This window comes from Halomonas litopenaei (genome assembly GCF_017303055.1).
Taxonomy (GTDB): Bacteria; Pseudomonadota; Gammaproteobacteria; order Pseudomonadales; family Halomonadaceae; genus Halomonas; species Halomonas litopenaei_A.
The window spans coordinates 1-115,343 of record NZ_JAEKJT010000007.1; the positions used below are offsets into that span (position 1 = coordinate 1).

Genomic DNA, 115,343 nt, shown 5'->3' on the forward strand with positions numbered 1-115,343 from the left:
CGGTGAGATCGTATTGGCGGGCCACCTCAGCTGCTGTGGTCTTGCCCTTGAAGATGTCCATGACCACGGAGGCCTTGCGCTTCGCGGTCCATCGCTTGATGGGGTTGTCGTCAGTCATTCTGTCCTCCTGATGGCTGCACTATAGCCTGTGCAGCTCGGGAGGGGGTCACTTCACCCGAGCGGTAATCAGCCGCTGGATCCGTTACTACAACGAAGAGCGGCCACATCAGTCTCTAGGCTATGTGGCACCCCGAGCACACCCGGCATTAGCGGCGTAGGGTGTGCAGAAACCAGGGGGTCATTACACATCGGGCGAGCCGTTTCGACGTATTTCTGGACTCATCGCCAACGGAGTGCACAGGAGAACAGCCGCCATCTTCCAGCTGCTTAAGCATTGTTCGACGCGCGGTCTTCCATAAAAAGTTCGGAGTAGGCCATAAATACAACACCTTACCGATTAGGGCAGGTGTTTCACTCAGAATTTGCGGCTAAGGGGTCATTTCACAAATGTATAGTGAAAATTCCACGCGTTGCGAACCACTCTTAAAAAGATTATTAGCCGTTGTCATATGGGAACACTATATTTTCTGCATCACTCGATAATGGTTTTGAAAAAAGAAAGTCCACATGGGGAATTTCAACCTCCTTCTTACCCATGCAGCATACTTCAAAACTTTTATCACTTTTGCAAGGGCATTTATCTTTCTTAGAAACTTTGCTAAATCTTGCAATAGGGAATTTCATTTTTGTCCACCGTACATCCCAATCTTCAAATGCATTATCTAAGCAACTAGATAAACGTTCCAAAAGCATGAAGTCTAAGCTTGAGTCATCGTGCATAACTGAAGATTTTTGAACAGGCTTTGTTACGATCGAAACTTCAAGTACCTCCATATCGTGTGCTTCATGTACACACAACTGCCCACTATATACCTTGCCTTTCTTATGTTCACACCGAGATCTAGGCCTTACTTTATGACCACAGATACTGCAAGAATAATAGCCAACTTTAAACCCTGGACTAAAAAATAAACAATATGGATAGAGAGATTGCCATTTAGACACCTTGCTCTTAATAAAATCCAACCTTGAAGCGACGATATGATCTTTGTATGAATTTTCTCGAATATAGCTCTCTTTTATTTCACACTGCTCTAGCTCATACCACGCTTGCCTATAGTTTTTAAGCTTTATGTTATTGAACGCTCTAATAAATAGTATATTCAGATCCAGAGATTCTAGGTGTAGCCAACAGTTATTAGCCTTATCTTCATCACCGTTAGCAATAGCAGATTTTTTCTCCGCCTCAAGATACTCTATAACTTTTTTTAATTCTCTATTTTCAGTGTCGCCTATGGTTATTAGTTCAATCTTCATCACTCAAACTCTTCACTGCATCTATAGCTTTCTTTAAATTTTCTACCTTACCATTAAACTCTATAGCGGTGGTTTTTCCTTCTTTGTTTTCTACAAGAAATTTTAATGCAATTTTGTCATCATCTTTAGCTTTTAATTTTTCGTGGATATATGAAGAAATCACACCGCAAAATACTGGAACTACAATACTTTGGATTATGAATGTACCAAGCCAAAAATCTGCCCCGTGTAATCCTAGTTCTCTATATTCTTCATCAGAAGCATATACATCTGTGTTGATTCCATTTTCATTTAAGAAGTCCAATGTATCTAATGTGCCCGCGTAAAACACATCATCATGACCATGTGAAGGGAGAATTACAACACTTTTCTCCTTCAAGCCATAGGATATCTCAGGAGCTGCTTCCTTAACTAATTGATCAAATGTCAAACTAGATTCTTCTACACGAAATATCTCTTTTTTATCCAATGTACTCATATAAACCTCCTTTTTACTATGCTCAATCATCCGTAGACGGCTAACGCGCGCGCCGACTTGGAGCCGCGAAGCGGCGGAAAATCGGTCGCAGTGGAGCCGACTGTCAGCGTTAAAAACGGTCAAGCGAAAGCTCTGCACTGTCAAGAGCCGAAAGAGTTTTTCCAAAAGAGGGATTATATTTTCGAGCGCACTCCAGAGAAACCATCGGAACTTTGAACTTCTTTGTGTGCGTTTTTCCAAAGGTATCTGAGAGCTTTACCTTAACCATGACTTGCCCATTCTTCGCTTTAGGAAAGCACCCGCCCCAACTATCAGGCTGTTCAAAATAAATCACCCCATTTGTCGATTGCCCTATATCAAGATACGTTTCCGTTTTATTTAGACCCAATCCTGGACATTGAAATAGAAACGGATATATCTTTATGGAATCGCCAATTTTTGATTGAAAATTTTCCAAAGCTACAGCCTGGCCATTTAACCAAAACCATCCTACAGAATTCTTTAACCATAGCAGACTGAGCGGCTTAATATTCCAATGATAGCCGACTGACACGGACTCAATACTAGATGGAGAGGAGCCCACATTTGATACACTGAGATAAAGAGCTATACAGGTACGGTGGATCTCAAATTGCCCTTTCGACCTACCTGTTAGAAATGTGCATGCACAGGTCGGCCCGTCGATAACCCTTACGCTGAACTTTGGTTTTCGCCTCAGCGCTGTAAATATTCCGCTAACCCAACCCAAAAAGATAGTAGCTAAGAATATAGTTAGCGTCAGCACACCCTGATTGTTGTTCAGCCAGCCCGCAAAATCTGAATATGTGATCATAAGAATCTAACGCCTCAAACAGCGGCGCCCGTTTTATCGGCGTCCGCCTGCTTTGATTTGTTAGGGCGGGATTTAGCAATGTATTTCTTATACTTGAATGCATAGCTTGTACCACAGCCATAGAGGAATGCCCCGAACCCGAAAACAGCAGAAAGCCCAAGCCAAAACTCAGGAGCAGGATTATCTTTGGTAGGATTTAGATTGGAATAAAGCGCTACCGCTAAAATAGAACCAGTTACACTGCTGCCAAAAAAGTATATTGTTCTTGAAATTGAGGCCAAAATATCATCCGATAGTTCTTCGAGCCAACGTGACGTGGGTGAAACTTTAACAATCATTAAAACTATGCCAAATGTGATGATTGTGGCAAGAATTACATGCCCGACCTCAGAAAGAGAATTGTCGTGAATTTTTGAATCCAAAAATCTTACAAGCTTCTCTTCATTTGTGAGCGACCCAGAAACTAAAAAAGCTACCCAAAAGAAGACCATGATTTGCGACAAGTAAACTAAAGCTTCACTTAAGACAAACTGGATAGTTGTCTTTTTTTGTAGAAATACAACATCATCTACTTCTGTATCAATATGTATCTTCATTTTTTCCTAATGATCTTATTTTGCTAAGAAAGTAATCATAACATTTTTAATCGTATGCGTGCTGAAATTGTCGCTGCGCGAACCGGCCCACACACCTCATATCTTCTTCATATTTTTAAAAGTTCCACTCTATTCCCTTGCGTGCCAGTACGGGCATGCTCGAATTCCTGAGAAGGTATGCACGACATTCCATTCCGTTGATCTCATAAATTCTGGATCAACCGTATTTTTTGTTGACTCTGTGCAGACAAGTCTTGCCTTCTTCTGTTGCTTTCCAGGCACGGTGGCTGGACGCTTCTCAATATACTGTACGAATGAATAGTTATCGTATTCGGGAGGTTGCACATGAGCAAGAGCCCATTTCTGGAGGCAATCCGCCGAGATCTACGCTTGCGTGGCTACAGTATTCGAACAGAGAAAACCTATCTGCACTGGATCAAGCGGTTCATCCTGTATCACCAGCGTCGACACCCTACTGAGATGGGTGCAGCCGAGGTGCGCGCCTTCCTGACATCGCTCGCCAATAATCATGGTGTCTCGGTCAACACGCAGAAGATTGCGTTGAATGCTCTCGCATTTTTGTACCACAAGTTTCTTGGTGTCGAGCTGGGCCCCCTCGATTTTAAGCATGCTCGCCAACATCGCAGGCTTTCCACGGTACTGACGCGTGCCGAGGTCGCGGCGATCCTGTCATGTTTGTCGGGACGAAACTGGCTGGTCTTCTCTTTCCTTTATGGCAGTGGGCTACATATCGCGGAATGTCTACGGCTTCGTGTCAAGGACATCGATTTCGATACAAAAGCCTTGACCGTCGTCAGCGGCAAGGATCGCAGGACCTTGCTGAGCACGTCCCTGACGTCTGCACTGACCCAGCAGATGCAGATGGCCTTGTCCCTGCAACGCGAGGATGTCGCAAGGGCGTAGGCCCATCGCTCAGCCCATTGGGTCTGCTATAGCGTCGAAACGGGCCCTGAGTGGATATGCTGGTTGCCGATTACCCTTCAGCCAGGCTACCGCAGGAGAATGTCATACAGACACGCCCCTCCTGGCGACGGACGTCACCTTCTTTCTCGACATCAACATGACGTCGACTCGCGTGAACGAGGTGTCCTGAATGCCCTGCCTTTCCGGCTAAGTTTAGTTGTTGCTTTTCAGCTTATACCGACGGGATCGCGGATTCGAGCCCTGTCTTCACCTCTGTCGGCAGCGGTTGCCCTTTTCAAGCTAGGGGCACAAGGCGCCATTGCACCGAAATACGTCATCTTCACAAACGACGACACCCCGGCGGGCGTTGCCCGTCGGGGTGTCGTGGTGTTGGCGTTGTGCCTGGTAGCGTGTTACGCCACCAGCCTGCCCTGGCGGTCTATCGGTAGGATCTTTCCTATCGTATTGCCTTGGCTTTCATCTGCGGGTTGTCGCTTCACGCCGCGTAGCGAGACACGGCCAGCCCGTTGGGGTCGATGGCGGGTGCACGACCGTCGATCAGGTCAGACAACAGCTGAGCGCTGCCGCAACTCATGGTCCAGCCCAGGGTGCCGTGGCCGGTATTGAGCCACAGGTTGTCGTACTTGGTGGCACCGATGATCGGTGTGGAGTCCGGGGTCATGGGACGCAGTCCCGTCCAGAATTCGGCCTTGGCCAGATCACCACCTTCCGGGAACACGTCGCGCACCACCATGGAGATCGTCGCACGACGCTTTTCCGCCAGGCTGAGGTCGTAGGAGGCAAGCTCCGCGGTACCGCCAACGCGAATACGGTTGTCGAAGCGCGAAATGGCTACCTTGAAGGTCTCATCCATCACCGTGGACTGGGGCGCACCCCCATCATCGACCACTGGCAAGGTCAGGCTGTAGCCCTTGACCGGATAGATGGGCAGGCGGATGTCCAGGTCCCGCGCCAGGAACGGCGAGTAGCTACCCAACGCCATGACGTAGGCATCTGCGGTCAACTCTCCGGCACTGGTGTGCACTGCCTCGACCTTGCCAGACACGCGAGTCAGCCGCTCAATGGTGGTGTTGAACAGGAACTCGACGCCGAGCTTCTCCCGGCAGTAGTCCGCCAGACGATTGGTGAACAGGTGACAATCACCGGTCTGGTCATCGGGCAGGTGAAGACCACCCACGAACTTGCCGGGCACCCGCGCCAGCGCCGGCTCGACGTCAGCGATGCGACTGGCATCCAGCAACTCATGACGCACACCGCACTGCTCGAGTACCTTCATGTCCTTGCCGACGGCCTCGACCTGCTTTTCACTGCGGAACAGCTGCAACAGCCCCTTCTGGCGGTCTTCATAACGAAGGCCAGTCTCATCACGCAGGGCATTGATGCAGGCACGGCTGTGTTCGGCGACGCGTACCATGCGTTCCTTGTTGATGGCGTAGCGCTCGGGGTTGCAGTTGCTGAGCATCTGCATCATGAAGCGACCCATGGTCGGGTCCATCTTGGGCTGGATCTTGAGCGGAGCGTGCTCCTGAAACATCCACTTCACGGCCTTCTGTGGAATGCCCGGCGCTGCCCAGGGAGAAGAGAAGCCGAAGGACACCTGGCCCGCATTGCCATAGCTGGTCTCCATGGCAACGGAAGGCTGGCGGTCCACGACCCGGACCTCATGACCCTGACGTGCCAGATAGTAGGCCGTTGTTACACCCACCACACCTGCGCCCAGAACCAATACCTTCATGTCGCCGCTCCTCTATTCTCATTGTTGGTGCCACGCCCGTCAGGGGCGCTGTCATGCCAGCCGTTGATGCAATGAGCCGCAGCTACGGGCTGCGGCTCGACATGACGCGAGTATAGAGGGGCAAAACCAGTGTTTTATTCTTTTTTCACCCTAATGTGCGAGACAGTAAAACGTTTTTTACCTAGCTAGCAGGAGCATCAATCGATTAACGACATAAAAAAAGCAATATCCACTACCCCTTCAAACAGCAGTGCCGCAGCGCTTGGGTCGCGACAGGGTGCGGCGCAACAGCAGGTAAGCGGCAAGGCCCGCCAGCAAGTTACCCAGCGCGGCTCCCATGCCGAGACCGCTGACCCCGCCTATCAGGGTCACCCCGAGCCACAGACAGGGTAGATAACACACAAACAGCCTGGCCGCGGACAGCAGCATCGCCCGCATCGGCCAGCCAAGCGCATTACCGGCGGACACTACCAGCATGCAGACTCCCAAGGCGGCGTAGCTGGGTGGCATGAAATGCATCAAGGTCGCCAGTGATTGGCTGACATCCTCCGTCCCGGCCAGCATGCCGGCCAACCATGGCGCGGCCAACGCCAGGACGATACCAAGGGCCAGTTGCCACCCCACGACTACCTTCAATGCCAGCCGCATCAGGCGGTGAACTTGAGACCAGTCCCCCGCCCCATAGCAGCGTCCGAGCCAAGGTGGCAGCGACATGGTCAGCGCCAGCACCACCATCAACGACACGGTTTCCAGGCGGCTGGCCAGGCCCCAGGCCGCCACTGCCGCATCACCCAGCCCCGACACGGTCGAGATGGCGAGCATGGCCGCAAGCGGCGGCATAAGCTGGCTGATCATGGCGGGACAGGCAACACTGGCAAAGGCCTTGCCAGAGCTTCGCCACTCCTCGCCGAGGCCTTTTAACGCGAGCCACTCGCGCCCCTTCAGCTGCCAGGCCAAGACGCCAAGACCGCTGCCGAAGGCCAGTACCGTTGCCCAGGCAGCGCCGGGCAGCCCCAGCCCCTGCCAGTCACCGATACCAAAGATCAGCACCGGGTCGAGGGCGAGGTTCACCAGGCTGGTCAGAACCATCATGCTGCCAGGCAGGCTGGTATTGCCGTGGGCACGAAACAGGCTATAGCCAAAGTACACCAAGGCGCCTAGCCAGGCCGCGATCAGCTGTGGCGCCCAGTAGGCACGAATCAGCGCTCGCGCATCGCTGTCAGCCCCCAGGGCACTGAAGATCGGGGTCTGCAGGACCCACAGCAGCAGCGCCAACGCCCCGATGGCGAGCGTACCCATCATCAGCGACAGGCTTCCCAGGCGCTGTGCTCTCACCGCCTCGCCCGCCCCCAGCGCGCGCGATATCAGGGCGGCAATGGCGATCCCCATGCCAACCTGGACACCAATCACCAGAAACGACAGGGGAAAGGTATAGGACTGCGCCGCCAGGGGAGCTGTCCCCAGGCGCGCCACAAATGCAGAGTCGACGAGTTGAAAGCCGAGCAGCGATAGCACCCCGATCGCCATCGGCCAGGTCTTGCGCCACAGGGTTGGCCCTAAGGCGCTGGAGTCGGAACTTAGGTGCACGGTATCTCCGATTGGTAGGTCTGGCCGCGTATGGTATAGCAACGCCGCAGCGCGCTCACCCTATCCCGCAACCACAGACCCCGGGCCTTGGCCCGGGGTCGTCGTACAGCCTGCGTGACGCCGCGTGTTACTGGCGAATGCCTTCGAACGTCACGTAAAGCTCAAGGCTGCGCATCGCTTCGGGGAACTTGCTCATGTCGATGTCGTAGTCGCCCAGCGCGAGCTCGGTCGAGCCCTCGAAACCTGCGCGGTAGCCACCCCAGGGATCTTCACCCTCGCCCAGCAAGGTCACCGGCATTTCGATGGTATTGGTCACGCCATGCAGGGTCAGGTCGCCGGTCAACACGCCTTCTCCCTCGCCGGTGGACTCAAACCCGGTTGAGGTGAAAGTAGCCGTCGGATACTCGTCGGCGTTAAGGAAGTCGCCGCTCAGGATATGCTTGTCACGTTCAGCGTGATTGGTCGTCAGGCTGGTCACGTCGACCTCGAGCTGCGCCGAGGCGCTGGCAGTGTCTTCACTATCGTAGCTGAAGGTGCCGTCAAACGACTCGAAGCTGCCGAGAATGTAGGAGTAGCCGAGGTGGCTGATCTTGAACTGGATAAAGGCGTGCTGCCCCTCCGAATCAATGGCGTAATCAGCGGCCTGAGCTTGCGCCAGGGGCAATAGAGAGCCAGCGGCCAGTGCGGCAATAGCGGTCTTCTTGAGCATGTCTTTCTCCTTGTGATGACGTCAGTCGTGCTTGAGTGACGTAACGCGTTCAACGACCTTTCGATTCGGCCGCATGTCGTCCTTGCTGAGACAGCCGAGGATCGAGCATACGCCGCAATGTGTCCTGACGGTCGACATAGTGGTGCTTGAAGGCCGCCAGTGCATGGCCCGCCGACAGAATGATCAGCACCACAGCGCTGTACCAGTGCACCACCCCAGCCCGTGACGCCTGCTCAGGCAAGTCACTGATCACCGCGGGAAGCGTGAACATGCCGAGCACCTCGATGCCCTTGCCATCCGCGGTAGAGATCAAGTACCCGCTGATCAGCACCGCCAACATCAGTACATAAAGCGCCAGATGCCCCCAGGAGGCCGCCCGACGTTCCAGCCGCGACCCGTGGGCGGCAGGCGTCGGCTGTGCCAGGCGCCAGGCTATCCTGCCCAGAATCACCAGCATGACCAGAACGCCGATGCCGCGGTGCCACCAAGGTGCTAGGTGATACCACTCACTGTAGTAGTCGAGTCCCGTCATCCACCAGCCCAGGGCGAACAGCCCGAAGATGGCTACCGCACTGCTCCAGTGCAACACAATGGCGAGAAGCCCCCAGCCCCTTGGTGAATTGCGCCACATGACGGCGTCCTCTGATTCATCGATGAAATCGAGCTTAACTCATGTTGAGGCGCCAATCCGTGGAAAAATTCCGAATGATTGGTTCAATAAAACTGAGTCTGTCGTGGGGCTGAGCCCTCACGCTGCGTCGGCGTTATCGCTTGCGCAAAGATCGGACAGCTACACAGAAACGCTGCGAGCACCATCGGCTCTCCCCATGGCTGTCAGACCAGGCCCCAGCTCCGACGTTGGAGCCAGAGATGGTAAGGACGGAGTGCCAGTAGGCGCGATGGGGTTCGTCTGGATAGAACGACGCTAGATAGAGTACGGCTGAACAAGGACGGCTGAACAAGGACGGCAGAGCCGTGAACACCGCTCAACGAATAGCATTGGAAAACACGGACGGTGACGCAGACAGGAAGGAAGCATCAGCGGTCCACGAGACGGAAGTGGATCTGCTCTTACGGGGGCCAGGCGACCCCCGCAAGAGCGAAAACGATCAGCGCAGCGCGTCCAGGCCGCGAGCCAGATCAGCCTTGATATCGTCAAGATGTTCGAGCCCGACCGCAATGCGAATCAGATTCTCGGAAATCCCGGCGATGGCTTTCTGCTCATCGGACAGCCGCCCATGCGTGGTGGTGGCCGGGTGAGTGATGGTGGTCTTGGCATCGCCAAGGTTGCCGGTGATCGATAGCATGCGGGTCGCATCGATCACTGACCAAGCCTGCTCGCGGCCCCCTTTCACCTCGACCCCAAGCACCGCGCCAAAGCCCTGCTGCTGCTCACGCGCGACCTCATGCTGGGGATGGCTTTCCAATCCACTGTAGTGCACGCGCTCCACTGCAGGGTGGGCTTCGAGCCACTGTGCCAGTGCCAGAGCAGAAGCTGCGTGGGCCTGCATGCGAAGACTCAAGGTCTCAAGGCCCTTGGTAAAGATCCAGGCGTTGAAGGGGCTAAGGCAAGGCCCACAGGTCCTGACCACGCCAAAGACTTCCTCGAGCTCCTTGTCACGGCCCACCACAGCCCCACCAATCGCTCGCCCCTGACCGTCCAGATACTTGGTGGCAGAATGCACCACCAAGTCCGCACCTAGTGCGAGTGGACGCTGCAGCGCAGGGGTCAGGAAGCAGTTATCGATGGCCAGCAATGCATCGTGACGATGGGCCAGGTCTGCCAGTGCACGAATGTCCGCCACCTCGGAGAGAGGGTTTGACGGAGTCTCGGCAAACAGCAGGCGAGTCGCCGGCGTAATGGCCGCTTCCCAGGCAGACAGATCCGACAGCTCGACGTAGCGGGTCTTGATGCCGAACTTGCCCAGATACTTGTCGAACAGGCTGACCGTCGACCCGAACAAGGAGCGTGAGGCCACGATCTCATCGCCTGAGGACAGCAATGCCAGCGCCGTGGAAAGAATGGCTGCCATGCCAGAACTGGTCGCGACACAGCGCTCGCCGCCTTCCATCGCGGCCAGGCGGCGCTCGAAGGTGCGCACCGTAGGGTTGGTGAAGCGCGAGTAGATATTCCCCGGCTCCTCACCACCAAACTTGCGCGCCGCTTCGGCTGCACTGCCGTAGACAAAGCTCGAGGTGGTGAAAATCGGCTCACCATGCTCCTGCTCGTGGGTGCGATCGTGCCCTGAGCGAATCGCCAGGGTGTCGATGTTCCACGTATCCTGCGTCGAATCCTGCATCTTGCTCTCCCTGACTGACGGCCGACGACCCCGACACCGGGCCTGGTCAGGAATCGACCCGGCCCGCTGCGCTGGCTATCAGTCTATATCGTCCTGATTGTGCATGCCGACCAGTGCGTGATCTCCGGCACTTTGTTCCTGCTTGGCACCGTCATTACGCGACGCTTCCAACTCGGCCAGGTACGCCTCGTCGATGTCTCCGGTAATGTACTTGCCATCAAACACCGAGCAGTCGAACTCGTCCAGAGCAGGATTGACTTCACGGCAGGCTGCCTTGAGGTCCTCGAGATCCTGGTAGACGATGCGATCGGCACCGATCAGCTCGCCCACTTCGGCCTCGCTGCGCCCGTGGGCAATCAGCTCGTTGGCCGCCGGCATATCGATGCCGTACACGTTGGGATAACGCACGGGCGGTGCGGCAGAGGCAAAGTAGACCTTGTTGGCCCCGGCGTCGCGGGCCATCTGAATGATCTGCTTGCAGGTGGTCCCGCGGACGATGGAGTCATCGACCAGCAGTACGTTCTTGCCCTTGAACTCGACATCGATGGCATTGAGCTTCTGGCGCACGGACTTCTTGCGCTGGGTCTGCCCCGGCATGATGAAGGTACGACCGATATAGCGGTTCTTCATGAACCCTTCCCGGTACGTCACGCCCAGGTGCTGTGCCATCTCCAGCGCCGAGGTGCGGGAGGTGTCGGGAATCGGAATGACCACGTCGATATCGTGCTCTGGCCATTCGCTCTTGATGCGATCGGCCAGCTTACGGCCCATCTGCAGACGCGTGCCATAGACGTAGGCACCGTCCAGCAGAGAGTCGGGGCGAGCCAGATACACATGCTCGAAGATACAAGGCGCCAGCACCGGACGGTCCGCACACAGCTGGGTGTGATAGTTGCCGTCCATGTCCACGAAGATGGCCTCGCCCGGCGCCAGGTCACGCTCAAGCTCAAAGCCACCCACGTCCAACGCAACCGACTCGGACGCAATCATGACTTCCTGGCCGTCACCCTGGTCACGGGTACCAAACACCACGGGACGAATACCCTGAGGATCACGGAACGCCACCAGGCCAACGCCGTTGATGACCGCCACCGCGGCATAACCACCGCGGCAACGCCGATGCACGCGACGCACCGCGTCAAAGATATCGCCAGGCTCCAGGTGCGGCCCCTGCTTGCCCAGCTCATGGGCGAACACGTTGAGCAGAACCTCGGAATCGGAGCTGGTGTTGATATGGCGCAGGTCCGACGAGAACAGCTCTTTCTTGAGCTGCTCGGAGTTGGTCAGATTACCGTTGTGAGCCAGCGCCAGACCGTAAGGAGAGTTGACGTAGAACGGCTGGGACTCGGCCTCGCTGGAAGAACCAGCGGTGGGGTAACGGACATGGCCAATACCCAGATTGCCCTTGAGCCGCGCCATGTGGCGAGTGTGAAACACATCACGAACCAGACCATTGCTCTTGCGCAGCAGGAAACGGCCTTCGTTCCAGGTCATCATGCCCGCCGCGTCCTGACCGCGATGCTGTAGCACCGTCAGAGCGTCGTAGATTGCCTGGTTAACCGCCTGCTTGGCCATCAGGCCGACGATACCGCACATTCAACTTACCTCATTTGCCGTGAAACGCCGGCCGCAAGGCCAGCGCAAGAGTCGTCTGTCACTGCCGAAGTCAGAGCGCCGTAGCGTTTGCTCTGCTCGCATCGTCGATGGCAGGTCCTTCTGCCTCACCGCCCGAAGACGGCGAAGATGGTACCGGGGATTGTCCTTGAGAGTGCCCTTGAGACGGCGTCTGCATGTCTGGCTGCGGAAGCTCGCGCAGAGACTCGGGGAAGTCCGGCAAGCGCCCGTCAAAGTCACTCAGCTGCCCCAGCCCCCAGTCACGCAATTGCTCGAAATGGGGGCGCACGCTGGCGTCTTGCCAGGCCTTCAATTGATCCAGCGGAGTAAATCCGATCAGCAGCGTCACCAGGGTCAGCACGGCTGTCGCCTTCACCCCGCCAAACACTGCGCCGGTGAGTCGGTTAAGAAACCCCGCCCCGACCCACTCCACCGCTGCCTGCACCATGCGGATCAGAATACCCCCGACCAGGATGGTAACGATGATGATCAACACGAAGGCGACGATCAGGCGGCCGTCCGGGCTCTCTATCCAATTGCCCAAGAGATCGGCAACGGGCTCGGAAAACATCCGCGCCGCCAACAGGGCCACGATCCAGCTCGCCAGGCCAAGCGCTTCCCTGACCAAGCCACGCACGAAGCCCGCGCCCACTGCCAAGGCCAGTGCCGCCACAAATACCCAGTCCACCCAGGTCGCAAGCATCAGCTATCCACCTTGACCAGCAAGCCCTGAAGGTTCTCACGAGACTTGAGCTCGCCCATGACCCCCTCGGCATCTTCCGAGGCCGCAAAAGGCCCCACGTAGACGGTTGTCAGCGAGTTGCTGCGGGCACGCGAGTAGGCAGGATAACCTTGATCGCGCAGCTTGTTCATCAGTCGATCAGCATTGGCGGACTCACCGAAACTGCCCACCTGAACGGCCCATTCACCGCCCTGCACCGCGGACGTGGCGGCGCGCCCCTCTCGCTGATCCGCCTGGCGCGCCAAGGCAGCGATGGGATCTTCGGCAGGTTCCTGACGCGGCGAGTCGGTAGAGGAAGACGAGGTGGAATCAGAGGACGAAGCGCCCTGGCCTGCCCCATTCTGGCGACCGGCGTCGGCGTTGGTGCCGGCAGTCACCTGCTCTGCGGGCCCCGCGTCAACCTGTGACTGGTTGGACGCATTGCCGCTGTTCTGCTGCTCACCCGATGAGGCCGACTCGTTGGCCCCCAGCGTGCTGGGCGGCGTGGGGTCCGCCACGTCACGGCGCTCTACGTCCACTGGAGGGTCAATGGTCAGCACCGGCTCGGGCCGCTGCTGCTCTGACTCTGGCTCATCGAACAACAGGGGAATAAAGATGACACCCAAGGCCACCACGATGATGATTCCGCTAACGCGCTCGCGCATTCCGTATTTCATGTCGCTCCCTCGCAGGCATTGCCGGTTCCGGTCTGTCGGTCGCTCTGACGCTCCCCCTGACATTCCCTCTGACGCTCCCACCTCGCCAGTATGGCAGCAACGGTGAAGAAGGAACCGGTGACCAGAACGTCATCCGCTTCGCCGAAGCGCGATTCAAGCCAGTCCGCCCCTGCGTCAGGAGTGTCAGCCTGGTGCATCACGACGCCCCCCAGCTGTTCAATGCGCGCGGCCAGGTCCTGGCTGGGGCGACCTCGCGCCCCCTCGAGAGTCACCGGGACCCAACCATCGACCACCGGCGCCAGCTCAGCCAGGACGCCATCGGCGTCCTTGTCCTCCAGCATACCGATCAGGCACCACAGGCGCCCGCTTGGCTCGTCACCCTCTAAGGCGTGTCGACGGCTGTGGAGACGAGTGGCCAGGTAGGCGGCGGCATGAGGGTTGTGGCCGACATCCAGACACCAGCGACCCTGCCACTGCATGCGCCCCGGTAGCGATACCTGGGCAAACGCGGTGCGGCAGGCCGATGCCTCCAGACTGCCCCGTGCCAGCCACAGCGCCTGGAGCGCACTAGCGGCATTATCCCGCGGCAAGCCCGGGTCGGGCAGACCTCCCACGCGAACCGTCGCGCCGTCCAACGCAGTGCCCTGCCAGGACCAGCTGGCATCGCTGTCCTGCTGGGTGACTGAACCAGAGGGCGACTGGGGAGCCGACAGATACGAGGCGTGCTGGAACGCCTGGCCAAGGGCGAAGACTGTCGCACCAATGCGGGCAGCATGCCCCGCCACGCTGTCGGGTAGAGCGGTACTACCGAGCACAGCGGGCTTGCCGGAACGCATGATCCCAGCCTTCTCGCGGCCAATCACGGTGATATCGTTGCCGAGAAACGCGGCATGGTCCTGGGCCACGGTGGTGACCACGGCCACATCCGGGTCAACCACATTGACGGCATCCAGCCGCCCTCCCAGACCCACCTCAAGAACGGCCAGCTGAGGCTTGGCTTGGGCGATGGTCCACAGCGCCGCCAGGGTTCCCACTTCAAAATAGGTGAGGCTGACCGGCGTTGGCGACAGCCGGGCCTGCTCGACCCGAGCAAACCCCTCCATCAACACCGCATCGCTGGCCTCACGCCCGTCGAGGCGCAGGCGCTCGTTGTACCGCACCAGATGCGGCGAGGTGTACGCCGCCGTCGTCATCCCGTGGGCCCGCCCCAAGGCTTCCAGCATGGCCACAGTGGACCCCTTGCCGTTGGTGCCGGCCACGGTGATCACCGCCTCGGCGATGGGCTCCGCGGTCAGCCCAAGCCTGCCGGCGACCGCGGCAACACGCTCGAGACCGAGGTCGATGCCCACAGGATGGGCAGCTTCCAGCCGAGCCAGCCAAGCGTCCAGAGTGGTGGGAAGGGCGTGCTCGTCCATGAATCAGCGCGGAGCGTCCTGGGGACGGTCAGCGTGGCTGTCCTCCGACGCAGACCCGACATCCTCATCGTCCACTGCACGCAGGGCCTCTGACTGTGGCGCGTCGGCCATGGCCAGGTTGCGCTCGGCTGCCTCGGCGGCATCCACCAGGTCGGGCGCATCCTCGTCCGGCAAGCCTGCCGCCGGTTGATGGGTCAGCTTGCGCAGTACTCCACCAATACGGGCCCGCATGTCATGGCGATGGATAATCATGTCGACGGTGCCGTGCTCGAGCAGAAACTCGCTGCGCTGGAAGCCTTCAGGCAGCTTTTCGCGCACGGTCTGTTCGATAACGCGGGGCCCGGCAAAGCCGATCAGCGCGTTAGGCTCGGCCACGTTCAGGTCGCCCAGCATGGCCAGGGAGGCAGACACGCCACCGAAGACCGGATCGGTCAGCACCGAAATGTAAGGCACACCCGCCTGCTTCAGGCGCTCCAGAGCGGCAGAGGTCTTGGCCATCTGCATCAACGAGAACAGCGCTTCCTGCATGCGCGCACCGCCGGAGGCAGAAAAACATACCAGCGGCTGGCCCTGTTCCAGGGCAATGGTCGCGGCACGCACGAACTTTTCACCCACCACGGCGCCCATGGACCCGCCCATGAAGGTGAACTCGAAGGCCACCGCCACCACCGGGATGCCATCCAACGAACCGCGCATGGCGATCAGGGCGTCATTTTCGCCGGTATCCTTCTGGGCCGCCGCCAGGCGGTCCTTGTACTTCTTGGAGTCACGAAACTTGAGACGATCTACCGGCTCCAGGTCAGCGGCAATCTCTTCGCGACCTTCCTTGTCGAGGAACCAGTCCAGGCGCTTGCGTGCCGTCAGGCGCAGATGATGGTCACACTTCGGGCACACATTGTGATGCTTTTCGAGTTCGGGCAAGTACAGTACCGACTCGCACTTGGGGCACTTGCGCCACAAGCCATCCGGCACGCTCGCCCGACGATCCTTGCGCTGAATGCGGCCCACCGAGGGCACAATCTTGTCTAGCCAGCTCATGTCAGAAGTCTTCCGTTGCAACGGCCGCCGGCCATGGCCGACGACAGGGTCGAATCTCTACCCTGGATGCCTGTCAGGCGTCCAGGGCATGGCGTATCTCTGTCATCACCGCCTTAATCTCGGCGATGGCGTCATGAGGAGCGTCACAGTGTTCAGCAATGCGCGATACCAGGGCGCTGCCGACGATCACACCATCGGCGACCTTGGCCACCTCTGCTGCAGAGGCCCCATCCCGAATGCCGAAGCCGACGCACAGCGGCAGATCGGTCAGCTGCCGCAGGGGCGCCAGATGCGCTGCTACGTCGTCAGCATTGAGTCGCGCCGAACCAGTCACTCCCTTGAGCGACACATAGTAGAGATACCCATGCGCGTGGGCGCATATTGTAGCGGCACGCTCAGGTGAAGTGGTAGGGGCGACGAGAAAGATTGGCGACAAATCCTCAGCTTCCAGCAGCGGGCCAAGCTCGTCTGCCTCTTCCGGAGGCATGTCGACCACCAACACGCCATCGACACCGGCGGCACGTGCCTCCCGTGCGAAGCGCTCGATCCCGAGGCGCTCGATAGGATTGAGATACCCCATCAATACCACCGGCGTCTCCTGGTCACGCTGGCGGAAGGTAGCGACCATCTCCAGCAGGTCCACCAGGCGGGTACCATGCTTCAACGCCCGCTCACAGGCCTTCTGAATCACCGGACCATCGGCCATGGGGTCGCTGAATGGGACGCCGAGCTCAATGACATCGGCACCCGACTCCACCAGTGCGTGCATATAGTCCACGGTCACGCCAGGCACCGGGTCGCCCCCGGTAATATAGGGCACCAGCGCCTTGCGGCCCTGCTCGGCGAGAGAACGAAACCGCTGTTCGATTCGAGACATGGGATCCCCTTGTGCTTCCTTAAAGGTCGATACCGTCGATCTTGGCGACAGTGAGGATATCCTTGTCACCGCGTCCGGACAGGTTGACCACAATATTCTGGTCGGGTGACATGGTCGGCGCCAACACCTTGGCATGGGCCAGGGCGTGGGCCGACTCAAGCGCTGGCATGATGCCTTCCACATGGGTCAGTTCACGAAAGGCCTCGAGCACCGCGTCGTCATTGGCGGCTACATAGTTGACCCTGCCCACGTCCTTCCACAGTGCGTGCTCGGGACCGACACCGGGGTAATCCAGCCCTGCCGAAATCGAATGCGTGTCGCTGACCTGGCCTCCTTCATCGGACATCAGGTAGGTACGATTACCGTGGAGTACGCCGCGAGGTGCGCCGGATGCCAGGGGCGCCGCATGACGGCCGCTGTCCAGGCCATCGCCACCCGCCTCGACGCCGTACATCTGCACGCCATCATCCTCGACGAAGGGATAAAACAGGCCCATCGCATTGGAGCCACCGCCTACACAGGCCACCAGGGCGTCGGGCAGACGGCCAAATTCGTCCAGCGACTGCTGCCTGGCTTCCCGTCCGACCACGGCGTTGAAGTCGCGCACCAGCTGCGGATAAGGGTGAGGGCCTGCCACGGTGCCGATGATGTAGAAGGTATCGTCGACGTTGGTGACCCAGTCTCTCAACGCTTCGTTCATGGCGTCCTTGAGCGTGCGCGTGCCCGACGTCACCGGGATCACGTTGGCCCCCAGCAGACGCATGCGATAGACGTTGAGCTTTTGCCGCTCCGTATCAGCCTCGCCCATATAGACATCACAGCGCAGCCCAAGCCGCGCCGCCACGGTAGCGGTCGCCACGCCATGCTGGCCTGCCCCGGTCTCCGCAATCACCCTTGGCTTGCCGCTTTTCTTGGCCAGCAGCGCCTGGCCGATGGTGTTATTCACCTTATGGGCGCCGGTATGGTTCAAGTCTTCGCGCTTCAACCAGATCTGTGCGCCACCCAGTTGCTGCGACCAGCGACGGGCGTGATACAGCGGCGACGGCCGCCCCACGTAATGGGCGAGGTCATGATCGAACTCAGCCTGAAAATCAGGGTCGTTCTTGAGGCTCTGATAGGTGCGGTCCAGCTCATCCAGGGCGAAGCTCAAGGTCTCGGATACGAAACGCCCGCCGTAGGCCCCGTAATGGCCCCTGGCATCTGGCCAGCGGGACAGCTCACTGAACTTGCTCATGTCGGACTCCTTCAGAGTTGTCTATTGGGCTCTGCGTCTTTGGCATGTAGCAACGCCCCCGCCCCTTCGGCGACGACTGTTGCCCCCAAGCAAGCGCCCGTCTTGAGCGCCCTTCCTAGACGCTTGTCTGGTTCGCGACCCTGTCGCCCAATGCCACCGCATTGACGAAGGCACGCATCCGCCCAGCATCCTTGATCGCGGCAGCACTTTCGATGCCCCCCGACACATCCACCGCATGGGGCCTCACCTGGCGGATCGCCTGGCTGACGTTGTCGTCGGACAAACCGCCCGCGAGGATAACAGCTTTACCCAGCCCTGGTGGAATTCGGCTCCAGTCGAAAGTATCACCGGTACCACCCGGCACACCTGGGCGGTAAGCATCGAGCAGCAGCCCCCGGGCGCTGTCGTAGCAGCGTGCGGCGGCGTGAACATCCAGCCCGTCACGCATTCTCAGGGCCTTGATATAGGCACGATCATAGCGCTCGCACTCGGCGGCGGACTCATCACCGTGAAATTGCAGCAGGTCCAGCCATGGCAGGGCCCGACTCACCTCTTCCGGGGCGGCATCGACAAACAGCCCCACCCGCGCAATGAACGCCGGCACCCGAGCCGCCAAGCGCGCCAGCTGATCCACGTCGACGGCCCGCTTGCTGCCCGCCCACAGTACGAAACCGATGGCATCAGCACCCAACGCCACGGCGGCGTCGACGTCCTGTTCCCGGGTGAGGCCGCAGAACTTGACCCGAGTACGCTGCATTGGTGCTGTCATGACCTTTCCTCAGACGTCTTGGACGGTGCTCCATCCAGCTCCTCGGCGCGAACGGCTCGGCGTGTCTCGGCAATCGGGCGGCCACGTCGGAACTCGACCATCGGACAGTCCGGCAAGGGACGCTCACCGGTCCACTCGCCCAGAAAGGCCAGTAGGTTGGGCCCCAGAGGCTCCGCCGGTAACTGCCACTGCTCATCATACAGGGTGTCGACAAAGTGCAAGCCGCAGCCGGGGGCGGTGACGTCACTCTTCTGGCGGTCGCGCAACGCCAACAGCCGCTGAATATAGTCGGTGCCCTGCTCGCCACGTCCAACGGTGACCAACGCGCCAACGATGTTACGGACCATGTGATGCAGGAACGCATTGGCCTGCAGGTCGACCACCACCAGCGGGCCATGCCGATGGACTTCTATGAAGTGCAAGTGCCGCCAGGGCGTCTTGGATTGGCAGCCTGCCGCGCGAAAGCTTGAGAAGTCATGCTCGCCCACCAGAGCCTGGGCAGCCACGTGCATGGCGTCCGCATTCAGAGGGTCACGGCACCAGGTGGCATTGGCACGCTCCAGCACCGGCCGACTGGGCTGATTCAAGATCACGTAACGGTAGCGACGGGCCAGGGCCTTGAACCGGGAGTGAAACTCATCCGGCACCTGACGAATCCAGCGGATGGCGATATCGCGAGGAAGGTTGGCGTTACCGCCAAACACCCAGGCCTTTTCCGAACGCTGCACAGGCGGATCAAAGTGGGCGATCTGCCGCGTGGCATGCACGCCAGAATCAGTGCGGCCGCTGCAGTGCAAGGTGATCGGTGCGCCCGCCACCTTGGCCAGCGCCGCCTCTACTGCGCCCTGAACAGAGGGCGCGTGCTTGAGCCGCTGCCAGCCACAGTAATGGGTTCCATCGTACTCAACGCTGAGCGCGAGCCGACCCTCCATGGGAGTACGTTCGTCAAGGTGATGAAAGAAGGACATACGACCTGCAAGCCGAAGAAAGCGGTGGCCACGCAGGAATCTGCGCGAATGAGAGGTGCATTATCCCTTAACCGCTCGGTGACGACCAGCCTTGCCACAGGCAGGCGCTGCGACCAGCGCATCTTGCTCGAGGAGCGTCCGTCTGGTCGACCAACCAGGGCACTCCAGACCGTGACGATGCAGCCGAGAAACGACATCGGGGCACCCTGAGGTGCCCCGATACGTTTCGCTACCTTTATCCACTGCCTTGACGCCAGTCTTAGCGTTCGCGCAGCACCTTGAGCATCCGCTTGAGCGGCTCGGCGGCCCCCCACAGCAGCTGGTCCCCTACGCTGAAGGCGCTGAGATACTCGCCGCCCATATTCAGCTTGCGCAGACGTCCCACCGGGATGTTCAACGTGCCGGTTGCCGCGGTCGGCGTCAGCCCGTCGATGGTGGCGTCCTTGTCATTGGGAATGACGCTGACCCACTCGTTGTGGGCAGCAATGCGCTCTTCGATCTCATCCAGCGGCACATCCTGGCGCAGCTTGATGGTGAACGCCTGGCTGTGGGAGCGCATGGCACCGATACGGACGCACAGACCATCGATCGGAACCGGCGTGTCCTGGCGACCGAGAATCTTGTTGGTCTCGACGAAGCCCTTCCACTCCTCGCGGCTCTGACCGTTGTCGAGCTTGGAGTCGATCCACGGCAACAGGCTACCGGCCAGCGGTGCACCAAAGTTGTCCGTCGGAATCTCGCCGTAGCGCATGGCCGCAGTGACCTTGCGATCGATATCCAGAATCGCGCTGGCGGGATCGGCCAGCTCGCTGGCCACGCTGTCACGCAATCCGCCCATCTGGTTGAGCAGTTCGCGCATGTGCTTGGCACCGGAGCCTGACGCCGCCTGATAGGTCATGGACGTCATCCATTCGATCATATCGGCTTCGAACAGACCGCCAAGGCCCATCAGCATCAAGCTGACGGTGCAGTTACCGCCGACAAAGGTCTTCGCGCCAGCATCAAGCTGAGCGTCAATCACCTTGCGGTTGACCGGATCAAGCACGATGGTGGCATCATCGCTCATGCGCAGGGTGCTGGCAGCGTCAATCCAGTAGCCCTTCCAGCCACCGCCACGCAGGTCCTCATAGACCTTCTTGGTGTAGTCACCGCCCTGACAGGTGATGATCACGTCCAGCGCCTTCAACGCCTCGATATCGAAGGCGTCTTTCAGCGGAGGCACGTCCACACCTACGTCGGGGCCGGCCTGACCAACCTGGGAGGTGGTGAAGAACACCGGCTCGATGCCGTTGAAATCCCCATCTTCCACCATCCGCTGCATGAGCACGGAACCCACCATGCCACGCCAACCGACGAAACCGACTTTCAACATGTGAAGTCCTCTAGAAATCGAGTGAGACAATCATTATACAGAAAGCGGCAGCACCTTTCAGATGCTGCCGGTAGGCTTTCCGCTTCACCTTCGCGAGACGCCGATGGCCCCTCGCTCAGCGTTGTGTTCCGCTCTCGCTCAGTCCAGTGCGGCGAGCACCGCGTCACCCATCTCGGCGGTGCTGACCTGGCGGGTGCCCGGATAGGCGATATCCGCCGTGCGAAGCCCCTGATCCAGCACCTTGCCCACCGCCGCCTCGATGCGCTCAGCCATGGCTGGCTCATTAAGAGAGTAGCGCAACATCATCGCCACCGACAGAATCGTGGCCAGCGGGTTGGCGATGCCCTTGCCGGCGATATCCGGGGCACTACCGTGACAAGGCTCATACATGCCCTGACCGGATTCATTGAGAGACGCTGAAGGCAGCATGCCGATGGATCCCGTCAGCATGGCGGCGGCGTCCGACAGAATATCGCCGAACATGTTGCCGGTTACCACCACATCAAACTGCTTGGGCGCACGCACCAGCTGCATGGCCGCGTTGTCCACGTACATGTGGGACAGCTCGACATCGGGATACTCTGGTGCCAGACGCTCCATGACCTCACGCCACAGAATGGTGACTTCCAGCACGTTGGCCTTGTCCACGCTGCACAGTTTCTTGCCGCGCTTCTGAGCCATCTCGAACGCGACACGCCCGATGCGCTCGATCTCGCTTTCGCTGTACACATAGGTATTGAAACCAACCCGCTCACCGCCACGTTCTTCGACACCACGGGGCTGACCGAAGTAGATCCCGCCCGTCAGTTCACGCACGATCATGATGTCGAGCCCAGACACAACGTCAGGCTTGAGCGTTGAGGCTTCTGCCAGCTGCGGATACAGGATCGCGGGGCGCAGGTTGCCGAACAGGCCCAGCTCCTTGCGCAGGCCCAAGAGCCCCTTCTCCGGGCGCTTGCTGAGGTCCTCGATGGTATCCCACTGAGGGCCTCCCACCGCCCCCAGCAGAATGGCGTCGGCCTGTCGCGCCTTGGACAGCGTCTCGTCAGGCAGCGGCACCCCATGCACATCATAGGCACCACCACCCACCAGCCCCTGCTCGACCTCGACGTCCAGCCCTTTCGCCTTCAGGGCGTCCAGCACGCGAGTGGCCTGGGCGGTAATTTCCGGTCCGATGCCATCACCGGGAAGGACAAGAATCTTGCGGGTCATAACCATGTATTCCTGAGACAGTGCAAACAGTCACCCGGCCTGCTCCAGGCCGGGCGGTAAATCGCCTAGGCCTTGGCGGGCTCGCGGAACAGCCACGGACGAGCGGCCCGATGGCGAGACTCAAAGGCCGCGATGGCGTCTTCATCCTGGAGGGTGATGCCAATGTCATCCAGCCCTTCAAGCAGACAGTGCTTACGGAACGCATCTACCTCGAACTCGAGAATCTCGCCACTGGGTGTCGTCACCCGCTGGTGCTCAAGATCCACATCGAGGCAGTACCCCTCGTTGGCGTGCACTTCAGCAAACAGACGATCCACCTGATCTTCACCCAACGTGATCAACAGGATGCCGTTCTTGAAGGCATTGTTGTAGAAGATATCGGCAAAGCTCGGCGCGATGACAACGCGGAAGCCGAAGTCCTCCAGCGCCCAGGGCGCATGCTCGCGCGAACTCCCACAACCAAAGTTACGGCGCGCAAGCAACACCTTGGCCCCCTGGTAGCGCGGCTGATTGAGCACGAAGTCCGGATTCAAGGGACGCTGACTGACGTCCTGACCCGGCTGCCCTTCGTCCAGGTAGCGCAGTTCGTCAAACAGGTTGACGCCAAAGCCGGTGCGCTTGATCGACTTGAGAAACTGCTTGGGAATAATCAGGTCGGTGTCGACATTGGCGCGATCCATTGGCGCCACCAGACCTTCGAGGCGTTCGAACTTTTGCATGGCTCAGGCCTCCTGGCGAGCGGTAGTGGAATCAAAGCTGCGCACGTCGACAAAGTGTCCGGCGATCGCAGCGGCGGCGGCCATAGCCGGGCTCACCAGGTGGGTGCGACCGCCATACCCTTGGCGACCTTCGAAGTTACGGTTGGAGGTGGAGGCACAATGCTCTCCCGCACCCAGCTTGTCGGCATTCATCGCCAGGCACATGGAACAGCCGGGCTCGCGCCACTCAAAGCCCGCCTCGATAAATACCTTGTCGAGACCTTCCTGTTCGGCCTGACGCTTCACCAGACCGGAGCCGGGCACGACCATGGCCAGCTGAACGCTGTCCGCTACCTTGCGGCCACGGGCCACCTTGGCCGCTTCGCGCAAGTCCTCGATGCGCGAGTTGGTGCAGGAGCCGATGAACACCTTGTCGAGCCGGATATCGGTAATCTTCTGACGCGGCGCAAGGCCCATGTATTCCAGCGCACGGGTGATGCCGGTGCGTGCGGTGTCGTCTGCCGCCTGAGCAGGATCCGGCACCTCGCCACTGACTCCGGTCACCATTTCCGGGCTGGTACCCCAGCTGACCTGAGGCTCGATACTCTCGGCGGCGATGGTCACTACCTTGTCGAAGGCGGCATCGGCATCAGACACCAGCTGGCGCCAGTCAGCCACCGCTGCCTCCCACTGCTCGGCGGTAGGTGCGAAGGGACGTCCGGCGAGATAGTCGATGGTGGTATCGTCGACGGCAATCAGCCCAACCCGTGCTCCTGCCTCGATGGCCATGTTGCAGACTGTCATGCGCCCTTCCATGGTCAGGCTCTGGATCGCACTACCCGCAAACTCGATCGCATACCCGGTACCGCCAGCGGTGCCGATCTCGCCGATGATGGCAAGCACCACGTCCTTGGCGGTGACGCCCTGACCCAAGGTGCCCTCGACACGCACCTGCATGTTCTTCATCTTCTGCGCCAGCAGACACTGGGTCGCCAGCACGTGCTCGACCTCAGAGGTGCCGATCCCGTGGGCGAGCGCGGCGAAGGCGCCGTGGGTGGCCGTGTGAGAGTCACCACACACCACGGTCATGCCGGGCAGGGTTGCACCCTGCTCAGGGCCGACAACATGCACGATGCCTTGGCGCGGATCATTGATGCGGAATTCCTCGATGCCAAACGCATCGCAGTTGTCATCCAGCGTCTGGACCTGGATCAACGACACCGGATCCTTGATCCCGGTATTGCCCTCGGCCCGTTCTTTTACGGTCGTCGGCACGTTGTGATCGGGGGTTGCCAGGTTGGCATCCAGGCGCCAGGGCTGGCGACCGGCGATCCTGAGCCCTTCAAACGCCTGGGGCGAGGTCACCTCGTGGAGCAGCTGCCGATCAATGTAGATCAGCGCCGTGCCGTCGTCGCGCTCTTTCACCAAGTGCTGCTGCCACAACTTGTCGTAAAGCGTCTGGCCTGCCATGCGGAATCTCCTGCCTCAAGTCCTGCCTCGAGCGTTTGCGTCAAGGTCTGTCTAAGCGTTGCGGAGGCTTGCCACGGACCGCCATGTCGGCTGGCTCGGCATCCGTGTGTCATGCCTCTCTGCGTGCTGCCACGGTGTAAGGGTATCGCTGATCTTTTTAGTGCCACTGCCCAGTGGCTTGTGCTGTGACCGGGTCGGGTCATCGCCACCAGGTGCCCTGCCGGGTCATGCTGCCGGGTCATTCTACCGGGTCATTCTGCTGGGCTAGCCGGGCACGTCGCGCTGGCGATAGAACGAGTCTCGCGCCACTCGCCAATAAAATCAATTCATGTTATTTATTCAAACGATTCCTGTATGGAATACATCTTTTTCTGGAGCCCGTCATGGATACGCAAAGTCTGCAGGCGTTCCTGGCGGTGGCGGACAGCGGCAGCTTCTCTCGCGCCGCGGAACAGCTGCATCTGACGCAGCCGGCTGTCAGCAAGCGCATCGCCACCCTGGAAACCCTGACCCGTGCGCGTCTGTTCGACCGTATCGGCAGGCGCGTCAGCCTGACCGAAGCGGGACGCCTGCTATTGCCCAGGGCGCGCCAGATCCTGGTCATGGTCGATGACAGTCGCCGGGCGCTTGGCAATCTTACCGGCGATGTCTCGGGCGCCCTGATTCTAGCGACCAGCCATCACATTGGCCTTCATCGCTTGCCGCCTATTCTGGAGGACTACGTCAGGCGTTTTCCCAAGGTGCGGCTGGACCTGCGCTTTCTGGACTCGGAGCAGGCCTATCAGGGCGTGCTGGACGGCGACATCGAGGTCGCACTGGTCACGCTGTCTGCCGCGCCAGACAGCCAGCTGCATGCTCGCCAACTGTGGACGGACGAGCTGAGCTTTGTCGCGTCTCCTGAACATCCGCTGTCTCGAGAGCACCCGCTGGACCTGGCGTCCCTGGCACGCCACGACGCACTTCTGCCGGGCCCGCTGACCTTCACCCGACAGCTGATCCTCGAGCGGCTGGCCGCCCATGGCCTGGTGCCTACCGTAGGACAGTCGACCAACTATCTGGAAACGCTGAAAATGATGGCTACCGCTGGGCTAGGCTGGACCCTCTTGCCGGACTCCATGGTCAGGCGCGAGATTGTCGATGGACGGCTCGTTAGACTGATGCCAGACGCCCAGCCTATCCATCGTCCCCTCGGCTACCTGACCCACCGGGACCGGACGCTCTCCAATGCGGCCCGCTCATTGCTGGAGCTGTTCGACACGCATGCAGAAACGCCTGCTGCCGCTGCCGATTGACACCTGGTCGTCGTAAGGTGCCTCCCTTCATGACAGCGCACCTTGCCACCAGACCGAACTCGTCACTCGACCCAACAGGACTACCAACGCCAAAGGGACCCAGGCATGCACACCTCATCCGCCGCGAACACGCCTCCGCTGCCCCCCTTGCGCCATCGCCTGGCGGCGCTACTGCTGCTTACCGGCTTGGCCATGCAGGTTGCGAGCATGCTGGCACCATGGCTGCCGAGCGTGAGCGTCAGCCTCCCGTTCTGGCTCGCCAGCGCCCTGCTATGGCCGGATATCCCTCGGCGAAACCAGTGGCAGGCGGGTGTTCTGGCGCTACTCGGGGTCCTCTTTCTGGCCGTGGCAATGACGCTGTTCGATGCGCGCCCACCACTGATGACGTTGCTGGACGGTAATGCCTTCGTGGTGGCCATGTTGACCGGCGTCAGCTTCATCGCGCTGATCGGACGTCCGCCAACGCGTGAGCCCACTAGTCAGCCCGTCACGGGCCGCAGGGGGTTGATCGGGACCTGGCTAGGGGTCCATCTGCTCGGTGGCATCCTCAATCTGTCCACCGTGTTCATGGTCGGTGATCGCCTTGAGCGGCGCGGCCCTTTGTCGGAGCCTCAACTGCTTGGGCTCAACCGTGGATTGTCCAGCGCAGCGCTGTGGTCACCCTTCTTCGCCGCCATGGGTGTCGTGCTGTCCCTGGCGCCGTCACTCCAGTACACCACCCTGCTCAGCGTTGGCCTTCCGCTGGCCTTCGCTGGAGGGCTCTACAGCGTGATTGAACTGTCACGTCGCTTCGACGTGTCGACGGTGCCAGGCTTCTCACTATCACCTGCTAGCCTGTTGATGCCGGCCGTCATCGCCGCCCTGGTCATGTTGTTCCACTTCGTCGTGACACCGTCACTGACGATCGTCAGCATCATCACCTTTCTTATGCCTCTACTGGCTATTGTGACGAATCTTGCACGGGGTCTGAGCGCGGCCCGCGAACGCATGGTCCGGCACTTCCACTACCGACTGCCGGGCATGCGCGGGGAGATCACCTTGTTTCTCTGTGCCGGTCTGTTGACCAAGGGACTGTCGGTGCTGGTGGGTGCGGCAACGGCGGGCAACTGGACGCTCTTCCCGGAGTTTGGCGCGCTCGCCGCGGCCTCAAGCTACCTGGCCATCGTCATCAGCGCGATCGCTGGCCTGCACCCGATCATTGGCGTGTCGGTACTGGCCTCCATGCTGGAACTGGACGGCCCCCACCAGACCCTATTTGGCTTTGTCGCGCTTGCCTCCTGGGCCGTAGGCACCAGCGTCGGCCCACTGTCGGGCATCAACCTCTCGCTGCAGGGACGCTACGGGGTCAGCGGTTACCGCATGATGCGACACAACTTGCGTTACGCGCTGGTCATGTCACTGCTGGTGCTGGCCGCCATCGCCTGGCTCGGCCACGCCGTGGCGGCCTGAGCCCGGTCCAGGTCGCAAGGGCGCGCATTCACTCAGCGAAGGGGCCGACGCCCCTTCGCCCAAGCATCGTCACCCGACACCCGTACGCCTCAGGCAGCGCGCACGAAATAGCGATGCCCGCATTGGTGGCATGGTTCAATGCGCGTGACGCCGTGCAGCTCGACCGCCGCATCGCAGTGCACGCAGGACATCCGTCCCGGCGCGGCAAGTTCGCCCGCCGTATAGTCGGCACGGGACGCCTCCAGGTCGTCTTCAAGCCTCTCGCGCTCGATGACGCTGCGGTCGGCAATGGACAACAGCGAATCCACCACCTTTCTCGACAGAATGGTCAGGTCAATCCCCAACCAGCTGGCGACCCCCTCTCCCCCGGCGGCCAGGTAGCGGCGCATGTCTCTCAAGTCACGCTCGACCCAGGCTCGCAGCAGCGCCAGCTCATCCTTGGTGTATTCCTCAAGCTCTGCCTCGAACTCGACCGCGTCGTCCAGATCCTTCTGCAGGTTGTCCCAGGTCAGGTCCTCGGCGCCTTCCTTGAGGCGCGCAAGCATCCGCTCATAGCCGTCCCTCAGCCGATGCTCTCCTGGATTGGAATGCTGTTCACTCATGACCGTATCCTCCTTGAGATGAACGTTGCTGCCCGGGCTTACCAGGCGCAACACAAGCGGCCCACCATAGCCGGACCCCAGGCAGCTGGGGTATCCTTGCGTGCATCATTGCCGCGCCGGTGGTCGCCGCGCTAACTGTTGATTCTGCACAACCCTGCCACCGGACGATACCCACACCCTGCGCGCCGCCTTGGGCGCGCCTTGATTGCAAGGTACTCGAAGACCGCGATGGACGCCCAGTACAAGCCCCACGAAATCGAACGCGACGCTCAGACATTCTGGAACGACAATCAGTGCTTCAAGGCACTAGAGGACGCGAACCGGGAAAAGTTCTACTGCCTGTCGATGTTCCCCTACCCCAGCGGCAAGCTGCACATGGGGCATGTACGCAACTACACCATCGGCGACGTGGTAACACGCTTCCAGCGCATGCAAGGCAAGAATGTGATGCAGCCGATGGGCTGGGACGCCTTTGGCATGCCCGCCGAAAACGCCGCGATCAAGAACCAGGTCCCCCCCGCCAAGTGGACCTACGAGAACATCGACTATATGCGGGCACAGCTCAAGGCGCTGGGCTTCGCCTACGACTGGGACCGCGAGTTCGCCACCTGCGACAGCGACTACTATCGCTGGGAGCAGTGGTTCTTCACCAAGCTGGTCGAGAAGGGCCTGGTCTACAAGAAGATGTCCACCGTCAACTGGGATCCGGTCGATCAGACGGTCCTGGCCAACGAACAGGTCATCGATGGCTGCGGTTGGCGCTCCGGCGCGCCGGTCGAGCGCAAGGAAATCCCGCTGTGGTTCCTCAAGATCACCGACTACGCGGATGAACTGCTGGCAGACCTCGACAAGGTCGAGTGGCCTGAGCAGGTCAAGACCATGCAGCGCAACTGGATCGGCAAGTCCCGCGGCGTGGAGCTGGCCTTCGATGTGGCTGGCGACGACCCGCTGCGCGTCTACACCACCCGTCCTGACACGCTGATGGGGGTGACCTACGTGGCCGTGGCCGCCGGTCACCCGCTGGCCATCAAGGCAGCCAGCGACAAGCCCGAACTGGCCGCCTTTATCGAAGAGTGTGCCCAGGGGGGAACGTCCGAGGCCGAGCTTGCCACCATGGAAAAGCGTGGCATGGCCACAGGCTACGAGGCGATTCATCCGCTGACCGGCGATCGCGTGCCGGTATACGTGGCCAACTTTGTGCTGATGGAGTACGGCACCGGCGCCGTCATGGCCGTGCCTGGCCACGACCAGCGCGACTGGGAGTTCGCGACCAAGTACCAGCTGCCGATCCGCGCGGTGATTGCCGACGCTGACGGCAACGCCCCCGACCTGTCCGCAGGCGCCTGGGTCGAGCACGGCCCTCTGATCAACTCTGGTGAGTTCGATGGCCTCGACTTCCAGGCCGCCTTCGATGCCATCGCCGCTCGCCTCGAGCAGGAGGGTCGTGGCAACGTCAAGACCAACTACCGCCTGCGCGACTGGGGCGTCGCTCGTCAGCGCTACTGGGGCGCCCCGATTCCGGTCAAGTACGGCCCTGAAGGCCAGACCGTGCCGCTCACCGATGACGAACTGCCGGTCGCCCTGCCGCTGGAAGTCACCGTGGACGCGTCAGGCTCGCCGCTCAAGAAGATGCCCGCCTTCAGCGACCTGGGCGACGGCTGGACCCGGGAAACCGACACCTTCGACACCTTCATGGAGTCGTCCTGGTACTACGCCCGTTTCTGCTGTGCCGACAACACCGAGGCCATGCTGGATGAACGGGCCAATTACTGGCTGCCTGTCGATCTCTACATCGGCGGCATCGAACACGCCATCCTGCACCTGCTGTACGCGCGCTTCTTCCATAAGCTGATGCGCGACTTTGGCCTGGTCGACTCAGACGAGCCGTTCCAGCGCCTGCTGACCCAGGGCATGGTCATCGCAGAAACCTTCTATCGACCCCAGTCCAACGGTGGCAAGGAATGGTTCAACCCGGCCGACGTCGAGGTCAAGCGCGACGACAAGGGCCGTCCGCTTAGCGCCACCCTGATCAGCGACGGCCAGCCAGTACAGATGGGCGGCATCGAAAAGATGTCCAAATCGAAGAACAATGGTGTCGATCCCCAGGCCATGATCGATCGCTTCGGGGCCGACACGGTGCGCCTGTTCATGATGTTCGCCGCACCACCGGAGCAGTCGCTGGAGTGGTCCGACTCTGGCGTTGAGGGCGCACACCGCTTCCTCAAGCGCCTGTGGCGCCAGGTCTCCGAACACCTGGACGCCGGTGCGCCAGGCACGCTTGACCAGGCCACTCTTGAGACGCTCGATGACACCCAGCGGGAACTGCGTCGCAAGACCCACGAAACGATCAAGAAGGCCGGTGACGACATTGGTCGTCGCACCACCTTCAACACCGCCATCGCCGCGGTCATGGAGCTGAGCAACGCGCTCGCCAAGTTCAACGACACCTCCCCGGCCGGCCTGGCTGTGGAGCGGGAGGCCATCGAGGCCTGTGTGTTGCTGCTGGCGCCGATCACCCCCCATGCCTGCCACGCCCTGTGGCAGACACTGGGCCACGAAGGCGCCGTCATCGACGCCAGCTGGCCTGAAGTGGACGACAGCGCCCTCACTCGCGACAGCATCGAGCTGGTGGTACAGGTCAACGGAAAGCTGCGAGCGCGCCTGGAAGTGCCCGCAGACGCCGACAAGGCCCAGGTTGAAGCCCTGGCGCTGGCCAACGACAACGTGCAGCGTCACGTGGATGGCAAGACGTTGCGCAAGGTCATCGTCGTGCCTGGCAAGCTGGTGAATATCGTTGCCAATTGAATGCACTGGCTCCGTCCTGCACGGGGCTCAACGCTAAATGCAGACCGCCGGGGCATCCGCCCCGGCTTCTCCGTATCGCGACAAGGAGTTCACATGCAACGACGCGACTTCCTCGGCCTGGCTCTGGCCTCAGGCGCAGGACTTTTGTTGGCCGGTTGCGGTTTTCACCTCAGGGGCGTCGGCGGCGAGGTGCTGGCACTCGACAGCCTGGCGCTGGAAGGTGCCGACACTGACTTTGCCAAGCAGTTGGCCTCGCGCCTTGAAAACCTCGGCACTCGCATCGACGCCGATGCCCCGCTGCGCCTCAACCTGGGTGGGGAAGATATCATCACCCGTCAGGTGGGTGTGCTGGATACCGGCTCACAGGACCAGGAGCTTGTCCTGCGAGTGCCATACTCCATCCAGCGAGCCAGCGACGGCGCCTACGTGGCGGACCGCCAGGCGGTGGAAGTGATCCAGGAATTCTCGATCACCGACGACAACCTGCTGTCCCAGGACGAACTGCGTAACGATGCTCTCGAGGATGCCCGCCGCGAGGCCGTGCGTCAGATGATTGATCGCCTGCGCGCCATCGAGGAAATCTGAGTCGTTCATGAAGGTTTTCGCCGACAAGCTGCCTGACGCCCTGGCAAAATCCATTCCCCCGGTGATCATCGTCGCCGGTGATGAACCTCTGCAGCATATGGAAGCCTGTGACCTGGTACGAGCCAAGGCCAAGGACAGCGGCGTCGAGGAACGCGACGTGCTCCACGTGGAAGCCAATTTCGCCTGGGGTCGGCTGATCGAATCTGCTGCCAGCATGTCGCTGTTTGCCTCGCGCAAGCTGATCGAGTTGCGTCTCGGCAGCGCCAAGCCCGGTCAGGAAGGTGGCAAGGCGCTGAAGGAGTACGCGGAGCAGGCCCAGAGCAGTGACAACATACTGCTGGTCAGCTGTGCCAAGCTCGATGCCAGAGAGCAGAAAAGCGCCTGGTTCAAGGCCCTCGACAAGCTGGGTCTGTTTGTACCGGTGTGGCCGGTTGATGCCTCCCGTCTAGGTTTCTGGCTCAGGGACCGCGCCCAGCGACACGGCCTGTCCATGTCAATGGACGCCGCCCGGCTGCTGGGCGAGCGCACCGAAGGGAACTTGCTGGCAGCAGACCAGGAGCTGCAGAAGCTCGCCCTGATCCTGCCCGCCGGCACACAGGTATCGCCACGGGAGGTGGCTGGAGGGGTCGAAAGCAGCGCCCGCTACGACGTATTCACCCTGGTGGATGCCTGTCTCAAGGCAGAACGTGAACGCGTGCTGCGGATCCTGGCTGGCCTGGCGGCCGAGGGCACTGAACCCCCCATCATCCTGTGGGCCCTGACCCGGGAAATTCGCACGCTCCTCTCCCTGCATCAGCACCTCGATCAGGGCCAGAGCTTCGAACACGCCTGCAAGGCGCAGAAGCCCCCCATCTTTGACCGTCGACGACCCGCCTATCAGGAAGCGATTCGACGATTGCCGCTGAAGCGTCTTCACAAGCTGCTGATGTTCGCTCAGCGCCTTGACCTGGCCATCAAGGGCGCCGCGGACCTGCCCCTAGAGCAAGGCATTCAGGACCTTACCCTGACGCTGGCCGGCGGACGTGGCCTGCTGGCCGAAATGCCCTGGGCCTACCGGGTAGCGCAGTAGTCGTTTGCGGGCACCTCGACGCTGCCAGACGGCTGTCAGATCGTCTGACCGGTCTGCTGGCAGATCTATTGACCGTTCTGTTGTCAGCGTCGTCGATGCTGGCATCGGGCCTGCCCGCTGCATCAATGCTGGTGGTCGCGACTGTGATGGGTACTGACGTCGCCGCTGGGGGCTACAGGTTCAGGCCCAAAAGAGGTAGTGGCCCGCAGCGTGGCACAGAAGGCGTAGACTGAGGCAATTCCCGCTTCCCTCTTGCCCACTGAACAGCGGTCCGCCAGCGTATGAACTCTCCCGCCCCCTCCCTCAAGCGGGCCGTCATCATGCCCCTGACCATCGCCGCCACCCTGGTCCTGGCGATGGCCGCTCTGCTGCTGATCTGGCACCTCGGCGAAAATCGACAGCTGCTGGGGGCCAACCACAATGCCCTGATGGTCGACGTCGCCAGGGCCCAGGAAGAAGCGATCCGGCTACGGGCGTTGCTCAATATTCGCGATAGTGACGACGTCAGCTACTTCGAGGAAATGCAAAAGGTAGTGGTCCTGGTTGGCCATCGGCTGCATCGACTCGGTGACTCCATGTCCATGGTCGCCGCCCCCCAGGATGACGACTTCTCCCTCCACGTCTCGAGCTTGAGCGATCAACTCAGTGAGGCCGATGGGCTACAGCAACGTCTGGCCCAGGCGCTGTCTCATCCGCCGGAGCCGCTGACACCAGATACCCTCAAGGCACACACCCTGACGCCGGAAACCCTGATGCTGGCCGAGCGCCTGGAGCTGGCGCTGGAAGATATCTACACCGAGCTGGACAAACGCCTGCACGAGAGTGGCGCCCACCTGATCGAAACCAATCGCGACCTGGCGCTGGCCGTCATTTTACTGGTCTGCATGGTGCTGGCGGTTAGCATGGGCCTCCTCATCACCTGCCTGCGGCTGCGACGCTACAGCCACTCGCTGCGCCAGCTGGCCATGACCGACGAACTGACGCAGCTCAGCAATCGCCGCCAGTGGTTGGGTCAGGTGCACCGGCAGCTCGCCATGCGTCAACCACCGGATAGCCCCGTGGCACTACTGCTGCTCGACCTCGACCACTTCAAGCAGGTCAACGATACCTTCGGACACCCCACGGGGGACAATGTCCTGGCGGCCTTTGGCATCATGCTCAAACGCCTGGCTCGCCGCGGGGACCTGGCGGCGCGTCTTGGTGGCGAGGAATTTGGCCTGCTGCTCGCCAACAGCAATGCCCACAGCGCCGAGGTAGTGGCTGAACGCATTCGCTGCGAGACCGAACGATTTACCCTGCCCGAACCTGCCCACCGCATGCAGCTGACCGTCAGCATCGGGATTGCGGTGTCTGGCCATCGCGACGACGACTTCGGCACCTTGTATCGACGTGCTGATCAAGCTCTGTACAGCGCCAAACAGGAAGGCAGAAACTGCGTTCGCCTGGGCTAGCGTGCCGCCGCTGTCAGCAACGACGACCGCTTTACCTTGACGGGGGCATGACGGACTCCGCTTTGCCACGCTGAGCACAGACTGGCGTTGCCTGGGCGTGGAATTCATCCTTCCTAGCCACATGAAAAAACTGGTGCATCTTGGTTATACTCCCCCTGTCGCGCGATATCGACGCACAGGAGGTTCGTCGCTATCGGTCGCCATCACAGAACGCTCAACAAGACACCCAGCCCTACAAGGAAGCCGCTATGACCCTTACACTTCGCCGACTGCTGTGTACTGCCCTGATGGTCTGCCTGACCCTTGGCACCGCCAGCGCCAGTGCCGCCACTGCCGTCTCAATGGCCTCCACCAGCGACGTGCTGGCAAGCCAGCAGACACAAGATGCCCGCGAGCGCATCCACAGCGTGCTGGCCCGTGACGATGTCCGCCAGCAGCTGGAGCTGCAGGGTGTCGATCCTGCCGATGTCGAACAGCGTGTCGCCGCCCTGTCCGATCAGGAAGCCCAGCAAATGGCTGACCAGCTTGACCAGATGCCTGCCGGCGCCAGCGTTATCGGTGTGCTGTTTGCGGTTTTCGTGATCTTGCTGGTCACTGACATCCTCGGCCTGACAGACGTCTATCCGTTCACGCGGTAAGCCCATGTCTGTCTCGCACGTGATCATGTCGAGCGCCCGCCTGGCGGGCGCTCTTGCGTTGTTGGCTGTGCTCTCAGGCTGTGCCGCCACACCCGACCTGGATACCAGCCGCACGCAATCACTGTCGGCCCAGCGACTGCTGGACGACGTTCCCTTTCACCCCCAGCGTGACTACCAGTGCGGACCGGCGACCCTGGCCATGTCGCTCAACCATACTGGCGTCGATGTCAGCGTCGACGATCTGATCCCGGATATCTACGTTCCGGCTCGCAAGGGCAGCTACCAGCCGGAAATGCTGGCCGCAACGCGGCGCCATGGGCGCATCCCCTTTGTGCTGGCACCGCGCCTGGAGTCTCTGCTTGAGGAAGTCGACGCCGGGCATCCCGTGGTGGTGCTCCAGAACCTGTCACTACCCGCCTTTCCTCTGTGGCACTTCGCCATCGTCAATGGCTACGACCTGAATCAGCAGGTGCTGCGACTACGCACGGGCGTGACGCGCCAGGACAGTACCGAGTTTGGGCGTTTTGACGCCACCTGGCAGCGTTCCGAACGCTGGGCCTTCGTTGCCCTGCCGCCAGGCCAGCTGCCGGTTTCCCTCTCGGCCAGCGAGGCGATCCAGGCCACCTCCGATTTTGAACGGGTGCAGGGCGCTGGCCATGCGTTACCGGCCTGGGAGGCCGTCGTGGAGCGTTTCCCGGACGCGGCCATGGCGCGCTTTGGCCAAGCGAACGCCTATCACGCGCAAGGCCGGTGGGAAGATGCCATCGATGCCTGGAGGGCTGCGACGCAATACGACCCGGAGCTCGCCCCCGCCTGGCTCAACCTGGGTCTCACCCTGGCCTCTCAAGATGAACCTCAGGAGGCGGTACAGGCGCTGCAGCGGGCGGCAGCATTGCCTGGACCCTGGCAGGCCAGCGCACAGGAGGCACTGATCGAGCTGGAGGGCACACCATGATGCGCTACGACATCGTCATCAAGCGCGTCTACCAGGCCCCGGCCGACAACGACGGCGCGCGGGTATTGGTCGACCGACTCTGGCCTCGAGGATGTCGACGGGAGTCACTGGCGCTAACCGACTGGTATCGAGAGGCCTCCCCCAGCCAGGCTCTGCGCCGCCAGTACCATCAAGGCGAGATCAGCCGTGCGGTGTTCGAGATCCGCTATCGCGGCGAGCTGCGGGACCACCCGCATAAACTGCTGCCGCTGATGCGACTGGCACGCCGCGGACGCCTGACGCTGCTGACAGCCACCCGTGAACTCGACGCTTCCTATCTGGCGCAGCTGCGCGAGCGCCTGCTGGAAGCCCTGCAGCAGGAAGACCGGGAAGACCTCGAGCCAGCGTCGCCGCCATGCATGGCCCACTTGCTTGGCGACAACGACTAGCCGGCACCCGCTCAGCCCATGCGGGGCGAACCCCGCCTGCAGGCGCATCCCGTAGACCCAAAAAAAGGTGCCTGTTGGCACCTTTTCTGGTCATGGCCGCTGGCGTCAGAAGACTCGGTTCAAACCATTCTGAGCCGCCACCCGGTAGGCCTCGGCCATCGTCGGGTAGTTGAACGTGGTGCTGACGAAGTACTTCAGCGTGTTCGCCTCGCCTTCCTGCTGCATGATGGCCTGGCCAATGTGCACGATCTCCGACGCCTGGTCACCAAAGCAATGAATGCCGTAGATCTCGAGCGTGTCCTGATCGAACAGGATCTTCAACATCCCCACCGTATCTCCGGTGATCTGCGCACGAGCGGTATCCTTGAAAAAGGCGTGTCCCACCTCGTAGGGCACCTTGGCCTCCGTCAGCTCTCGCTCGGAACGGCCAAAGGAGCTGATTTCCGGAATGGTATAGATACCGGTAGGCACCTCGGTCACATAGCGGAAATCCCGATCCAGCAGCTCGTCGCAGGCATTCAGCCCCTGGTCGTAAGCCGCGCTGGCCAGACTCGGCCAGCCCACCACGTCGCCCGCTGCATAGATGTGCGGAAGCGCCGTGCGATAGTGTTCATCGACCTGCAACTGTCCACGACCATTCGCGGTGAGGCCAATGTTCTCAAGCCCCAGCTGGTCGGTATTCCCGGTGCGTCCGTTGGCCCACAGGAAGGCGTCCGCGCGCAACCGCTTGCCTGACTTCAGGTGAACGGTAACCCCATGCTCGTCACCCTCGACGCGCTCGTACTCTTCGTTATGACGAATCAACACACCATGCTTGCGCAGGTGGTAGGACAGCGCATCACTGATTTCGTCATCCAGAAACGACAGCAGGCTGCCGCGGTTATTGATCAGGTCCACCTTGAGCCCAAGGCCGGAAAAGATCGACGCGTATTCACAGCCGATAACTCCAGCGCCAAAGATAATCAGCGTGCGCGGCGTATGCTGAAGGCTGAGTATGGTGTCCGAGCAGTAGATCCGCGGGTGTCGAAAATCGATATCCGCCGGGCGGTAAGGACGTGACCCAGTGGCGATGATCACCTTGTCGGCGATCAGTTCTTCTTGGTTGTCTCCCTGCCCGCGCACCGTCAAGGTATGCTCGTCCTTGAAGCGGGCAATGCCGTGATACAGATCGATGCGGTTACGCGCGTAGAAGTTGGTACGCATCGCCACCTGCTGATCGATCGTCACCCGGGAACGTTCGCGGACCTTGGGAAAGGAAAACCAGCGGGGTTCACCGATGTCGCGAAACATCGTATTGGTGTTGAACGACATGATCTGGCGAACCTGATGACGCAGCGCCTTGGACGGGATGGTGCCCCAATGGGTGCAGTTACCGCCCACGCGCGCCTGCTTCTCGATCACTGCCACTCGCTTACCGTGCTTCGCGGCGTTGATCGCGGCGCTTTCGCCGGCGGGGCCTGTACCGATCACCACTACGTCGTAGTTGTGCACTGCCATCGTGTCATCCTTATCCTGGAAAAGTCCCTCGACCGTACAAGGGACAGCATCATCATGCAGACGGCGCCCACAGGGCGCCGTCACGGTCAGGCAAACCACGGCATGCGTCACGCATACCGGTAGGCGCAGGCTTCTCGCTGCAACGCCTTATCGGCGGGTGGCGTCGTAGCCCAGATCAAGCCCGCGGTTCTCATCGGAGCGGCGACGTGCGCTGGCGGCGCGCTTCTTCGACTCCTCCTCACACACGTCGTCCTTACCGCCACAAATCTCGCAGCCATCCTTGAGGCCAAGCTGGTTAAGCCCGCCGCAGGAGCCGGCGATCGGCTTGCGTCCAAGGATGACGCCGATGGCCATGGCGCCGATAATCAGCAACATGGCGCCAAATACGATCAGGTAGGTGGTCATACGAGTGTCCTCTTGATGGAACGACAGGCCTGCCGAAGTGAGTAGCACACAGCGGCGTGAACCTTGCACCGCATCGGTCTGGGATCAGCCGTCACATGCTCGGCACACGGGCCCTGCCCCAGCAACACGACCGACCGCCCTGACGCCGTCGAGTCGTACGCCCTGTCGACCAAAGGATTATGCCAGATTTATCCTCTGGGCAGAAACCGTCATGGCGCCTACTGCCCTTTGCTTTCTTTCATGGCACTTTCACGGCGCCTTCAAGACGCTTTACCAGCGTCAGCGGGACCGATAAACGAAAACCTCGCCACGAGGGCGAGGTTTTCGACATGCCATGGCAGGCAAGGCATCAGCCGCCAAAGTCATCCAGCATGATGTTCTCGGGCTCGACACCCAAGTCCAGCAGCATCTTGATGACAGAAGCGTTCATCATGGGCGGCCCGCACATGTAGTACTCGCAATCCTCAGGCGCCGGATGGTCCTTGAGGTACATGTCGTAGAGCACGTTATGGATGAAGCCGGTCGGCCCCTCCCAGTTGTCCTCGGGCTGGGGATCTGACAATGCCAGATGCCAGTCGAAGTTGTCATGCTCTTCAGCCAGCTTGTCGTATTCTTCGTTGTAGAACGTTTCACGCCAGGAGCGTGCACCGTACCAGAACGTCATCTTGCGCGAGGTATCAAGACGCTTGAGCTGGTCGAAGATGTGGCTGCGCATCGGTGCCATGCCGGCACCACCGCCGATGAAGACCATCTCGGCGTCAGTGTCCTTGGCGAAGAACTCACCGAACGGCCCCATCACCGTCACCTTGTCACCAGGCTTGAGACTGAACACGTAAGTGGACATCAGGCCGGGCGGGTGACTGGAATTGGGCGGCGGCGTGGCGATCCGGATATTGAACTTGAGAATGCCCTTCTCTTCCGGATAGTTGGCCATTGAGTAGGCGCGAATGACCTCCTCAGTGTTCTTGTGGGAGACGTTGAACAGGCCAAACTTCTCCCAGTCACCACGGTACTCTTCCTCGATATCGAAGTCGGAGAACTTGATATCGTAGGCAGGAGCCACCAGCTGCACATAGCCGCCAGCGCGGAAGGCAACTTCCTCGCCCTCAGGCAGCTTGAGGTTCAGCTCCTTGATGAAGGTGGCGACGTTGGGGTTCTCGATGACCTCGCATTCCCACTTCTTGACGCCGAAGACCTCTTCAGGGACCTGGATCTTCATGTCCTGCTTGACCGGCACCTGGCAGGACAGACGCCAGCCCACCTTCTTCTCACGCAGGGTGAAGTGACTTTCTTCCGTGGGCAGGATGGAACCGCCCCCTTCTTCGACGCGGCACTTGCACTGGGCACAGGAGCCACCGCCGCCGCAGGCGGAAGAAAGGAAGATGCCGTTGGCTGCCAAGGTGTTGAGCAGCTTGCCGCCGGCCTGGGTGGTCAGGGTGTTCTCGGGATCGTCGTTGATCTCGATGGTCACATCGCCCGAGCTCACGAGCTTGGAGCGGGCCGCCAGAATCACCGCCGTCAGACTGATGACGATGACGGTGAACATGACGACGCCGAGCACGATGACTGTTGTATCAACCATGTCGGTTTCCTATTGCTAGCGTTCGGAACCGAGAAGAGTGCTCTGGCACCCTTCCCGTCTCACTCAGAGCTGGATGCCGGAGAAGGACATGAAGCCCAGGGACATCAGACCCACGGTAATGAAGGTGATGCCCAGCCCCTGCAACGAGGCAGGCACGTCACTGTACTTCAGCTTTTCACGAATTCCAGCCAGCGCAGTAATGGCAAGTGCCCAGCCAACACCAGCGCCCAGGCCATAGACCACGGACTCGCCGAAGTTGTAGCTACGCTCGACCATGAACAGGGTGCCACCGAGGATGGCGCAGTTCACGGTGATCAGCGGCAGGAAGACGCCAAGCGCGTTGTAGAGCGAGGGCACGAACTTGTCCAGGAACATCTCGAGGATCTGCACCAGAGCGGCGATAACGCCAATGTAGGACAGCAGACCCAGGAAGGTCAGATCGATGTTCTCGGCACCGGCGATACCTGTCCAGGACAGGGCTCCCTCCGCCAGCAGGTACTTCAGGATCAGATTGTTGACCGGAACGGTGATGGTCAGAACCGCGACCACCGCGATGCCCAGGCCGATGGCAGAGGACACCTTCTTCGATACCGCCATGAAGGTACACATGCCCAGGAAGAACGCCAGGGCCATGTTCTCGACGAAGACCGAGGCAACGAAAAGGCTCAGATAGTGTTCCATCTTACACGGCCTCCTTCGGCTGGGTGTTTTCCTTCATCACGAACTCGTTGTCCTCGACCTGCTCCGGGTTGAGGCTACGCAGCACCCAGATAATCAGACCAATGATGAAGAAGGCAGACGGCGGCAGCAGCAGCAGGCCGTTCGGTACGTACCAGCCACCGTTCTGCACGGTCTCGAGGATGGTCACGCCAAACAGGCTGCCGGAACCGAACAGCTCACGGAAGAAGCCGACCGTCATCAGGATGAAGCCGTAACCAAGACCGTTACCCACGCCATCCAGGAACGACAGCGCAGGCGTGTTGGTCATGGCAAAGCCTTCAGCGCGACCCATCACGATGCAGTTGGTGATGATCAGGCCAACAAAGACCGACAGCTGCTTGGACATCTCATAGGCAAACGCCTTGAGGATCTGGTCCACCACGATGACCAGCGACGCAATGATGGTCATCTGCACGATGATACGGATAGAGGACGGAATATGATTCCGAATCAGCGAGACGAACATGCTGGAGAATGCCGTCACGAAGATAACCGCCAGACTCATGACCAGAGATACGCTGAGACTGGAGGTCACCGCCAGCGCCGAGCAGATGCCAAGGATCTGCAGGGCGATGGGGTTGTTCTTGAAGATCGGCGTCAGGATAACGCCCTTGGTTGTCGGTGCGGACATCGTCAGACTCCTTCGCTGTCGTCAGAGGGGCTGGCGCTGGCAGTCGCCTGGCTGTCACCACCTTCGCGGAAGTGCTCCAGGTAGGGGCCAAAGCCTTCTTCGCCCAGCCAGAATTGCACCAGATGCGTCACCCCACGGCTGGTCAGGGAAGCACCGGACAGTGCGTCGACCTCAGTGGAATCGCTGGCGCCACCCTTCACCAGCTCGATGGCCGGATCCATGGAGTCGCTGGAGGCGTAGATTTCCTTGCCTTCCCACTGCGCTTTCCAGCGCGGGTTGTCGACCTCGCCACCCAGTCCGGGTGTCTCGGAGTGGGAATAGAAGGTGATGCCACCGATGGTATTGCCATCGCCCTGCACGGACAGGTAACCACGCATCAGGCCCCACAGGCCCTGACCGCGGATCGGCAGCACGATCTGCTCGGGGTTCTCCTCGTCACCGACCAGGTAGACGGTAGAGTACTTTTCCTGACGACCGATACCGGCGACGTCACGCTCCCCGGACAGGGTACGCGACTGTGCAGGATCCTTGGCCGCCTGGAAGCCATCATAGGTCTCGGGGTCGACCGCGTCGGTATATTCACCGGTTTCCAGGTCGACGACCTTGGCGGTCACGGCCTGGGAGAACTCCTTGCCGACGTCCATCCCGGGCTCGTAAAGGTCCGCCACGGCCAGGATGTTGGACTTGCGGTCCAGCTCCTGGTTGCGTTCCTGACGCGCCTTGAGCCCCACTGCCGCCGTCGACACGATGATCGAGCAAACGATACACAGGGAGAAGGCGACCGTAAGGATCTTCTTGATGGAATTGTTGCCTTGTGCCATCAGGTGGTCTCCTCAGCCACAACCGCCGTGCGCTTGACGCGACGCTTGATGTTGGCCTGAACAAAGAAGTGATCGATCAGCGGGGCAAACAGGTTGGCAAACAGAATCGCCAGCATGATGCCTTCCGGGAAGGCCGGGTTGACCACGCGAATCAGGACCGTCATCACACCGATCAGGGCACCGAACAGGAAGCGACCCGGGTTGGTCATGGACGCAGACACAGGGTCAGTGGCCATGAACACCATGCCGAAGGCAAAGCCGCCCACCACCAGATGCCAGTACCAGGGCATCGCAAACATGGCGTTGGTGTCGGAGCCGATCAGGTTGAGAATCGAGCTCATCGCCACCATCCCCAGGAATACCCCGAGTACGATGCGCCAGGAGGCAATTCGCATGCCCAGCAACACAACGGCACCGATCAGGATCGCCAGGGTCGAGGTCTCACCCACCGAACCAGGGATGAAGCCGAGGAAAGCGTCCCACCAGCTGTACTGATCCTGCAGAGCTGCCATGCCGCTCTGATAGGCCGTGGACAGTGCAGTGGCACCGGTATAGCCGTCTGCCGCGACCCAAACCGAGTCACCAGAGATCTGGGCCGGATAGGCGAAGTAGAGGAAGGCACGACCGGTCAGCGCCGGGTTGAGGAAGTTCTTGCCGGTACCGCCGAAGATTTCCTTGCCGATCACCACACCGAAGGTGATGCCCAGTGCGACCTGCCACAGGGGAATGGTGGCCGGAAGAATCAGGGCGTAGAGCACGGAGGTGACGAAGAAGCCTTCGTTGACCTCATGGCCGCGCTTGATCGCGAACAGCACTTCCCAGAAGCCACCGATGGCAAACGTCACCAGGTAGATGGGCAGGAAGTAGGTCGCACCAAGCACGAAGTTCGACCACAGGCTGCCTGCGTCATGACCACCGGCCAGGGTCAGCAGGATCATTTCACGCCAGCCACCCATGGAGTCGTAGCCCGCGGCGATCGCTTCGTTGGCCTGCCAGCCGGCGTTCCACATGCCGAAGAACATGGCCGGGAAGGTGCAGAACCACACGGTGATCATGATGCGCTTGAGGTCAATACCGTCGCGCACGTGAGCCGTGGTCTTGGTCACGCTGGGGGGAGAATAGAAAATCGTGTCTACCGCCTCGTAGAGCGGATAGAACTTCTCGTATTTGCCGCCCTTGTGGAAGTGCGGCTCGAGATTGTCGAGTGTCTGTCGAATACCCATCATCAGGCCTCTTTCTCGATCATGGTGAGGTTGTCACGCAGGATGGGACCGTATTCGTACTTGCCCGGGCACACATAGGTGCACAGCGCCAGGTCTTCTTCATCCAGCTCCAGACACCCCAGCTGCATGGCAGTCTCGATGTCACCGACGATCAGCGAACGCAGCAGCTGCGTGGGCATGATGTCCAGCGGCATGATCCTCTCGTAAGCACCTACCGGTACCATCGCGCGCTCGGAGCCGTTGGTAGAGGTAGTAGGTGCATAGTTGCTCAGCCCCTTGAGGCTGGAGAGGTAGATCCCGAGCACCGAGTGACGGTTGCCACCTGGGGACAGCCAGCCCATGAAGGCACGCTTGTTACCCTCTTCCAGCAGGCTCAGCTGGGTGTGGAAACGGCCCACGTAGCGCAGGCTGCCCTCGGCAGTGAAGCCAGAGAACACACCACCGCTGATCACCCGGGTGTCGTCCGGAGACTTCACTTCATGATCGAGCAGCTCATCGGTGCTGGCGCCCAGGCGCGTGCGAACCAGACGCGGACGCTCTGCACGCGGACCTGCGACGGCCACCACACGACTCATGTCCAGCTTGCCTTCTGCAAACAGCTTGCCGAACGCAATCACGTCCTGATAGCCGATGTGCCAGACGCGACGCTGCAGCGACACCGGGGACAGGAAATGGATATGGGTACCGACCAGGCCAGCCGGGTGGGGACCAGCAAAGCTCTCGTGCTTGACGCCCTTGACCTTGGTGCCAGGAATCTGCGCGTCCGTTGCGGTGCACAGGAACACCTGGCCCTTGGTCAGGCGCGACAGTACCGTCAGGCCATCTTCGAAGGCTTGCGCCTGCTCGTTGATGACCACGGCCGGATCGGCAGCCAGCGGCTGGGTATCCACCGCGGTGACAAAGATATCGGTTGGCTCAGCATCCAGCGCCGGAGTCCGCGAGAACGGGCGAGTTCGCAACGCGGTCCACAGGCCGGATTCCACCAATTGGTCGACCACCGTCTGACGTTCCAACGACGCCAGCGCATCACGCCCATGGGCCGTGAAGGTTTCGGCTTCTTCGCTCTCGTCGACCTTGATCACCACCGACAGCAGCTTGCGTTTCTCACCGCGGTTGATCGCCACCACTTCACCGGCCGCCGGGGAAGTGAAGCGTACACCGTCGATCTTCTTGTCGGTAAACAGGAGTTGGCCCAGCTTGACCTTGTCCCCCTCCTTGACCTCCATAGTCGGCTTCATGCCGATATAGTCGGTGCCCAGGAGCGCCACGTGGCGCACCGGTCGCGCATCCTCGATACGCTGCTCCGGTGCTCCCGTGATGGGGAGATCCAGGCCTTTCTTGACTTCGATCATAGACTCGCCCAGTTGATGGATCGTAGATAATGGACGGAGGTTCGGTGGAAATGAGAGGAATTCTTGTTATTGACCACGCATCACCAGTCACGCCGAGGCGACATCGAACCACCCCGAAAAATCCCCAGCATTATAAAGACAAGCCAGTGAATTGACCACATGATCGAACGTAGCAGAAATGACTGTTTCGGCAGATCAGAGCCCCGACAGAAAGAAAAAACCCCTTGCCAAACAAGGTTGGCAAGGGGGTATTGAGATACCTCAAAACGGGCCGTTCCGCCCGCGCGACGCGGCTTAGGCGTGGCTGCGCGGCAGCTTGCAGAAGGACACGTTGGAAATCTGCTGCAGGATACGAATGACCTGGCAGCTATAGCCAAACTCGTTGTCGTACCACACATAGACCACCGCATGACGGCCCTGGGCGATGGTGGCCTTGGCATCGACGATGCCCGCATGGCGATTGCCGACGAAGTCTGTGGACACGACTTCTGGAGAGTCGACGTAATCGATCTGCTTCTGGAAAGCAGAATCGATGGACATGCGACGCAAGTAGTCGTTGAGCGACGCGGCATCGGTCTCGCGCTTGAGCGACAGGTTGAGAATCGCCATCGACACATTCGGCGTCGGCACCCGGATGGCGTTGCCGGTCAGCTTGCCACCCAACTCGGGCAGCGCCTTGGCCACTGCCTTGGCGGCACCGGTCTCGGTCAGCACCATGTTCAACGGAGCACTGCGCCCGCGACGGTCACCCTTGTGATAGTTATCAATCAGGTTCTGGTCGTTGGTGTAGGAGTGAACGGTCTCCACGTGACCATGCTCGATGCCGTACTCGTCGTTCATCACCTTCAGCACCGGCACGATGGCATTGGTGGTGCAGGAAGCAGCCGAGATGATGCGATCATCGGCGGTGATATCGGAGTGGTTGATGCCGTAGACGATGTTCTTGAGGTCACCCTTGCCCGGTGCGGTCAGCAGCGCCTTGGACACCCCCTTGCACTGCAGGTGCTGGCCGAGGCCGGCCTCATCGCGCCAGATGCCGGTGTTGTCCACGACGACCGCATTGTTGATACCGTAAGCGGTGTAGTCGACATCACTCGGCGAGTCAGCGTAGATCACCTGGATGACGTTGCCGTTGGCGGTCAGGGTGCGAGATTCAGCGCAGACACTGATGGTGCCATCGAACGGACCATGGACGCTGTCGCGGCGCAGCAGGCTGGCACGCTTCTCCAGATCCTTGGCGATATCGCCGCGCCCACGCACCACGATGGCCTTGAGCCGCAGCAGGTTGCCGCCGCCGGCCTTCTCGATCAGCACGCGCGCCAGAATGCGACCAATACGACCGAAGCCGTACAGCACCACGTCCTTGGGTTCGCCGTTACCCGCATCCGGGTCGTGGCTGTCGACGATGTCGGCCAGCTGCTCGCGCATGAAGGCCAGGGCGTCACCACCACCCTGCTTCTTGAACGCCACCCCGAGCTTGCCCACGTCAACGTGCGCCGGCCCAAGGTTGAGCTGGGTCATCGCCTGAACCAGCGGGAAGGTGTCCTGAACCGACAGCTCAGTCCCTTCAATCTTCCGCACGAAGCGATGATCCTTGAGAATTCTGATCACGCTACGGTTGAACAGGGAGCGACCGAACATGGTCGTCACCACGTTGTTGCGACGATACAGGCTGCCAATCAGCGGGATCATCTGCTCGGCCACGGCCTGGTTGTCGTGCCACTCCTGGAAGACGATGTCGGGTTGCTGGCTCACGAGAGACCTCTAAGTCTGTTGGGAAACGCGAGTATTATCTGCGCCCCCATGAGGCGGGGCAATGCCTGTATGGTCGCACTCCATGTAGGCTCGTTACAGAAATCCCAGTTTGACTACACGACCAAGATGGGGCTGGTATGATGCCTGCTCGCCCACTGAACGCCAGCGAAACGACAACGTCTATGCCTACCTTTTCGCCGCTTGATCCGCCGTTGCCTCAAGGAGTTCGCGACACCCTGTTCCTGACGACGCCTCCAGGCAGCGCTGCCGCGCTTGCCTTGGCGCGACTGGCCTCTCGGGAGCCGCTACTGGTGGTCACTCAGGACACCGCTGAAGCGCTGAGACTCGAACAGGAGCTGGCCTTCTTCGCTGACGTGCCGGTACTGCCCTTTCCCGATTGGGAAACATTGCCCTACGACAGCTTCTCGCCACACCAGGACATCGTCTCCTCGCGACTGCGAACCCTGAGGCAGCTTCAGGATGGCGTGCACGGCATCGTGCTGGTCCCCATCAATACGCTGATGCAGCGCCTGCCGCCGGTCGACTACATTGCTGGCCGCGTACTGACACTGGAAGTGGGCGCCACTCTGGAGCGAGAGGCGTTTCGAGAAACCTTGTCCCGTGCCGGCTATCGCGCGGTCGAGACCGTCTTCGAGCCTGGCGAGTATGCCCTGCGCGGTGCCTTGATCGACCTCTTCCCCATGGGCGCGGAGCATCCCCTGCGCATCGATCTGTTCGACAATGAGATCGACACGCTGCGCAGCTTTGATCCAGACACCCAGCGCAGCCTCGACAAGGTAGAGCGCATCGAGCTTCTACCGGCTCACGAATATTCGCTGTCGCGCTCTGCCATTGCCTGTTTTCGCGAGGGCTTCGAGACGCTTTTCGACGTCGACCCGCGCCAGTGCCCGCTATACGTCGATGCCCTCAAGGGCATTCCGTCGGCGGGACTCGAGCAATACCTGCCGTTGTTCTTCGAGACAACGGCTTCCCTGTTCGACCACCTGCCGGACGGCACCCACGTGGTCATGATGGCTGGCTGCCGCGACGCTGCTCAGCACCACTGGCAGTCCATCAGCAGTCGCTATGAAAACCTCGGCGTGGACCCCACCCGTCCGCTGCTGCCCCCCCATCGGGCCTTTATTCCCGAGGCAGAGCTGTTTGCGCTGATCAAGGCCCACCCTCGGATCGAACTGACCGACGCCACCGATCACCCCCATGCCCATCGCTGCCAGGCACAGGCCGCACCCGACGTCGCCATCAACGCGCGCGCCAAGGAGCCACTGGCCGCACTAAAGAACTTTCTCGAACAGCACTCGCAACAGCGCGTGCTGTTCGTGGCCGAGTCACGCGGTCGCCGAGAAGCCCTGGAAGACACCCTGGCGCCGGTCACCGGCGCGCTGCCGGCAAGCACCGGCTTCCTGGAATTCCTCGATGGCGACATGGCACTCGCTATCGCTGAAGGTCAGCTCGCCAACGGGCTGCTCCTCGAGCAACCGGCGCTGACGGTCATCACCGAGACCGAGCTGTTCGGTGACGTGGTGCGCCAGACCCGGCGTCAGGCCAAGGCGACGGACGACAATGAGCTCGCGGTCCGCCACCTGTCCGAGCTCAAGGCAGGCGCGCCAGTGGTCCACCAGGCCCATGGGGTTGGTCGCTATCGTGGACTGGAAACCCTGGAGGCAGGCGGCCAGGCCGCCGAATTTGTCAGCCTCGAATACGCCGACGGCGCCAAGCTCTATGTGCCGGTCGACAGCCTGCATCTGATCTCCCGCTATGCCGGCGCCGACGATGAGCTGGCCCCCCTGCACCGCCTGGGCTCGGAGCAGTGGGACAAGGCCAAGCGCAAGGCCGCCGAGAAGATTCGCGATACCGCGGCAGAACTGCTCGACATCTATGCCCGGAGAGAGGCCCGCGAAGGCTTTGCCTGCGCGCCCCCGGATGACGAGTACGCCCGCTTCGTGGCCAACTTCCCGTTCGAGGAGACGCCGGACCAGCGGGTGACCATTCAGGCGGTGATTCAAGACATGACCGCGCCACGCCCCATGGACCGTGTGGTCTGCGGCGACGTCGGCTTCGGCAAGACAGAGGTGGCCATGCGCGCCGCCTTCCTGGCCGTCCAGTCACAACGACAGGTGGTGGTGCTGGTGCCCACCACGCTACTGGCCCGCCAGCACTACGAGAACTTCCGTGACCGCTTCGCCGATACTGCTGTCGATATCGAGCTACTGTCTCGCTTTACCAGCACTGGCGGCCAGACCGAGACCTTCAAGCGTATCCGAGAGGGCAAGGTCGACATCGTCATCGGCACCCACAAGTTGCTGTCCCGTCAGCTCGATTTTCCTCAGCTCGGTCTTGTCATCATCGATGAGGAACACCGCTTCGGCGTCGCTCAGAAGGAGCGCCTGAAGAGCCTGCGCGCCGAGGTCGATGTTTTGACCATGACCGCCACCCCTATCCCCCGCACCCTGAACATGGCCATGAGCGGCATTCGCGATCTGTCGATCATCGCGACGCCCCCTGCCCGACGACTATCGGTGAAGACCTTCGTCCAGCAACGCGAGGAAGCCGTCATCAAGGAAGCGTTGCTGCGTGAAATCCTGCGCGGTGGCCAGGTCTACTACCTGCACAACGAAGTGAAGACCATCGAGACCGCCGCCGAGAAGGTCCGAGAACTGGTGCCGGAGGCTCGCGTCGCGGTGGCTCACGGCCAGCTGCCGGAACGTTCGTTGGAGCGCGTGATGTCCGACTTCTATCACAAGCGCTTCAACGTCCTGGTGTGCTCGACCATCATCGAAACCGGCATCGACGTGCCCAGCGCCAACACCATCATCATCGAACGCGCCGACAAGTTCGGCCTGGCCCAGCTCCACCAGCTGCGTGGGCGGGTTGGCCGCAGTCACCACCAGGCCTACGCCTACCTGCTGGCCCCTCCCCCACGTTCGATGACACGAGACGCGGTAAAGCGCCTGGAAGCCATTGGCCAGGCCGAGGATCTGGGGGCTGGCTTCACCCTGGCCAGCCACGACATGGAAATCCGTGGCGCGGGCGAGTTGTTGGGTGACGAGCAGAGCGGTCAGATGGAAGCGGTTGGCTACAGCCTCTACATGGAAATGCTGGACCGCGCCGTCAAGGCCATACGCGAGGGCCGCACACCCAACATCGAGTCGCCCCTTCAGGACGGCGTGGAAGTCAGCCTCAACTTGCCTGCGCTGATTCCCGACGACTACCTGCACGACGTGCAGCAACGCCTGGTCATGTACAAGCGTATTGCCAACGCCAGCAATGAGGCGGAACTCAAGGAACTGCGGGTCGAAATGATCGATCGCTTTGGCCTGCTGCCGGGGCCGGTCAAGACACTGCTGCGCCAGACCCACCTGCGACAACGCGCTGAACGACTGGGCATCACTCGCCTGGAAGCCGGCGCCGAGCGCGGCAGGATCCTGTTTGGCGGCCAGACCGCCGTGGACCCCCTGACCCTGGTCGAGCTCATCCAAAGCGACCCCCAGAGGTATCGACTCGAGGGTGCTGACACGCTTCGCTTCAGCGTCGACATGGCTGACGAAGAGGCACGCTTCGAAGCGATCGAAGCCCTGCTCGAACGGCTCAACCGAAAGGCTCAGGCCGCCTGACATTTGCTCTGTAAAGACTGGCGCAAAGACGCATTAGCGGGCAATCTATAGCTATCGACACACTGCCACCTGTGGCCGGGTGATCCCCGGCCCTCACACAACATCGAGACTGTTGCAATGACTTCGATTTCACTTCGCCGACCGTTAGCTCGCGCCGCCACCCTGTGTGGCCTGCTCGGGGTGCTGGCGACTCCTCTGGTGGCGGCGGACGAACTGCCCAGGGGACACTACCTGCTGCCCGAAGACGGGGACCTTATCGGCGAGGTCTATACCGTGGAAGCGGACGAAGACGACACCCTCATCGATATTGGTCACGACCACGGCATTGGCTTCAATGCGATCACTCGCGCCAATCCCGACGTCAGCATCTGGTATCCCGGAGAAGGCACCGAGGTCGTCATTCCCGCCCAGTTCATCCTGCCCGACGCACCGCGCACGGGCATCGTGGTGAACGTCGCCGAGATGCGCCTCTACTACTATCCTCCGGCCAAGGAGGGAGAACCGCGCACGGTCCAGACCTACCCGATCGCCGTCGGGCGCATGGACTGGAAAACGCCGCTGGGCTCTACCACCATCACCGAGATGGTCAAGAATCCTTCCTGGTACCCGCCCGCCTCCATTCGCCGCGAGCACGCTGAAGCCGGCAACCCGCTCCCCGGCGTGGTACCGCCAGGTCCGGAAAATCCCATGGGCACCCGCAAGATGCGCCTAGGTATTCCTGGCTACCTGATCCACGGCACCAACAAGCCTGAAGGCGTGGGCATGCGCGTCACCCACGGCTGCATTCGCATGCTGCCCGATGACGTCGAGAACCTGTTTGACCAGGTCTCCGTCGGTACGCGTGTACGCCTGGTCAACGAGCCTCTCAAGCTTGGCTGGTCTGATGAGCACCTGTATGTGCAGGCGTATCCCTATCTGGACGAGGAAGAAGGCGCGCCCATTGAGGACATGACTGCCGCCATCGAAGAAGTGGAATCCGCCGTCGAGGACAAGGATTACAGCGTCGACTTTGCACGCCTGAGAGCCGCCATGGAGACCCCCAGCGGACTGCCCGTAGCGATGCAGGCGACAGCACCGGAACGCCCGACTCCCCTGCCTGGCAGTCTTTACGACCACATCGAACTGGTCGCTGGAGAACCCCCGCTGCTTAGCCAGGCAAGCCAGGGAGAGTAAAACCTCCGCTCCCTGCATGTCCGTCCAAAGGCGCCCTTGTGGCGCCTTTTTTTCGCTCTCATCAGGCTCGGTCATCTGAGCAAAGTGACCGACAGAGTTGGGTGCCACGCGGCTGCTATTGCATCTGTCATGAGATCGAACAGGCGCGGCGACTTGCGCACCTGAGACGCGGATAAGGCCTGGCGCGCAGGGACATCAGAGCCATTTTCGTCAGCGTTCACCTAGGCCAGCGGCGCTTTAGTGAGCGCGCTACACCTGCCCCTTTCAGCCTGCCAGTGGCCCATCGAGCAGCCCCCGTTAACGCCACCACATGGCGCCGAGCCGCGCCTACCAGCGCCTGCAGGTATGACGTTGATGCAGGAGGTCCTGCGCCAGCACGCAGGTCCCAAAACGGCCATTGCCATCGTCGATCAAGGTATTTGCCGCTGCTGCATGCCTTCACCATGCAGAGCCGTGACACTGACCCAAAAACGACTGAGGCCCAACCTTTCGGTTGGGCCTCAGCCTATCGCTTCACGACCTGGCGGACGGACAATGTCCGCACCGTTCAGGTCGTCCCCCGAGGGGGCAAGGAAACGATTACTTGCGCATGGAGCGCTCGAACATGCGGTTCATCTCTTCACGGTTCTGCTGAGACAGCTGCAGAGCCGCTTGAGCGTCACGCTGTGCCTGGTTGGCAGTGTTCTGAGCCTGAGTGGCGATGCTGCGAGCTTCAGCAGCGTCGGCCTGAGCGGACTCAGCAGTCATGCGAACTTCTTCCAGAGCGCTGGAGGAAGCACAGCCAGCCAGAACGGCCAGAGAAGCGGCGGCGGCGGTCAGCTTCAGGGTAGTCTTCAGAGTCATGGTGTTCTCCTTGAGTCTTCCTTGGTACTGCGATTATGACGTCTACATGCCCCTTGGGGGAATGCATCCATCAGGCTTCCTGCAAAGGCAGGCCTTTCTTGCAGCGACTTGTGCTGCTAAGCACAGGAGTCAAACGCTGTTTTATAATACACAACGGCGCTTGTCCATAGTCTTGAACGTCCCTAGTCCACAGTCTTGAACGTCCCTAGCGCCCCTAAAGACTAGCGGATGACGACGCGAGTGCCAACACCAATCAGGCCAGAGAGTTCTCGAATTTCCTGATTGGTCACGGCGACACATCCGTTGGTCCAGTCAAAGTTGCGGTGAATATCCATATCTCCATCGCCGACACCGTGTATCCCGATATAGCCACCGAGAACCGTCTGCTGCGGAGGGCTGCGATGCCGCCGATAGTAGTCGAAATACTCGTCGTAGTCTTGCTGAGAGTAGAGCCCCGACTCAAGCGCCATTCTCGCATGGGTCGGGGTGGGATAGTCCAGCCCGATGAAGATGTCGAATTTGCTGTCGAAATTGAAGCGATCGACGTGGAATTCCCCACGCGGCGTCGTCTTGTCACCCATCACTCGCTGTGATTTTGCACCACCCCTACCCACCGATATCGGCGAGTAGCGGGCCAGTTCCACCCCACCACGATAGACCGTGAGACGTGACTCCTGATTGTCGATGAGCACCCACACCTCACTCGAGGAATCGGGCACGATGGCTCGCCTAAGCTGATCCTCGACCATATCGAAGCTGGCAAGGACTGCGGTGGGGAGTAGCAGCCAGGCACCAAGTATCATTTGGATAAAACGACGACGATGACCCCGCTGGAACATGACAAGACTCACTGTGTGTAAAAGAAATGATTGGTGACTGAGTGTAAACCACGCTCTGCGAGGCATCATCAACTATCTGGCAGACACTAGTGCGCCATGGCCAACCAGGACATCCCCTGCCTATTCATCCCAGGCCCGGCGTCTCCCTGTGGCGACACATCGCCTTTACCATTCCTCACTCGTCTGCCTTAGCGTCGCTATTTCTGCCTTTGCCATCGTTAGACAATCTCTCAAATCCTGTCGGAGATCGCGCCGCCCCCCGACAGCAATAACGCCAGGGGGTCCCACGGGAGTTCCCTGACTTGCTCCCCCGTCACTCTCCAGCGCGTCCAGATATGAGATCAATCGACCTAACCAACTGTCACGATCATTGGCGAGTTCACGCAAACGACGAACTTCCGCTATGTCGGGATAACGATCGCCCACCAGCATCGTATGCCAGTCGTGCTCGACCAGATGAGCATGCTCGCTGACATCACGCAGCAGCGCATCCAGCGCCAAACCAAATAGCGCCAGCGCGCCCTCCTCGCAGGCGCGCCGGTGGGCGTCATGATGTTCATCGTCCCGGACCGGTGTCGCAAGCAGCAACTCCACCTGGTACAACAACTGGTTGGTTCGCGCTCTGGGGGTCACTTGCGCTTGTCCTCGACCTGCCATGAGGAGCCGTCCCAGCTTGCCTTCCATCCGCTGGCCTTGCCGTTATCGCCATCCGTCATCACGAACTGCTCCTTGAGCTTGCGTGAAAAACGGATCTGCGCGGGGCGGCCGTCGGGATCCTGCTCGGGCGCGCTAAGAAGGTAGTGATACTTCTCGGGCAACTCCTCGGCGTGAGGCTTCAGCTCCTTGACCAACGGCGGGCGCGTTTCGCGATTCTTGGGAAACTTGCTCGCCGCGAGGAACAGGCCACTCGCGCCATCGCGTAACACGTAATGGTCCTCTACCTTCTGACACGCCAGCTCGGGCATCGGGATGGGATCCATCTTTGGCGGTGCGACTTCCCCGTTGCGCAGCAGCTTGCGGGTATTCTTGCAGCTGTCATTGGTGCAGCCGAAGTACTTGCCGAAGCGCCCCGACTTGAGCTGCATCTCGGAGCCACACTTGTCACACTCGATGACAGGACCATCATAGCCCTTGATCCGGAACTTGCCTTCCTCGATCTTGTAGCCTTCGCAGTCCGGGCTGTTACCGCAGATATGCAGCTTGCGGCCCTCGTCGATCAGGTAGCTGTCCATGGCGGTGGCACACAACGGACAGCGCTCCTTGGCGCGCAGCGCGTCGGTTTCCGCCTCTTCACCCGCGTCGGCCGCTACGGCCTCTTCGCCGGGAAGCAGATCGATCGTGGTCTTGCAACGCTCCTTCGGCGGCAGGTTATACCCACTGCAGCCAAGGAAGACGCCGGTGGACGCGGTACGGATCTGCATCTTGCGCCCACAGCTGGGACAGTCGATGTCCGTCGGCACGGGCTGGTTGGGACGCATGCCGTCCTCACTTTCCGCCTTCGCCAACTCCTCACGAAACTCCTGATAGAACGCATCCAGCAGCTCGCGCCAGCTGCGCTCGCCCTCGGCAATCTCGTCGAGACTATCCTCCATGCGCGCGGTGAAGGAGTAATCCATCAGGTCAGGGAAGGACTCCTTGAGACGCTCGGTGACAATGTCACCCAGCTTCTCGGCATAGAAGCGCCGATTCTCCAGCTTCACGTAGCCGCGATCCTGAATGGTCGAGATGATCGCCGCGTAGGTCGACGGACGACCGATGCCGCGTTTCTCGAGCTCCTTGACCAGACTCGCCTCGGTGTAGCGTGCCGGCGGCTTGGTAAAGTGCTGCTTCGGGTCGAGGGCGTCCAACGCCATCGGCGTACCCTCACCCAGGTCAGGCAAGGCCTGATCGTCTTCCTTGCGCCCCATGGGCGTCATGACGCGGGTATAGCCGTCAAACTTGAGCACACGACCCTTGGCCTTGAGCTCGTAACCGTCCACCGCCACGGTCAGCGTCGACGACAAGTACTCGGCAGGGGTCATCTGACAGGCCACAAACTGACGCCAGATCAGCTCATACAGACGCTCTGCATCGCGCTCCATGCCAGCAAGGTCGGTAGACCTGCGAGTCACCTCGGAGGGGCGAATCGCCTCGTGGGCCTCCTGGGCCCCTTCCTTGCTCGAGTAGCGATTCGGCGCCTCGGGCAGGTAACGATCACCATATTCGCTGCCGATGTACTCGCGCACGCTTTCCACCGCGTCTCTGGACAAGTTGGTCGAGTCCGTACGCATATAGGTGATGTAGCCCGCCTCGTAGAGCCGCTGAGCCAGCGTCATGGTCTTCTTCACCGAGAAGCCCAGGCGACCACTGGCAGCCTGCTGCAGGGTCGAGGTGATAAAAGGCGCGTTCGGCTTGGAACGGGTGGGCTTGTCTTCACGGGCCGAGATGGCAAGGGTTGCCTTGCGCAGCGCAGCGATCCGCTTTTCGGTCTCTGCCTCACTGGTGGGGCGAAACGCCTTGCCGTCCTGACGCACCAGCTCGAAGCGAATCGCCTCGCCCTCTGGCGTCACCAGATCAGCATGCACATCCCAGAACTCCTCCGGCACGAAGGCCCGGATCTCGCTCTCACGCTCGCTGATCAGGCGCATGGCGACGGATTGAACGCGCCCTGCCGACAGGCCTCGCGCCACCTTGGCCCACAGCAGCGGGGACAGCATGAAGCCCACCACCCGGTCGAGGAAGCGCCGTGCCTGCTGGGCTTCGACTCGCGGGATATTCAGGCTTCCCGGATCGGTAAACGCCTCCTGGATGGCATTCTTGGTGATCTCGTTGAACACCACTCGACGATAGCGTTGCTCATCCCCTCCGATGGTCTCGCGAAGGTGCCAGGCAATGGCTTCTCCTTCGCGATCAAGGTCGGTCGCGAGATAGACGGTATCGGCTTTCTCAGCCAGCTTCTTGAGCTCGGCAACGACCTTTTCCTTGCCTGGCAGCACCTCATAATTGGCCTGCCAGCCATTGTCAGGATCGATACCCATACGCCGGATGAGCTGCGTATGCGCCTTCTGGCGCTGATACACCGCCTTCTCCTCCGCCGACATCTTGCGTGTCGCGGCCGCCTGGCGAGCCCGCTCCTTAGGATCGGAGGCCGCCTTGCCAGAGCCGCTGGTCGGCAGGTCACGGATGTGGCCCACACTCGACTTCACGATGAAATCGTTGCCGAGATATTTATTGATCGTCTTGGCCTTGGCAGGCGACTCGACGATGACCAGAGACTTGCCCATAGTACTCCACGAAAGTCAGGGCGCCGCGCTCCTTGGCGTACGCCAGTATGTAACATACCCGCCGAAGCTTGACGGGGAAAAATGCGCTTACCCTAACCCAGTGCCGAACATCGCGCCAGTCACATCGACGGTTGCCCCTGGAACAGTGCTGGTCGTGTCACGGATCACGCGGCGCCTTCTGTACGGCGCCCGACTCGCATGGGCAAGAGACTAGCCTTAACCCCGTCGTCCGACAAGCAGCGGCCACATAACGACCTTGCCCCCGCTGGGCGGGGGCAAGGACATAGCAACAATACGCCACAGGGCCGATCGAACGTGGCGATCAGCGCAGCGCCATAGTCACGAGCGCCGCGTCTGTCCCCGCGAGCGACTGGTCGAGCGCCGACGCGAAGCCGCAGGTGTCGCCTCTGCGCCCTCGGGCTTGGCCGCCCCCGCAGGCTCTGACGTCGTTGCAGCAGCTCCAGCGCTGTCGGACTTCGTGCTGTCCGCCTTCGTGCTGTCGGCCTTCGTGCTGTCGGCCTTCGTGCCGGACGCCGAGGTAGTGGCGCCTGAAGCACTGGACGTCTTGGTGTCGCTGGACGCCTCGGAAGCGCTGGATGCCTTCGTCGTGCTCGGCTCCTTGGAAGCGCTGGGCGTCTCGGAAGCACTGGATGCCTTGGTAGCGCTGGGCGTCTTGGAGGCAGTGGATGCCTTGGTAGCGCTGGACGCCTTGGTAGCGCTGGGCGTTTTCGAAGCGCTGGATGCCTTGGGAGCGCTGGATGCCTTGGGAGCGCTAGTTGTCTTGGACGCGCTGGGCACCTTGCCACTGCCGCTGGTGTTCCCACCCGCACCGCCATCAGAGGATGACGACCGTGTTGACCTGCGACGGCTGGCCGGCCTCGCCTTGAGGAACAACGACTTGATTCGCTCAAAGCGAGCGGCCGCGTGCTCGCTCAAGTCACCGCTGGCCGCCAGAACGTGCTCCATATGCTCGATATGGCTGTCAATTTCCTTGGCATCAAGGCCCTCAAGCAACGCAGGCACTGCCTCAAGGGCGGCTTCACGATCCTGTTTCAGAATGAAGAACTGATCGCGCATCAAGTGCTTGAAGTCCTGCAGCTGAAGCTCGGGCTCCAGCTCGCTCCGGGAGGCTTGCAGCCGGCGGAAATTACGTCCATCGGTGGCCGGAGCACCGCCAAGGACGAAGATGATCGACCTCATGACCGCTTCATGAGCTCCACCACGGGCGACCTGAGCACGGATTTCGTCGCGACGACGCTGGATGAAACGACGCCGTTCGGGTTCGGCGCCCGGCAGCCTTCGATCCGCGTCCACGGCACCGCGCAAGCCGACCAGAGACTGCAACAGGGGCTGGCCATAGATATCCAGAAATGCCTTCTCGATGGAACGGTCACGCAGCACACGCCAGGCATCAAGACTACGGGAGATCAGGCTTGAACCGATGTCTTCGTACACCCGGAAAACGTTGTCGTCGCTAAGCGCACGGCGACGTTCGCGCACCATTTCTGCCAACACCGGCAATGGCGCCATCAGCGGGTTGCGGTCCGACAGCAGGCGATAGCCCATGCGATTGGGATGCATCCGACGCATCCAATGGGCAGACTCCGGCGTGGAAAGCGCCCGAATCCACGGCTGCAGGAACTGACGGTACAGACCAAGATTGATCTCGGACACTCTGGCCACCGTCGCAAAGCGACGATCATCCTGAGGCTGTGGCTTGACGACCTCGTCCAGGTCGTCCAGGTCGCGGGTAGAGAACTCAAGCAGGTAATCGCGCTCGATAAGCTCCGCATCAGGACGGTCGCTGGCCTTGGATACCGTGGTCTCATACAGCCCTGGCGGCAAGACGTCGATGTAGTCCATGTTGGCCGTGAACTCGGCGTGCTCCTTGCGCGACACGCTGCCCGAGACAAAGATGCCGAGGTGACCCGTCTTATCGTGCACGCAGTAGACGATGGTCTGCTCGTTGGCAATGATGTCGTCGACACCGCCATACAGATCACGCACCCACCCCAACGCCTGGGGTGGCGGCGTAATGTCATCACCCTGGGAGCAGAACACGATCACCGGGGAGCGCACGTTGCGCAGATCAATGCGACGACCGTCTGACGTCACCAGCTGCGCCGTCGACAGCCGATTACCGACGAACAGATTATCGACGATGTACTGGATCTCCTCTCCCCCCAGTACCACGTGTCCGCCCCACCAGCGTTCGAACTGAAGATAGCGTTCGGCTTCGGTATCGACATGGGCATATAGGTGGTATTGCTTGTCCCACCAGGTGTTGGCCGGGTTGAGCCGCTCGAAATTCTGTACCAGCCAGGCACCATCGAACACCCCATCCCCCATGTCCGACAGCATGTGGGTCGCCCAGCTGCCTCCGGTCATGCCGCCGGTATAGCGCATCGGCGCCTTGCCGCGCTCACCGGCCCAGTAGGACAGTGGAGCCCCGGCAATCAGGATCGGCCCAAACACTTCCGGCTCCAGCGCGGCGGCCATCATGATCTGCCAGCCAGCCTGGCAGTTGCCGACCACCATCGGCTTCTCGCTGTCAGGGTGAAGCTCGTTGACGTGGCGCAGGAAGGTGACCTCGGCCTCGACCACGTCCTCGACCCGCTGCCCCGGAATCGGGTACGGCATAAAGGCGATGAAGTAGCACGGATGGCCAGCCCGCAGCGCCACACCGATCTCGCTGTCAGGCTTGAAGCCACCGATCCCCGGGCCATGCCCTGCGCGGGGGTCGACCACCACGAAGGGACGTGCGAGCTCATCCGTTTCGACGCCTTCCGGGGGATGCACGCGCAGTAACTCGTAGTTGACGGGACGTGGCAGCTCTTCCCCGAGCATGACGATGTCGGTATCGAAGCCGAGCACCGAGGGACGGGTCTTTTCGATATGTTCGAGGTACTCGTTGCCGCGCTGCCGCATCACATCCCAATAGAGGATGCTGCGCTCGACGCTGTCGCGCCAGTAATCGGCGGCGGCGCGTCCGAAACCAAAGGGATCGAGCAACGGTGCAAAGGGTTCCGCCATCGCGAACAGCGGCGCGGCAGCGCCAGGCATCAACGCATTCATAGGGACTCCTGGGGTTGCGTGACGCGCAGGAGGCGATCCGTGCGCCTGCGCACTTGTTGCACTGCAATATAGCGCATTCCTCCTGGGACTGCGAAGCCCCCGCACCACGCCACGGCACATAAGGTAGGAGTAAGCGCAAAAACACGTAAGCTAAAACGCACAATGCCCGGCATTACCGGGCATTGCTTTCATCTAACGCTGCGCATCGAACCGTTACTTGACCTCGATGCCATGGGCCTGCTGGTCGGCGTGATAGGACGACCGCACCAGAGGACCAGACGCCACGTGGGTGAAGCCCATGGCTCGGCCTTGCTCGGCAAACCAGTCAAAGGTCGCCGGCGGGACCCAACGGTCCACTGGCAGGTGATTGCGAGACGGCTGCATGTACTGACCCAGCGTCAGCATATCGACATTGTGAGCTCGCAAATCCTTCATGACCTCGATCACCTGCTCGTCGGCTTCACCCACCCCGAGCATCAGGCCAGACTTGGTCATGACCTCCGGACGGCGCTCCTTGTAGCCCTTGAGCAGATCCAGAGACCACTGGTAGTCGGCACCAGGGCGCACCTTGCGATACAGGCTGGGCACCGTCTCCAGGTTGTGATTGAAGACGTTGGGCGGCGTGGTTTCGAGGATATCCAGCGCGACCTCCATGCGCCCCCTGAAGTCCGGCACCAGCACTTCGATCTCGATGCTCGGGCTGTCGCGGCGAATCTCGCGAATACAGTCGGCGAAATGCTGGGCACCGCCATCGCGCAGGTCGTCACGGTCAACCGAGGTCACTACCACGTACTTCAGTCGCATCTCGGCGATCGCCTCGGCGAGCTCTCGCGGCTCACGCTCATTCAAGGCATTGGGCCTGCCGTGGGCAACATCACAGAACGGACAACGACGGGTGCAGATGTCGCCCATGATCATGAAGGTGGCGGTGCCCCCGTGGAAGCACTCCCCCAGGTTGGGGCAAGACGCTTCTTCGCAGACCGTGTGCAGGCCGTGGCGACGCAGCGTGTCCTTGATGCGGGTGACTTCCTTGGATACCGGCATGCGAACCCGAAGCCAGTCGGGCTTGCGCGGGATCTCCTCGGTGGGAATCACCTTCACCGGAATCCGGGCCACCTTCTCGGCACCACGCAGCTTGACACCTCTTTCGCTGCGAGCACTTTTCTTGGCCTTGGCGGCGGCGGCCGCCGCCTGGATGGCGGAGCTGTCAGTCATGTCTCTATCCTGTGGAAGATCGCCGTCACGACTCCAGGGCGATCAATCAAAATGTTGGCCGTGGAAAGCCTCTGGCTGACCAGAACGCTCAACCAGTTCACGTTGCCCCAGCCGAAGGGCCAAGGCATCCAATAGACGCTGCGCCTCAAGCCTGGCATCCACATCAGTAGACGTCAGGTCGGCCAGCCGAGTCATCTCTAGCCCCGCATAGCCGCAGGGATTGATGAAGCTGAACGGCGTCAGATCCAGGTCCAGATTGACGGCAATGCCGTGAAAACTCGCGCCACGCCGAATCCGCAACCCCAGGGAGGCAATCTTGCGCTCCCCGACGTAGACACCGGGTGCATCTGGCCGGGCATGAGCCTCAATGCCATGCTGCCCCAGGGCATCGACAACGCTGTCTTCCAACGCGCTTACCAGGTCCCTTACCCCCAGTCGCGCGCGCTTGACGTCGATCAGGGGATACAGCACCAACTGACCCGGCCCATGGTAGGTAATCTGACCACCACGGTCCGTCTCCACCAAAGGGATCTCGCTGGGCATCAGCAGATGCTCTGCCTTGCCGGCCTGTCCCTGGGTGAACACCGGGGGATGCTGGACCACCCAGATCTGGTCGGGCGTCGTGCCGTCCCGCTGATCGGTCAGCTCACGCATTGCTTGCCATACGGGCTGGTAGGGCACTAGCCCAAGATGATAGACCTCGATGGGCTCCATCACACCACCATGTGCACGCGACCGGTCGCCTTGAGCTCCTCGAACAGCGCCTTGAGCTGGGTTTCACCCGTGGCACGCAGGGTCAAGCGCACAGACTGAAAACGTCCGTTGCGGCTATCGATGACCTCGAGGCTGTTCCCGGTAAAACTCGGATCATGCTTGAGCACGATCTGACTCACCGTCGCGGCAAAGTCTTCAGACGCATCACCGACCACCTTGATCGGGTAGTCACAGGGAAACGTGATGGTCACATCTGTCGGATCAGGCCCAGCTTGTGAGCGAAGATCCCGGAAGGTTCGATCGTTCATCCGATGACCCTTTGAGTGGATACCCGACTATTCTACTCAACCTTGGCGACTCGACCAAGCCAGGCGACTCGGCTAAGCCGGGCGACTTAACTAAGCCGGGCGCATCGCACCCGGCTGACCACCCGTCGGCGGCGGACTCTGCCCGCTCACCGATCGGGTCACCTGCTCGATCGCGACAGCTTCAGTCGAACCAGCCACCCACCAGGTCACTGAAGAAACGCTGAACCTTGTCGATCATGCGCTTGAAGAAGCCACCCTCCTCGACCGCCTCCAGGGCCACCAGGTCGCGCTCGCCAACCACTTCGTCGCCCAGTCGCACTTCCATGGTGCCAACCCGCTGCCCCGCAGCAATCGGCGCCACCAGGCCGCTGTCGATGTCCAGGCGCGCAGTCAGCTCTCCATTGCGGTTACGCGGCACGGTCATGTAGACGCCATTGTCGACGCCTACCTTGAGCTCATTGGTCGCACCTTCCCAGACACGCGGGGTATTGAGCACCGCGCCACGATCATAGAGTTTCAGGGTCTCGTAATAGCGGAAACCGTAGCTCAACAGCTTTTGCGTTTCCTGTGCCCTCGCTTCATCGGAGTTGGTACCCATCACCACAGAAATCAGGCGCATGTCATCGCGCTTGCCCGACGACACCAGGCAGTAGCCGGCTTCTTCGGTCCAGCCCGTCTTCAGGCCATCGACACTCGGGTCGCGCCACAGCAGGCGGTTGCGGTTCGGCTGCTCGATACCGTTGTAGGTAAAGTGCTTCTGGCTATAGATCGCGTAGTGTTCCGGGTAGTCCAGAATGATGTGACGGGCCAGACGCATCAGGTCACGGGCAGACGAGTAATGGTTTTCGCCGGGCAGACCGGTGGCATTCTCGTAGTGGGTATTTTCCATACCCAACTGGGTGGCATGCTGGTTCATCAGGTCGGCGAATGGCTCCTCACCGCCGGCCAGATACTCGGCCATGGCAACGCTGGCGTCGTTGCCGGAGACGATTACGATCCCATGCAGCAGCTCTTCCACCGGCACCCGGGTGCCGACCTCGACGAACATCTTGGAACCTCCGGTGCGCCACGCCTTCTCGCTGATAGGCACCATGTCATCGCCCTGGATATTACCGCGGTCGAGTTCACGTTCGACCAGGTAGGCGGTCATCAGCTTGGTCAGGCTGGCCGGCGGCAGACGCTGATCAGAGTTGTGTTCAGCCAACACGCGACCACTGTTGGCGTCGATCAGAATCCAGGACTTTGCAGCGAGCTGCGGCGGAGCAGGAATCATGACCTGGGGCTCGGGCATGTCCGGCGTGGGAGCGTCAGGCTGCTGGGCACTGGTCAAGGGAGCCACCAGGGCCGCGCACACAAAAGCAACTGGCAAATAGCGGCGAGAAAGAGATGACTTGAAAATCATGGTGAACGTCTCGTTACAACAGTCGGGGAAAGCGGCGTTAAACGTCGCCGCACAATTTTAATCACACATCGATACCCGCGAACTTCACCGTGGCGCCGGTTTAACGGCGCCCACGGCTAGCGCCCATCGACGACAAAGGTCTGCTCAAAACCGGCCTGGCGCAAGCGTTCTCTGATCGGCTCCGCCTGGCCTCGACTGGCCAACGGTCCGACCTGCACCTTGTGCAGGCCAGCGTCACTGGCCACCCGCACATCCTGGTTCAAGCGCTGCTCCAGGTCTGACTTGAGGTCTCGAGCGCTGGTCGCGGAACCCAATGCCGCCACCTGAATGTAGACACCCTCGGCTGCACCCGCACTCGCCGGCGCTGGGGCCTCTTGTCGGGCACCACGCTGAGCTACCGCGGGAGCCTGTGCCGCAGACCGGGACGGCGTCGCAGCTGGCGGTGCTGATGTTTGCTGAGCGGATGTTTGCCGAGCCTGGGCTTGGGACGCAACAGCCCCGGACGACGCCTCAGCACCTCGCCCACCGTTGGCCTGCCACTGACCAGCATCGATGGCACTGACGCGCACCCGACCAGTGCCATTATCGAGGATGTCCAGGCGCGCTGCCGCCGCATAGGACAGGTCGATCTCGCGGTCATCATGAAACGGACCACGGTCATTGACCCGCACGATGACCGAGCGACCGTTATCCAGATTGGTCACGCGAGCAAAGGTCGGCAGCGGCAGTGACTTGTGGGCGGCGGTCATCTTGTACATGTCATAGATTTCGCCGTTTGAGGTGGCATAGCCATGGAACTTCTGGCCGTACCAGGAGGCTGTGCCTTCGCGCTGATACCCGCTCGGGTCGTCCATCACGTGATAGGTCTTGCCCCACACCTCATAGGTCGACCGGTTGCCTGCACGGGAGCGCGGCTCCTTGCGCGGTACCGCGTCCGGCACCTGACTGACATCAGGTGGGCTTTGAGGATACGCATCACCACTCATGGCGTAGCGGCCACCACTGGAACTGGGCGCCTCACTCTGGGTGGCCGCCCCGTCCGCACTTGGCGCATTGCCGGGACCACCGCTGGCACACCCGCCCAGGGCGACCAACAGCGACATGGTGGGCAGCAAGCGCGATCGCAGGCTCATGTGGTCGCCTCCAGCTCCAGCGCATTCCACCACTGGCGCTTTCCCAGGTCACGCACCTGGGCGATGGCCTCGGCAAGCTCGGTCACCGCCATGGCGTACAGATGGCTGTGATTGTACCGGGTGATCACATAAAAATTGGTATCGGCAAGGCGATAGCGCACGCTGCCATCTTCGCTGTCGAGTGCCAGCGGAATCACCTTGCGATCGCCCGCCAGTTGCTCCTGCGGGCGAATGCCCTGGGCTTCCAGTGCGGAGACCTGCACGTAAGGGCGCTGGGTACGATTGAAATTGATCGCAGCAGGTGTGGTCGCAGGACCCTGCGCTTCCCAGTACACCTCGCCGCCGGGCTGCCAACGGTGCTCGGCAAAGTAGTTGCCAACGCTCCCAATGGCATCGACGGGGTCGGTCCACAGGTTGCGATGCCCATCGCCGTCAAAGTCCACGGCGTAGGCTTGATAGCTGGTAGGAATAAACTGGGGATAGCCCATGGCACCGGCATAGGAGCCTTTCAGGCTGCCAGGATCCACGCCCTGCTCGTAGGCGATATCGAGAAAGGCCTCCAGCTCGCCCTCGAAGAACTCTCCCCGACGCGGATGGTGGAAGGCCAGCGTCGACAAGGAGTCCAGCACTCGGTGGTCGCCGGTAATCCTGCCATAGCGGGTCTCGACGCCAATGATGGCAGCGATGACCTCCGGTGGGACTCCGTAGCGCTGCTCGGCCCGCTCGAAGGCATCAAGATGGGTCTCGATAAAGGCGGCACCCTCGTTGATGCGCTCCTCTCCGAGGAAGATATTGCGATAGCGCTCCCAGGTCATATGATGCTCGGCGGCACCACTCATGGCTTCGAGCACCGACGGCTGGAACTGCGCGCTGGCCATGGTCTGCTCAAGCCATTCCCGGGAGATCCCCTGCCGCTCCAGGCGTCCCATCATGTCGTTGACGTCGGGGGTCGCGAAGTCCTGCGCCGCCGCCGACAGCGACAGCGTCGCAAGCAGGCCGCCCAACACGCTGCCCAGCCAGCCACGGCGTGTCGCACCAACGCCTTCCCTTCCCTGGATCAGGGGTACTGTCATCAATCTTCTCCCTTGGGACACGCCGTGTCGCCTGCCAGCACTATCGTAAATGCGATGGCGAACAGGGTGGCGACGGCTGTCGCACGCCCATGTGCGCTCTCTGGCGGCGATCTGGCATGAACCCGTAAGCCTGTTCATCGACGCTATCGAGGCAGCAGTCGACGGTGTGCATTGACCGCCATGAGAATACCGAAACCGGCCATCAAGGTCACGCTGGACGTCCCTCCGTAACTGACCAGAGGAAGCGGCACGCCGACCACGGGAAGAATCCCGCTGACCATGCCGATATTCACAAACACATAGATGAAGAACGTCAACATGATGCCACCGCCCAGCAAACGGCCAAAGGTGTCTTGCGCCGCGCCAGCCAGCCACAGCCCCCGCGCAACAATCAGCAGGTAGAGCACCAGAAAGGCCAGCATGCCTACCAGGCCGAATTCCTCACCCAGCACCGCGACGATAAAGTCCGTATGTCGCTCAGGCAGAAACTCGAGCTGCGACTGGGTCCCCTCTAGCCAGCCCTTGCCCCAGATACCGCCGCTGCCGATGGCCGTGGTCGACTGGATGATGTTCCAACCAGCGCCGAGCGGATCGCTCTCGGGGTCCAGAAAGGTCAATACCCGCTGCCGCTGATAATTGTGCATGTTCATCCACAATAGCGGTAAGGCGGCCCCCGCCAGGGCCACCATGGCACCGATGAACTTCCACGAAAGGCCCGCCAGCAAGATGACAAACACCGCCGCCGAAGCCACCAGCAACGAGGTACCAAGATCGGGCTGACGGGCGATCAGCCCCACCGGCAAGGCGATCAGCAATGCGCAGCCCGCCAGCACCCTCCAGTTCGGGGGCAACTCGTGCCGACTGATCCAGGCAGCGATCATCATCGGCATGGCGATCTTCATCATTTCGGAGGGCTGGAAGCGCACCACGCCAGGAATCACCAGCCAGCGCTGCGCTCCCATACCGATGTCACCGAGAATCTCGACCGCCACCAGCATGACCACACCGGTCATGTAGGCGGGCAGCGCCCAGCGCATCAAGGTCGCCGGAGAAAACTGAGCGAGCACCAGCATCACGGTCCAGGCCACACCGAAGCGAATTGCCTGGGCGGTGACCACCCGCATGTTCTCGCCGCTGGCGCTATACAACACCGCCAGGCCGCTGACCATCAGCAGCAGCAGCATCGCCAGCAGCCACGGATCGATATGCAGCCGCTGCCACAGAGAAATGCGCCTGGCGATGCCGCTGGCGGGGGGGCGTACCGGATGACCACGCAATGATCGCACGAAATCGACGGCCATCAGTCGGCCTCCTCTGGGTCATCTTGCAGCGGATCGCTATCGTCGGATACCGGCTTGCCGGCGTTGTGATCCAGGATCCAGGCATCCGCCATGGCTCTGGCAAGACCGGCGGCGTGGGTCGAGCCACCGCCGGCGTTCTCGACGATCACCGCGATGGCAATCTGGGGGTCTTCCACCGGAGCGAAGGCCATGAACAAGGCATGGTCGCGCAGACGTTCGCGCAGCTCGGCGGCGTTGTACTTCTGGTTCTGGCCCAGCGAGAACACCTGGGCGGTGCCGGACTTGCCGGCCATGCGATACTGAAGCCCTGCCCCCGTGCGCCGGGCGGTGCCCTCGCGACCGGACAGCACCTTCTCCATGCCATTGAAGACCCGTGTCCAATAGGCATCGGGAGCATCGATATCCGCTGGCGTGTCCGGCAAGTCGACCGGCACATCTTCCGCGCCGATGCGCTTGGCCAGGCGCGGGCGTACCCAATGCCCGCGATTGGCCAGTACCGCGGTGGCCGACGCCAGCTGTAGCGGCGTGATCTGCAGGTATCCCTGCCCAATGCCTACCGACAGCGTCTCCCCGGGATACCAGGGCTGATTGAAGCGCGCACGTTTCCAGTCGCGGGACGGCAGCAGGCCATCACCCTGGCCCGCCACATCGGCGGCAACGCGAGTACCGAAGCCGAACGCGCCCAGGTTGGCGTCGATCCGATCGATGCCGAGCTCGTGTGCCAGGGAATAGAAGTAGGTGTTGTTGGACACCGCCAAGGCACGTTCGAGATTGACCCGACCGTGGCCCCAGCGCAGCCAGTTGCGATAGCGGCGCTCATCATTGGGCAGCTGGTAATAGCCAGGATCGTAGATCACTTCATCTGGCGTGACGGCGCCCTCGATCAACCCGGCCATGGCCATGAACGGCTTGATCGTGGAGCCGGCGGGATAGCTGCCGCGAGTGGCCCGGTCGAACAGCGGCAGATCGATATCGTTCTGCAGGCCACGATAGGAAGCGACATCGATACCGGTCACGAACTGATTGGTATCAAAGCCCGGCACCGATGCCATGGCCAGGATCTCGCCGGTCTGGGGGGCAATCGCGACGATGGCACCGCGGCGGTCATCCAGAAGGTCCACCGCGAGCTGCTGCATGTCCATGTCCAGGGTAAGGGTCAGGTCCTGCCCCGGTTCAGGATCGGTGTGCCCAAGCTCGCGCAACACCCTGCCGCGGGCGTTGGTCTCCACCTTGCGAAGTCCCGCTCGCCCATGCAGCTGGTCCTCGTAGAACCGTTCCACGCCAGTCTTGCCAATGAAGTGCGTCCCGGCGTAGTTGCCCGGGTCAAGAGACTCCAGCTCCTCGGCATTGATTCGCCCGACATAGCCCAGGGCGTGGGACATGATTTCGGCATCAGGATAGAAACGCAGCAACTGCGCCTGGACCTCTACCCCTGGCAAGCGGTGGCGGTTGACCGCCAGTCGCGCAATCTGCGCTTCCGTCAGATCACTCATCAGCAGCGCCGGCTGGTAGGGCCGCTGCCGCTGACGTGAGCGCACCTTGAACGCCTCGACCTCTTCTGCCGGCAGATCCAGCAGGTCGACCAACAGCTCGAGAGTGGCGTCGAGATCGTCCACCCGCTCGCGCACCAGGGTCAGGTTATAGGTGGGACGGTTTTCTGCCAGCAGCTGACCGTTGCGGTCGTAGATCAGGCCCCGCGTGGGCGGCAGGGGCTCGACCCTGACGCGATTTTTCTCGGAACGCGTGCTGTAGACCTCGTGCTGAACGATCTGCAGGTAGCAAAGGCGGCCAACCAGCAGGCCCGACAGCAGTACCACCACGACGCCAGCGAGGCTTGCTCGCATGCGGAAGATGCGTAGCGCTTGCTCGGGATTCTTTAGGGTGTCTCGACGCTTACGCATGCGAGGGGCAATCCTTGTCTGGCTCAGAAGCCGTCACCGATGGTAGGGATGCCCCACCATCAGCGTCCAGGCACGATAGAGTTGCTCGGCCAGTACCAGCCGAACCAGAGGGTGAGGCAGGGTCAAGGGGGACAATGACCAGCGCTGATGAGCCCGCGCCGACAGCGCGGGATCGAGACCATCAGGACCACCTACCAGCAACACGACGTCACGCCCACCGTGGCGCCATTGATCGGCGTGCTCTGCCAGGACTTCCGTCGTCCAGGGCTTGCCCAGCACTTCCAGCGCCACCAGGTGCTCGTCTCCACGCAGGCGCGCGTCGATACGTTCTGCTTCCTGGGTGATCGCGCGTGCCATATCGGCATTCTTGCCACGATGCCCCGGGGCAATCTCTTCAATCTCGAGGCGAAAGTCCTTGGGGAGACGCTTGCGGTACTCCTCGACGCCATCAGTGACCCAGCCTGGCATGCGTGTACCGACCGCCAGCAGGCGGACCCTCATGCCTTGGCCTCTTCCTCTGGTGCCGGGCTGTCGCTGGGCAAGTCTGACCACAGGCGCTCTAGGTCATACAGTGCGCGGGTGTCAGGCATCATCACATGCACCACCACGCTACCGAGATCCACCAGCACCCAGTCAGCACCGTTGTCGCCTTCCACGCCAAGCGGCTGCACACCCTGCTCCTTGGCGTTGGTAATCACGCTGTTGGCCAGGGCCGCCACATGCCGTGTCGAGGTGCCGCTGGCCACCACCATCCAATCCGTCACGCTGGTCAATCGCGACACGTCGAGCACTTCGACGTCCTTCGCCTTGATATCGTCTAGCGACTCGATTACGAGCGCTTTCAATGCTTCAATCTGCATAGCCCCTCATCACTGGGTATTCATCGACCGTCTATTGTACCCGCTGACGCGCCTTATGGCAGTGCGATTCCAGCGCTTCCACGAATTTCTCACTCAGCGCCGAAAATCGCTGGATTCCGATACAGTCCCCGGGACTCGATACGCTGCACCACCGGCTCGGGCAGGAGATAACGCACGCTCTCGCCCTGAGCCAGGCGCTCACGCACAAAAGTGGCGGATATGGCCATGCGTGATGGCAGCGACAGCCGCAGCAAACGGCCCTGGGCCTCTTCCATCAGTGCCTGGCAGTCATTGACCTCACGACCGGCTATCAGTTCCTCAAGAGCCGCCGGCAACGCGCCGATATGGTCTGGACGGTCGATCACGACCACATGGGCCAGGTCGAACAGCTGCTCGGGCCGATGCCACTGCGCGAGCTTCAAAAATGCGTCATGTCCCAGCGCCATGACGATCCGCGCCTCTTCACCGTAGCGCTGTCGCAATGATGCCAGGGTCAGAGCGCTGTAGGACGGCCCTTCTCGCTCCAGCTCGCACGGGTCCGCCAGCAGACCCGGGGTGTCTCCGATCCCCAACCGCAGCAGCGCCAGGCGCTCCTGAGCCGACACCTGTGGACGGCCCCTCAAGGGCGGCTGGGCCGCCGGAATCATGTGCACGCCGTCCAGGCCGAGCACGTCCCTCAGCTCTACCGCCGTGCGTAGATGACCGTGATGCACCGGGTCGAAGGTCCCCCCCAGCATGCCGATGCGTGCGGGCCCATCGGTGATGGAAAACGACACCTGCTCACTCACTGGCGAATCTGACCATCACCCAGCACCACGTACTTGCGCGTAGTGAGGCCTTCGAGACCGACGGGGCCGCGGGCGTGCAAGCGGTCGGTGGAAATGCCGATCTCGGCACCCAACCCGTACTCGAATCCGTCGGCAAAGCGAGTGGACGCATTGACGATCACTGAGCTTGAGTCAACCTCGGCCAGGAAGCGCCGCGCCAGGGTATAGTTCTCGGTGACGATCGCTTCCGTGTGTCCGGAGCTGTACTGCTCGATATGCGCCATCGCAGCGTCGATGCCATCGACCACCTTGACCGCCAGGATCGGCGCCAGATATTCGGTCGCCCAGTCCTCATCGCTGGCAGGCAACCAGCTGTCCACCACTTCGCGGGCACGCTCGCAGCCGCGCACTTCCACCCCTTTTTCCGCGTAGACACCCGCGAGCCTCGGCAGCAGAACGTCGGCCACTGCCACGTCCACCAGCAGGGTCTCCATCGCGTTACACACACCGTAGCGATGGGTCTTGGCATTCACCGCAATGGCCTCGGCCTTGTCGAGATCCGCATGGGCATCCACGTAGACGTGGCAGATACCGTCCAGGTGCTTGATCACCGGCACCCTGGCCTCCCGACTGATGCGCTCGATCAAGGACTTTCCACCGCGGGGTATGATCACATCAACGTAGTCAGGCATGCTGATCAGATGACCCACCGCAGCGCGGTCAGTGGTCGCCACACACTGCACCGCAGCGTCCGGCATGCCCGCTTCGCCGAGCCCCTTGGCGATGCACTGCGCCAACGCAAGGTTGGAGGCGCTGGCCTCGGAACCGCCACGAAGAATGCAGGCGTTGCCCGATTTGAGGCAGAGACTGGCCGCTTCCAGCGTGACGTTGGGACGCGATTCATAGATGATACCGATAACGCCAAGGGGGACGCGCATCTTGCCCACCTGGATACCACTTGGCCTGGCGGACAGATCACTGATCTCGCCGACCGGGTCAGGGAGAGCCGCGACCTGGTGCAGCCCTTCGATCATCGCATCGATACGCGCATCGTTCAGCGCCAGGCGGTCGAGCAGCGCGTCATCGAGCCCCTTGTCACGACCACGCGCCATATCATCACGATTGGCCGCCAGAATCTCTGGTCGCGCCTCATCCAGTGCCTTCGCCATGGCCTTCAGCGCATGATTCTTGGCGGCTGGAGTCACACGGCGCATGGCAGAGGCAGCCTGCCGGGCACGCTGGCCGACGGCATTCATGTAAGCACTGACATCGTCGATGGTGGCGGAGGTGGCGCTGGCAGAGTCGGACACGATGGGAAGTTCTCCTTGACGTGTTCCACCCCCGAACTGGACACCAGCTAGGGGGCAGGGGAAAGCGTGGGGCGGGTCAGGAACCACTGAAGAGGCCATAGTAAGACAGCATGCGGATCAAGTACAAAGTCGGACTGTTCAAGCTGAATATCTTTGCCGCTGCCGGGCTGCTGGCAGCCTGCGCGCTGCTGTCCGACCAACCCTGGGACGGCATCTTGCTGAGCCTGGCCGCCCTGTGGTTTGCCCTGACCGGCCTGGCCCTGGAGTTCAGCCATCGGCGGCATGCCTACCGCCCCTGGCTCGCGGTCGCCAGCCTTTTGCTGGCGGCCCTGGTCATGCTGCCAGGACATACCAACGCTGCCTGGCTATGGGCCTGGCCGTGCCTGCTCGCACTGCCTCAGCCGCGCTGGATGCAGCTGCTCAATGCTTCCCTCGCCGGCCTCAGCTGGTGGAGCCTGATCGACCGACTCAGTCCTCATCATTGGATCCTGGTAGGACTCCTGCTCACCTGCCTATGCCTATTCGCCATCAGCCGCTCATTGCCTGGTGGGCACTCGCTGCGGCTGGTACGCAAGCGAGCCCGGCTGGCGCCAGGCCTGGCGCTGTGGTCGGCAGAGCAGCTCGAGCGCGATCTGGTCAAGGAGAATAGCCGTGCCGCCCGTGACGACGTCCACGCCGAGCTGCTGCTGATCCACGTCCAGGGACGGCAGCTGTGGCGCATCGCTCAAGAGGTATGCAGCCAGATCAAGTCCTTCGAAAACGCTTACCAGCTGGACCAGAAAACTCTCGGCGTGCTGTTGACCAGCCGCGACGCAGACCAGGCAAGACAGCGCCGCCAGGAGCTGCTGGATGCTATCGACGCACCCACGCAGTCACGCGCCGTGCCCCTTACGCGACTGGATAATCTGCCGCGAATCCTGGAGACCCTCGGCCAACAGCGTCCTTCCCCCCAGGTGGTGGAGGAAGCGCATGACTGAACACCCGCACTGGCGACGCTCCTGGCGTCTGCTCGCCGACCTGCTCGCTGCCCTGCTGCTTGCCGCCGTCGCGCTATGGCACTACCTGATCGGTCAGTACGAATACATCCTGCTGCCTGCCGTGCTGTGCTGTCTGGTCGGCGTCATCGCCTACCTGGATGCCCGGCGCAACTCGCGACTTACTCATTACCTGCTGCTGATATGCGCCTGCCTGATGCTGTATGACCAGGCACTCATCCACTCAACCCTCGACCCGATCTGGACGAGTCTGCCGATTGCCCTGGTCTTGCTGCTGCTGCCACTGGGACCCGCCTTGGTGCTGTCGTGCCTGGCCCTTCCCCTCTGGCTATTCATCCACAGTCAGATGACCCCGGACGTGGCCCAGGTCATCAGCATGCTGACCTTCCTGGCGTGCTGCACCCTGGCTAGCTGGGAGCATCTACGCCAACGGGACCTCGCTCGCGCTACCGACCCGAGCGATGCCGACTGCGACGCCCTCAATCACGCCACCCTGCACGAGCGTCTGACCGGAGAGCTTGAACGCGCCCAGCACCTGGACCAGCGTCTCGCCGTGGTCATTCTGCATCTGCCTCAGCTTGAGGTAGCCAGCGAGCAGCACGGCTCACGTCTACAGCTGTCACAGCTCGATCAGCTCTGTCGTGCGGTCCACCTGCACTGCCGCGACCACGACATCCTGGGCAGGCACTGCGCCGACACCTTCTGGCTGATCCTCCCTAACACCACGGAAAGCGGCGCCTTGCTGGTCACCAAGCGACTCGAACAGGCCTTATCCGAGGTTCGCCTGGCGGACCTGGGTCCGCTGACCCTTCGCTCGCAATTGTGTGCCCTCAAGCCGGAAGAGGACTGGCAGGTCTTCCTGGAGCGCTTGCAGCGACGCACCCAGACCATGACGGCGGACTGACCGGTCAGCCAATGCCCAGCGGCTCGCGACTGTGGCATCATGCCGCCTCGCCGCCAAGCAAAGGAGAGTAAGGGTGGGAAATGCCGGGGACTGGCTGATTCAATGGGCGCCTTCGCCTGGCCTGCTACTGCTATCCGTGTTCGCCATCGCGCTAGTGGAATCACTGGCCCTGGTGGGGGTGGTGGTGCCAGGCGTGGTTCTGATCACCGCAGCAGCGTCGCTTGCAGGCCATCAGGAAATCGCGGTGGGCTGGGTCATGGCGTGCGCGTTTGCCGGCGCGATCGTTGGCGATGGGGTCAGCTATACCATTGGCTACCGCTATCGGGAGCAGGTCACCACCATGTGGCCACTGTCCCACCATCCGGAATGGCTGTCACGGGGCGCCCGCTTCTTCCAGCGCCACGGCCCACTATCGGTACTGCTGGGCAGGTTCGTCGGTCCCGTAAGGCCGATCGTGCCGCTGGTCGCGGGCATACTGCACATGCCACCCGCCACCTTCACCTGGGCCAACGTAGGCTCGGCCGCACTGTGGGCGCCAGCCTACATCCTGCCTGGCTATCTGCTGGGGCGTACCTGGCAACAGTGGCTTGCCCTGCCCCAGGACCTGCATCCCTGGCTCACCGCTCTGGGCATCACGGTTGTCGCGCTCGCCATCATCTTCTCCTTGGTCCGCCACCATGCGTCACCGCCAGGGTTCCTCTTTCGCAGCCTTTCCTGGCTGACCCTGCGCCTGCCGGGTGGCCAGCGCCTGTGGCGCTGGCTCGCCCCGACCCACGAGGACGAGCCACCACTGGCTACCTGGCTATTGCTGCTGGGCAGCCTCACCGCGCTGTGCGCCTGGACCCTGGTGGTGCTCCAGGCAGACGGCCCACTGCCCATGGACGAACGCCTCAACGCACTGGTCAGCAGTCTCGACATCCCCCACCTAGCCACCCTGTCTACGAGCCTGGCCAAGGCAGGCGACACGCTCGGGGTCATCGTTCTGGCGCTGCCCTGGCTGGGCTGGCTACTGTGGCGTCGCCGCTGGGCGGCGCTGAGCCACATCGCCGCCGGGCTTGCGGGCATCGGCCTGCTCAACACCCTGGGCAAGAGCGTCATTGGCCGACTGCGCCCGGATGCACCGGACTATCTGGCGGACTCCCTGTCCTACCCCAGCGCCCACACCTCCACGGCCGTCGTGCTCTACGGCCTCGCCGCTGCCTTCATTGCCCAGCGACTCCCCCACCATCGGCGCTTCTGGCCCTACTGGGTGGCGATTGCCATCATCGTTCCCATGGCCCTGTCACGTATTGTGCTGGGGGTACACTGGTTAAGCGACCTGATCGGCGGCGCCCTGCTGGGTCTGGTGGTGTGCGCGATGGTGCAGCTGTCATGGCTGAGGCGCGAGAGGCCTGGCTTTGCGGGCTGCCCAGGCGCATACCTGGGGCTGGCGTCCCTTGTGCTGATCAGCGCCCGGATGCTGTGGCTGCCGCCCGTATAGCCAGGAACGTAAGGAGCGAGCTGCCTGAGAAACAGGGCGTCTGTGTCAGCGCTTGCCATTGCCGCTGGCCATTAGCACGTCTATCACCGACGACGGCTACCCCAGCGCCAGCCAGAAGCCGACGCCGATCATCAAGGTCCCGGCAATACGATTGAGCAGCCTGACGCTACCGCCCCGTGCCAGCAGGTGGCGAAGGCTCTTGCCACCACTCGCGTAGAGCAGCAGGCAGCTGAACTCGAGGCTCAGAATAATCACCACAAGCCCCGCCAACTGCCCCATCAGCGGACGTGAAGGCTCAAGGAACGGCGGCAATAGCGCGACGAAGAAGGCCCAGCCCTTGGGGTTGGCTACCGCAGTGACAAAGCCCTGCATCGCCAGTTCCCGTCGCGCCGGAGGGGCCGCCGCGTCGATCTCATCGGGGATCGCCATGCGCCCGCGGGAGCGCCACATCAGCACCCCCAGGTAGACCAGGTAAGCGCCACCCAGCCACTTGAACAGCGCAAACAGCGCCGGCAGCTTGAGCATCAGGGCTGCAACGCCAGCACCGGCCGAAAACGCAACCAGGCCGACGCCGACCAGCTCACCCAGCATCATCCAGAGCGCGCGCCTGACGCCTTGGGTCATGCCCAGCACCATCGCCAGCGTCATGCACATGCCAGGGGTAAGCGAGACCAGGAAAAACGTAGGGATGAAGACAGAAAGTACCGAAAGGCTGGGCATGGGTTTCCTTTCCCATAGGATTCAAAGAACAGGCGGACCTTCAATCGCCGGATGTTGGCTCGCCCCAGCGCGGCATCAAGCGATGATCGATGCCTAGCTGATTCAGGATTCGCGCCACGATAAAGTCCACCAGATCATCGATGCTCTGTGGCTGGTGATAGAACCCGGGAGCCGCTGGCAGCACGATGGCCCCCATGCGCGTCAGGCTCAGCATATGCTCGAGATGAATGGCAGACAGCGGCGTCTCGCGAGGGACCAGCACCAGCTTGCGGCGCTCCTTCAGCGCCACATCGGCGGCACGCTCGATGAGGTTGTTGCTGGCACCACAGGCCACCGCGGACAGCGTACCGGTGGAGCAGGGACAGATCACCATGGCACTACTGGCGCCAGATCCGGAGGCCACCGGCGACATCCAGTCCTCACGCCCGAAACAGCGAATCTGCCCCTTCTGCGCCGCAAAGCGCGAGGTCAACGCCTCCTCCAGCAACGCTGGACGTGGCGGCAGCGATTCCTCGGTCTCGGTGGCGATCACCAGGTGCGCCGCCTTGGAGATCATGACCCACACCTCATGCCCGGCGCTGACCAGCATATCGATCAACCGCAGCCCGTACTGGGCACCCGAGGCACCCGTGATGGCAACGGTGACGGGCGACTTGAAGTCCTCAGCCATGAGCGCGCTCCAACGCATCCAGCAACAGCTGATGAATGCCGCCAAACCCACCGTTCGACATCACAACGATACGATCATAAGGCCGCGCCTCTGCGACCAGTGCCGCGACCAGAGCCTCGATGTCAGTCGCCAGGTGGGCGGTGACCGGTGACGCCTCGACCACACTGTTGAGCGACCAGTCGAGCCCCGCGGGCTGATACCACCAGACCTGGTCGGCCGAGGCTACGCTGGCGGCCAGGCGGTCGCGCAGGGTGCCCAGACGCATGGTGTTGGAGCGTGGCTCGATCACCGCCAGCAGCCGTCCGCGCTGGGTGGACGCCTGCAACCCCGACAGGGTGGCTTCTATCGCGGTGGGGTGATGGGCGAAGTCATCAATGACCTGAATATTGGCGATCTCGCCCCGCACTTCCTGGCGCCGCTTGGGGGTTTCGAAGCGAGACAGTGCCGCCGCTCCACGAGCAAGATCGACATCGAAGTAGCGGGCGGCGGCCAGCGCTGCCAGCGCATTGTGTGCGTTGTAGCTGCCGGTCAACCCCCAGTCGACCACCGCGTCTTCCTCGACACCCTGGGGGTCGCGATGAATGACCCGGAAACGGCTGGCGTCTTCGCGCTCCAGCTCGATTCGCCAAGGCGACGTCGTGGCCTGGCCCATGCGCTCCACCGGCGTCCAGCACCCTGCCGCCAGCACTCTCTCCAGTGCATCGTTGTCGTCGCCGACCAGCAGCAGGCCGCGACCGGGAACGGTACGCACAAGGTGGTGAAACTGCCGCTCGATAGCCGCCAGATCAGGAAAGATGTCGGCGTGATCGAACTCCAGGTTGTTGAGCACGGCGACCAATGGGCGGTAATGCACGAACTTAGAGCGTTTGTCGAAAAAGGCGGTGTCGTACTCATCGGCTTCCACCACAAAGGGGGCCGACGCCTCGCCCAACCTGGCGGACACGCCAAAGTTGCGCGGTACACCGCCGATCAGGAACCCAGGCTCGAGCCCTGCGCTGTCGAGCAACCAGGCCAGCAGACTGGCGGTGGTGGTCTTGCCGTGAGTCCCTGCCACGGCCACCACAGGACGTCCCGGCAGCACGTGTTCGGCGAGCCATTGCGCCCCTGACACGTAGGGCAAGCCCTGATCCAGTACCGCCTCGACTTCAGGATTGCCCCGCGACAAAGCGTTGCCAATGACCACGAGGTCCGGTGCAGGCGTCAGATGATCCCCGCTAAAGCCGTTCTGCAGCGCGATACCTGCTGCTTCCAACTGGGTGCTCATGGGCGGATAGACATTGGCATCCGAGCCGCTGACCTGATGGCCCAGCTCACGGGCCAGCAACGCCAGGCTACCCATGAAGGTGCCACAGATACCGATGATGTGAAGATGCATGTCGCCTCCATCGCTCCGCCTGACTCCCCCGATCCCCGCCCACAAGGCTCAGGGAGCGCCATGGCGACGTTAAGTTGGCGGCAGACTAGCACGCCGTGACCAAGGCCTCCAGAGCCACCCAGACAGCGGGGCGTGTTGCCTGTCACCCACCAATTTACTTTGTGTTGCCCTCGCCCACCCTTGGCAGCGCGTCACCGCCGATCTACAGTCGCCCTCGATCCGGCAACGCCCTGGCCAGTCACAGCGCCAGGGGGTACGCGCCAGGGGTGATCCCTTGCGGGCCAGCCAGATGGACTGGCACCGATGGCACCTATTGCCACAGCAGCACGCACTCAGGGTGCAGGGGACCGGGTGATCGGATAAAATCGCCGACCATGCCGGCGACCCACGCCACAGCGCTTGCACCTCAGGCTGTGCATGTCGCACTCGGAGACGGCGGCCAACCACGGCCCGACAAGGACGCTATACGGCCTCCGCCTGTCCCGGGATCATCCTTCTTTCCGACCCTAGCAACCCAGGAGCCCCACGCCTCATGGCCCAGCACAATGCTTTCTACGCCCAGTCCGGTGGCGTCACCGCGGTCATCAACGCCAGCGCCTGCGGCGTCATCGAGACCTGCCGCCGCCACAGCGACCGTATCGGAAAGGTCTATGCAGGCCATAATGGCATCATCGGCGCCCTGACCGAGGATCTGATCGACGTCAGCCAGGAGTCAGACGACACCATTGCTGCGCTGCGCCACACCCCGGGCGGCGCCTTCGGCTCCTGCCGTTACAAGCTCAAGGACATCGAGAGCCACCGGGCCCAGTACGAGCGTCTGATCGAGGTGTTCAAGGCCCACGACATCCGCTACTTCTTCTACAACGGCGGCGGCGACAGTGCCGATACCTGCCTCAAGGTGTCGCAGCTCTCTGAAAAAATGGGCTATCCGCTGACCGCCATCCACGTTCCCAAGACCGTGGATAACGACCTGCCCATTACCGACAACAGCCCGGGCTTTGGCAGCGTCGCCAAGTACATCGCCACCTCCACCCTGGAAGCCTCCATGGACATCGCCTCCATGTGCGCCACCTCCACCAAGGTGTTCGTACTCGAGGTCATGGGACGCCACGCGGGCTGGATCGCCGGCGCAGGCGGCCTGGCGGGACAAGGGGAAGGCGAGCCGCCCCACCTCATCATCTTCCCCGAGATCCCCTTTGACCGTCGCCAGGTCATGGAGCGCGTCGAGTACGCCGTCAAGAACTACGGCTACTGCGTCATTGTTGTCTCCGAGGGGGCACGCTACGAAGACGGCACCTTCCTTGCCGACTCCGGCAACACGGATGCCTTTGGGCATCGCCAACTGGGCGGTGTGGCACCGACACTGGCCGGCATGGTCAAGCAGGACCTGGGCTACAAGTATCACTGGGCCGTGGCAGATTACCTGCAGCGTGCAGCACGCCACCTTGGCGCCAAGACTGACGTCGAGCAGGCCTACGCTGTCGGAGTCAAGGCGGTCGAACTGGCGCTGGACGGCCACAATGCCCAGATGCCCGCCATCAAGCGGGTCAGCGAGAACCCCTACCGCTGGGACATCGAGGCCGCGCCCCTGGCGGACGTAGCCAACCGCGAGAAATTCATGCCCCGCGACTATATTCGCGAGGACGGCTTTGGCATCAGTGAAGCGGGTCGCACCTACCTGGCCCCCCTGATCCAGGGCGAAGACTTCCCGCCTTTCGAGAATGGGCTGCCGAAAATGGCCAAGCTGAAGCTCGCCCGGGTCGCCAAGCGCCTGCCAGAGTTCAGCCTCTAAGCCACGCCCCAAGACACACCCGAGGCTCTGCCTCGGGTTTTTTTTGTGCGCACGATTCGGTGCCACCTGAGTCGCTTCTTTGTCTAAGGGCTCCGTCTAGCACCTGGACAATGCCGTTCGTTCTCTCCCCCAGAGAAACGTGACGTTCTGTGGCGTGAGGCCACGGCGTCTGATCGCAGCTCAGCCCTTGCCAGCCTCAACCTAGGATGCCGCGTCTGGGGGGTTGTCAGCGCCAGCAAAACTCCGGTGCCGCAAGCTCTCGATGTCGCGTTTGGGAGGTGCGCCAAACAGCCGACTGTACTCGCGGCTAAACTGCGACGGGCTCTCGTAACCCACCTGAAACGCGGCGGCGGCGGCATCATAAGCATCGTTCAGCATCAAGCGCCTGGCTTCGCTAAGGCGTAGCCACTTCTGATACTGCAAGGGGCTCATCCCCGTCAGCTGACGAAAATATTGGTGCAGACTCGATGTGCTCATCTGCGCTTGGGTCGCGAGCTCAGCGGTGCGCAGCGGCTGTGTGTAATTCGCCTTCAACCAATCAATGGCTCTGGCAATCCGCTGGCTTTGGCTACCAACCGACGCAATCTGCCACAGACGTGGTGCCAGATCGCTTTTAAGCAGACGGTAGTGGATCTCACGCTCGATCAGTGGCGCGAGCACCGCCATGTCAGCGGGCTCGTCGAGTAGCCCGAGCAGACGCCTGAAGGGCTCCAACAGCTCAGGGGTGAGCGTGCCGATAGACGTGCCCGCCTCGCTGGCACGAGCACGCGGTGGCGGCAGCCGGATCTGCGAGATCAGCTCCGTCATGACAGACAGATCGAGCTTGAAGGATAGCCCCAGGCACGGCATGTCCGTGCTGGCCTCCAGCACTTGCGATCGAGCGGGGAGATCCAGCGAGTTGATCAAGAAGCGCTTGGTGTCGTAGGCATAGGCCTGCTCGCCGACCAGCATTTGCTTGGCCCCCTGGACGACGATAACAATGCTGGGCTGCACCATACAGGCGCAGGGCTCGGTCAGGGCCTCACGCCTGAACAACGCCAGGCTTTCAAGCTCGGTCGCGCAGTCCTCCAACCCTAGCGTACGCCCCCCAATCAAGCCCGCCAGGTCTGCGTGGATAGCGTCAAGCGATCCCATGTCGCGTCGCTCGATGTGAAGTTGAACTGGCATAGAAGGTCTCCCTGCGCCTCTTTCCGCGACGATATCTCGACCACCCTTCCTAGTCGAACCGTGTTCCATGAACTCGGAGTATCAGGCAAGAACCTTGGCCAATCCATCTACCGTCTCGACGGTACTGCTACGCAATATGGCAATCCAGGCGTTGTGGGCACCGGGGCCTTTACCTGTCACTGGCCTTGCCACACACCGACGTTGATATCGCATAGAGAGACCGATGACCGCTCAACACCTGTCTAATGACTCCGTGACAAAGACCAGTACCTGGGGCGCCGTGTTCTCCATGTCGCTATGTGTCGCCATGCTGATCGCCGCCGAATTCATGCCAGTAAGCCTGTTGACGCCTATCGCAGATGGACTGGGTGCCAGCGCGGGAAAGATCGGCCAAGCGATCTCTGTCAGCGGCTTTTTCGCTGTGGCCGCAAGCCTCGTCATTACCACGGCAGCGGGCCGTCTCAATCGCAAGTGGGTGTTGGTGATCATGACCGCGCTGATGCTGGTCTCGCTGATCATGGTGGCCACTGCCTCCAGTCTGGCAGTGCTGATGCTGGCAAGGGCGTTACTTGGCATCTGCATCGGCGGCTTCTGGGCGCTGGCAACCGCGGTCATCATGCGCCTGGTGCCTCCTGAACGCACCGCCGCTGCGCTGGCCGTGATGTACACCGGGCAGGCGTTCGCCGCGGCGTTCGCAGCGCCGGTCGGTAGTTATCTCGGCGGTGTGATTGGCTGGCGTGGCGCCTTCTGGGTGCTGGTACCGATAGTGGCGTTCAACCTGGTCTGGCAGCTCATCGCCCTGCCGTCCTTGCCTGCAGCACAGGGACAGTCCATCCGCGCGCTGATCTCGCTCCTCAGGCGCCCTTACTTTGCCCGCGGTATCGCGGCCGTGATCTTCACCTTCGCGGGTGCGTTCACGATGTTCACCTATCTCCGGCCGTTCCTGGAAACCGTCACCGGCGTCACTGTGACCGAGCTGTCACAACTGTTCCTGGTGCTGGGCTGCGCCGGATTTCTCGGCACCTGGGCGGGCGGCAAGTTCGCCGACGGCCAGGTCATACGTCTACTGCAAGTGCTGCCGGTGGTGATGGGGCTGGCGACGATCGGACTGCTCGGGTTTGGCCAGCTTGTTGTCGTGGCGGCACTGTTGCTGGCGATCTGGGGCGTCATGAACACCGCGATGTCAATCGGCTGGATGGCCTGGCTCACACAGAACCTAGACGACGCTCCCGAAGCCGCCGGAAGCCTGATCGTCGCAGCCATCCAGACCGCCATCCTGGGGGGCGCCGCCCTCGGCGGCACGCTTCTGGATCATTTCGGTATCGGCGCGACCTTTATTGGCAGCGCCATCTTGTCGGCGATCGCCTTCCTGCTGGTCGGATCTGGCCAACGGCTGCTCAAGACGACATGACAATTGGGTAGTGACATCTGACATCAATCGGTCAAAAGGAGTTCTCATGATGATCAAAGCCTATGGCGCGCCTGCGGGCGACAAACCTCTGGAACCCATGGACATTACCCGGAGGGCGATGGGTGCTCAGGATGTGCAGATCGACATCGCGTACTGCGGCATCTGTCATTCCGATTTGCATCAAGCACGTGCCGAATGGGCGGGCACTCACTTTCCCTGCGTACCGGGTCACGAAATCGTTGGCCGTGTGGCCAGCGTCGGCACTCAGGTGACGAATGTCCAGGTCGGAGACCTTGTGGGCGTCGGTTGCATCGTCGATAGCTGTCAGCACTGTGAGGAATGCGATGTCGGCCAGGAGAACTACTGCGACGCCATGATCGGCACCTACAACTTTCCCACGCCTGATGCTCCAGGCTGGACGCTAGGCGGCTATGCCCAACAGATCGTGGTGAACGAGCGCTATGTTTTGCGCATCCGCCATCCAGAGTCGCAACTTGCTGCCGTGGCGCCACTGCTATGCGCAGGCATCACCACCTATTCGCCGCTGCGTCATTGGAACATCGGACCGGGCCAGAAGGTCGGCGTTGTGGGTATCGGCGGCCTGGGCCACGTGGGTATCAAGCTTGCCCATGCGATGGGTGCCCATGTCGTCGCATTCACCACATCCGACTCCAAGCGCGAAGCGGCAAAGGCCCTGGGCGCTGACGACGTTGTCGTTTCACGCAACGCCAGCGAGATGGCCGAGCACACGGCAAGTCTCGACTTCATCCTGAATACCGTTGCCGCCCCACATGACCTCGATGCCTTCATGGCGCTGCTGAAGCGTGATGGGACCATGACACTGGTAGGCGTACCGGCTGAAGCTCACCCGTCACCACAGGTATTCCACCTCGTGTCGAAGCGCCGAACTCTTGCTGGCTCGATGATCGGCGGCATTCCCGAAACCCAGGAAATGCTCGATTTTTGTGCCAAGCACGACATCGTGGCGGACATCGAACTGATCAGCGCAGACCAAATCAATGCCTCCTATGAGCGCATGCTCAGGGGCGACGTCAAATATCGATTCGTCATCGACAACGGGACCCTCTCGACTGCGTCGTGAGCCGGGCTTGCATAATGGAGAACACCATGCACGAATCCAACCCGAAGACCAAAGACGCCGAGTACGTTGTCACCCGTAGAAGCGTCATCCAAGGCGCCGTACTGGCTGCTGGGTCAGCGGCGCTGCTCGGCTACCCGGCAGCTCCGGCAGCGGCGTCTTCCCGTCCCAACGCAACGTCCGGCACAGATGAAGCCACCGGCCTGTCACTCACGCAGGAATGGGACAAGACGTTTCCCAGGAGTGAAAACGTCGATCACCGCAAGGTCACTTTCAAGAACCGGTACGGGATCACCTTGGCAGCAGACCTGTACCAGCCGAAAAACAAAAGTGGCAGACTCGCAGCGATTTCTGTCAGCGGCCCCTTTGGCGCCGTAAAAGAGCAGTCATCTGGCCTTTACGCGCAAACCATGGCCGAACGCGGTTTTGTCGCGCTGGCATTCGACCCCTCTTTCACAGGAGAAAGCGGTGGTGAACCGCGCAATGTCGCTTCACCGGACATCAACACTGAGGATGTCAGCGCTTCTGTCGATTTTCTTGGCTTGTTACCGAGCGTTGACCGCAACCGCATTGGAGCCATCGGCATTTGTGGCTACAGCGGTATGGCACTGACTGCCGCGACCAGTGACTCACGCATCAAGGCGGTTGCCACCGTTTCCATGTATGACATGTCCCGCAGCATGAGTCGCAGCTATAAAGATAGCTATACGCGGGAGCAGCGCCATCAGGTCATTGATTATCTTAGCCAACAGCGGTGGGTAGATGCGGAAAACGGTAGCTATGGGTTGGGCTATCACGAAGTCCCGTTCGACGAAAACGGGAACATCATCAAAGGCCAGCGCGTATTGCCTGAATCCCTGCCCGAGAATCCAGACTCGGTGCTGGCCGCATTCTTCGATTACTACCGTACTCCGCGAGGCTTCCACCCCAGGGGGATCAACTCGACAACGGCATGGACAGCGACGACCCCCATGTCATTTTTCAGTTTTCCCTTATATGCAAACATCGACATGATGTCCGCACGTCCCATTCTTCTGGTGGCCGGCGAAAACGCTCACTCGCGCTATTACTCTGAAGACGTCAACAGGGTAGCTTCCGAACCGAAGGAATTGGTCATCGTGCCTAACGCAGACCATGTGGACCTTTACGATCAACTCGACAGGATACCTTTCGATACACTGACGTCATTCTTTGGCACACACTTATCATCCACATAAAGCGAGAGTTGGAGCGCACCTGAGGTCCCCGCCCTGCGGACAGTACCGGCTGTGGTGCGGCCATCGGGCGGGTCCAACACCAAGGAGCTATCGTCCACCTTTGTCCATGGCGGGGCATGACTGCACCGTCAGCCTGCCGGCGCCGACAGGCTGGCGGGGCATGACTGCACCGTCAGCCTGCCGGCGCCGACAGGCACAGAAAGGGGGTGGGTACAGGCCCCACGACGACAGCTCCCACCCTGATAGCCCCCATCCCGACGCCTGGCTAGGCTCAGCGCAACCACCACGACAGCACCAGCAGTACCAGCAGTACACCGGCAATGCCTTGCCATAGGTTGGCAGGCTCCTGCCAGGCGCGGATGGACCTCGGCGCCTGTTCCTTGGGCTGCTGCCGGCTCGGCCTCACGCTATACAGGAACTCGGACAGCCGACGGAAGCGCAATGATCGCTGCGGATCCAGCGCGCGCTTCAATGCCTCATCCAGCTCCTGACTGACATCCGGACGACGACTGCGCACGCTGCGGTAGCTCAGCTGCTCCAGGTCGGTATGACTGCGTAACTGGTGGGTCGGAATGTCGTAAGGCAGCTGCCCACTCAGCAGCCAGTACACCGTCGAGGCCAACGCGTACTGATCGCTGCGCCGCCCCACCTCGTCATCGAGCGCATATTCCGGCGCACTGTGTTCGTTGAGCCCGACCTGCTGCACCAGACGGCGTGAGCGCCGATGACCATCGACGTCACGCAGATGGCAGGCGCTGAAGTCGGCCAACACTACCTGGCCATGCTCATCGATCAGCACATTATCCGGATGGATCTGCTGATGAATCAGGTCCCGATTGTGCAGCGCCTGGATCGCCTTGCCGAGCTGCAGCGCGATGTCCAGCCGCTGCCCAAGGCTGGCACGAGGAAAGCGCGCCACCCACTGGGACAGGGTCATGCCTTCCACGTGCCGCATCAGGTAATAGAGATGACGACGCTGGCGGGACGGTTCCACCACGCTGACCACGAAAGGCGAATGCACGCGCTCCACCACCCACTGCTGCAGTAAAAAGTGCTCCAGGTAGGCGTTTCGATTCGACAACTCAGGGCTCGGCGCCTTGAGCACGCAGATGCGATCGGTCTGCAGGTCACGCACCCGGTACACGCGAGAGTGGGCTGTCCGTGACAGCACCTCCTCGATCAGCAGACCGTCGATCTGATTGCCTGGAGCAAGCTCCGGGGGAATCGGCAGGTCGCCGTACAGACGGCTGGGGGCATCCGGTGACACGTCGGGCAGCTCATCGACCCTGACCAGCTGGAAACAGAACGGATCGCTGCCGTAGCCGCGCTCCCCCGCTCTGGCCCCGGCCGCGGCAGCCAGCCGCTCACAGGCGGCGTCCAGGTCACTGGCGTCTTCGCGTATCAGGCGCACGTAGTCCGACGGCAGCAAGGTGCCCCGCACCCCCTGGGTGGTAAACAGAAAGATATCGCCCTGCTTGAGTGGCCACTCGGTATAGTCGATATCGATACCGACATCCATGCCCAGCGCCCTGGCCGGGTAGCGGTAGCCGCCAAGGTCAGTGACGTGGTCCCGCGACAGCTGCTCGAATTCAGCCCCTCGAAGACGAAAGACCAGGGTGTCACCAACATGGAAAAGGTGGGCACTACGCTCCTTGAACACCACGGCAGACAGGGACGACACGTAGCTGCCGCTGTCCATCTGTCGCGTCATGCCGTGACACCAGGCATTCAGGGATCGAATGACGCGCTGGGCCGACGCCTTGACGGTCCAGTGGCTGGGTGTGGCGTAGTAGTCATTGAGAAACCCGCGAACACTGAGGTCCCCGGCCTGTTTGGCCAGCGCATGCCCGGACGCTGAGTCGCTGATCAACGCGCATGCACCCTTGGGCTCCCCCTCTTCCGGCAGGCGCACCGACATCGAGCTACGCTGGCGATGCCGCTCCGGGGCAACAAAGGCCTGTCCATAACTCAGTGCAAGACGTGCAGTGGCCAAGATCACCTCCTGTGGCTCCAGCATTGGCGGTACGACTCCGGCGAACGAGGGACCACCACCATTCTGGGCGGTATGATACACATCATGTGGCGCTTATGTGTGACAACAGGCTTGTCGCCGACGGCCAGACCACTTGCGCCCATTATTGCACCGCGTCAAGATACCGCCCAACGATTGGTAATCCCGCTCCGGGGTTCGTATAATTCGACCGATTTTTTTCCGCCAGTCAGGCGGACATCTGCCCAACGAAGGACACGAGCATGAACTTCGACAACATCCCCGCCGGCAAGGATCTCCCCAACGATCTCTACGTGGCGATCGAGATTCCCGCCAACCACGCGCCGGTGAAGTACGAAATTGATAAGGACATGGGCGCCCTGCTCGTCGATCGCTTCATGGCGACCCCGATGTTCTACCCGGCCAACTACGGCTTCATCCCCCACACCCTGGCCGATGATGGCGACCCCCTCGACGCGCTGGTCGTGACACCGTATCCGGTAGCACCGGGCAGCATCGTGCGTGCGCGTCCCGTCGGCATCCTCAACATGACCGACGAAGCGGGCGAAGACGCCAAGCTGGTCTGCGTGCCGCATCCCAAGCTGTCCAGCCTCTACGACGACGTGCAGGAAGTCACCGACCTGCCTGAGCTGCTGCGTCAGCAGATCGCTCACTTCTTCGAGAACTACAAGGACCTCGAGAAAGGCAAGTGGGTGAAGGTCGAGTCCTGGGAAGGCGTCGAAGCAGCGCGCAAGGCCATCGAAAAGTCCGCCGCCGCCTACGCCAAGGCCTGATTGTTACGTAGTCTGGTTTTTACGTAGAGAACCAAGCGCCTTGATGCAAGAAGCCGCCCCTGAGGCGGCTTCTTGCGTTATGGCAATAACACGACGGTCACGACGCGCCGTCGTCAGGCAGCTCGCCATCATCCTCCGGCGAAGCTGGAGCGGCATCGTCCGCTGAGGCTTCGCCTACCTCGTCAGCTACCTCGTCATCTGCCGCCTCGTCATTCACTGCAGCAGCTTTACCGCTTGCCGCATCCGCCTCCTGAGTGGAAGCCGAGGCTGCTGCTGAACCTCCGCCCTCACTGGCCAGTCCCTCTGTCAGGCTTAGCAGCACGCTGTCCAGACGACTGAGATGGTGGGCCATGCTCAGAGGATAGTTGGCAAAGATGCCGAGGCCGCTACCGCGCAACACCATCGGGCTCCAGAACTGGCGTTGCATGCGCTCCAGCTCGGCCAAGGCCCGCGCATAATCATCGCTCAGCCCCGCGGCGGCGATGCTGTCGGCCTGGTCTCGCTCCAGCGCCACCAATAACTGATACAGCGCCCAGGTCTGGCCACGCGTTTCATGGAAGACATCGTCCACTCGATACCAGGGCACCTCGGCCTCCCGTGGCACCTCAATGCCAAGTTCAGTGAGCCGCTCCGTATCCGCCACGGCCGACGACAGGCGCTCCCGCAATGCCGCCAAGGCCTCCCTTACTGACTCAAGATAGCTAGCGGCACCTACCCCCTGTTCGCCGAACGACGCACCAGCGCCATCATCGAAGCGCGCCAGGTACTCCCGAGCCGCCTGACCCGCCAATGCCAGATGATCCTCCATGGACGGTGCCAGCCAATCATCCGCGTCCTGATAGAGGGCAGCGATCAGCTCGTCTACCGCAGCGCCCGACTGGGTATCGAAGTGTGACAGGCTCGACGCCATGATCCGCGCCTGGGTCAGCACACCGGTCTCCCAGGCCGCCATATTGTCCATCCACAGCCCAGGGGGCAGCAGGTCATTACGCACGTAGCCCCCAGGCTTGTCCTGCAGGGTATCGATCAAGGTCGCCAGAGTGGCCACACTGACGGTACCGCGAGCGGCCGGCGCGGCGGAAATACGCTGCTGCTGGGTGGCGGTCTCCACGTCGAACCGGGAAGGCGCAACGCTCCACCATATACTGAGACCCACGGCGACCATGACCAATATGGCCAGGAGGATCACCAACGGTTTCCAGATCCAGCCATAGCGTGGTGTTTCCAGCTCCTGTCGGCGCTGCTCTGCACGCTGTCGTCGACTGCTCATTTTGCTCTCCTTGTCGCCCCTCGAACACCGCTCGCGACTTCCCCGCTGGAGGAAAGTCATCGCCCCAGTGGTAGAATAGCCCCGACCCCAGACATGCATCAGACCATAGCGCGACAGTATCGGGAACCCTGCTGTGCTTCTACGGTCTGAAGCGGAGCGCGTGGCCACGATAAGCCGCGAGGACCACGTATGTGCACCAGCACACATCGCAGGCCAGTTCGCGAGCACCGTCAATGGGCCTGGTAGCAAGACATTATTGCTGGGCCGGGTGAATGAGCAGACCGCGGAGGCTGCCGCTCTCCCGCCGTTGATCATTCGTCACGTGCGCCCGACACCCTCACCGTCAACAAGGATTCGACGTGTTCCTCGCCACACGCCTACTCATCGTGATCTGCTTGTCACTGGTTCCCTGGACCGCGCAAGCACAGTTCTTCTCTTCTTCTTCCGACGAGTTCCTGCCCGTCCACGAGGCATTCAGCGCCACTGCATGGCATGACGGCGAGCGGGTTTATGTCGGCATGGAAAACGCCGACGGCTACTATCTCTACCGCCATCGCTTTGCCCTTGCCCTGCAAGACGGCTCGGGCGAACTGGGCGAGCTGACACTCCCCCCCGGGGAAGCCAAGACCGATGAGTTTCTGGGTGACGTCAATGTCTTCTATGACAGCGTCGTCTTCAGCGCGCCGCTGAACGCTCCCCAACAGGGCCCGCTGCCGCTGTCCCTGACCTTCCAGGGCTGCGCCGATGCGGGGCTGTGCTACCCGCCCGAAACCCTCACCTTGAGCGCCCCGGAGTCCGAACCACCGCCGGCCTTTGCCGACGCCGTAAAGGCCACAGGCACTCCGTCAGCGGACACTCCGTCGGCCAGCGCCTCGGATGCCGACGTCAGCGCCGCAGACGACAACGCCTTTGCCAGTGCCCCGCTCAGCGAGGACGGCCACTTCCGTGCGTTGATGCAGGACGCCAGCCTGCCCCTGATGCTTGGCCTGTTCTTCCTCGCTGGACTGGGCCTGACCTTCACCCCCTGCGTGTTGCCGATGATCCCGATTCTGTCGTCCATCATCGTTGGCCAGAACCCAGGGCGCGGCAGGGCCTTCGTGCTGTCGGCCAGCTATGTCGCAGGCATGGCCTTTACCTATGCCCTGGTCGGCGTCCTGATGGGATTGTTCGGGGCCGGGCTCAACCTCCAGGCGAGACTGCAGTCCGCTCCGGTACTGATCGTCTTTGCCCTTCTGTTCACCCTGTTTGCGCTGGCCATGTTCGGCGTATTTGAGCTGCGTGTCGGCTCTCGCCTGGGCTCGCGCATCGACGCCTGGCAGAGCCGAGCCCAGCAAAGCGGGCCGCTCGGCCTGGCCGCCGCCGGCGCTCTCTCGGTACTGGTCGTGTCTCCCTGCGTTTCAGCCCCCCTGGCTGGCGCCCTGGTCTTCATTTCCTCCACCGGCGATGCCCTGGTGGGCGGTGCGGCCCTGCTGGCCCTCGGCCTTGGCATGGGTGTTCCTCTGCTGCTGGTCGGCGGCTTTGGCACGTCCCTGCTGCCACGCTCTGGCAACTGGATGAACGGGGTCAAGACCGCCTTCGGCATTCTCTTGCTGGGGGTGGCCATCTGGCTGGTGGAACGCCTGTTGCCGGCGACCGCGTCGTTGCTGTTGTGGGCTTGCCTGGCGACCGGTACAGCACTGACGCTGGGGGCCCTGGACATGCGCTCACCCACGGGCTGGCCGCGGGTGCGACAGGGACTCGGAATCATTCTGCTGGTCTGGGGGATCACCCTGGTAGTCGGTGCTGCCGGCGGCGCAAGCGACCCGCTCAGGCCGCTGCAGGGTCTGACCTCCCCATCCAACGCAGGTAGTGCCGGAGGTACACAAGCGCTGGCCCACGCCGACCAGGTCGTGACCGGGCTCGATCAGCTTGAGGCAGGCCTTGCCCAGGACCAGGGGCCCGTATTCGTCAACGTGACGGCAGAGTGGTGCATTTCCTGCAAGATCATGGAGCGTGACGTCTTTCCCGATCCGCAGGTACAGGCAGCGCTCGACGGCTATCGCTGGATCGATGTGGACGTGACCGAGTCAAATGCCGACAGCCGAGCCCTACTGGACCAGCTGGGCCTGTTCGGCCCTCCCAGCCTGCTGTTCTTCCACAACGGAACAGAAATCCGGCAGGCCAGAATACAGGGCGAGCTTGACGCCGCCTCCCTCGCACAGCACCTCGACGCGGTCACCGAACTGCTGACTGCGACACCCGCAGCGTCGGCATCAGCGACGCCGAAAGACCATGAACGAACACCGTTCGGCCTCGCTGGACAACCCGCGCAATTTTCGGCAAACTCCGCACTACTCTGAATTCTGACACGATAGAGGCGCCATTAAACGGTAACGTGCGGCGATCTCTAACAACTTGCGTCAGGTTTACAGCGCCTGACAGACACTTCACACGATCGAGACAACGTCATGGATATTCGTAAAGTCAAGAAGCTGATTGAACTGCTGGAAGAGTCCAACATCAGCGAAATCGAGATCCAGGAAGGCGAAGAGTCGGTCCGCATCAGCCGTCATCCCCAGGGTGGCAGCTGGCAGCCGGCCCCGGCGGCTCAGCCTTGGCCTGCCGCCGCTCCGGCACCGGCAGCTGCCCCTGCGCCAGCGCCTGCCGAGGCCCCGGCCGCCAGCGCCGACAGCGGCCCCAGCTATCAGGGCCAGGCGGTCGTCTCGCCGATGGTCGGTACCTTCTACCGCTCCCCCGCTCCTGGCGCCAAGCCGTTCATGGAAGTCGGCTCCAGCGTGCGCAAGGGCGACACCATCTGCATCGTCGAAGCGATGAAAATGATGAACCAGATCGAAGCCGACCGTGACGGCGTCGTCGAGGCCATCCTGGTCGAAGACGGTGAGCCGGTTGAATTCGACCAGCCCCTGGTTGTCATCTCCTGAGAAGGCCCTGGCCTTCCCTGACCATTCACTTTCGGCGGACACCACCATGTTGGACAAGGTTCTAATCGCCAACCGCGGCGAGATCGCTCTTCGCATCCTGCGCGCCTGCAAGGAGCTCGGGATCAAGACCGTCGCGGTGCATTCCAAGGCGGACCGCGAGCTGATGCACGTGCGTCTCGCCGATGAGGCGGTGTGCATTGGCCCGGCCTCCTCGGCCCAGTCTTACCTCAACATTCCTTCACTGATCAGCGCGGCCGAAGTCACCGACGCCAGCGCGATCCATCCCGGCTACGGCTTTCTGTCCGAGAACGCCGACTTCGCCGAACAGGTCGAACGCTCCGGCTTCACCTTCATCGGCCCGAAAGCCGAGACCATCCGCCTGATGGGCGACAAGGTCAGCGCCATCAACGCGATGAAGAAAGCCGGCGTGCCCACAGTACCGGGCTCTGATGGCCCGCTGAGCGACGACGAAGGCGAGCTTATCGCGACCGCTCGCCGCATCGGCTACCCGGTGATCATCAAGGCCGCAGCTGGCGGCGGTGGCCGCGGCATGCGCGTCGTCCACACCGAAGCTCACCTGGTCTCCGCCGTGACCGTGACTCGCACCGAAGCGCACGCCGCCTTCGGTGATGGCACGGTCTACATGGAGAAGTTCCTGGAGAAGCCGCGTCACGTGGAAGTCCAGGTACTGGCAGACGGTCAGGGTAACGCCATCCACCTGTACGATCGCGACTGCTCGCTGCAGCGGCGCCATCAGAAGGTCCTGGAAGAAGCCCCCGCCCCGGGCCTCGACCCCGATGCACGGGCCAAGGTACTCGACGCCTGTCGCGAGGCCTGCATCGAGATCGGCTACCGCGGCGCTGGTACCTTCGAATTCCTGTACGAAGACGGCGAGTTCTTCTTTATCGAGATGAACACCCGCGTCCAGGTGGAGCACCCGGTCACCGAGATGGTCACCGGCGTGGACATCGTCCGCGAGCAGCTGCGCATTGCCTCCGGCCTGCCGCTGTCGATCCGTCAGGAAGACGTCGAGCTGAACGGCCACGCCTTCGAGTGCCGGATCAATGCCGAGGATGCACGCACCTTCATGCCATCTCCTGGCAAGGTCACCCTGTACCATCCCCCGGGTGGTCTCGGGGTGCGCATGGATTCGCACCTGTACACGGGCTACACCGTACCGCCGCACTATGATTCCCTGATCGGCAAGCTGATCACCTGGGGTGCCGACCGCGAGACATCGCTGACACGCATGCGCAACGCGCTTGACGAGCTGCTGGTGGAAGGTATCAAGACCAATACCGATCTGCACAAGGATCTGGTGCGCGACGGGTATTTCCAGCAGGGTGGGGTCAACATCCACTACCTGGAAAAGAAACTGGGCCTCTAAGCGAGCGCTGGCCTAGGCCGGCGCACTCCAGGCCTTCCATCGCTTGACGGGCAGCTAGCGCCGCACGTCAAGCGACAGCGGGGCGGCTTCGGCCGCCCCGCTGACGTTTACCTGACATCGAGGAACACCCCAATGCCCTGGCTCCAACTCAAGGCCGAGGTGCCTCCCCAGCACGCCGAGCTGCTCGAGGAGCTGCTGCTCGCAGAAGGTGCGACGGCCATCACCTTGCAGGACGGCGAAGACGACCCGGTGTTCGAGCCCGACAGGGGCACGACCCCGCTGTGGGATCACACCGTCCTGACCGGACTCTACGACGACCTGGATGGCCTCGCCGACATGCTGGAGCGGCTGGCCGGCGCCTGGGCGGAAACGATGCCCGATGAGCCTTGCCCGACGATCACTCACGAACTGATCGATGATCGTGACTGGGAAAGAGAATGGATGGACAGCTTCGAGCCTCTGCGCATGGGGCAGCGCCTGTGGATCGTCCCCAGCTGGCACCAGCCACCCGAGGATGACGCGGTGAACCTGCACCTCGACCCCGGACTGGCCTTCGGCACCGGCACCCATCCCACCACAGCGCTGTGCCTCGAATGGCTCGACGGGCTGGCCGTTGATGGCGCCCTGGACGACGTTGAACTGCTGGATGTGGGCTGCGGTTCAGGCATCCTCGCCATTGCCGCCCTGAAACTCGGTGCCGCCAGTGCCGTGGCCACCGACATCGACCCCCAGGCGCTGACCGCCAGCCGCGACAACGCCGAGCGTAACGCTATCGAGGCCTCACGCCTGACGCTGCGCTACCCGGAACAGATGGGGGGTGAGACCTTTCCGCTGGTGCTGGCCAACATCCTGGCTGGCCCTTTGGTCGAGCTGGCCCCTACCATCGCAGGCCATGTCGCTCCCGGAGGCCGACTGGCGCTCTCCGGCATCCTTGAGGCCCAGGCCGATGAGGTCATCGACGCTTACCGCGATCAAGGGCTCTACATGGACGATCCTGAGCTGCGCGACGGCTGGGTACGCCTGACCGGTTATCGCCCAGAGACTCGCTGAACATTGATGACCCTGGTCACTCCCAGCGTTTGATCAGGAAAACGCCTCGTTGATGCCTTCACCAAGGCGCCTTCGAGGCGTATGATATGCAGCCCCGGAACGACGGCAACGCCCATGTCAGACCAACGTCCCAGTCACCAGCCACAGGTCAGCCAGCCTTCAGCTCGCCGGACCACGCCCCGTCAGGACACCTGGATAGGCCCGCACAAGCTGGCCAGCCCGGTGATTCTTGCGCCTATGGCGGGCGTGACCGACAGGCCCTTTCGTGCCTTGTGTCGACAGCTGGGAGCAGGCCTGGTCGTGGGCGAGATGGTCACCTCTGACCCCAACCTGTGGCATACCAGAAAGTCACGGCTGCGCATGGATCACCGCGGCGAACCCGGACCACGGGCGGTGCAGATCGCTGGAGGCGACGCCGAGATGCTCGCTACCGCCGCTCGGCTGAATGCCGAGCAGGGTGCCGAAATCATCGACATCAACATGGGATGCCCGGCCAAGAAGGTCTGCAACAAGGCTGCCGGCTCAGCCCTGCTTCGAGACGAAGCGCTGGTGGCCGAGATTCTCGACGCGGTGGTCGCTGCCGTGGACATACCGGTGACCCTGAAGATCCGCACCGGCTGGTGCGAGGACAGCAACAATGCGGTACGCATTGCGACGCTGGCCGAGAACGCGGGGATCCAGGCCTTGGCGGTGCATGGCCGCCATCGTCAGCAGCGCTACCAGGGCGACGCGGAATACGACACCATTGCCGAGGTCGCATCGAGGATTCGCATCCCGGTGTTCGCCAATGGCGATATCACCGACCCGCTAAAGGCACGCCGCGTGCTCGACTATACTGGTGCAGATGCCGTGATGGTTGGCCGCGGTGCCCAGGGCAACCCCTGGATTTTCCGCGAAATCGCTCACTATCTGGCGCATGACGAGCTACTGCCACCGGCGACCGATGATGAGCGCCGGGAGGTGTTGGGAGCGCATCTTAACGCCCTGCACGCCTTCTACGGCGAGCATATGGGCGTGAAAATCGCGCGCAAGCACCTGGGATGGTACCTGTCCAGCGATCAGCGCCTGGAGGACGATAGTCGCCGCGCGCTGAAGGCCACCTTCAATGGCCTGACGTCGGTCCAGGGCCAGCAAGACTTTATCGACGAACTTTTTCGTCACGACCCAGCTACCGCCGCGGAGCGTGTGGCCAGGGCCGTGGCACACCATGGAACCCGTGCCGCATGACCAGCCAGCCACCCATCGACCAGTCGGCATCTGCCTCGCCACTCGACACCTCAGAGCGGTCCATCGACGGCCTCCCGCCGACAGCGGCTCAGGCCGCCGATGAGCGCCCTCTGCGCGAAGCCGTATTTGCCGCCATGGAACGCTATTTTGATCACCTGGATGGGGGAACCGTGACCGACCTGCATGCCATGGTGATGGCGGAGGTCGAGGCTCCCTTGTTGTCTTCGGTACTCAGCTATACCCGCGGCAATCAGACCCGGGCGGCTGAGATGCTGGGGCTCAACCGCGGCACGCTGCGCAAGAAGCTCAAGCAATACGACCTGATCTAGACCGATTCGAGGGAGCCTGACGGCTCCCTTTTCTCGCCCTATCGTTTTTCCTCGCAATAGAGACCTTCCCATGGCCCAGCCCTCTCCCCTCCCCGTTCGCCGCGCCCTGATCAGCGTGTCGGACAAGACCGGCATCGTCGATTTCGCCCGCGCCCTGTCCGATATGGGGGTCGAACTGCTCTCCACCGGCGGCACCTACCGCCTGCTGGCCGACAACGCCATTGCCGTGACGGAAGTCTCGGAGCACACCGGTTTCCCGGAGATCATGGACGGCCGGGTCAAGACGCTGCACCCCAAGATTCACGGTGGCATCCTGGGTCGGCGCGGACAGGACGATGCCGTCATGCAACAGCATGACATCGCCCCTATCGACATGGTGGTCGTCAACCTCTACCCCTTCGCTGCCACGATCGCCCGCCCGGACTGTCGTCTCGAGGATGCCATCGAGAACATCGATATCGGTGGCCCCACCATGGTGCGTTCCTGCGCCAAGAACCATGCCCATACCAGCATCGTGGTCAACGCGGCGGACTATGACCGAGTGATTGCTGAAATGCGCGACAACGCAGGGGCCGTCACCCAGCCCACGCGTTTCGACCTGGCCGTCAAGGCATTCGAGCACACCGCAGGCTACGACGGTGCCATTGCCGACTACCTGGGACGCCTGGTCGAAGGTAGCGATGACGGCTTCCCGCGCACCTACAACCTGCAGCTCACCAAGAAGCAGTCGATGCGCTACGGCGAGAACCCTCACCAGCAGGCGGCCTTCTACGTGGAAGACAACGCCAGCGAGCCGAGCGTCTCCACCGCGGTGACCCTGCAGGGCAAACCGCTGTCGTTCAACAACGTGGCTGACACGGACGCCGCACTCGAGTGCGTGAAGAGCTTTGCTGACACTGCATGTGTCATCGTCAAGCACGCCAACCCCTGTGGCGTGGCCGTAGGCGCCAGCGCGCGCGAAGCCTATGACAAGGCCTTCGCCACCGACCCGACCAGCGCCTTTGGCGGCATCATCGCCTTCAACGTGCCGCTGGATGCAGACACCGCCCGCGCGATCATCGATCGTCAGTTCGTTGAAGTCATCATCGCCCCAGGGGTGAGTGACGACGCCATCGCCATCGTCGCCGAGAAAAAGAACGTGCGACTGCTGGATATCAGCGCTCACTGGCCCGGCGAGCAGCTCGCTGCCCACGACCTCAAGCGCGTCACCGGTGGTCTGCTGGTCCAGGATCGTGACCTTGGCATGGTCGAGCGCGACGATTTGACCGTGGTGTCCGAGCGGGTGCCCAGCGAGCAGGAAATGCGTGACCTGGCCTTCGCCTGGAAGGTGGCCAAGTACGTCAAGTCCAACGCCATCGTCTACGCCAAGGATGGTCAGACCATCGGCGTGGGCGCAGGCCAGATGAGCCGCGTCTACTCCGCTCGTATCGCCGGCATCAAGGCGGCCGACGAAGGACTCTCAGTGCCCGGCTCGGTCATGGCCTCAGACGCCTTCTTCCCGTTCCGGGATGGCATCGATGCCGCCGCCAGTGCCGGCATTACCGCGGTCATTCAGCCCGGCGGCTCCATGCGCGACCAGGAAGTGATTGACGCCGCCAATGAGGCCGGCATCGCCATGGTATTTACCGGCATGCGTCACTTCCGCCACTGAAGGCAGCTACCCGCTACCTCAACGGGTGGCGGGCGCTACGCGGGCACCGGCAACGGTGCCTGCCTGCACTCAATAAAAGGGCCTCGACGCATGCGTCGAGGCCCTTTTATTAAGCGTCAGGGAAGCGGCCGCTATCGCTCACGGCCGCTCAGATCGACGTCACTCACCGATGTCCATGCACAGGTACTTGGTTTCGAGGAACTCGGCCAGGCCCTGGTGACCGCCTTCGCGCCCCAGACCTGACGCCTTGACTCCGCCAAACGGGGCCGCAGCATTGGAAATCAAGCCGGTGTTGATGCCGACCATACCGTACTCGAGTGCATCGGCAACCCGCCATACGCGGCCCAGGTCCTTCGAGTAGAAGTAGGCGGCAAGCCCAAATTCGGTATCGTTGGCCAGGGCAACCGCGTCTTCCTCGTCATCGAAGGGAAACACCGCCGCCAATGGGCCGAAGGTTTCTTCTCGCGCCACCTTCATTTCGCTGCTGGCGCCACTGACCAGGGTCGGTGTGAAGTAGTTGCCGCCCAAGGGATGAGGATGACCGCCAATCCACAGCTCGGCGCCCTTGTCGACCGCATCCTGAACATGCTCGTTGACCTTGCTGACGGCATTTTCGTCGATCAGCGGACCAATATTGACGCCGTCCTCGGTCCCGTCGCCAACCTGAAGCTCGCTGTTCATCGCCACCGCGAGCTTCTCGCTGAACGCGTTCACCACGCTCGACTGGACCAGGAAGCGGTTGGTGCAGACGCAGGTCTGACCGGCATTTCGGAATTTGGCCGCCATGGCACCACTGACCGCAGCGTCCAGATCCGCATCCTCGAACACGATGAACGGCGCGTTGCCGCCCAGTTCCAGCGACACCTTCTGGATATTCTGGGCCGCCTGGGCCATCAGCGTACGGCCAACTTCGGTCGACCCGGTAAAGGTGATCTTGCGCACAACCGGCGACTCGGTCAGCGCAGCGGCGATCTCGCTGGCCGAACCCGGCACCACATTGAACACGCCACGCGGCACTCCCGCACGCTCGGCGAGCAGCGCCAGCGCAGTGGCCGACAAGGGGGTCTGACTGGCCGGCTTGACCACGATGGTACATCCCGCCGCCAAGGCAGCCCCGGCCTTGCGCGTAATCATGGCGGCCGGGAAGTTCCATGGAGTAATCGCGCCACAGACGCCTACCGGCTGCTTGGTGACCACGATGCGCTGGCTGGACTTCACCGCTGGAATCGTCTCGCCATAGACGCGGCGGCCTTCCTCAGCAAACCAGCGCAGGAAGCTGGCGGCATAGACGATCTCACCAGCGGCTTCCTTGAGCGGCTTGCCCTGCTCAAGGGTCATGATGGTCGCAAGCTCGTCCTGATGCTCGAGCATCAGCTCGTACCATTTCATCAGGATGTCCGCACGTTCTTGTGCGGTCAGCGACCGCCAGGCCGGCAAGGCGGCCTCGGCTGCTCCGATAGCGGTCTCCGTCTCGGCCCGGCCAAGACGTGGCACTTGCGCGATGACCTCGCCATTGGCCGGATTGACGACCTCGATCTGATCCCCGCTGTCGGCTGCCACCCAACTGCCATCAATGTAGGCGAAGGGGCGATACAGCGGCATTTCCTGTAGGGCTTTCATTTAGCCTCCTGGCGATATGGCGAAAGGAACATCACTTTCATGCTAAGCGCTTCACCGGCGGATCGCCAACCCGTATCACACTGGCATCACGCCGACGTCTCATCCGCGGCGCGGGATGCTGACAGGGTGATCGAAACAGAGTCCGCAAACCGCAGCGCGTGGGGCTTGTCGATCTCGACCTGGGTGGTCAACACCTGCTCGTGACTCATGATCAGGTCGAGCACCTCACGGGTCATGCGCTCAAGCAATTGAAAGCGATTGCCTTCCACCAGGGCGATGACTTCCTTAGTGATCGTGCGGTAGTTCAAGGCCTGTTCAATGTGGTTGAACGCAACGGCCTTGTCCGCACGGTAGCGAATGACGGCGTTGATCACCACATCCTGGCGATTGAGGATCTCCTCCTCCTTGATACCGATGTAGGTGCGCAACCGCAGATTCTTGATGCGAATGGTGGCGAGATCGTGATCTAGATGCTGATCCCCCAGAACGTGCAGAGACATGGCCCCTCCCGTGTTCGAGGCAGGTTGACGACGGCGGCTGGTATCAGCGGCCACTGACCAGCGTCAGAAACTCCTGGCGTGTGCTGGCCTTTTCGCGGAAGGCACCGAGCATCACCGAGGATGTCATACTGGAATTCTGCTTTTCCACACCACGCATCATCATGCACAGATGGCGGGCCTCCACCACCACTGCCACCCCCCTGGCACCGGTCACCTGCTGGACCGCATCCGCAATCTGACGTGTCAGGTTCTCCTGGATCTGCATGCGTCGAGCATACATGTCGACGATCCGGGCAAACTTGGAAAGCCCCAGCACCTTGCCTTGAGGCAGGTAGGCGATGTGGCACTTGCCGATGAAGGGCAGCAAGTGGTGCTCGCACATCGAGTAGAGCTCGATATCCTTGACCAGCACCATCTCATCTGTCTCCGAGGAGAACACGGCCCCATTGACGATCTCTTCCAGCGACTGAGTGTAGCCGCGATTGAGAAACTGCATCGCCTTGGCGGCTCGCTTGGGCGTGTCGACAAGCCCCTCCCGCTCCGGGTCCTCGCCCAGCTCCTCAATGATGTGTCGATAGTGATTGGCGAGTGCTTCAGTCATGATCCAGCCCTTCAGGGGATACGCCCAGGCATGCCGGGAGTTTCGCTCCCAACTATACAAGACCTGTACGTTGAATGTTTAAAATACAACTATTGCCGATTCGTGCCCATAAGTCTACCGCAGCCGGCGCTTCGTCGCAGTTCGCGATGGCCGCTCGCCAAACCTACCGTTCGATATCCACGATGCATGACGTCGGGGAGACGCCAAACGACAGCCCAGGCCTGCGCGACCCGCTAGCGTCGAGGTGCCCGGATGCTCGTCATTGCCGGCGCCGATAACGTGACACAGTGTCGCGTAACGGTCGTGGTGGCTGCCCCGCTGTCAGCGCTGTGCTATCGTCGAACCGCCGTGTGGGGTGGCTGGGACAGGCCAACGTCCAGAGACCACTTCGCTCAGACTCATTCTTCGGAAAGATGCTTTCGTCAGCACGGTTCTTGATCCCATCGCGGCTCGTTAGCGAGCAAGGTTAGGTAGCGAGCGCGGTTCTGGATCAATCACGGTGCGCTTATGAGTACAGTGCCTGCCCTGTACGATCTTCTGCGAGAAACGCCTATGTCCTGCCGCCGCCTGAAGTCCCGGCCTTCATCATTGTCTATTGCCCTTCTGTCATCTCTCGCCTGCGTCGGCATGGCGCTTGCCGCCACCGCCCAGGCCGACAGTCTGGCCCTGCCCGCCCAATCTCGCATCGACGTCACCACGATCGACGGCATCGCACTGGACGGCGCCCAGGACCAGCTTCACGACGTCATGCTGACCCCTGCAAGCGACGCCAGCGGCCGCACCGATCTGCCGCACTATTGTGTTCTGGTGGGGGATGCCAAGCGTGACGGGGATCGCCTGAGAATCACTACACAGGCGCTGACCTGCGTGGAGACCGAGGGGGGAGACAGCCACATCTATTCGGGAGAATTGGTGGCGGGCGCCTATGACACGGACGGCCAGTTCGGGCTCGATGCCTGTGATGACAACGGCTGTGAGCTTGAGGCGAACCACGTCTTCCAGCTGGAACTCACCCACGCCCTCGACATCGAGCAGATGCCCAACCCTTCAGCCGAGCTGAATGCCGAGCGACGCCGCACAGGCCCCCGTACTGAGGCCGACGGCGAAGCCGAAGGCAACAACGAGACCGGCGACTAGACCTCACCTCCGCCACCGTCGTAAAGCGCGGGAGGCTGGCATCACTGCTCCCGCGCCTGCCGACCGAACAACGCCGTCAGCCTCCGGCCAACCAGCGCTCCTTGTCGGACAGCGCCAGGCGCTGCTGCTCCAGCTGGCGGATATGCTCATCCCAGTAGCCGTGATCCGCCACCCAGGGAAACGCTCTGGGAAAGGCCGGGTCTTCCCAACGCCCCACCAGCCAGGCGCTGTGACGCATCACGCGCAGCGTCCTCAGCGGTTCTATCAACGCCAGTTCGCCACGCTCAAACGGCAACACCTGTTCGTACCCTTCGATCACCTCGGACAGCTGCTGCGTCCTCTCCTCGGGAGCCTGGGCAGTAAACAACATCCACAGATCCTGTACCGCCGGCGCCATCAGCGCATCATCGAAGTCGACCAGGGCAAAGTGATCGTCTCGTCCCAGCATGTTGCCGACATGGCAGTCGCCATGGACGCGCAACGCAGCCCCTGCCGCATCATCGAAGCGCGCCAGGGTGGCTACCAGCGTCTTTGCTACCGAGGCATAGCTGTCGCGCTGACGCTGGCTCAACCAGTCGCTGCCAAGAATCGTCTCGCGGGCTTGCTCCGCCATGGTCGATGGCACCAGCTGTGCGCGGTGCATAAAGCGTCCGCGGCGCCCCACCTCGTGGACCCTGCCAATCAATTCTCCGAGCGCGAACAGATGATCAGGATTCTCCAGCTCGGGTGCCTGACCCGGCAGGTGGGGGAACAGTGCCAGCCGCTGCCCGTCGACCTCGTGCAGGCTATTACCCGCATCATCGCACCAGGGCGCGGCGACGTTCACCTGAGCCGCCTCGAGCTCTGCCAGAAAGGCGTGCTCTTCCTGTATCGCCTGCGATGAGAGACGACCGGGGCGGTAGAATTTGGCCACCCAGCGTCCGCCCTCTTCATCTCTGACCAGGTAGACGCGATTCTCGTAGCTGTTCAGCGCGAAGGGCTCACCCGATAGCCAGAACCCCAGGGACTCGATCGCGTCTACGACGCGCTGGGGCGACAGTTCATGGAAGGGGGTCGAGGTACTCATGGAGACTCCAGCGCGCAGGTGGGAAACGACCGCGGCAGCTTAACAGAGCCAGGGTGGCGGCGTCCTGGCCATTACCCAGGCATCGACTCGCTCGGCACCGGCGTCTCGGCACGCACTGGCCAGGCGCGAGAGAGTGGCGCCCGTCGTCATCACGTCGTCGACCAGCACCACATGGCGAGGCATGGGACCCGCCACGTCGAACATGCCCTTCACCTGACGTCGTCTGGCACTCGCCGTCAGGGTGTGCTGAGGCGGGTCATTGCGCCGCCGCTGACCACGGGTCACCGGCACGCCCAAGCGCCTACCAAGCTCGAAAGCCAACCATTCGCTCTGGTCGAAGCCCTGCTCACGCGCCCGCTGCCGATGTCTCGGCACTCCCATCAAGACATCCGGAACCGTCGTTTCGCGTGCCTCCAGGGCCCACAGAAACAGGGCGATCAACTGATGTGCGCTTGGCCGATGGGCCCCAGCCTTGAAGCGCTGGACCAACCGGCGAATCTCGTCACGATAGATCAGTGGCGCTACTACCGTGTCCAGCGCGAGGGGGGTGGTCAAGCAGCGCCCACACAGGCGGGTCCCGGCTGGCCTTGCCTCCAGGGCTGGCGCCAAGGGTTCTGCACAACGCTCGCAGGGCGCCACGTTCCACGCCAGGCAGGCCTGACAGCGTCGGCACAACGGCATCCGGGGTCCGGCTCCTGGCTCAACGGCCAGATTCGGCGCCAAGCACCAGGGGCAGCGCTGCGGCAACCACCTGGCCAGCATGTGGTCAACTTCAGCGAGCCTGCAGGTTGACAGGCGGGTCAAACGCCCTATCCTGTCCGTCAACTTACCTATTTTAAAAAAGTTGACCAAAGCGAGACACTCCATGTCGGCCACCGTGACCTCTTCTTCCACCCTAGCCCTGGACAGTACCCCGCGCCACGACTGGTCCTTTGATGAAATCGAGGCCCTCTTCGCACTGCCCTTCAACGACTTGATGTTCAAGGCACAGACGATCCATCGCCAGCACTTCGATGCCAATGCGGTACAGGTGTCCACCCTGCTGTCGATCAAGACCGGCGCTTGCCCGGAAGACTGCAAGTATTGCCCCCAGTCCGGCCACTACAACACCGGTCTGGACAAGGAGAAGCTGCTCGAGATCGAGAAAGTTGTCGCCCAGGCCCGTTCCGCCAAGGACGCTGGCGCCAGCCGCTTCTGCATGGGAGCCGCCTGGCGCAGCCCGCGCCAGCGTGACCTGGACGTCGTGCTCGAAATGGTCAAGCAAGTGAAGGCGCTGGGTCTTGAAACCTGCATGACGCTCGGCATGGTCGATGGGGATCAGGCGCGCCAGCTGGCGGATGCTGGTCTCGACTACTACAACCACAACCTGGATACCTCTCCCGAGTACTACGGCGAGATCATCACCACGCGCAGCTACGCCGACCGCCTCGACACCCTCGGCAATGTGCGCGATGCCGGCATGAAGATCTGTTCCGGCGGGATCCTTGGCATGGGCGAGTCCGCGCGGGATCGCGCAGGCCTGCTGAGGCAGCTGGCCAACTTGTCGCCGCACCCCGAATCGGTGCCCATCAACATGCTGGTCAAGGTGCCCGGCACCCCGCTCGAGAATGTCGAGGACCTCGACCCCATCGAATACCTGCGGGCCATCGCTGTCGCCCGCATCATGATGCCGACCAGCCATGTCCGCCTGTCCGCCGGGCGCGAGCAGATGGATGAGTCGACCCAGGCCCTGGCATTCATGGCAGGCGCCAACTCGATCTTCTACGGCGACACCCTGCTGACCACCGGCAACCCCCAGGTGGAACGCGACAAGGCGCTGTTTGCCAAGCTCGGCCTGCACCCGGAACAGCGCGAGAGCTGCGCCACCGACGAGCAGCAGGCGGAGGCCCTCAGCCGTGAGGTGAAACGTCAGGCCAGCGTCGCCCAAAGCGAGCAGTACTACGACGCCGCCGTCTAACGACGCTGCCCCAGATGCCTTTCGCCTGCCTGCCCCTGCGGCTGATTGCCGATGCCAAGCGGGGGCAATGCAAGGCACAGAGAACACCATGAGCCAGACCTGGAACGATTACCTGAGGCTACGCGCCGACCAACGCCGGCAGGCCCAGCGCTGGCGCCAACGCCAGACACAGCGGCGGGATCTCGCGCTGCTCGATATGGCGGGCAACGACTATCTGGGCCTGCGCACCGACCCACGCCTGGCCGAAGCGGCCAGCGACGGCGCTCGTCGCTACGGCAGCGGCGCGGGAGCCTCTCATCTGGTGACCGGCCATGGTGAGCTGCATGAGGCCCTCGAGGAGGCCCTGGCACGACTCACCGGCCGGCCGCGAGCATTGCTCTTCTCCACCGGCTACATGGCCAACCTTGGGGTCATTCAAGCCCTGTGCGATCCCCATGTTCAGGTGTATCAGGACCGTCTCAACCATGCTTCGCTGATCGACGGGGCACGACTGGCGGGCGCCCGCTCACGCCGTTACCACCACCTCGACCTGGCCGACCTCGACCGGCTGATGACCCGTGCGCCGGAGAAGTCCCTGGCTCTGGCCATCAGCGACGGGGTGTTCAGCATGGACGGCGACTGCGCCGACGTCGGGGAACTGGCCCGACTGTGCCAGCGCCATGGGGCCTGGCTGATGATCGATGATGCCCATGGCGTTGGTGTGCTGGGCGAGCGTGGTGACGGCTGTGTGGGTCAGCGCTACGACAGCCAGCAGGTGCCGATCCTTGTCGGCACTCTGGGCAAGGCGCTCGGCACTGGCGGCGCCTTTGTCGCCGGAGACGATGCCTTGATCGAGCACCTGATTCAGTTCGCCCGGCCCTATGTGTACACCACCGCCATGCCGCCCCCGGTGGCCGCAGCCTCGCTCAAGGCCCTGGAGCTGCTTGACGCGGAACCCGAGCGCAGGCAGCACCTGCATTCGCTGGTGCAGCTGTTCCGGGATGAGGCGTCGCGTTTGGGCCTGCCACTGATGCCATCGCGCACACCGATCCAACCGATATTGCTGGGAGATGAGTCACGCACCCTGGAGTGGGCGCGGCTGCTGGAAGCCAGTAGCATCAAGGTCGGAGCGATTCGCCCGCCCACCGTGCCCAATGGCCAGTCCAGACTGCGCATCACGTTAACCGCCGGCCACAGCCACGACGACATCCAGCGCCTGCTTGACGCCCTGGCCAGCTGTCAGCGGCTGGTCCCGGCCGACAGCATGGAAGAGGTTGGCGCATGACCCGCCTGGTACTGCTCTCGGGCTGGGCCATCGATGCCCGTGTCTTTGCCCCCCTCGCCCCGCATTGGTCCCAGGGCTGGGACGTGCATGCCATTGACTGGCCGGGCATGGGCACCAAGTCGTCGTCCCCATTGGCTGACCCGGGCTCCATCAGTCAGCTTGCCGAGGCCATGTCTCCTGAGCTGCTGCCCGACCAGGATACCTCGGTGGTGTGGGTGGGCTGGTCGCTGGGAGCTCTCCAGGCTGCCGCCTTGGCACGTGTCATGGGGCCTCCTGATGCGCTCGTGCTGATCGGCATGGGCCCGACCTTCTGCCACCCCGCAGGGGTCAGCCAACAGGCACTCGCCGACTTCAACAGCGCCTTTCACCGTGACCCAGACCGGGCAGTCGAGCACTTCCTACGCTGGCAGCTATCGGCAGAGCCTGAGCCTCGCCCGTCACTGGCGTCGCTCAAGGCACTGCTGAGACCGCAGGCACAGGCCGATCACGCCACTCTCGCACAAGGACTCTCGACGCTGGCCCAGGAGGATATTCACGACGTTTTCCTCAAGCCGCCCTGCCCGACGGCCACCCTGTGCGGACACGACGACCCGCTGATGGCGCCCGCGGTGCGCCATGCCGCGGATGAGCGCATCGCCGCCAGCGGACACTGCCCCATGCTTAGCCAACCGCAGCGGCTGGTCGAGGCGGTGGAGCGACAGGCACAGCGCCTGCTGGCGCACCGCCAGTCACCAGGACACGGCGACCCCCGTCAGACATCCAGGCCCGAGCGCGACCGACCAAACCCGAGGGAGGCAGCATGGCAACGCTGACACAGGACGCGCCACTCGGTGATGAGACCTCCGCCAGCCACTGGCGGCAACGGGTGGATCGGGCCTTTTCGCGGGCAGCCCCACACTATCGGCAGCTTGCCCGCGCGCAGCTCGCCATGGCCCAGTCGTTGCTCGACGATTTGCCGCCACGGCACGCCCAGGCTCGCCAGAATACGGTAAATGATCACGAGCCCGTGCAAAACGTCCTGGACCTGGGCTGCGGCCCAGGGGATCTCACCTGGCAGATGTGCGATCGCTATCCCAACGCCCAGGTAATAGGACTGGACCTGTCACTGGCAATGCTCGCTGAAGCTCGCCGTCATGCTGCCCGTCCGGACGATTCACGCCCCTGCAGCGCCAGGGCATCGTCTCCTGTGTGGTTGAAGGCAGATGCCCAGTCCCTGCCTCTGGCGACGGCCAGCATCGATCTGCTGGTATCCAACCTGGCCATCCAGTGGTGTCCTGACCTGGCGCAGGTACTGGCAAACGTGCATCGCGTCCTGCGGCCGGGCGGCCGGGCGGTGATCAACACCTTGCTGCCCGGCACCCTGCATGAGGTGGCCAGCGCATGGCAGCGTCCCGGCCATTCCAGCGGAGTGCTGGTGTTTCCCAGCCTGGCTCAGCATCAGCAGCGGGTCGATCAGAGCCCTTGGCAGGATGCCGTCCTGCGGCCCCGCGAGGTCACCTTTCACTACCCGGACATTCACGCAGTGATGGCTTCCATCAAGGGCGTCGGCGCCCAGGTGGCGCGGCCTGGCGCTGGCCTGACCCGCCGGGAACTGGCCCAGGCAAAGCAGCGTTACGAGCGCTTGCGCACGCCACAGGGACTTCCCGTGACCTACCACCAGCTGACGTTGGTACTCACCCGCTGAGCGCTCTCCGGCTCCCCCATGACCCTCAGATTTCTGCAAGATGGACCCGTGCCATGACCTGCTATTTCGTGACCGGCACCGACACCGATGCCGGCAAGACCCTCGCCAGTTCCGCGCTTTTGGCGCTCGCCAGACGCCAGGGCCTCAGCACCCTGGGCCTGAAACCGGTGGCGTCTGGCTGCCAAGCTACGGCTGCAGGGTTGAGAAACATCGACGCCTTGACGCTCCAGGCCCAGAGTCGGCCTGAGGTCGACTACGCCACGATCAATCCCTATGCCTTCGAGCCCCCCATTGCCCCTCATCTGGCAGCGCGCTACGCCGACGCCGAGCTGACCTTGGCCAGGCTGGAACGGACCATTGCGCCGTCCCTGGCGCTGGGCCGCGACCTGACGCTGATCGAGGGCGCTGGCGGCTACCGCGTCCCGCTGAATGAGCAGGAAGACCTGGCAGGCCTGGCCCCTCGCCTTAGGCTGCCGGTCATTGTTGTCATTGGCCTCAAGCTGGGCTGTCTCAATCACGCCTTGCTGACCGCAGAAGCGCTGGCCCGTGACGGCGTGGTCTGCGCTGGCTGGATTGGCAACCTCATCGACGCTGACTTTGCGGCAGATGAAACCCTTTACCAGGACAACCTTGCCCATCTGACCGCGCGGCTACCGGGGCCTTGCCTGGGCATCATTCCCCGCCTGGAAGGCAGCGACCACCAGGAGCTGGCGCAGCAGGCCGCCGAGTACCTGACGCTTCCCCCCGGTTAGGCCTTGGCTTTATCGCGTCGCTTGATTCGTTGCCTTTTTGTCTCGCTGCCTTTGTTCTTATTGAATTAGCTCTTATTGCATTAGCGCTCATTGCCTCCGGCATGCTCCCTTCGCCTCAGGCATGAGCGGCCTGTCACCAAGGGCCCATCGCCATCCGCCTGGGCCCTGATGGCTGCGGCGTCGCCCAACAGCTGAAAAAGTTGACTTGCCGGTCAAGCAACGTACAATATGCACCGCTCACCTGCATGCGGATGTGGTGGAATTGGTAGACACGCTAGATTTAGGTTCTAGTGCCTTAGCGCGTGGGAGTTCGAGTCTCCCCATCCGCACCATCTTGATATCCCTCAGCTTTTCCCGATCCCGACCACGTTGTCTCGACGCACTAGATTATCGAACGTGACCGAATCGTGACGTCACTCTTTCAGAACATGTTCAGAAGGTGCTAGGAACGTGCCTCGCCAGGCGCTCAGTGATGACACCCACTTATCCTCTTTGATCGCTTTATCGCAGCGATAGTCATCGCGCTCACATGCCTGAGGACATCGCTCGCCTCACCCCTCTCGTCGCATATCACGCTCTGGCATAGCGGCGCTGTGCTGTGGCCACCGGCGCGTTGACAACTGCCACGAAGCCGCGACGAATCGGACCACCGCTCGTGCTATCTTTAGCGGCGAACGGTACGGGATGTGCGTTCTTCCAAAAGCATTCAAGAAAAAAGGCCCCTGCATGCTGAACTACTTTGCCCTTGGCATTCTCTTTTTTGTCGCCTTGACGCTGTTCTACGGGGTTATCGTCATTCACGACATTCCCTATGGCATCGCCAAGAAGCGCAATCATCCTCATCAGGATGCTATCCACGTAGCGGGCTGGGTCAGCCTCTTCACCCTGCATGTGCTGTGGCCCTTCCTGTGGATCTGGGCCACCCTGTATCGCGATGATCGCGGCTGGGGCTTTCAGCAGATCGAGCAGGAACAGGCCAGGGAACGCAACGAGATCGATCAACTGAGGGCGGAGCTGGAGCAGCTCAGGCAGCGGCTTGATCGGCAGGAATCAGGGCAGGCTACCCCGACGGCCGAGACCGTCAGCTCTACCCAGCAGGGAGGCCAGTCCTGATGGATCTGCTTATCGTCCTGACCTACGCCGCCATCTGCATCGTCATCTTCAAGGTGTTTCGCATCCCACTGAACAAGTGGACAGTGCCCACCGCCTTTCTGGGCGGCGTGATTGTCGTCTCGACGCTGGTGCTGTTGATGAACTACAACCACCCCTTCACTCGCCAGGTGCGTCAGGCCTACGCCGTCACGCCGCTGGTCTCGGAAGTACGAGCCCGCGTCACATCGGTCAACGTATCCCCCAACACCCTGGTCAAGGCCGGCACCCCGCTGTTCACCCTCGATGCACGGCAGTTCGAAGCCAAGGTGGAGCGTCTGACCGCCGAGCTGGAAGACACCTTGCGCAACTCTGACAGCCGCACCGCAGGCGTGGCTGAGGCGGAAGCCAACTTGCTGGCCGCCCAGGCGGATCGCAACCAGGCCCAGCGCACCCTGGCACGCTACCAGGCGGCCTCATCGGCCTTCAGTCGACAGCAGATCGATGAAGCGGCCCAGGTCGCCGAGACCACCGCCGCCCGGGTATCCCAGGCCCAGGCAGCACTGGAAAGAGCTCAAGCGGAACAGCGTCCCGATGCCAATGATCAGGACCCACTGGTGATCGCCAAGCGGGCCGAACTGGCCCAGGCCCAGTACGACCTGGAGAACACCATTATCCGCGCCCCGACAGACGGGTATCTTACCCAGCTGGCGGTACGCCCCGGCATGATGGCGGTGCCGCTGCCGCTCAAGCCGATGGGAGTCTTCGTGCACGATGAGCCAGGTCGTTTTACTGGCGCCTTCCGTCAGCAGGCGCTGAACCGCATCCAGCAGGGTGACGAAGCAGAGCTGACCTTCACGGCCTTGCCTGGCCAGGTGTTCAGCGCAGAGGTCATCGAGGTGCTTCCCGCCATCGCCGAGTCTCAGGTCGCGGCAGGAGATCGCCTGCTGGGCGCAGACGCCTTCAAGACAGTGGATGCCCCGGCGCTGGTGACATTGCGGCTGCTGCCGGACCAGGACGTGCCCGACCTGCCGTTGGGCATCAGCGCCCAGGCGGCGGTCTACACCGAGCACTTCCATCACGTGGCCATCATGCGCAAGGTGCTCCTTCGCATGCTCGGTTGGCAGCACTACCTCTATCTGGATCACTGACGCCAAACGACGCAGCCAAGCCTCGGGCGTCCCTACCGACGCCCGGGGCTTTTTGCTGGGCGCTGCGCCGCTGCAGGCCAGACGGCTGAAGCACCAACAATAGCCCTGGGCGCCCGTAAACGCTGACCATCATGATCCAAATCAAGAACTTGGCGGACGCTCTGATCCTACAATTCCTACATGATCAGTCACCACATGGACCGCGGCGATGTTCACCAAGATTCTGGTACCGGTAGACGGCTCTTGCTACTCCCGTGAAGCGCTGAAGGTGGCCTGCACGCTGCTCAATGCCCATCGCAGCGACGATACTTCGCCCGCCGGAAACGCAAGCGCCGGCCAGCTAGTCTTGCTGCACGTGCCAGAAGAGCTCGGTTCGGAACCCGCCTTCGTCTGGGGCGTCTCCGCCATCGCCGCTGGTGCTGCCCTGGATGAGCGAGAGGCCATCGGCAGAGAGATTCTCGACAACGCCGGGCGTGACGCGCTTAGCCTGGGGGTTCCCAAACCGATGATCCTGCTGCGCCACGGCAGCCCAGGCCAGGTCATCCTCGACGCGGCCCGTGAGCACGGCGTCGACGCCATCGTCATGGGGCATCGCGGCATGGGCAAGTTCAAGGCCCTGATCGAAGGCAGCGTGTCACGCAAGGTCAGTCATCACGCCCGCTGCCGAGTAGTGACCGTGCACTGACGCCCGTATTAAACAAACAGACGAGCAAACGAGCAGAAGAGCAAACGAATAGACGAGCAGAGTGCACGCCATAGCGAAGCGCGTCCCGGCCTCGGCGGCGCCAGTCATGCTAGGCTTTCTCCTACGTGGAACCATGACCCCGCGTGCCATGGTCCGAGGTTGACGAGGGAGCCATTGATGAGACATCTCCGCCTTTATGGCGCTCGGCGCAGTGCGGCCGGTACCACTCCATCTGCGGGCATGCTGCTGGGGGTGCTCGTACTCGCCACTTGCCTGGTCAGCGGCTGCTCCAGCACGTCCCCCGCGGACGGCCTGACGGAGCGCCGAGGCGACAGACAGTATGACGCTCTCGACAGCCTGCAGTTACCGGAAGACGCGCTCCCCCCGCCAGGTGCATGCCGCATCTGGTACCTGGATCTGACGCCAGACCGCCAGCCTCCTCCCGGTGACTGCAACGACCTGTATGACCAAGTGCCTCCAGGCGCCCGCCTGATTCGCGGCTAGGCTGACGCCTGCTGATGCCTGTACCGGACCGTTCTATCGCCTGCCCAGACGGGCCTCGGCCTGCTCCAACGATGCCCAGGCTAGCCGCTTGAGCGAGTCCTGCCCCTGGTCCATGGCCTCCAGTAGCGCTCGCTTTTCCTTGAGGTAGATCCGCGCGAAGCCAGGGTCGTGCTCGACAATAGAGCCGGTGTTGTGAATCAGATCTGCATACTTGACGGTCTGTACATCCCCACCAGCGCGTGCCAACCGTTCCAGCGAGATCCGCTTGCGCGCGGCGCGATTGCCGACCTCTGGCCCCTCAAGGTCACTCAAGGCCACCACAAGTTCCACCACGTCAGCAGGAAACAACTCACGCAGGGTCATCTCGCTGACCTCAGTATCCTCCAGCACGTCGTGCAGCCACGCCGCGGCCTCTAGCTCCGGCCGACTCGGACAATGTTCGCGCACCAAGGCGGCAACCGCGGCAGGATGCTCGATGTAGGGAGTCTCCAGATACTTGCGGCGTTGGCCAATGGCACAGTGGGCAGCCGTCGCGAAAACACGTGCGTGTTCGACCATGACCTGGCCATCGGTGGGTTCTATGGACATCTTGGGCGCCTCCATAAATTAGAACATTTCAATATATTGAGGACAGCGAACGGTCGGCCCACTATTCTGAGTCCACCCCAACCACAATAAGGAGCCCCCATGAAGCCGGACACGATCGCACTGCATCACGGCTACACGCCCGACAACCAGAATGCCGTGGCGGTGCCCATTCATCAGACCACGTCCTTTTCATTTGATAATGCGCAACACGCCGCGGATCTGTTCGACCTCAAGGTCGAAGGCAATATCTACTCGCGCATCATGAATCCCACCTGCAGCGTGCTGGAGGGGCGGGTAGCGGCACTGGAAGGCGGTATTGCCGGACTCGCGGTGGCCTCAGGGATGGCGGCAATCACCTACGCCATCCAAACCATCGCCGAAACCGGCGACAACATCATCTCGATCAGCGAGCTGTACGGGGGCACCTACAACCTGTTTGCCCACACGCTGCCTCGTCAGGGCATCGAGGTCCGCTTTGCCGACAAGGACGACCTGGACACCATCGCCGGCCACATCGATGCCCGTACCAAAGCCATTTTCTGCGAAAGCATCGGCAACCCCTCGGGCAGCGTCGTCGACCTTGGCGCGCTGGCGACTCTGGCCCATGACCATGGCCTACCGCTGATTGTCGATAATACCGTGGCCACCCCCTTCCTGTGTCGCCCGATCGACCACGGCGCCGATATCGTGGTGCATTCGGCGACGAAATACATTGGCGGCCATGGCACCACCGTCGGTGGCGTCATCGTCGACTCCGGACGCTTCCCCTGGGCCTCCCATGCCGAGCGCTTTGCCCTGCTCAACGAAGCGGACCCGTCCTATCACGGTATCAGCTACACCCGTGACGTTGGTGAGGCCGCCTTCATCGCCAGGGCCCGCGTCGTGCCACTGCGCAACATGGGCGCGGCGCTCAGCGCCCAGGCTGCCTGGAACCTGCTACAGGGCCTGGAAACGCTATCGCTTCGAATCGAGCGTATCTGTGATAACACCCAGAAGGTCGCGGAATATCTGGAGCAGCATCCCGCCGTCTCATGGGTGAAGTACGCAGGACTCGAACACCACAAGGATCACGGGCTCGCGATCCGCTATCTGCAAGGCAAAGCGTCAGGCATTCTTAGCTTCGGTATCAACGGCGGGCGCGATGCGGGGGCACGCTTCTATGACGCTCTCGGCCTGATCCTTCGACTGGTCAACATAGGCGATGCCAAGACCTGCTCTGCCATCCCGGCCGCCACTACCCACCGCCAGTTGAACGACGAGGAATTGGCCGCCGCCGGTGTCAGCGCCGACATGGTCCGACTGTCCATCGGCATCGAGCACATCGATGACCTGCTGAGCGACCTCGACCAGGCGCTGTCTGCCTCACAAGCATGATCGATGCTCCCACGCCTGACGTGGGAGCATGGTTCTAGTTGGAAGCAGGCACGGGCAAGCCAACCGGAGTCGGCGAAGGGGGCAGCCATTCCCCCTTCGTCAGCGCCTCGGTAGGTCGGTAGAAGCGCAGGGTGTAGTTCCATCCAGGCTCAATCGCCAGATAGTTCGGCACGTCGGGATCCCCGCCAAAATGCAGCGTTACCGACCCATCCTCGTTGGCATCCGCGGTGCTGCTGGTCACCGACTGGGCGCCGTCGGCGCCGTCGATCAAGCGGCCCTGGTCGTCATACACCGTCACCGACCAGAACCCGGTGACCGGCACATCGACCGGCAGCATCAGCACCTGAGGGGTGTCGCCGTCGTTGTGCAACGGATTGATCGTGACGTAATACGCCTCTTCAATGGGCTGGCCCAGCCAACCGGCAGCGGTCCCCCACAGATGGCGCACAGGGTCGACATCACCCTCGGCGCCAAACATGCGGTGACTACCCGACAGGAAGGGTGACAAGCCCAATACCGTTTCACGCACGTCAGCCAGACCCTGCACATCCCAGTCGGGCAGTGTCATCTCACCCTGTTCGGCCTGGGACCACTCGATGGCGTCCTGCTGGGCGTTGGCCTTGGCGATATCCTCGGGCGAGTCTGCATCGACCTGGGTGCGGACCATCACCAGGGCATAGCGTGACCCCACCGTGTCCTGGTCCAGAGTGATCTCACGCCCCCCATAGACCATCAGCGGAGTGAAATGGTCCTGACTCACGACCTGCAGTGACTGCAGTCGGGTGGGATCCGCCTGGGTCGAGATCGTTACCGGAGAACTCAGGTCGAATAGACCCACACTGTGCAACACATCTCGATTGGGGCGCAGCACGTCCGCGTCTGCAGGCAGTGGCGCGCGATCATGGCGTAGCGTGCCGAAGTAACCATCATCAGCGTAGCGCTGAAAATGGTGGTCGGTCTGGGCCCTGATATAGGTATCGAGGGTAACGGCATCGCCAGCGCCGGTACCGCCCCCCTCGTCCGCCTGAACGGAAGCTAGCGTCAACATCACCGCCCCCAGGCAGCCACCCCACTGTCTCCACACCATGACGCTCCCCATGCCTGACTCGATCATTACTGTCAGCATAGCGCCGCATTCCACATCCTACGTCAACCCTGGGCCAGGGTATCGGCTGTGATGGGCACAGCTCTCGGGCCTCAACTGCCAGCGATCGTCATCTCATCGATCAACCAGCTGCCGCTGTGAATACTGCCGCGGGTATCGACATCGTCCCCCAGCGCCACCAGACCCTGGAACATGCGTGACAGGTTTCCGGCGATGGTAAACTCTTCGACCGGATACTGGATCCGTCCATTTTCGACCCAGAAACCGGCAGCGCCACGGGAGTAGTCGCCGGTGACGCCGTTGACCCCCTGCCCCATCAGCTCGGTCACCAGCACCCCACGGTCCATCTGCGCCAGCATGTCACCATGGGGCGTGGTGGCACCGACCAGGCGCAGATTGCGCGCACCACCGGCGTTGGCCGTTGTCTGCATGCCGAGGCGCCGCGCGCTGTAGGCGGACAGCATGTAGCTGGCGATGCGGCCATCTTCGATAAAGCGATTGTCACGGGTCTGCACGCCATCACCGTCGAACGGGCTGCTCGCCATGCCGCCCACCAGCATCGGATGCTCACCGAGACCGAACCAGGACGGGAACAACGCCTCACCCAGGCGCCCGCACAGGAACGATGCATCCCGGTAGATCGCGCCTCCAGCAAGGGCCGACATCAAGTGTCCTACCAGGCCACTGGCCAGACTCGGGTCGAACATGACCGGAAAGCGGCCGGTCTGCGGCGTCTGGCCACCAAGACGACGCAGGGTGCGTTCGGCAGCGCTGTCGCCGACCTCGGCAGGATCGCGCAGGGCCCTGGGGTCCCTGGCACTGGTGTAATCGTAGTCGCGCTGCATGCCGGAGGCGTCTTCCGCGATCAGCATGCACGACAATGAGTGACGACTGCCGCGCTGGCTGCCCATGAAGCCGTGGCTGTTGGCGTAGACACGCACCCCCTCACCGCTGGACAGGCTGGCACCGTCAGAGCTGCGAATGCCCTCACGAGCAAGTCCGGCGGCTTCGCAGGCCAGGGCTCGCTGAATGGCCTCGTCCGTTTCCAGCGCCCAGGGATGGTGGACATCGAGATCCGGCAGTTCGGTCGCCATAAGCTGCGCATCGGCCAGGCCCGCAGCGGGATCTTCCCCGGTGTAGCGGGCGATGGCGATAGCCTTCTCGACCACGCTCTTGATCGACGCATCGCTGGCGTCGGTGGAGGAGGCACTGCCCTTGCGTTGACCGAGATAGACGGTCACCGCAATGCCCTGATCACGGGACAGCTCAACCGACTCGACATCGCCTTCACGCACGCTGACACCGATCCCCTGATCGACACTGGCACCTACCTCGCAGGCATCAGCTCCTAGCCGCCGGGCCAGTGCTACAGCGCTCTCGGCGCGCCCTTCCAGCAATCTCTGCTGGGCTGTGGCATCAAACGCCTGTGTCATCTTCTACTCCTTCTGCGGCCCGATCGACCGCTTGAGACTGTCATCCCTTGCCGCTCATGTCGGCTCGGGCTGGTATACTCCTGAGCTTTGGCGGGCGCCGCCTGTTGGCGTTCGCCTCTTCGCTGCCCCAGCTGCCTTCATCAGGGACCCGGTATGACCCAGCAAGACCTCTCCCCCGACGACCGCCCCAGCAAGTCACAACTCAAGCGCGAAATGCACGAGTTGCAGGCTTTGGGCGAACGCTTCATCGCCATGAAGCCGGACGAACGTGCACGCTTCCCGCTCTCGGACGACCTGCTGCGCGCCATCGAGGAAACCGATCGCATCCGTGCCCGCGAGGCGAGAAGGCGCCACATGCAGTACGTCGGCAAACTGATGCGCAAGGAAGACCTCGACGCCATTCAGGCCGTCTTCGATGAAATCGAACAGGCCCAGGTGCAGCGCGACCATGCCTTTCTGCGCCTGGAAAAGTGGCGCGACCGGATGATCGAGGAAGGCGACGACGCAGTCGAACCCTTCCTGGCGGACTACCCCCACGCCGACCGTCAGGCACTGCGCCAGCTCATCCGCAATGCCCGCAAGGAGCGCGAGCAGAACAAGCCGCCGACCAACGCCAAACGGCTCTATAAACTGCTGCGCGACACGGCGGGACTCTAGCCCCGCCGGGTGCCATCTTGCCTTGCGGCGGCCA

At 61.8% G+C, this 115,343-nt stretch carries 104 protein-coding genes and 1 tRNA gene; 41 read left to right on the forward strand and 64 right to left on the reverse strand.

The genetic code is table 11. The features are described 5' to 3' along the window. A partial coding sequence (locus tag JF545_RS20225; RefSeq protein WP_206940777.1) for a DUF1153 domain-containing protein occupies positions 1 to 118 on the reverse strand: 118 nt, incomplete at its 3' end. A 67-nt stretch (positions 119 to 185) separates the two neighbouring features. Between JF545_RS20225 and JF545_RS14335 the strand changes: the two genes are divergently transcribed. After that, entirely contained in the window at positions 186 to 278 is a 93-nt protein-coding gene (locus JF545_RS14335; RefSeq protein WP_431606267.1) for an integrase core domain-containing protein, read from the forward strand. Between the two features lie 277 nt (positions 279 to 555). On the opposite strand, the gene JF545_RS14340 is transcribed toward JF545_RS14335, so the two are convergent. The 4 genes from JF545_RS14340 to JF545_RS14355 all read right to left on the reverse strand — a co-directional run bounded on the left by JF545_RS14340 (position 556) and on the right by JF545_RS14355 (position 3,283). Beyond that, on the reverse strand, positions 556 to 1,377 hold the full coding sequence (locus JF545_RS14340) for a hypothetical protein (RefSeq protein WP_206943194.1): 822 nt from the start codon (positions 1,375 to 1,377) through the stop codon (positions 556 to 558). Then, positions 1,367 to 1,855: a hypothetical protein gene (locus tag JF545_RS14345; protein ID WP_206943196.1), complete on the reverse strand. Its 489-nt coding sequence runs from the start codon at positions 1,853 to 1,855 to the stop codon at positions 1,367 to 1,369. The genes JF545_RS14340 and JF545_RS14345 overlap by 11 nt, the downstream gene beginning before the upstream one ends. Positions 1,856 to 1,964: 109 nt before the next feature. Beyond that, a complete protein-coding gene (locus JF545_RS14350) occupies positions 1,965 to 2,687 on the reverse strand; it encodes a hypothetical protein (RefSeq protein WP_206943198.1) in 723 nt (240 codons plus the stop codon). Positions 2,688 to 2,701: 14 nt separating this feature from the next. After that, on the reverse strand, positions 2,702 to 3,283 hold the full coding sequence (locus tag JF545_RS14355; RefSeq protein ID WP_206943200.1) for a hypothetical protein: 582 nt from the start codon (positions 3,281 to 3,283) through the stop codon (positions 2,702 to 2,704). A gap of 345 nt (positions 3,284 to 3,628) precedes the next feature. Here JF545_RS14355 and JF545_RS14360 point away from each other — a divergent pair, with 345 nt between their 5' ends. Next, entirely contained in the window at positions 3,629 to 4,207 is a 579-nt protein-coding gene (locus tag JF545_RS14360) for a phage integrase N-terminal SAM-like domain-containing protein (protein WP_206943202.1), read from the forward strand. A gap of 496 nt (positions 4,208 to 4,703) precedes the next feature. Here the strand turns inward: JF545_RS14360 and JF545_RS14365 are convergent, their stop codons facing one another. The 18 genes from JF545_RS14365 to leuC form a co-directional block, all read right to left on the reverse strand. Then, a complete protein-coding gene (locus JF545_RS14365) occupies positions 4,704 to 5,963 on the reverse strand; it encodes a D-amino acid dehydrogenase (protein ID WP_206943204.1) in 1,260 nt (419 codons plus the stop codon). A 240-nt stretch (positions 5,964 to 6,203) separates the two neighbouring features. After that, complete coding sequence (locus JF545_RS14370) at positions 6,204 to 7,490, reverse strand: MATE family efflux transporter (RefSeq protein WP_206943614.1); 1,287 nt, start codon at positions 7,488 to 7,490, stop codon at positions 6,204 to 6,206. Positions 7,491 to 7,677: 187 nt separating this feature from the next. Next, complete coding sequence (locus tag JF545_RS14375) at positions 7,678 to 8,259, reverse strand: YceI family protein (RefSeq protein ID WP_206943206.1); 582 nt, start codon at positions 8,257 to 8,259, stop codon at positions 7,678 to 7,680. Positions 8,260 to 8,308: 49 nt separating this feature from the next. After that, positions 8,309 to 8,890 carry a cytochrome b gene (locus tag JF545_RS14380; RefSeq protein WP_206943209.1) on the reverse strand — a complete coding sequence of 194 codons (582 nt, stop codon included), beginning with the start codon at positions 8,888 to 8,890 and terminating at the stop codon, positions 8,309 to 8,311. A 478-nt stretch (positions 8,891 to 9,368) separates the two neighbouring features. Beyond that, a complete protein-coding gene (locus JF545_RS14385; protein WP_206943211.1) occupies positions 9,369 to 10,559 on the reverse strand; it encodes an O-succinylhomoserine sulfhydrylase in 1,191 nt (396 codons plus the stop codon). Positions 10,560 to 10,637: 78 nt separating this feature from the next. Beyond that, positions 10,638 to 12,155 carry an amidophosphoribosyltransferase gene (gene purF, locus JF545_RS14390; RefSeq protein ID WP_206943213.1) on the reverse strand — a complete coding sequence of 506 codons (1,518 nt, stop codon included), beginning with the start codon at positions 12,153 to 12,155 and terminating at the stop codon, positions 10,638 to 10,640. 70 nt (positions 12,156 to 12,225) lie between these two features. Then, positions 12,226 to 12,876 (reverse strand): CvpA family protein, encoded by a 651-nt coding sequence (locus JF545_RS14395; RefSeq protein ID WP_206943215.1) that lies wholly within the window; start codon positions 12,874 to 12,876, stop codon positions 12,226 to 12,228. After that, positions 12,876 to 13,571: an SPOR domain-containing protein gene (locus JF545_RS14400; RefSeq protein ID WP_206943217.1), complete on the reverse strand. Its 696-nt coding sequence runs from the start codon at positions 13,569 to 13,571 to the stop codon at positions 12,876 to 12,878. Before JF545_RS14400 ends, JF545_RS14395 begins: the two co-directional genes overlap by 1 nt. Continuing rightward, complete coding sequence (locus tag JF545_RS14405; protein WP_206943219.1) at positions 13,568 to 14,986, reverse strand: bifunctional folylpolyglutamate synthase/dihydrofolate synthase; 1,419 nt, start codon at positions 14,984 to 14,986, stop codon at positions 13,568 to 13,570. Before JF545_RS14405 ends, JF545_RS14400 begins: the two co-directional genes overlap by 4 nt. A 3-nt stretch (positions 14,987 to 14,989) precedes the next feature. Continuing rightward, positions 14,990 to 16,024 (reverse strand): acetyl-CoA carboxylase, carboxyltransferase subunit beta, encoded by a 1,035-nt coding sequence (accD, locus tag JF545_RS14410; RefSeq protein ID WP_206943221.1) that lies wholly within the window; start codon positions 16,022 to 16,024, stop codon positions 14,990 to 14,992. Positions 16,025 to 16,097: 73 nt separating this feature from the next. Next, the gene (gene trpA, locus JF545_RS14415; protein ID WP_206943223.1) at positions 16,098 to 16,901 is read right to left on the reverse strand and encodes a tryptophan synthase subunit alpha; all 804 of its coding nucleotides are present in this window, start codon (positions 16,899 to 16,901) and stop codon (positions 16,098 to 16,100) included. A gap of 19 nt (positions 16,902 to 16,920) precedes the next feature. Continuing rightward, the gene (trpB, locus tag JF545_RS14420; protein WP_206943225.1) at positions 16,921 to 18,135 is read right to left on the reverse strand and encodes a tryptophan synthase subunit beta; all 1,215 of its coding nucleotides are present in this window, start codon (positions 18,133 to 18,135) and stop codon (positions 16,921 to 16,923) included. Positions 18,136 to 18,250: 115 nt separating this feature from the next. Continuing rightward, positions 18,251 to 18,904: a phosphoribosylanthranilate isomerase gene (locus tag JF545_RS14425; RefSeq protein WP_206943227.1), complete on the reverse strand. Its 654-nt coding sequence runs from the start codon at positions 18,902 to 18,904 to the stop codon at positions 18,251 to 18,253. Beyond that, complete coding sequence (gene truA / locus JF545_RS14430; RefSeq protein WP_206943229.1) at positions 18,901 to 19,872, reverse strand: tRNA pseudouridine(38-40) synthase TruA; 972 nt, start codon at positions 19,870 to 19,872, stop codon at positions 18,901 to 18,903. Before truA ends, JF545_RS14425 begins: the two co-directional genes overlap by 4 nt. A 259-nt stretch (positions 19,873 to 20,131) precedes the next feature. Next, entirely contained in the window at positions 20,132 to 21,244 is a 1,113-nt protein-coding gene (gene asd, locus JF545_RS14435) for an aspartate-semialdehyde dehydrogenase (RefSeq protein ID WP_206943231.1), read from the reverse strand. A gap of 138 nt (positions 21,245 to 21,382) precedes the next feature. Next, positions 21,383 to 22,456, reverse strand: a complete 1,074-nt coding sequence (gene leuB, locus JF545_RS14440) for a 3-isopropylmalate dehydrogenase (protein ID WP_206943232.1) — start codon at positions 22,454 to 22,456, stop codon at positions 21,383 to 21,385. 65 nt (positions 22,457 to 22,521) lie between these two features. Beyond that, a complete protein-coding gene (gene leuD / locus JF545_RS14445) occupies positions 22,522 to 23,175 on the reverse strand; it encodes a 3-isopropylmalate dehydratase small subunit (protein ID WP_206943234.1) in 654 nt (217 codons plus the stop codon). A gap of 3 nt (positions 23,176 to 23,178) precedes the next feature. Beyond that, positions 23,179 to 24,624 carry a 3-isopropylmalate dehydratase large subunit gene (leuC, locus tag JF545_RS14450; protein WP_206943236.1) on the reverse strand — a complete coding sequence of 482 codons (1,446 nt, stop codon included), beginning with the start codon at positions 24,622 to 24,624 and terminating at the stop codon, positions 23,179 to 23,181. Positions 24,625 to 25,007: 383 nt separating this feature from the next. On the opposite strand from leuC, the gene JF545_RS14455 reads away from it, so the two are divergent. Together JF545_RS14455 and JF545_RS14460 are read left to right on the forward strand one after the other, a co-directional pair. Continuing rightward, on the forward strand, positions 25,008 to 25,916 hold the full coding sequence (locus JF545_RS14455) for a LysR family transcriptional regulator (protein ID WP_206943238.1): 909 nt from the start codon (positions 25,008 to 25,010) through the stop codon (positions 25,914 to 25,916). A 105-nt stretch (positions 25,917 to 26,021) separates the two neighbouring features. Further along, entirely contained in the window at positions 26,022 to 27,365 is a 1,344-nt protein-coding gene (locus tag JF545_RS14460) for a hypothetical protein (RefSeq protein WP_206943240.1), read from the forward strand. Positions 27,366 to 27,454: 89 nt separating this feature from the next. On the opposite strand, the gene JF545_RS14465 is transcribed toward JF545_RS14460, so the two are convergent. Next, positions 27,455 to 27,967 (reverse strand): zinc ribbon-containing protein, encoded by a 513-nt coding sequence (locus JF545_RS14465; RefSeq protein WP_206943242.1) that lies wholly within the window; start codon positions 27,965 to 27,967, stop codon positions 27,455 to 27,457. 228 nt (positions 27,968 to 28,195) lie between these two features. Between JF545_RS14465 and leuS the strand changes: the two genes are divergently transcribed. From leuS to JF545_RS14500, 7 genes are all read left to right on the forward strand, one after another. Then, complete coding sequence (gene leuS, locus JF545_RS14470) at positions 28,196 to 30,772, forward strand: leucine--tRNA ligase (protein WP_206943243.1); 2,577 nt, start codon at positions 28,196 to 28,198, stop codon at positions 30,770 to 30,772. A 93-nt stretch (positions 30,773 to 30,865) separates the two neighbouring features. Further along, entirely contained in the window at positions 30,866 to 31,357 is a 492-nt protein-coding gene (gene lptE / locus JF545_RS14475; protein ID WP_206943245.1) for an LPS assembly lipoprotein LptE, read from the forward strand. A gap of 7 nt (positions 31,358 to 31,364) precedes the next feature. Further along, positions 31,365 to 32,426, forward strand: coding sequence for a DNA polymerase III subunit delta (gene holA / locus JF545_RS14480; protein ID WP_206943247.1), 1,062 nt, complete (start codon positions 31,365 to 31,367; stop codon positions 32,424 to 32,426). Positions 32,427 to 32,707: 281 nt separating this feature from the next. Further along, on the forward strand, positions 32,708 to 33,877 hold the full coding sequence (locus tag JF545_RS14485; RefSeq protein ID WP_206943249.1) for a GGDEF domain-containing protein: 1,170 nt from the start codon (positions 32,708 to 32,710) through the stop codon (positions 33,875 to 33,877). A 248-nt stretch (positions 33,878 to 34,125) separates the two neighbouring features. Further along, complete coding sequence (locus JF545_RS14490) at positions 34,126 to 34,515, forward strand: PA2779 family protein (RefSeq protein WP_206943250.1); 390 nt, start codon at positions 34,126 to 34,128, stop codon at positions 34,513 to 34,515. A 4-nt stretch (positions 34,516 to 34,519) separates the two neighbouring features. Then, positions 34,520 to 35,470, forward strand: a complete 951-nt coding sequence (locus tag JF545_RS14495; protein ID WP_206943251.1) for a PA2778 family cysteine peptidase — start codon at positions 34,520 to 34,522, stop codon at positions 35,468 to 35,470. Next, positions 35,467 to 35,898 (forward strand): DUF488 domain-containing protein, encoded by a 432-nt coding sequence (locus JF545_RS14500; protein WP_318245666.1) that lies wholly within the window; start codon positions 35,467 to 35,469, stop codon positions 35,896 to 35,898. Before JF545_RS14495 ends, JF545_RS14500 begins: the two co-directional genes overlap by 4 nt. Before the next feature lie 105 nt (positions 35,899 to 36,003). Here JF545_RS14500 and sthA read toward each other — a convergent pair whose 3' ends face one another. The 9 genes from sthA to JF545_RS14545 form a co-directional block, all read right to left on the reverse strand. After that, the gene (gene sthA, locus JF545_RS14505; RefSeq protein WP_206943252.1) at positions 36,004 to 37,395 is read right to left on the reverse strand and encodes a Si-specific NAD(P)(+) transhydrogenase; all 1,392 of its coding nucleotides are present in this window, start codon (positions 37,393 to 37,395) and stop codon (positions 36,004 to 36,006) included. A 147-nt stretch (positions 37,396 to 37,542) separates the two neighbouring features. Next, on the reverse strand, positions 37,543 to 37,800 hold the full coding sequence (nqrM, locus tag JF545_RS14510) for a (Na+)-NQR maturation NqrM (protein ID WP_206943253.1): 258 nt from the start codon (positions 37,798 to 37,800) through the stop codon (positions 37,543 to 37,545). Between the two features lie 349 nt (positions 37,801 to 38,149). Further along, positions 38,150 to 39,382 (reverse strand): NADH:ubiquinone reductase (Na(+)-transporting) subunit F, encoded by a 1,233-nt coding sequence (nqrF, locus tag JF545_RS14515; protein ID WP_206943254.1) that lies wholly within the window; start codon positions 39,380 to 39,382, stop codon positions 38,150 to 38,152. A gap of 63 nt (positions 39,383 to 39,445) precedes the next feature. Further along, entirely contained in the window at positions 39,446 to 40,063 is a 618-nt protein-coding gene (gene nqrE / locus JF545_RS14520) for an NADH:ubiquinone reductase (Na(+)-transporting) subunit E (RefSeq protein ID WP_206943255.1), read from the reverse strand. Between the two features lies 1 nt (position 40,064). Next, positions 40,065 to 40,733 (reverse strand): NADH:ubiquinone reductase (Na(+)-transporting) subunit D, encoded by a 669-nt coding sequence (locus tag JF545_RS14525; RefSeq protein ID WP_206943256.1) that lies wholly within the window; start codon positions 40,731 to 40,733, stop codon positions 40,065 to 40,067. A gap of 2 nt (positions 40,734 to 40,735) precedes the next feature. Next, positions 40,736 to 41,554 carry a Na(+)-translocating NADH-quinone reductase subunit C gene (locus tag JF545_RS14530; protein WP_206943257.1) on the reverse strand — a complete coding sequence of 273 codons (819 nt, stop codon included), beginning with the start codon at positions 41,552 to 41,554 and terminating at the stop codon, positions 40,736 to 40,738. Next, positions 41,554 to 42,780: an NADH:ubiquinone reductase (Na(+)-transporting) subunit B gene (locus tag JF545_RS14535; RefSeq protein ID WP_206943258.1), complete on the reverse strand. Its 1,227-nt coding sequence runs from the start codon at positions 42,778 to 42,780 to the stop codon at positions 41,554 to 41,556. The genes JF545_RS14530 and JF545_RS14535 overlap by 1 nt, the downstream gene beginning before the upstream one ends. Continuing rightward, on the reverse strand, positions 42,780 to 44,129 hold the full coding sequence (locus JF545_RS14540; protein WP_206943259.1) for a Na(+)-translocating NADH-quinone reductase subunit A: 1,350 nt from the start codon (positions 44,127 to 44,129) through the stop codon (positions 42,780 to 42,782). The genes JF545_RS14535 and JF545_RS14540 overlap by 1 nt, the downstream gene beginning before the upstream one ends. Before the next feature lie 294 nt (positions 44,130 to 44,423). Beyond that, positions 44,424 to 45,884, reverse strand: coding sequence for a glyceraldehyde-3-phosphate dehydrogenase (locus JF545_RS14545; protein WP_206943261.1), 1,461 nt, complete (start codon positions 45,882 to 45,884; stop codon positions 44,424 to 44,426). A 182-nt stretch (positions 45,885 to 46,066) separates the two neighbouring features. On the opposite strand from JF545_RS14545, the gene mfd reads away from it, so the two are divergent. Together mfd and JF545_RS14555 are read left to right on the forward strand one after the other, a co-directional pair. Beyond that, positions 46,067 to 49,516, forward strand: a complete 3,450-nt coding sequence (mfd, locus tag JF545_RS14550) for a transcription-repair coupling factor (protein WP_206943262.1) — start codon at positions 46,067 to 46,069, stop codon at positions 49,514 to 49,516. 117 nt (positions 49,517 to 49,633) lie between these two features. Further along, positions 49,634 to 50,689 (forward strand): L,D-transpeptidase family protein, encoded by a 1,056-nt coding sequence (locus JF545_RS14555; protein WP_206943263.1) that lies wholly within the window; start codon positions 49,634 to 49,636, stop codon positions 50,687 to 50,689. Between the two features lie 579 nt (positions 50,690 to 51,268). Here JF545_RS14555 and JF545_RS14560 read toward each other — a convergent pair. The 17 genes from JF545_RS14560 to JF545_RS14640 all read right to left on the reverse strand — a co-directional run bounded on the left by JF545_RS14560 (position 51,269) and on the right by JF545_RS14640 (position 70,639). After that, a complete protein-coding gene (locus JF545_RS14560) occupies positions 51,269 to 51,532 on the reverse strand; it encodes an Lpp/OprI family alanine-zipper lipoprotein (protein WP_045992670.1) in 264 nt (87 codons plus the stop codon). Positions 51,533 to 51,753: 221 nt separating this feature from the next. Next, entirely contained in the window at positions 51,754 to 52,371 is a 618-nt protein-coding gene (locus JF545_RS14565; RefSeq protein ID WP_206943264.1) for a L,D-transpeptidase family protein, read from the reverse strand. A gap of 165 nt (positions 52,372 to 52,536) precedes the next feature. After that, complete coding sequence (locus JF545_RS14570) at positions 52,537 to 53,055, reverse strand: DUF6586 family protein (protein WP_224907517.1); 519 nt, start codon at positions 53,053 to 53,055, stop codon at positions 52,537 to 52,539. Then, positions 53,001 to 55,634: a type I DNA topoisomerase gene (gene topA / locus JF545_RS14575; protein ID WP_206943265.1), complete on the reverse strand. Its 2,634-nt coding sequence runs from the start codon at positions 55,632 to 55,634 to the stop codon at positions 53,001 to 53,003. Before topA ends, JF545_RS14570 begins: the two co-directional genes overlap by 55 nt. Positions 55,635 to 55,973: 339 nt before the next feature. Then, the gene (locus JF545_RS14580; RefSeq protein ID WP_206943266.1) at positions 55,974 to 58,709 is read right to left on the reverse strand and encodes a DUF3141 domain-containing protein; all 2,736 of its coding nucleotides are present in this window, start codon (positions 58,707 to 58,709) and stop codon (positions 55,974 to 55,976) included. A 213-nt stretch (positions 58,710 to 58,922) separates the two neighbouring features. Then, a complete protein-coding gene (gene lipA, locus JF545_RS14585; protein WP_206943267.1) occupies positions 58,923 to 59,924 on the reverse strand; it encodes a lipoyl synthase in 1,002 nt (333 codons plus the stop codon). Between the two features lie 42 nt (positions 59,925 to 59,966). Next, the gene (lipB, locus tag JF545_RS14590; RefSeq protein ID WP_206943268.1) at positions 59,967 to 60,638 is read right to left on the reverse strand and encodes a lipoyl(octanoyl) transferase LipB; all 672 of its coding nucleotides are present in this window, start codon (positions 60,636 to 60,638) and stop codon (positions 59,967 to 59,969) included. Next, positions 60,638 to 60,946, reverse strand: coding sequence for an HP0495 family protein (locus JF545_RS14595; RefSeq protein ID WP_206943269.1), 309 nt, complete (start codon positions 60,944 to 60,946; stop codon positions 60,638 to 60,640). Before JF545_RS14595 ends, lipB begins: the two co-directional genes overlap by 1 nt. 181 nt (positions 60,947 to 61,127) lie before the next feature. After that, positions 61,128 to 62,348, reverse strand: coding sequence for a D-alanyl-D-alanine carboxypeptidase family protein (locus JF545_RS14600; RefSeq protein WP_206943271.1), 1,221 nt, complete (start codon positions 62,346 to 62,348; stop codon positions 61,128 to 61,130). A gap of 116 nt (positions 62,349 to 62,464) precedes the next feature. Further along, on the reverse strand, positions 62,465 to 63,481 hold the full coding sequence (locus JF545_RS14605; RefSeq protein ID WP_206943273.1) for a septal ring lytic transglycosylase RlpA family protein: 1,017 nt from the start codon (positions 63,479 to 63,481) through the stop codon (positions 62,465 to 62,467). Further along, on the reverse strand, positions 63,478 to 64,554 hold the full coding sequence (mltB, locus tag JF545_RS14610; RefSeq protein WP_206943275.1) for a lytic murein transglycosylase B: 1,077 nt from the start codon (positions 64,552 to 64,554) through the stop codon (positions 63,478 to 63,480). Before mltB ends, JF545_RS14605 begins: the two co-directional genes overlap by 4 nt. A gap of 143 nt (positions 64,555 to 64,697) precedes the next feature. After that, a complete protein-coding gene (rodA, locus tag JF545_RS14615) occupies positions 64,698 to 65,855 on the reverse strand; it encodes a rod shape-determining protein RodA (RefSeq protein ID WP_206943277.1) in 1,158 nt (385 codons plus the stop codon). Continuing rightward, on the reverse strand, positions 65,855 to 67,756 hold the full coding sequence (gene mrdA / locus JF545_RS14620; protein WP_206943279.1) for a penicillin-binding protein 2: 1,902 nt from the start codon (positions 67,754 to 67,756) through the stop codon (positions 65,855 to 65,857). Before mrdA ends, rodA begins: the two co-directional genes overlap by 1 nt. A gap of 33 nt (positions 67,757 to 67,789) precedes the next feature. After that, positions 67,790 to 68,257: a 23S rRNA (pseudouridine(1915)-N(3))-methyltransferase RlmH gene (gene rlmH / locus JF545_RS14625; protein WP_206943281.1), complete on the reverse strand. Its 468-nt coding sequence runs from the start codon at positions 68,255 to 68,257 to the stop codon at positions 67,790 to 67,792. Then, the gene (gene rsfS, locus JF545_RS14630; protein WP_206943283.1) at positions 68,254 to 68,616 is read right to left on the reverse strand and encodes a ribosome silencing factor; all 363 of its coding nucleotides are present in this window, start codon (positions 68,614 to 68,616) and stop codon (positions 68,254 to 68,256) included. Before rsfS ends, rlmH begins: the two co-directional genes overlap by 4 nt. Before the next feature lie 89 nt (positions 68,617 to 68,705). Further along, positions 68,706 to 69,353: a nicotinate-nucleotide adenylyltransferase gene (gene nadD, locus JF545_RS14635; RefSeq protein WP_206943619.1), complete on the reverse strand. Its 648-nt coding sequence runs from the start codon at positions 69,351 to 69,353 to the stop codon at positions 68,706 to 68,708. A 47-nt stretch (positions 69,354 to 69,400) separates the two neighbouring features. Next, positions 69,401 to 70,639, reverse strand: a complete 1,239-nt coding sequence (locus JF545_RS14640; protein ID WP_222486326.1) for a glutamate-5-semialdehyde dehydrogenase — start codon at positions 70,637 to 70,639, stop codon at positions 69,401 to 69,403. Between the two features lie 164 nt (positions 70,640 to 70,803). Here JF545_RS14640 and JF545_RS14645 point away from each other — a divergent pair, with 164 nt between their 5' ends. The 3 genes from JF545_RS14645 to JF545_RS14655 all read left to right on the forward strand — a co-directional run bounded on the left by JF545_RS14645 (position 70,804) and on the right by JF545_RS14655 (position 74,072). Continuing rightward, a complete protein-coding gene (locus tag JF545_RS14645) occupies positions 70,804 to 71,670 on the forward strand; it encodes a hypothetical protein (RefSeq protein ID WP_206943287.1) in 867 nt (288 codons plus the stop codon). Next, entirely contained in the window at positions 71,663 to 72,592 is a 930-nt protein-coding gene (locus JF545_RS14650) for a GGDEF domain-containing protein (protein ID WP_206943289.1), read from the forward strand. The genes JF545_RS14645 and JF545_RS14650 overlap by 8 nt, the downstream gene beginning before the upstream one ends. 73 nt (positions 72,593 to 72,665) lie before the next feature. Continuing rightward, complete coding sequence (locus JF545_RS14655; protein WP_206943291.1) at positions 72,666 to 74,072, forward strand: bifunctional DedA family/phosphatase PAP2 family protein; 1,407 nt, start codon at positions 72,666 to 72,668, stop codon at positions 74,070 to 74,072. A 96-nt stretch (positions 74,073 to 74,168) separates the two neighbouring features. Here JF545_RS14655 and JF545_RS14660 read toward each other — a convergent pair whose 3' ends face one another. The 3 genes from JF545_RS14660 to mpl are packed head-to-tail and all read right to left on the reverse strand — an operon-like array spanning position 74,169 to position 76,837. Next, positions 74,169 to 74,792, reverse strand: a complete 624-nt coding sequence (locus JF545_RS14660; protein WP_206943293.1) for a LysE family translocator — start codon at positions 74,790 to 74,792, stop codon at positions 74,169 to 74,171. Positions 74,793 to 74,832: 40 nt separating this feature from the next. Next, positions 74,833 to 75,462 (reverse strand): flavin prenyltransferase UbiX, encoded by a 630-nt coding sequence (locus tag JF545_RS14665; RefSeq protein WP_206943295.1) that lies wholly within the window; start codon positions 75,460 to 75,462, stop codon positions 74,833 to 74,835. After that, positions 75,455 to 76,837 carry a UDP-N-acetylmuramate:L-alanyl-gamma-D-glutamyl-meso-diaminopimelate ligase gene (gene mpl, locus JF545_RS14670; RefSeq protein ID WP_206943298.1) on the reverse strand — a complete coding sequence of 461 codons (1,383 nt, stop codon included), beginning with the start codon at positions 76,835 to 76,837 and terminating at the stop codon, positions 75,455 to 75,457. The genes JF545_RS14665 and mpl overlap by 8 nt, the downstream gene beginning before the upstream one ends. Before the next feature lie 532 nt (positions 76,838 to 77,369). On the opposite strand from mpl, the gene JF545_RS14675 reads away from it, so the two are divergent. Next, positions 77,370 to 78,629, forward strand: a complete 1,260-nt coding sequence (locus tag JF545_RS14675; protein ID WP_206943299.1) for a 6-phosphofructokinase — start codon at positions 77,370 to 77,372, stop codon at positions 78,627 to 78,629. 201 nt (positions 78,630 to 78,830) lie between these two features. Here the strand turns inward: JF545_RS14675 and JF545_RS14680 are convergent, their stop codons facing one another. Next, entirely contained in the window at positions 78,831 to 79,796 is a 966-nt protein-coding gene (locus JF545_RS14680; RefSeq protein WP_224907515.1) for an AraC family transcriptional regulator, read from the reverse strand. A 223-nt stretch (positions 79,797 to 80,019) separates the two neighbouring features. On the opposite strand from JF545_RS14680, the gene JF545_RS14685 reads away from it, so the two are divergent. The 3 genes from JF545_RS14685 to JF545_RS14695 are packed head-to-tail and all read left to right on the forward strand — an operon-like array spanning position 80,020 to position 83,523. Beyond that, positions 80,020 to 81,207, forward strand: a complete 1,188-nt coding sequence (locus JF545_RS14685) for an MFS transporter (protein ID WP_206943300.1) — start codon at positions 80,020 to 80,022, stop codon at positions 81,205 to 81,207. Between the two features lie 10 nt (positions 81,208 to 81,217). After that, a complete protein-coding gene (locus JF545_RS14690) occupies positions 81,218 to 82,309 on the forward strand; it encodes an NAD(P)-dependent alcohol dehydrogenase (RefSeq protein ID WP_347401337.1) in 1,092 nt (363 codons plus the stop codon). Positions 82,310 to 82,335: 26 nt separating this feature from the next. After that, the gene (locus tag JF545_RS14695) at positions 82,336 to 83,523 is read left to right on the forward strand and encodes an alpha/beta hydrolase (RefSeq protein WP_206943302.1); all 1,188 of its coding nucleotides are present in this window, start codon (positions 82,336 to 82,338) and stop codon (positions 83,521 to 83,523) included. 271 nt (positions 83,524 to 83,794) lie between these two features. Here JF545_RS14695 and JF545_RS14700 read toward each other — a convergent pair whose 3' ends face one another. Beyond that, positions 83,795 to 85,516, reverse strand: coding sequence for a bifunctional protein-serine/threonine kinase/phosphatase (locus tag JF545_RS14700; RefSeq protein WP_206943304.1), 1,722 nt, complete (start codon positions 85,514 to 85,516; stop codon positions 83,795 to 83,797). A 260-nt stretch (positions 85,517 to 85,776) separates the two neighbouring features. Here JF545_RS14700 and ppa point away from each other — a divergent pair, with 260 nt between their 5' ends. Then, entirely contained in the window at positions 85,777 to 86,307 is a 531-nt protein-coding gene (gene ppa / locus JF545_RS14705; protein WP_206943306.1) for an inorganic diphosphatase, read from the forward strand. Between the two features lie 97 nt (positions 86,308 to 86,404). Here the strand turns inward: ppa and JF545_RS14710 are convergent, their stop codons facing one another. Beyond that, entirely contained in the window at positions 86,405 to 87,577 is a 1,173-nt protein-coding gene (locus JF545_RS14710; RefSeq protein WP_206943308.1) for a DUF2333 family protein, read from the reverse strand. Positions 87,578 to 87,936: 359 nt separating this feature from the next. Here JF545_RS14710 and dsbD point away from each other — a divergent pair, with 359 nt between their 5' ends. From dsbD to purH, 7 genes are all read left to right on the forward strand, one after another. After that, the gene (gene dsbD / locus JF545_RS14715; RefSeq protein ID WP_206943309.1) at positions 87,937 to 89,916 is read left to right on the forward strand and encodes a protein-disulfide reductase DsbD; all 1,980 of its coding nucleotides are present in this window, start codon (positions 87,937 to 87,939) and stop codon (positions 89,914 to 89,916) included. 108 nt (positions 89,917 to 90,024) lie between these two features. Beyond that, on the forward strand, positions 90,025 to 90,498 hold the full coding sequence (gene accB / locus JF545_RS14720) for an acetyl-CoA carboxylase biotin carboxyl carrier protein (RefSeq protein ID WP_206943310.1): 474 nt from the start codon (positions 90,025 to 90,027) through the stop codon (positions 90,496 to 90,498). A gap of 46 nt (positions 90,499 to 90,544) precedes the next feature. Continuing rightward, positions 90,545 to 91,885 carry an acetyl-CoA carboxylase biotin carboxylase subunit gene (gene accC / locus JF545_RS14725; protein WP_206943311.1) on the forward strand — a complete coding sequence of 447 codons (1,341 nt, stop codon included), beginning with the start codon at positions 90,545 to 90,547 and terminating at the stop codon, positions 91,883 to 91,885. A 132-nt stretch (positions 91,886 to 92,017) separates the two neighbouring features. Beyond that, a complete protein-coding gene (prmA, locus tag JF545_RS14730) occupies positions 92,018 to 92,935 on the forward strand; it encodes a 50S ribosomal protein L11 methyltransferase (protein WP_206943312.1) in 918 nt (305 codons plus the stop codon). A 114-nt stretch (positions 92,936 to 93,049) separates the two neighbouring features. Next, positions 93,050 to 94,162, forward strand: coding sequence for a tRNA dihydrouridine synthase DusB (gene dusB / locus JF545_RS14735; RefSeq protein ID WP_206943313.1), 1,113 nt, complete (start codon positions 93,050 to 93,052; stop codon positions 94,160 to 94,162). Continuing rightward, entirely contained in the window at positions 94,159 to 94,491 is a 333-nt protein-coding gene (gene fis / locus JF545_RS14740; protein ID WP_206943314.1) for a DNA-binding transcriptional regulator Fis, read from the forward strand. Before dusB ends, fis begins: the two co-directional genes overlap by 4 nt. A gap of 70 nt (positions 94,492 to 94,561) precedes the next feature. Continuing rightward, on the forward strand, positions 94,562 to 96,142 hold the full coding sequence (gene purH, locus JF545_RS14745) for a bifunctional phosphoribosylaminoimidazolecarboxamide formyltransferase/IMP cyclohydrolase (RefSeq protein WP_206943316.1): 1,581 nt from the start codon (positions 94,562 to 94,564) through the stop codon (positions 96,140 to 96,142). Between the two features lie 159 nt (positions 96,143 to 96,301). Here purH and JF545_RS14750 read toward each other — a convergent pair whose 3' ends face one another. The 3 genes from JF545_RS14750 to folE form a co-directional block, all read right to left on the reverse strand. After that, positions 96,302 to 97,762, reverse strand: coding sequence for an NAD-dependent succinate-semialdehyde dehydrogenase (locus JF545_RS14750; protein ID WP_206943317.1), 1,461 nt, complete (start codon positions 97,760 to 97,762; stop codon positions 96,302 to 96,304). A gap of 86 nt (positions 97,763 to 97,848) precedes the next feature. Then, positions 97,849 to 98,262, reverse strand: coding sequence for a dihydroneopterin triphosphate 2'-epimerase (folX, locus tag JF545_RS14755; protein WP_206943320.1), 414 nt, complete (start codon positions 98,260 to 98,262; stop codon positions 97,849 to 97,851). A gap of 43 nt (positions 98,263 to 98,305) precedes the next feature. Then, entirely contained in the window at positions 98,306 to 98,863 is a 558-nt protein-coding gene (folE, locus tag JF545_RS14760) for a GTP cyclohydrolase I FolE (protein WP_206943322.1), read from the reverse strand. A gap of 588 nt (positions 98,864 to 99,451) precedes the next feature. Between folE and JF545_RS14765 the strand changes: the two genes are divergently transcribed. Then, the gene (locus JF545_RS14765; RefSeq protein WP_206943324.1) at positions 99,452 to 100,000 is read left to right on the forward strand and encodes a hypothetical protein; all 549 of its coding nucleotides are present in this window, start codon (positions 99,452 to 99,454) and stop codon (positions 99,998 to 100,000) included. Between the two features lie 76 nt (positions 100,001 to 100,076). Here JF545_RS14765 and JF545_RS14770 read toward each other — a convergent pair whose 3' ends face one another. Both JF545_RS14770 and JF545_RS14775 read right to left on the reverse strand, forming a co-directional pair. Continuing rightward, complete coding sequence (locus JF545_RS14770; RefSeq protein WP_206943326.1) at positions 100,077 to 101,066, reverse strand: serine/threonine protein kinase; 990 nt, start codon at positions 101,064 to 101,066, stop codon at positions 100,077 to 100,079. A gap of 39 nt (positions 101,067 to 101,105) precedes the next feature. After that, positions 101,106 to 101,747 carry a ComF family protein gene (locus tag JF545_RS14775; protein WP_206943328.1) on the reverse strand — a complete coding sequence of 214 codons (642 nt, stop codon included), beginning with the start codon at positions 101,745 to 101,747 and terminating at the stop codon, positions 101,106 to 101,108. Positions 101,748 to 101,931: 184 nt separating this feature from the next. On the opposite strand from JF545_RS14775, the gene bioB reads away from it, so the two are divergent. From bioB to JF545_RS14825, 10 genes are all read left to right on the forward strand, one after another. Next, positions 101,932 to 103,023 carry a biotin synthase BioB gene (gene bioB, locus JF545_RS14780; RefSeq protein WP_206943330.1) on the forward strand — a complete coding sequence of 364 codons (1,092 nt, stop codon included), beginning with the start codon at positions 101,932 to 101,934 and terminating at the stop codon, positions 103,021 to 103,023. 88 nt (positions 103,024 to 103,111) lie between these two features. Then, on the forward strand, positions 103,112 to 104,287 hold the full coding sequence (gene bioF / locus JF545_RS14785; RefSeq protein WP_206943333.1) for an 8-amino-7-oxononanoate synthase: 1,176 nt from the start codon (positions 103,112 to 103,114) through the stop codon (positions 104,285 to 104,287). After that, positions 104,284 to 105,099: an alpha/beta fold hydrolase gene (locus JF545_RS14790; RefSeq protein ID WP_206943335.1), complete on the forward strand. Its 816-nt coding sequence runs from the start codon at positions 104,284 to 104,286 to the stop codon at positions 105,097 to 105,099. Before bioF ends, JF545_RS14790 begins: the two co-directional genes overlap by 4 nt. Beyond that, complete coding sequence (locus JF545_RS14795; protein WP_206943337.1) at positions 105,087 to 105,971, forward strand: methyltransferase domain-containing protein; 885 nt, start codon at positions 105,087 to 105,089, stop codon at positions 105,969 to 105,971. Before JF545_RS14790 ends, JF545_RS14795 begins: the two co-directional genes overlap by 13 nt. 53 nt (positions 105,972 to 106,024) lie before the next feature. After that, positions 106,025 to 106,723: a dethiobiotin synthase gene (bioD, locus tag JF545_RS14800; protein ID WP_206943338.1), complete on the forward strand. Its 699-nt coding sequence runs from the start codon at positions 106,025 to 106,027 to the stop codon at positions 106,721 to 106,723. 247 nt (positions 106,724 to 106,970) lie between these two features. Next, positions 106,971 to 107,055 (forward strand) — tRNA-Leu (locus tag JF545_RS14805). Positions 107,056 to 107,449: 394 nt separating this feature from the next. Then, the gene (locus JF545_RS20155; protein WP_206943339.1) at positions 107,450 to 107,836 is read left to right on the forward strand and encodes a DUF3302 domain-containing protein; all 387 of its coding nucleotides are present in this window, start codon (positions 107,450 to 107,452) and stop codon (positions 107,834 to 107,836) included. After that, positions 107,836 to 108,963 (forward strand): HlyD family secretion protein, encoded by a 1,128-nt coding sequence (locus JF545_RS14815; RefSeq protein ID WP_206943340.1) that lies wholly within the window; start codon positions 107,836 to 107,838, stop codon positions 108,961 to 108,963. Before JF545_RS20155 ends, JF545_RS14815 begins: the two co-directional genes overlap by 1 nt. 208 nt (positions 108,964 to 109,171) lie before the next feature. Beyond that, positions 109,172 to 109,648 (forward strand): universal stress protein, encoded by a 477-nt coding sequence (locus tag JF545_RS14820; RefSeq protein WP_206943341.1) that lies wholly within the window; start codon positions 109,172 to 109,174, stop codon positions 109,646 to 109,648. A 177-nt stretch (positions 109,649 to 109,825) separates the two neighbouring features. Further along, positions 109,826 to 110,152 carry a hypothetical protein gene (locus JF545_RS14825; RefSeq protein WP_206943342.1) on the forward strand — a complete coding sequence of 109 codons (327 nt, stop codon included), beginning with the start codon at positions 109,826 to 109,828 and terminating at the stop codon, positions 110,150 to 110,152. A gap of 33 nt (positions 110,153 to 110,185) precedes the next feature. Here the strand turns inward: JF545_RS14825 and JF545_RS14830 are convergent, their stop codons facing one another. Continuing rightward, complete coding sequence (locus JF545_RS14830; protein ID WP_224907509.1) at positions 110,186 to 110,740, reverse strand: HD domain-containing protein; 555 nt, start codon at positions 110,738 to 110,740, stop codon at positions 110,186 to 110,188. A 99-nt stretch (positions 110,741 to 110,839) separates the two neighbouring features. On the opposite strand from JF545_RS14830, the gene JF545_RS14835 reads away from it, so the two are divergent. Continuing rightward, positions 110,840 to 112,114, forward strand: a complete 1,275-nt coding sequence (locus JF545_RS14835) for an O-acetylhomoserine aminocarboxypropyltransferase/cysteine synthase family protein (protein ID WP_206943343.1) — start codon at positions 110,840 to 110,842, stop codon at positions 112,112 to 112,114. 34 nt (positions 112,115 to 112,148) lie between these two features. On the opposite strand, the gene JF545_RS14840 is transcribed toward JF545_RS14835, so the two are convergent. Beyond that, positions 112,149 to 113,240: a DUF1214 domain-containing protein gene (locus tag JF545_RS14840; RefSeq protein ID WP_206943345.1), complete on the reverse strand. Its 1,092-nt coding sequence runs from the start codon at positions 113,238 to 113,240 to the stop codon at positions 112,149 to 112,151. A 71-nt stretch (positions 113,241 to 113,311) separates the two neighbouring features. Next, positions 113,312 to 114,652, reverse strand: a complete 1,341-nt coding sequence (gene pmbA / locus JF545_RS14845; protein WP_206943347.1) for a metalloprotease PmbA — start codon at positions 114,650 to 114,652, stop codon at positions 113,312 to 113,314. Between the two features lie 153 nt (positions 114,653 to 114,805). Between pmbA and yjgA the strand changes: the two genes are divergently transcribed. Further along, a complete protein-coding gene (yjgA, locus tag JF545_RS14850; RefSeq protein ID WP_206943348.1) occupies positions 114,806 to 115,309 on the forward strand; it encodes a ribosome biogenesis factor YjgA in 504 nt (167 codons plus the stop codon). The last annotated feature ends 34 nt before the right edge of the window (positions 115,310 to 115,343 follow it).

Bases quoted from the DNA above. Each gene is read 5' to 3' on its own strand.
- JF545_RS14340 (WP_206943194.1), bottom strand. From the start codon at position 1,377: ATGAAGATTGAACTAATAACCATAGGCGACACTGAAAATAGAGAATTA.
- JF545_RS14345 (WP_206943196.1), bottom strand. From the start codon at position 1,855: ATGAGTACATTGGATAAAAAAGAGATATTTCGTGTAGAAGAATCTAGT.
- JF545_RS14350 (WP_206943198.1), bottom strand. From the start codon at position 2,687: ATGATCACATATTCAGATTTTGCGGGCTGGCTGAACAACAATCAGGGT.
- JF545_RS14355 (WP_206943200.1), bottom strand. From the start codon at position 3,283: ATGAAGATACATATTGATACAGAAGTAGATGATGTTGTATTTCTACAA.
- JF545_RS14360 (WP_206943202.1), top strand. From the start codon at position 3,629: ATGAGCAAGAGCCCATTTCTGGAGGCAATCCGCCGAGATCTACGCTTG.
- JF545_RS14365 (WP_206943204.1), bottom strand. From the start codon at position 5,963: ATGAAGGTATTGGTTCTGGGCGCAGGTGTGGTGGGTGTAACAACGGCC.
- JF545_RS14370 (WP_206943614.1), bottom strand. From the start codon at position 7,490: ATGGCGATCGGGGTGCTATCGCTGCTCGGCTTTCAACTCGTCGACTCT.
- JF545_RS14375 (WP_206943206.1), bottom strand. From the start codon at position 8,259: ATGCTCAAGAAGACCGCTATTGCCGCACTGGCCGCTGGCTCTCTATTG.
- JF545_RS14380 (WP_206943209.1), bottom strand. From the start codon at position 8,890: ATGTGGCGCAATTCACCAAGGGGCTGGGGGCTTCTCGCCATTGTGTTG.
- JF545_RS14385 (WP_206943211.1), bottom strand. From the start codon at position 10,559: ATGCAGGATTCGACGCAGGATACGTGGAACATCGACACCCTGGCGATT.
- purF (WP_206943213.1), bottom strand. From the start codon at position 12,155: ATGTGCGGTATCGTCGGCCTGATGGCCAAGCAGGCGGTTAACCAGGCA.
- JF545_RS14395 (WP_206943215.1), bottom strand. From the start codon at position 12,876: ATGCTTGCGACCTGGGTGGACTGGGTATTTGTGGCGGCACTGGCCTTG.
- JF545_RS14400 (WP_206943217.1), bottom strand. From the start codon at position 13,571: ATGAAATACGGAATGCGCGAGCGCGTTAGCGGAATCATCATCGTGGTG.
- JF545_RS14405 (WP_206943219.1), bottom strand. From the start codon at position 14,986: ATGGACGAGCACGCCCTTCCCACCACTCTGGACGCTTGGCTGGCTCGG.
- accD (WP_206943221.1), bottom strand. From the start codon at position 16,024: ATGAGCTGGCTAGACAAGATTGTGCCCTCGGTGGGCCGCATTCAGCGC.
- trpA (WP_206943223.1), bottom strand. From the start codon at position 16,901: ATGTCTCGAATCGAACAGCGGTTTCGTTCTCTCGCCGAGCAGGGCCGC.
- trpB (WP_206943225.1), bottom strand. From the start codon at position 18,135: ATGAGCAAGTTCAGTGAGCTGTCCCGCTGGCCAGATGCCAGGGGCCAT.
- JF545_RS14425 (WP_206943227.1), bottom strand. From the start codon at position 18,904: ATGACAGCACCAATGCAGCGTACTCGGGTCAAGTTCTGCGGCCTCACC.
- truA (WP_206943229.1), bottom strand. From the start codon at position 19,872: ATGTCCTTCTTTCATCACCTTGACGAACGTACTCCCATGGAGGGTCGG.
- asd (WP_206943231.1), bottom strand. From the start codon at position 21,244: ATGTTGAAAGTCGGTTTCGTCGGTTGGCGTGGCATGGTGGGTTCCGTG.
- leuB (WP_206943232.1), bottom strand. From the start codon at position 22,456: ATGACCCGCAAGATTCTTGTCCTTCCCGGTGATGGCATCGGACCGGAA.
- leuD (WP_206943234.1), bottom strand. From the start codon at position 23,175: ATGCAAAAGTTCGAACGCCTCGAAGGTCTGGTGGCGCCAATGGATCGC.
- leuC (WP_206943236.1), bottom strand. From the start codon at position 24,624: ATGGCAGGCCAGACGCTTTACGACAAGTTGTGGCAGCAGCACTTGGTG.
- JF545_RS14455 (WP_206943238.1), top strand. From the start codon at position 25,008: ATGGATACGCAAAGTCTGCAGGCGTTCCTGGCGGTGGCGGACAGCGGC.
- JF545_RS14460 (WP_206943240.1), top strand. From the start codon at position 26,022: ATGCACACCTCATCCGCCGCGAACACGCCTCCGCTGCCCCCCTTGCGC.
- JF545_RS14465 (WP_206943242.1), bottom strand. From the start codon at position 27,967: ATGAGTGAACAGCATTCCAATCCAGGAGAGCATCGGCTGAGGGACGGC.
- leuS (WP_206943243.1), top strand. From the start codon at position 28,196: ATGGACGCCCAGTACAAGCCCCACGAAATCGAACGCGACGCTCAGACA.
- lptE (WP_206943245.1), top strand. From the start codon at position 30,866: ATGCAACGACGCGACTTCCTCGGCCTGGCTCTGGCCTCAGGCGCAGGA.
- holA (WP_206943247.1), top strand. From the start codon at position 31,365: ATGAAGGTTTTCGCCGACAAGCTGCCTGACGCCCTGGCAAAATCCATT.
- JF545_RS14485 (WP_206943249.1), top strand. From the start codon at position 32,708: ATGAACTCTCCCGCCCCCTCCCTCAAGCGGGCCGTCATCATGCCCCTG.
- JF545_RS14490 (WP_206943250.1), top strand. From the start codon at position 34,126: ATGACCCTTACACTTCGCCGACTGCTGTGTACTGCCCTGATGGTCTGC.
- JF545_RS14495 (WP_206943251.1), top strand. From the start codon at position 34,520: ATGTCTGTCTCGCACGTGATCATGTCGAGCGCCCGCCTGGCGGGCGCT.
- JF545_RS14500 (WP_318245666.1), top strand. From the start codon at position 35,467: ATGATGCGCTACGACATCGTCATCAAGCGCGTCTACCAGGCCCCGGCC.
- sthA (WP_206943252.1), bottom strand. From the start codon at position 37,395: ATGGCAGTGCACAACTACGACGTAGTGGTGATCGGTACAGGCCCCGCC.
- nqrM (WP_206943253.1), bottom strand. From the start codon at position 37,800: ATGACCACCTACCTGATCGTATTTGGCGCCATGTTGCTGATTATCGGC.
- nqrF (WP_206943254.1), bottom strand. From the start codon at position 39,382: ATGGTTGATACAACAGTCATCGTGCTCGGCGTCGTCATGTTCACCGTC.
- nqrE (WP_206943255.1), bottom strand. From the start codon at position 40,063: ATGGAACACTATCTGAGCCTTTTCGTTGCCTCGGTCTTCGTCGAGAAC.
- JF545_RS14525 (WP_206943256.1), bottom strand. From the start codon at position 40,733: ATGTCCGCACCGACAACCAAGGGCGTTATCCTGACGCCGATCTTCAAG.
- JF545_RS14530 (WP_206943257.1), bottom strand. From the start codon at position 41,554: ATGGCACAAGGCAACAATTCCATCAAGAAGATCCTTACGGTCGCCTTC.
- JF545_RS14535 (WP_206943258.1), bottom strand. From the start codon at position 42,780: ATGATGGGTATTCGACAGACACTCGACAATCTCGAGCCGCACTTCCAC.
- JF545_RS14540 (WP_206943259.1), bottom strand. From the start codon at position 44,129: ATGATCGAAGTCAAGAAAGGCCTGGATCTCCCCATCACGGGAGCACCG.
- mfd (WP_206943262.1), top strand. From the start codon at position 46,067: ATGCCTACCTTTTCGCCGCTTGATCCGCCGTTGCCTCAAGGAGTTCGC.
- JF545_RS14555 (WP_206943263.1), top strand. From the start codon at position 49,634: ATGACTTCGATTTCACTTCGCCGACCGTTAGCTCGCGCCGCCACCCTG.
- JF545_RS14560 (WP_045992670.1), bottom strand. From the start codon at position 51,532: ATGACTCTGAAGACTACCCTGAAGCTGACCGCCGCCGCCGCTTCTCTG.
- JF545_RS14565 (WP_206943264.1), bottom strand. From the start codon at position 52,371: ATGTTCCAGCGGGGTCATCGTCGTCGTTTTATCCAAATGATACTTGGT.
- JF545_RS14570 (WP_224907517.1), bottom strand. From the start codon at position 53,055: ATGGAAGGCAAGCTGGGACGGCTCCTCATGGCAGGTCGAGGACAAGCG.
- topA (WP_206943265.1), bottom strand. From the start codon at position 55,634: ATGGGCAAGTCTCTGGTCATCGTCGAGTCGCCTGCCAAGGCCAAGACG.
- JF545_RS14580 (WP_206943266.1), bottom strand. From the start codon at position 58,709: ATGAATGCGTTGATGCCTGGCGCTGCCGCGCCGCTGTTCGCGATGGCG.
- lipA (WP_206943267.1), bottom strand. From the start codon at position 59,924: ATGACTGACAGCTCCGCCATCCAGGCGGCGGCCGCCGCCGCCAAGGCC.
- lipB (WP_206943268.1), bottom strand. From the start codon at position 60,638: ATGGAGCCCATCGAGGTCTATCATCTTGGGCTAGTGCCCTACCAGCCC.
- JF545_RS14595 (WP_206943269.1), bottom strand. From the start codon at position 60,946: ATGAACGATCGAACCTTCCGGGATCTTCGCTCACAAGCTGGGCCTGAT.
- JF545_RS14600 (WP_206943271.1), bottom strand. From the start codon at position 62,348: ATGATTTTCAAGTCATCTCTTTCTCGCCGCTATTTGCCAGTTGCTTTT.
- JF545_RS14605 (WP_206943273.1), bottom strand. From the start codon at position 63,481: ATGAGCCTGCGATCGCGCTTGCTGCCCACCATGTCGCTGTTGGTCGCC.
- mltB (WP_206943275.1), bottom strand. From the start codon at position 64,554: ATGACAGTACCCCTGATCCAGGGAAGGGAAGGCGTTGGTGCGACACGC.
- rodA (WP_206943277.1), bottom strand. From the start codon at position 65,855: ATGGCCGTCGATTTCGTGCGATCATTGCGTGGTCATCCGGTACGCCCC.
- mrdA (WP_206943279.1), bottom strand. From the start codon at position 67,756: ATGCGTAAGCGTCGAGACACCCTAAAGAATCCCGAGCAAGCGCTACGC.
- rlmH (WP_206943281.1), bottom strand. From the start codon at position 68,257: ATGAGGGTCCGCCTGCTGGCGGTCGGTACACGCATGCCAGGCTGGGTC.
- rsfS (WP_206943283.1), bottom strand. From the start codon at position 68,616: ATGCAGATTGAAGCATTGAAAGCGCTCGTAATCGAGTCGCTAGACGAT.
- nadD (WP_206943619.1), bottom strand. From the start codon at position 69,353: ATGCTGGGGGGGACCTTCGACCCGGTGCATCACGGTCATCTACGCACG.
- JF545_RS14640 (WP_222486326.1), bottom strand. From the start codon at position 70,639: ATGAATGCCGTCGGCCAGCGTGCCCGGCAGGCTGCCTCTGCCATGCGC.
- JF545_RS14645 (WP_206943287.1), top strand. From the start codon at position 70,804: ATGCGGATCAAGTACAAAGTCGGACTGTTCAAGCTGAATATCTTTGCC.
- JF545_RS14650 (WP_206943289.1), top strand. From the start codon at position 71,663: ATGACTGAACACCCGCACTGGCGACGCTCCTGGCGTCTGCTCGCCGAC.
- JF545_RS14660 (WP_206943293.1), bottom strand. From the start codon at position 74,792: ATGCCCAGCCTTTCGGTACTTTCTGTCTTCATCCCTACGTTTTTCCTG.
- JF545_RS14665 (WP_206943295.1), bottom strand. From the start codon at position 75,462: ATGGCTGAGGACTTCAAGTCGCCCGTCACCGTTGCCATCACGGGTGCC.
- mpl (WP_206943298.1), bottom strand. From the start codon at position 76,837: ATGCATCTTCACATCATCGGTATCTGTGGCACCTTCATGGGTAGCCTG.
- JF545_RS14675 (WP_206943299.1), top strand. From the start codon at position 77,370: ATGGCCCAGCACAATGCTTTCTACGCCCAGTCCGGTGGCGTCACCGCG.
- JF545_RS14680 (WP_224907515.1), bottom strand. From the start codon at position 79,796: ATGCCAGTTCAACTTCACATCGAGCGACGCGACATGGGATCGCTTGAC.
- JF545_RS14685 (WP_206943300.1), top strand. From the start codon at position 80,020: ATGACCGCTCAACACCTGTCTAATGACTCCGTGACAAAGACCAGTACC.
- JF545_RS14695 (WP_206943302.1), top strand. From the start codon at position 82,336: ATGCACGAATCCAACCCGAAGACCAAAGACGCCGAGTACGTTGTCACC.
- ppa (WP_206943306.1), top strand. From the start codon at position 85,777: ATGAACTTCGACAACATCCCCGCCGGCAAGGATCTCCCCAACGATCTC.
- JF545_RS14710 (WP_206943308.1), bottom strand. From the start codon at position 87,577: ATGAGCAGTCGACGACAGCGTGCAGAGCAGCGCCGACAGGAGCTGGAA.
- accB (WP_206943310.1), top strand. From the start codon at position 90,025: ATGGATATTCGTAAAGTCAAGAAGCTGATTGAACTGCTGGAAGAGTCC.
- accC (WP_206943311.1), top strand. From the start codon at position 90,545: ATGTTGGACAAGGTTCTAATCGCCAACCGCGGCGAGATCGCTCTTCGC.
- prmA (WP_206943312.1), top strand. From the start codon at position 92,018: ATGCCCTGGCTCCAACTCAAGGCCGAGGTGCCTCCCCAGCACGCCGAG.
- dusB (WP_206943313.1), top strand. From the start codon at position 93,050: ATGTCAGACCAACGTCCCAGTCACCAGCCACAGGTCAGCCAGCCTTCA.
- fis (WP_206943314.1), top strand. From the start codon at position 94,159: ATGACCAGCCAGCCACCCATCGACCAGTCGGCATCTGCCTCGCCACTC.
- purH (WP_206943316.1), top strand. From the start codon at position 94,562: ATGGCCCAGCCCTCTCCCCTCCCCGTTCGCCGCGCCCTGATCAGCGTG.
- JF545_RS14750 (WP_206943317.1), bottom strand. From the start codon at position 97,762: ATGAAAGCCCTACAGGAAATGCCGCTGTATCGCCCCTTCGCCTACATT.
- folX (WP_206943320.1), bottom strand. From the start codon at position 98,262: ATGTCTCTGCACGTTCTGGGGGATCAGCATCTAGATCACGATCTCGCC.
- folE (WP_206943322.1), bottom strand. From the start codon at position 98,863: ATGACTGAAGCACTCGCCAATCACTATCGACACATCATTGAGGAGCTG.
- JF545_RS14770 (WP_206943326.1), bottom strand. From the start codon at position 101,066: ATGAGTACCTCGACCCCCTTCCATGAACTGTCGCCCCAGCGCGTCGTA.
- JF545_RS14775 (WP_206943328.1), bottom strand. From the start codon at position 101,747: ATGCCGTTGTGCCGACGCTGTCAGGCCTGCCTGGCGTGGAACGTGGCG.
- bioB (WP_206943330.1), top strand. From the start codon at position 101,932: ATGTCGGCCACCGTGACCTCTTCTTCCACCCTAGCCCTGGACAGTACC.
- bioF (WP_206943333.1), top strand. From the start codon at position 103,112: ATGAGCCAGACCTGGAACGATTACCTGAGGCTACGCGCCGACCAACGC.
- JF545_RS14790 (WP_206943335.1), top strand. From the start codon at position 104,284: ATGACCCGCCTGGTACTGCTCTCGGGCTGGGCCATCGATGCCCGTGTC.
- JF545_RS14795 (WP_206943337.1), top strand. From the start codon at position 105,087: ATGGCAACGCTGACACAGGACGCGCCACTCGGTGATGAGACCTCCGCC.
- bioD (WP_206943338.1), top strand. From the start codon at position 106,025: ATGACCTGCTATTTCGTGACCGGCACCGACACCGATGCCGGCAAGACC.
- JF545_RS20155 (WP_206943339.1), top strand. From the start codon at position 107,450: ATGCTGAACTACTTTGCCCTTGGCATTCTCTTTTTTGTCGCCTTGACG.
- JF545_RS14815 (WP_206943340.1), top strand. From the start codon at position 107,836: ATGGATCTGCTTATCGTCCTGACCTACGCCGCCATCTGCATCGTCATC.
- JF545_RS14820 (WP_206943341.1), top strand. From the start codon at position 109,172: ATGTTCACCAAGATTCTGGTACCGGTAGACGGCTCTTGCTACTCCCGT.
- JF545_RS14825 (WP_206943342.1), top strand. From the start codon at position 109,826: ATGAGACATCTCCGCCTTTATGGCGCTCGGCGCAGTGCGGCCGGTACC.
- JF545_RS14830 (WP_224907509.1), bottom strand. From the start codon at position 110,740: ATGTCCATAGAACCCACCGATGGCCAGGTCATGGTCGAACACGCACGT.
- JF545_RS14835 (WP_206943343.1), top strand. From the start codon at position 110,840: ATGAAGCCGGACACGATCGCACTGCATCACGGCTACACGCCCGACAAC.
- JF545_RS14840 (WP_206943345.1), bottom strand. From the start codon at position 113,240: ATGCTGACAGTAATGATCGAGTCAGGCATGGGGAGCGTCATGGTGTGG.
- pmbA (WP_206943347.1), bottom strand. From the start codon at position 114,652: ATGACACAGGCGTTTGATGCCACAGCCCAGCAGAGATTGCTGGAAGGG.
- yjgA (WP_206943348.1), top strand. From the start codon at position 114,806: ATGACCCAGCAAGACCTCTCCCCCGACGACCGCCCCAGCAAGTCACAA.